General features: G+C 73.0%; 103 protein-coding genes, 1 pseudogene and 1 riboswitch (2 of these 105 running past the window's edge). Of the genes and pseudogenes, 44 read left to right on the top strand and 60 right to left on the bottom strand.

Translation table 11 applies throughout. From position 1 onward, the window contains the following. Positions 1-177 carry the beginning of a cytochrome P450 family protein gene (locus tag E2B92_RS15170; RefSeq protein WP_126886283.1) on the bottom strand. Its footprint begins 1,065 nt before the window's first position, so the window shows 177 of its 1,242 coding nt (coding positions 1-177); its start codon is at positions 175-177; the stop codon falls past the left edge of the window. A gap of 195 nt (positions 178-372) precedes the next feature. Here E2B92_RS15170 and E2B92_RS15165 point away from each other — a divergent pair, with 195 nt between their 5' ends. Beyond that, on the top strand, positions 373-819 hold the full coding sequence (locus E2B92_RS15165; protein ID WP_126886285.1) for a lamin tail domain-containing protein: 447 nt from the start codon (positions 373-375) through the stop codon (positions 817-819). 88 nt (positions 820-907) lie between these two features. Here E2B92_RS15165 and E2B92_RS15160 read toward each other — a convergent pair whose 3' ends face one another. The 13 genes from E2B92_RS15160 to E2B92_RS15100 all read right to left on the bottom strand — a co-directional run bounded on the left by E2B92_RS15160 (position 908) and on the right by E2B92_RS15100 (position 17,318). After that, positions 908-1,279, bottom strand: a complete 372-nt coding sequence (locus E2B92_RS15160) for a toxin-antitoxin system YwqK family antitoxin (protein ID WP_126886287.1) — start codon at positions 1,277-1,279, stop codon at positions 908-910. Between the two features lie 26 nt (positions 1,280-1,305). After that, positions 1,306-2,172, bottom strand: a complete 867-nt coding sequence (locus tag E2B92_RS15155; protein ID WP_235023824.1) for an immunity 49 family protein — start codon at positions 2,170-2,172, stop codon at positions 1,306-1,308. A 115-nt stretch (positions 2,173-2,287) separates the two neighbouring features. Further along, positions 2,288-3,151, bottom strand: coding sequence for an immunity 49 family protein (locus tag E2B92_RS15150; RefSeq protein ID WP_126886289.1), 864 nt, complete (start codon positions 3,149-3,151; stop codon positions 2,288-2,290). Positions 3,152-3,239: 88 nt separating this feature from the next. Then, positions 3,240-4,094, bottom strand: coding sequence for an immunity 49 family protein (locus E2B92_RS15145; RefSeq protein ID WP_312846068.1), 855 nt, complete (start codon positions 4,092-4,094; stop codon positions 3,240-3,242). A gap of 2 nt (positions 4,095-4,096) precedes the next feature. Then, positions 4,097-7,192: a hypothetical protein gene (locus E2B92_RS15140; protein ID WP_126886293.1), complete on the bottom strand. Its 3,096-nt coding sequence runs from the start codon at positions 7,190-7,192 to the stop codon at positions 4,097-4,099. Beyond that, entirely contained in the window at positions 7,189-7,614 is a 426-nt protein-coding gene (locus tag E2B92_RS15135) for a DUF6507 family protein (RefSeq protein WP_126886294.1), read from the bottom strand. Before E2B92_RS15135 ends, E2B92_RS15140 begins: the two co-directional genes overlap by 4 nt. Positions 7,615-7,701: 87 nt before the next feature. Next, entirely contained in the window at positions 7,702-8,016 is a 315-nt protein-coding gene (locus E2B92_RS15130) for a pore-forming ESAT-6 family protein (protein WP_126886296.1), read from the bottom strand. A 30-nt stretch (positions 8,017-8,046) separates the two neighbouring features. After that, complete coding sequence (locus E2B92_RS15125) at positions 8,047-8,379, bottom strand: hypothetical protein (RefSeq protein ID WP_126886298.1); 333 nt, start codon at positions 8,377-8,379, stop codon at positions 8,047-8,049. 124 nt (positions 8,380-8,503) lie between these two features. Continuing rightward, positions 8,504-9,925 (bottom strand): DUF6177 family protein, encoded by a 1,422-nt coding sequence (locus E2B92_RS15120; protein WP_126886300.1) that lies wholly within the window; start codon positions 9,923-9,925, stop codon positions 8,504-8,506. Between the two features lie 85 nt (positions 9,926-10,010). Continuing rightward, positions 10,011-13,997 (bottom strand): type VII secretion protein EccCa, encoded by a 3,987-nt coding sequence (gene eccCa / locus E2B92_RS15115; RefSeq protein ID WP_126886302.1) that lies wholly within the window; start codon positions 13,995-13,997, stop codon positions 10,011-10,013. A gap of 14 nt (positions 13,998-14,011) precedes the next feature. Further along, positions 14,012-15,499, bottom strand: a complete 1,488-nt coding sequence (locus E2B92_RS15110) for a MinD/ParA family ATP-binding protein (protein ID WP_200840164.1) — start codon at positions 15,497-15,499, stop codon at positions 14,012-14,014. Between the two features lie 33 nt (positions 15,500-15,532). Further along, on the bottom strand, positions 15,533-16,888 hold the full coding sequence (eccD, locus tag E2B92_RS15105) for a type VII secretion integral membrane protein EccD (RefSeq protein WP_126886304.1): 1,356 nt from the start codon (positions 16,886-16,888) through the stop codon (positions 15,533-15,535). A 100-nt stretch (positions 16,889-16,988) separates the two neighbouring features. Further along, on the bottom strand, positions 16,989-17,318 hold the full coding sequence (locus tag E2B92_RS15100; RefSeq protein WP_126886306.1) for a hypothetical protein: 330 nt from the start codon (positions 17,316-17,318) through the stop codon (positions 16,989-16,991). 171 nt (positions 17,319-17,489) lie between these two features. On the opposite strand from E2B92_RS15100, the gene E2B92_RS15095 reads away from it, so the two are divergent. Then, positions 17,490-17,846, top strand: a complete 357-nt coding sequence (locus tag E2B92_RS15095; RefSeq protein ID WP_126886308.1) for a PRC-barrel domain-containing protein — start codon at positions 17,490-17,492, stop codon at positions 17,844-17,846. Between the two features lie 31 nt (positions 17,847-17,877). Continuing rightward, a complete protein-coding gene (locus tag E2B92_RS32985) occupies positions 17,878-18,048 on the top strand; it encodes a hypothetical protein (RefSeq protein WP_185923626.1) in 171 nt (56 codons plus the stop codon). 79 nt (positions 18,049-18,127) lie between these two features. Here the strand turns inward: E2B92_RS32985 and E2B92_RS15090 are convergent, their stop codons facing one another. The 6 genes from E2B92_RS15090 to E2B92_RS15065 form a co-directional block, all read right to left on the bottom strand. After that, the gene (locus E2B92_RS15090; RefSeq protein WP_126886310.1) at positions 18,128-18,364 is read right to left on the bottom strand and encodes a ferredoxin; all 237 of its coding nucleotides are present in this window, start codon (positions 18,362-18,364) and stop codon (positions 18,128-18,130) included. Between the two features lie 4 nt (positions 18,365-18,368). Further along, positions 18,369-19,583: a cytochrome P450 gene (locus E2B92_RS15085; RefSeq protein WP_126886311.1), complete on the bottom strand. Its 1,215-nt coding sequence runs from the start codon at positions 19,581-19,583 to the stop codon at positions 18,369-18,371. A gap of 38 nt (positions 19,584-19,621) precedes the next feature. Beyond that, positions 19,622-20,413 carry an ABC transporter permease gene (locus E2B92_RS15080; RefSeq protein WP_126886313.1) on the bottom strand — a complete coding sequence of 264 codons (792 nt, stop codon included), beginning with the start codon at positions 20,411-20,413 and terminating at the stop codon, positions 19,622-19,624. Next, complete coding sequence (locus E2B92_RS15075) at positions 20,410-21,414, bottom strand: ATP-binding cassette domain-containing protein (protein WP_126886315.1); 1,005 nt, start codon at positions 21,412-21,414, stop codon at positions 20,410-20,412. The genes E2B92_RS15080 and E2B92_RS15075 overlap by 4 nt, the downstream gene beginning before the upstream one ends. A 41-nt stretch (positions 21,415-21,455) precedes the next feature. After that, positions 21,456-22,292, bottom strand: coding sequence for a DUF4097 family beta strand repeat-containing protein (locus E2B92_RS15070; protein ID WP_126886319.1), 837 nt, complete (start codon positions 22,290-22,292; stop codon positions 21,456-21,458). A gap of 146 nt (positions 22,293-22,438) precedes the next feature. Then, positions 22,439-23,014, bottom strand: coding sequence for a hypothetical protein (locus tag E2B92_RS15065; protein ID WP_133087560.1), 576 nt, complete (start codon positions 23,012-23,014; stop codon positions 22,439-22,441). A 215-nt stretch (positions 23,015-23,229) separates the two neighbouring features. Between E2B92_RS15065 and E2B92_RS15060 the strand changes: the two genes are divergently transcribed. Next, positions 23,230-23,511 (top strand): hypothetical protein, encoded by a 282-nt coding sequence (locus E2B92_RS15060; RefSeq protein WP_133087559.1) that lies wholly within the window; start codon positions 23,230-23,232, stop codon positions 23,509-23,511. An 85-nt stretch (positions 23,512-23,596) separates the two neighbouring features. Here the strand turns inward: E2B92_RS15060 and E2B92_RS15055 are convergent, their stop codons facing one another. Next, positions 23,597-24,964: an FAD-dependent oxidoreductase gene (locus tag E2B92_RS15055; protein ID WP_126889521.1), complete on the bottom strand. Its 1,368-nt coding sequence runs from the start codon at positions 24,962-24,964 to the stop codon at positions 23,597-23,599. Between the two features lie 86 nt (positions 24,965-25,050). Between E2B92_RS15055 and E2B92_RS15050 the strand changes: the two genes are divergently transcribed. Further along, positions 25,051-25,491 carry an ArsR/SmtB family transcription factor gene (locus E2B92_RS15050; RefSeq protein WP_126889520.1) on the top strand — a complete coding sequence of 147 codons (441 nt, stop codon included), beginning with the start codon at positions 25,051-25,053 and terminating at the stop codon, positions 25,489-25,491. Between the two features lie 6 nt (positions 25,492-25,497). Here E2B92_RS15050 and E2B92_RS15045 read toward each other — a convergent pair whose 3' ends face one another. Next, complete coding sequence (locus tag E2B92_RS15045) at positions 25,498-25,833, bottom strand: YnfA family protein (RefSeq protein WP_126889519.1); 336 nt, start codon at positions 25,831-25,833, stop codon at positions 25,498-25,500. A 240-nt stretch (positions 25,834-26,073) separates the two neighbouring features. Here E2B92_RS15045 and E2B92_RS15040 point away from each other — a divergent pair, with 240 nt between their 5' ends. Both E2B92_RS15040 and E2B92_RS15035 read left to right on the top strand, forming a co-directional pair. Continuing rightward, positions 26,074-28,002, top strand: coding sequence for a protein-arginine deiminase domain-containing protein (locus E2B92_RS15040; protein ID WP_126888577.1), 1,929 nt, complete (start codon positions 26,074-26,076; stop codon positions 28,000-28,002). Positions 28,003-28,023: 21 nt separating this feature from the next. Continuing rightward, positions 28,024-28,809, top strand: a complete 786-nt coding sequence (locus E2B92_RS15035) for a DUF72 domain-containing protein (protein WP_126888576.1) — start codon at positions 28,024-28,026, stop codon at positions 28,807-28,809. On the opposite strand, the gene E2B92_RS15030 is transcribed toward E2B92_RS15035, so the two are convergent. Next, on the bottom strand, positions 28,787-29,329 hold the full coding sequence (locus E2B92_RS15030) for a flavoprotein (protein WP_126888575.1): 543 nt from the start codon (positions 29,327-29,329) through the stop codon (positions 28,787-28,789). The genes E2B92_RS15035 and E2B92_RS15030 overlap by 23 nt on opposite strands. A 177-nt stretch (positions 29,330-29,506) precedes the next feature. Here E2B92_RS15030 and E2B92_RS15025 point away from each other — a divergent pair, with 177 nt between their 5' ends. Then, complete coding sequence (locus E2B92_RS15025; RefSeq protein ID WP_185923743.1) at positions 29,507-30,769, top strand: serine/threonine-protein kinase; 1,263 nt, start codon at positions 29,507-29,509, stop codon at positions 30,767-30,769. A gap of 49 nt (positions 30,770-30,818) precedes the next feature. On the opposite strand, the gene E2B92_RS15020 is transcribed toward E2B92_RS15025, so the two are convergent. Further along, positions 30,819-31,616, bottom strand: a complete 798-nt coding sequence (locus E2B92_RS15020; protein ID WP_126888574.1) for a VOC family protein — start codon at positions 31,614-31,616, stop codon at positions 30,819-30,821. Positions 31,617-32,099: 483 nt separating this feature from the next. Between E2B92_RS15020 and E2B92_RS15015 the strand changes: the two genes are divergently transcribed. The 4 genes from E2B92_RS15015 to E2B92_RS15000 are packed head-to-tail and all read left to right on the top strand — an operon-like array spanning position 32,100 to position 34,990. Beyond that, positions 32,100-32,576, top strand: a complete 477-nt coding sequence (locus tag E2B92_RS15015) for a hypothetical protein (RefSeq protein ID WP_126888573.1) — start codon at positions 32,100-32,102, stop codon at positions 32,574-32,576. A 52-nt stretch (positions 32,577-32,628) separates the two neighbouring features. Then, a complete protein-coding gene (locus E2B92_RS15010) occupies positions 32,629-33,189 on the top strand; it encodes a toxin (protein ID WP_126888572.1) in 561 nt (186 codons plus the stop codon). Next, on the top strand, positions 33,186-34,412 hold the full coding sequence (locus E2B92_RS15005) for an MAB_1171c family putative transporter (RefSeq protein ID WP_126888571.1): 1,227 nt from the start codon (positions 33,186-33,188) through the stop codon (positions 34,410-34,412). The genes E2B92_RS15010 and E2B92_RS15005 overlap by 4 nt, the downstream gene beginning before the upstream one ends. Continuing rightward, complete coding sequence (locus E2B92_RS15000; protein ID WP_185923742.1) at positions 34,409-34,990, top strand: hypothetical protein; 582 nt, start codon at positions 34,409-34,411, stop codon at positions 34,988-34,990. Before E2B92_RS15005 ends, E2B92_RS15000 begins: the two co-directional genes overlap by 4 nt. Positions 34,991-34,994: 4 nt before the next feature. Here E2B92_RS15000 and E2B92_RS14995 read toward each other — a convergent pair whose 3' ends face one another. Further along, the gene (locus E2B92_RS14995; protein WP_126888569.1) at positions 34,995-35,396 is read right to left on the bottom strand and encodes an SsgA family sporulation/cell division regulator; all 402 of its coding nucleotides are present in this window, start codon (positions 35,394-35,396) and stop codon (positions 34,995-34,997) included. Positions 35,397-35,541: 145 nt separating this feature from the next. Here E2B92_RS14995 and E2B92_RS14990 point away from each other — a divergent pair, with 145 nt between their 5' ends. Both E2B92_RS14990 and E2B92_RS14985 read left to right on the top strand, forming a co-directional pair. Further along, positions 35,542-36,711 (top strand): D-alanyl-D-alanine carboxypeptidase family protein, encoded by a 1,170-nt coding sequence (locus E2B92_RS14990; RefSeq protein ID WP_133087558.1) that lies wholly within the window; start codon positions 35,542-35,544, stop codon positions 36,709-36,711. Positions 36,712-36,752: 41 nt separating this feature from the next. After that, the gene (locus E2B92_RS14985; RefSeq protein WP_126886355.1) at positions 36,753-37,691 is read left to right on the top strand and encodes a nucleoside hydrolase; all 939 of its coding nucleotides are present in this window, start codon (positions 36,753-36,755) and stop codon (positions 37,689-37,691) included. Here E2B92_RS14985 and E2B92_RS14980 read toward each other — a convergent pair whose 3' ends face one another. The 4 genes from E2B92_RS14980 to cobN are packed head-to-tail and all read right to left on the bottom strand — an operon-like array spanning position 37,692 to position 44,120. Further along, positions 37,692-38,858: a DUF418 domain-containing protein gene (locus tag E2B92_RS14980; protein ID WP_126886353.1), complete on the bottom strand. Its 1,167-nt coding sequence runs from the start codon at positions 38,856-38,858 to the stop codon at positions 37,692-37,694. It abuts the gene before it with no gap. Positions 38,859-38,915: 57 nt separating this feature from the next. Continuing rightward, entirely contained in the window at positions 38,916-39,794 is an 879-nt protein-coding gene (locus E2B92_RS14975; protein WP_126886351.1) for an SDR family oxidoreductase, read from the bottom strand. 13 nt (positions 39,795-39,807) lie between these two features. After that, complete coding sequence (locus E2B92_RS14970; protein ID WP_126886349.1) at positions 39,808-40,497, bottom strand: GNAT family N-acetyltransferase; 690 nt, start codon at positions 40,495-40,497, stop codon at positions 39,808-39,810. After that, positions 40,494-44,120 carry a cobaltochelatase subunit CobN gene (gene cobN / locus E2B92_RS14965; RefSeq protein WP_126886348.1) on the bottom strand — a complete coding sequence of 1,209 codons (3,627 nt, stop codon included), beginning with the start codon at positions 44,118-44,120 and terminating at the stop codon, positions 40,494-40,496. The genes E2B92_RS14970 and cobN overlap by 4 nt, the downstream gene beginning before the upstream one ends. 36 nt (positions 44,121-44,156) lie before the next feature. Further along, a riboswitch (cobalamin riboswitch) is annotated at positions 44,157-44,284 on the bottom strand. Between the two features lie 23 nt (positions 44,285-44,307). Between cobN and E2B92_RS14960 the strand changes: the two genes are divergently transcribed. The 3 genes from E2B92_RS14960 to E2B92_RS14950 are packed head-to-tail and all read left to right on the top strand — an operon-like array spanning position 44,308 to position 47,602. Continuing rightward, positions 44,308-45,474, top strand: coding sequence for a cobalamin biosynthesis protein CobG (locus tag E2B92_RS14960; protein WP_235023823.1), 1,167 nt, complete (start codon positions 44,308-44,310; stop codon positions 45,472-45,474). Then, complete coding sequence (locus tag E2B92_RS14955) at positions 45,471-46,118, top strand: precorrin-8X methylmutase (RefSeq protein ID WP_126886344.1); 648 nt, start codon at positions 45,471-45,473, stop codon at positions 46,116-46,118. Before E2B92_RS14960 ends, E2B92_RS14955 begins: the two co-directional genes overlap by 4 nt. After that, a complete protein-coding gene (locus E2B92_RS14950; protein WP_126886342.1) occupies positions 46,115-47,602 on the top strand; it encodes a precorrin-2 C(20)-methyltransferase in 1,488 nt (495 codons plus the stop codon). The genes E2B92_RS14955 and E2B92_RS14950 overlap by 4 nt, the downstream gene beginning before the upstream one ends. Positions 47,603-47,658: 56 nt before the next feature. Here E2B92_RS14950 and E2B92_RS14945 read toward each other — a convergent pair whose 3' ends face one another. Continuing rightward, the gene (locus E2B92_RS14945; protein ID WP_126886340.1) at positions 47,659-48,336 is read right to left on the bottom strand and encodes a hypothetical protein; all 678 of its coding nucleotides are present in this window, start codon (positions 48,334-48,336) and stop codon (positions 47,659-47,661) included. A gap of 359 nt (positions 48,337-48,695) precedes the next feature. Here E2B92_RS14945 and E2B92_RS14940 point away from each other — a divergent pair, with 359 nt between their 5' ends. Further along, the gene (locus tag E2B92_RS14940; protein WP_126886338.1) at positions 48,696-50,732 is read left to right on the top strand and encodes a TerD family protein; all 2,037 of its coding nucleotides are present in this window, start codon (positions 48,696-48,698) and stop codon (positions 50,730-50,732) included. A gap of 31 nt (positions 50,733-50,763) precedes the next feature. Here E2B92_RS14940 and E2B92_RS14935 read toward each other — a convergent pair whose 3' ends face one another. Beyond that, complete coding sequence (locus E2B92_RS14935; protein ID WP_126886336.1) at positions 50,764-51,510, bottom strand: cobalt-precorrin-6A reductase; 747 nt, start codon at positions 51,508-51,510, stop codon at positions 50,764-50,766. An 11-nt stretch (positions 51,511-51,521) separates the two neighbouring features. On the opposite strand from E2B92_RS14935, the gene E2B92_RS14930 reads away from it, so the two are divergent. Then, positions 51,522-52,652 carry a cobalt-precorrin-5B (C(1))-methyltransferase gene (locus E2B92_RS14930; RefSeq protein ID WP_126886334.1) on the top strand — a complete coding sequence of 377 codons (1,131 nt, stop codon included), beginning with the start codon at positions 51,522-51,524 and terminating at the stop codon, positions 52,650-52,652. Here the strand turns inward: E2B92_RS14930 and cobM are convergent. After that, complete coding sequence (gene cobM, locus E2B92_RS14925) at positions 52,640-53,389, bottom strand: precorrin-4 C(11)-methyltransferase (protein WP_126886332.1); 750 nt, start codon at positions 53,387-53,389, stop codon at positions 52,640-52,642. The two genes, E2B92_RS14930 and cobM, sit on opposite strands and share 13 nt — an antisense overlap. Then, on the bottom strand, positions 53,386-54,642 hold the full coding sequence (cbiE, locus tag E2B92_RS14920) for a precorrin-6y C5,15-methyltransferase (decarboxylating) subunit CbiE (protein ID WP_235023822.1): 1,257 nt from the start codon (positions 54,640-54,642) through the stop codon (positions 53,386-53,388). Before cbiE ends, cobM begins: the two co-directional genes overlap by 4 nt. 46 nt (positions 54,643-54,688) lie before the next feature. On the opposite strand from cbiE, the gene E2B92_RS14915 reads away from it, so the two are divergent. After that, on the top strand, positions 54,689-55,618 hold the full coding sequence (locus E2B92_RS14915) for a LysR family transcriptional regulator (RefSeq protein WP_126886329.1): 930 nt from the start codon (positions 54,689-54,691) through the stop codon (positions 55,616-55,618). Positions 55,619-55,648: 30 nt separating this feature from the next. Here the strand turns inward: E2B92_RS14915 and E2B92_RS14910 are convergent, their stop codons facing one another. From E2B92_RS14910 to E2B92_RS14900, 3 genes are all read right to left on the bottom strand, one after another. Beyond that, positions 55,649-56,491: an ABC transporter permease gene (locus tag E2B92_RS14910; protein ID WP_126886327.1), complete on the bottom strand. Its 843-nt coding sequence runs from the start codon at positions 56,489-56,491 to the stop codon at positions 55,649-55,651. A gap of 109 nt (positions 56,492-56,600) precedes the next feature. After that, positions 56,601-57,587, bottom strand: a complete 987-nt coding sequence (locus tag E2B92_RS14905; RefSeq protein WP_126886325.1) for an ATP-binding cassette domain-containing protein — start codon at positions 57,585-57,587, stop codon at positions 56,601-56,603. Next, entirely contained in the window at positions 57,587-57,997 is a 411-nt protein-coding gene (locus tag E2B92_RS14900) for a hypothetical protein (RefSeq protein WP_126886323.1), read from the bottom strand. Before E2B92_RS14900 ends, E2B92_RS14905 begins: the two co-directional genes overlap by 1 nt. A 112-nt stretch (positions 57,998-58,109) precedes the next feature. Here E2B92_RS14900 and E2B92_RS14895 point away from each other — a divergent pair, with 112 nt between their 5' ends. From E2B92_RS14895 to E2B92_RS14885, 3 genes are all read left to right on the top strand, one after another. Further along, on the top strand, positions 58,110-59,087 hold the full coding sequence (locus E2B92_RS14895; protein WP_235023821.1) for an endonuclease/exonuclease/phosphatase family protein: 978 nt from the start codon (positions 58,110-58,112) through the stop codon (positions 59,085-59,087). A 308-nt stretch (positions 59,088-59,395) separates the two neighbouring features. Further along, a complete protein-coding gene (locus E2B92_RS14890) occupies positions 59,396-60,811 on the top strand; it encodes an APC family permease (protein ID WP_235023836.1) in 1,416 nt (471 codons plus the stop codon). Positions 60,812-60,883: 72 nt separating this feature from the next. Continuing rightward, the gene (locus E2B92_RS14885) at positions 60,884-61,864 is read left to right on the top strand and encodes a hypothetical protein (protein ID WP_126886321.1); all 981 of its coding nucleotides are present in this window, start codon (positions 60,884-60,886) and stop codon (positions 61,862-61,864) included. A gap of 10 nt (positions 61,865-61,874) precedes the next feature. On the opposite strand, the gene E2B92_RS14880 is transcribed toward E2B92_RS14885, so the two are convergent. Continuing rightward, positions 61,875-63,920 carry a PhoX family protein gene (locus E2B92_RS14880; RefSeq protein ID WP_126886320.1) on the bottom strand — a complete coding sequence of 682 codons (2,046 nt, stop codon included), beginning with the start codon at positions 63,918-63,920 and terminating at the stop codon, positions 61,875-61,877. Positions 63,921-64,179: 259 nt separating this feature from the next. On the opposite strand from E2B92_RS14880, the gene E2B92_RS14875 reads away from it, so the two are divergent. After that, on the top strand, positions 64,180-65,892 hold the full coding sequence (locus E2B92_RS14875) for a VWA domain-containing protein (protein WP_133087557.1): 1,713 nt from the start codon (positions 64,180-64,182) through the stop codon (positions 65,890-65,892). On the opposite strand, the pseudogene E2B92_RS14865 reads toward E2B92_RS14875, so the two are convergent. Both E2B92_RS14865 and E2B92_RS14860 read right to left on the bottom strand, forming a co-directional pair. Continuing rightward, a pseudogene (locus tag E2B92_RS14865) lies at positions 65,889-67,150 on the bottom strand (sensor histidine kinase). The gene E2B92_RS14875 and the pseudogene E2B92_RS14865 overlap by 4 nt on opposite strands. After that, positions 67,147-67,803: a response regulator transcription factor gene (locus tag E2B92_RS14860; protein ID WP_126889636.1), complete on the bottom strand. Its 657-nt coding sequence runs from the start codon at positions 67,801-67,803 to the stop codon at positions 67,147-67,149. The pseudogene E2B92_RS14865 and the gene E2B92_RS14860 overlap by 4 nt, the downstream one beginning before the upstream one ends. 127 nt (positions 67,804-67,930) lie before the next feature. Here E2B92_RS14860 and metG point away from each other — a divergent pair, with 127 nt between their 5' ends. From metG to E2B92_RS14835, 5 genes are all read left to right on the top strand, one after another. After that, on the top strand, positions 67,931-69,538 hold the full coding sequence (gene metG / locus E2B92_RS14855) for a methionine--tRNA ligase (protein WP_126887673.1): 1,608 nt from the start codon (positions 67,931-67,933) through the stop codon (positions 69,536-69,538). A 139-nt stretch (positions 69,539-69,677) separates the two neighbouring features. Continuing rightward, positions 69,678-70,181, top strand: coding sequence for an SseB family protein (locus tag E2B92_RS14850; protein ID WP_235023820.1), 504 nt, complete (start codon positions 69,678-69,680; stop codon positions 70,179-70,181). Then, positions 70,178-70,822, top strand: a complete 645-nt coding sequence (locus E2B92_RS14845) for a hypothetical protein (protein WP_126887672.1) — start codon at positions 70,178-70,180, stop codon at positions 70,820-70,822. The genes E2B92_RS14850 and E2B92_RS14845 overlap by 4 nt, the downstream gene beginning before the upstream one ends. After that, the gene (locus E2B92_RS14840) at positions 70,823-75,517 is read left to right on the top strand and encodes a putative T7SS-secreted protein (protein ID WP_126887671.1); all 4,695 of its coding nucleotides are present in this window, start codon (positions 70,823-70,825) and stop codon (positions 75,515-75,517) included. Positions 75,518-75,641: 124 nt separating this feature from the next. Then, a complete protein-coding gene (locus E2B92_RS14835) occupies positions 75,642-75,989 on the top strand; it encodes a hypothetical protein (RefSeq protein WP_126887670.1) in 348 nt (115 codons plus the stop codon). Between the two features lie 121 nt (positions 75,990-76,110). On the opposite strand, the gene E2B92_RS14830 is transcribed toward E2B92_RS14835, so the two are convergent. Continuing rightward, positions 76,111-76,494 carry a MerR family transcriptional regulator gene (locus E2B92_RS14830; RefSeq protein ID WP_126887669.1) on the bottom strand — a complete coding sequence of 128 codons (384 nt, stop codon included), beginning with the start codon at positions 76,492-76,494 and terminating at the stop codon, positions 76,111-76,113. 66 nt (positions 76,495-76,560) lie between these two features. Between E2B92_RS14830 and E2B92_RS14825 the strand changes: the two genes are divergently transcribed. The 5 genes from E2B92_RS14825 to E2B92_RS14800 all read left to right on the top strand — a co-directional run bounded on the left by E2B92_RS14825 (position 76,561) and on the right by E2B92_RS14800 (position 81,298). Then, positions 76,561-77,682 (top strand): alkene reductase, encoded by a 1,122-nt coding sequence (locus E2B92_RS14825; RefSeq protein ID WP_126887668.1) that lies wholly within the window; start codon positions 76,561-76,563, stop codon positions 77,680-77,682. An 83-nt stretch (positions 77,683-77,765) separates the two neighbouring features. Beyond that, positions 77,766-78,326, top strand: a complete 561-nt coding sequence (locus E2B92_RS14820; RefSeq protein ID WP_126887667.1) for a hypothetical protein — start codon at positions 77,766-77,768, stop codon at positions 78,324-78,326. Between the two features lie 494 nt (positions 78,327-78,820). Further along, on the top strand, positions 78,821-79,687 hold the full coding sequence (locus E2B92_RS14810) for a helix-turn-helix domain-containing protein (protein ID WP_126887666.1): 867 nt from the start codon (positions 78,821-78,823) through the stop codon (positions 79,685-79,687). Positions 79,688-79,790: 103 nt separating this feature from the next. Further along, on the top strand, positions 79,791-80,372 hold the full coding sequence (locus tag E2B92_RS14805; RefSeq protein WP_126887665.1) for a DUF6932 family protein: 582 nt from the start codon (positions 79,791-79,793) through the stop codon (positions 80,370-80,372). A 35-nt stretch (positions 80,373-80,407) separates the two neighbouring features. Beyond that, positions 80,408-81,298 (top strand): hypothetical protein, encoded by an 891-nt coding sequence (locus E2B92_RS14800; RefSeq protein WP_126887664.1) that lies wholly within the window; start codon positions 80,408-80,410, stop codon positions 81,296-81,298. Positions 81,299-81,407: 109 nt separating this feature from the next. On the opposite strand, the gene aspS is transcribed toward E2B92_RS14800, so the two are convergent. Next, a complete protein-coding gene (gene aspS / locus E2B92_RS14795) occupies positions 81,408-83,174 on the bottom strand; it encodes an aspartate--tRNA ligase (protein WP_126887663.1) in 1,767 nt (588 codons plus the stop codon). A gap of 131 nt (positions 83,175-83,305) precedes the next feature. Here aspS and E2B92_RS14790 point away from each other — a divergent pair, with 131 nt between their 5' ends. Beyond that, on the top strand, positions 83,306-85,399 hold the full coding sequence (locus E2B92_RS14790; protein WP_126887662.1) for a SpoIIE family protein phosphatase: 2,094 nt from the start codon (positions 83,306-83,308) through the stop codon (positions 85,397-85,399). 153 nt (positions 85,400-85,552) lie between these two features. On the opposite strand, the gene E2B92_RS14785 is transcribed toward E2B92_RS14790, so the two are convergent. The 3 genes from E2B92_RS14785 to E2B92_RS14775 form a co-directional block, all read right to left on the bottom strand. Next, complete coding sequence (locus E2B92_RS14785) at positions 85,553-86,362, bottom strand: class I SAM-dependent methyltransferase (protein ID WP_126889217.1); 810 nt, start codon at positions 86,360-86,362, stop codon at positions 85,553-85,555. Between the two features lie 95 nt (positions 86,363-86,457). Beyond that, positions 86,458-87,495 (bottom strand): AI-2E family transporter, encoded by a 1,038-nt coding sequence (locus E2B92_RS14780; protein WP_126889216.1) that lies wholly within the window; start codon positions 87,493-87,495, stop codon positions 86,458-86,460. A gap of 318 nt (positions 87,496-87,813) precedes the next feature. Next, positions 87,814-88,806 carry a pirin family protein gene (locus E2B92_RS14775; RefSeq protein ID WP_126889215.1) on the bottom strand — a complete coding sequence of 331 codons (993 nt, stop codon included), beginning with the start codon at positions 88,804-88,806 and terminating at the stop codon, positions 87,814-87,816. Positions 88,807-88,985: 179 nt separating this feature from the next. On the opposite strand from E2B92_RS14775, the gene E2B92_RS14770 reads away from it, so the two are divergent. Further along, positions 88,986-90,224 carry a sensor histidine kinase gene (locus E2B92_RS14770; RefSeq protein WP_133087555.1) on the top strand — a complete coding sequence of 413 codons (1,239 nt, stop codon included), beginning with the start codon at positions 88,986-88,988 and terminating at the stop codon, positions 90,222-90,224. Here the strand turns inward: E2B92_RS14770 and E2B92_RS14765 are convergent. The 10 genes from E2B92_RS14765 to E2B92_RS14720 all read right to left on the bottom strand — a co-directional run bounded on the left by E2B92_RS14765 (position 90,170) and on the right by E2B92_RS14720 (position 101,325). Next, a complete protein-coding gene (locus tag E2B92_RS14765) occupies positions 90,170-90,910 on the bottom strand; it encodes a class I SAM-dependent methyltransferase (RefSeq protein WP_126889213.1) in 741 nt (246 codons plus the stop codon). The genes E2B92_RS14770 and E2B92_RS14765 overlap by 55 nt on opposite strands. A 44-nt stretch (positions 90,911-90,954) precedes the next feature. After that, positions 90,955-91,644: a response regulator gene (locus E2B92_RS14760; protein ID WP_126889212.1), complete on the bottom strand. Its 690-nt coding sequence runs from the start codon at positions 91,642-91,644 to the stop codon at positions 90,955-90,957. A 154-nt stretch (positions 91,645-91,798) separates the two neighbouring features. Continuing rightward, positions 91,799-92,197, bottom strand: a complete 399-nt coding sequence (locus tag E2B92_RS14755) for a hypothetical protein (protein WP_133087554.1) — start codon at positions 92,195-92,197, stop codon at positions 91,799-91,801. A gap of 11 nt (positions 92,198-92,208) precedes the next feature. Further along, positions 92,209-93,219, bottom strand: coding sequence for an LLM class flavin-dependent oxidoreductase (locus E2B92_RS14750; protein ID WP_235023819.1), 1,011 nt, complete (start codon positions 93,217-93,219; stop codon positions 92,209-92,211). Between the two features lie 138 nt (positions 93,220-93,357). Next, entirely contained in the window at positions 93,358-95,202 is a 1,845-nt protein-coding gene (locus E2B92_RS14745) for an ABC transporter ATP-binding protein (protein WP_235023818.1), read from the bottom strand. Then, positions 95,195-98,320, bottom strand: a complete 3,126-nt coding sequence (locus E2B92_RS14740) for a lantibiotic dehydratase (RefSeq protein ID WP_235023817.1) — start codon at positions 98,318-98,320, stop codon at positions 95,195-95,197. The genes E2B92_RS14745 and E2B92_RS14740 overlap by 8 nt, the downstream gene beginning before the upstream one ends. A 101-nt stretch (positions 98,321-98,421) precedes the next feature. After that, complete coding sequence (locus tag E2B92_RS14735) at positions 98,422-99,714, bottom strand: lanthionine synthetase LanC family protein (protein WP_126884102.1); 1,293 nt, start codon at positions 99,712-99,714, stop codon at positions 98,422-98,424. Positions 99,715-99,798: 84 nt separating this feature from the next. Continuing rightward, a complete protein-coding gene (locus E2B92_RS14730) occupies positions 99,799-99,981 on the bottom strand; it encodes a hypothetical protein (protein WP_126884103.1) in 183 nt (60 codons plus the stop codon). Positions 99,982-100,216: 235 nt separating this feature from the next. Beyond that, positions 100,217-100,804, bottom strand: a complete 588-nt coding sequence (locus E2B92_RS14725) for a hypothetical protein (RefSeq protein ID WP_126884104.1) — start codon at positions 100,802-100,804, stop codon at positions 100,217-100,219. Between the two features lie 77 nt (positions 100,805-100,881). Beyond that, a complete protein-coding gene (locus tag E2B92_RS14720) occupies positions 100,882-101,325 on the bottom strand; it encodes an SseB family protein (RefSeq protein ID WP_073756645.1) in 444 nt (147 codons plus the stop codon). 253 nt (positions 101,326-101,578) lie between these two features. Here E2B92_RS14720 and E2B92_RS14715 point away from each other — a divergent pair, with 253 nt between their 5' ends. Further along, positions 101,579-103,405 carry an acyl-CoA dehydrogenase gene (locus tag E2B92_RS14715; protein ID WP_126884105.1) on the top strand — a complete coding sequence of 609 codons (1,827 nt, stop codon included), beginning with the start codon at positions 101,579-101,581 and terminating at the stop codon, positions 103,403-103,405. Between the two features lie 78 nt (positions 103,406-103,483). Here E2B92_RS14715 and E2B92_RS14710 read toward each other — a convergent pair whose 3' ends face one another. Further along, on the bottom strand, positions 103,484-103,921 hold the full coding sequence (locus tag E2B92_RS14710) for a DUF6083 domain-containing protein (protein ID WP_235023816.1): 438 nt from the start codon (positions 103,919-103,921) through the stop codon (positions 103,484-103,486). Between the two features lie 133 nt (positions 103,922-104,054). Between E2B92_RS14710 and E2B92_RS14705 the strand changes: the two genes are divergently transcribed. The 3 genes from E2B92_RS14705 (at position 104,055) to E2B92_RS14695 (ending at position 106,064) form a co-directional block, all read left to right on the top strand. Further along, positions 104,055-105,347: a M18 family aminopeptidase gene (locus E2B92_RS14705; RefSeq protein WP_126884106.1), complete on the top strand. Its 1,293-nt coding sequence runs from the start codon at positions 104,055-104,057 to the stop codon at positions 105,345-105,347. 68 nt (positions 105,348-105,415) lie between these two features. Continuing rightward, complete coding sequence (locus E2B92_RS14700) at positions 105,416-105,640, top strand: DUF6458 family protein (protein WP_126884107.1); 225 nt, start codon at positions 105,416-105,418, stop codon at positions 105,638-105,640. Between the two features lie 52 nt (positions 105,641-105,692). Beyond that, positions 105,693-106,064, top strand: a complete 372-nt coding sequence (locus E2B92_RS14695; protein ID WP_126884108.1) for a hypothetical protein — start codon at positions 105,693-105,695, stop codon at positions 106,062-106,064. Between the two features lie 12 nt (positions 106,065-106,076). On the opposite strand, the gene E2B92_RS14690 is transcribed toward E2B92_RS14695, so the two are convergent. Next, the gene (locus E2B92_RS14690; protein WP_126884109.1) at positions 106,077-107,918 is read right to left on the bottom strand and encodes an NHL domain-containing thioredoxin family protein; all 1,842 of its coding nucleotides are present in this window, start codon (positions 107,916-107,918) and stop codon (positions 106,077-106,079) included. Positions 107,919-107,949: 31 nt separating this feature from the next. After that, positions 107,950-108,174 (bottom strand): hypothetical protein, encoded by a 225-nt coding sequence (locus E2B92_RS34125; protein WP_235023815.1) that lies wholly within the window; start codon positions 108,172-108,174, stop codon positions 107,950-107,952. Positions 108,175-108,202: 28 nt separating this feature from the next. On the opposite strand from E2B92_RS34125, the gene E2B92_RS34120 reads away from it, so the two are divergent. Continuing rightward, positions 108,203-108,487: a hypothetical protein gene (locus E2B92_RS34120; RefSeq protein ID WP_235023814.1), complete on the top strand. Its 285-nt coding sequence runs from the start codon at positions 108,203-108,205 to the stop codon at positions 108,485-108,487. 298 nt (positions 108,488-108,785) lie between these two features. Further along, on the top strand, positions 108,786-109,268 hold the full coding sequence (locus E2B92_RS14680; RefSeq protein ID WP_126884110.1) for an LURP-one-related/scramblase family protein: 483 nt from the start codon (positions 108,786-108,788) through the stop codon (positions 109,266-109,268). A gap of 49 nt (positions 109,269-109,317) precedes the next feature. Here the strand turns inward: E2B92_RS14680 and E2B92_RS14675 are convergent, their stop codons facing one another. Further along, a complete protein-coding gene (locus E2B92_RS14675; RefSeq protein ID WP_126884111.1) occupies positions 109,318-110,115 on the bottom strand; it encodes a carbon-nitrogen family hydrolase in 798 nt (265 codons plus the stop codon). Positions 110,116-110,251: 136 nt separating this feature from the next. On the opposite strand from E2B92_RS14675, the gene E2B92_RS14670 reads away from it, so the two are divergent. Continuing rightward, on the top strand, positions 110,252-111,076 hold the full coding sequence (locus tag E2B92_RS14670) for a maleylpyruvate isomerase family mycothiol-dependent enzyme (RefSeq protein ID WP_126884112.1): 825 nt from the start codon (positions 110,252-110,254) through the stop codon (positions 111,074-111,076). Positions 111,077-111,095: 19 nt separating this feature from the next. On the opposite strand, the gene E2B92_RS14665 is transcribed toward E2B92_RS14670, so the two are convergent. Further along, positions 111,096-112,394, bottom strand: coding sequence for an MFS transporter (locus E2B92_RS14665; RefSeq protein WP_126884113.1), 1,299 nt, complete (start codon positions 112,392-112,394; stop codon positions 111,096-111,098). Next, positions 112,391-113,032 (bottom strand): GntR family transcriptional regulator, encoded by a 642-nt coding sequence (locus E2B92_RS14660; protein ID WP_185923530.1) that lies wholly within the window; start codon positions 113,030-113,032, stop codon positions 112,391-112,393. Before E2B92_RS14660 ends, E2B92_RS14665 begins: the two co-directional genes overlap by 4 nt. 244 nt (positions 113,033-113,276) lie before the next feature. On the opposite strand from E2B92_RS14660, the gene E2B92_RS14655 reads away from it, so the two are divergent. After that, positions 113,277-113,502: the beginning of a D-alanyl-D-alanine carboxypeptidase family protein gene (locus tag E2B92_RS14655; protein ID WP_235023835.1), read on the top strand. It continues 710 nt past the right edge of the window; the window shows 226 of its 936 coding nt (coding positions 1-226); its start codon is at positions 113,277-113,279; the stop codon falls past the right edge of the window.

Genomic DNA, 113,502 nt, shown 5'->3' with positions numbered 1-113,502 from the left:
GGAGACCCGTGGATCGGTGAGCAGCCGCTTCAGCAGCTCGGGACTGCTGACCGCCCACGCCTCCACCCCGCCGGGCAGGGCGACGCGTGCGACGGGGCCGCGCTCGCGTAAGCGGGCCGCCTCCCCGTGTATGTCGCTGCCGGTGGGGTCGATCACCAATGGTTCCTGGGCGCTCATCGCCGTCTCCCTGAACTCGCGTGCCAGTAGGGCGGATCACGCTAACGCGGGGCGGGGTGGGAGGACGAGACCGCGTCGGTTCACTCGGAAGGGGGCGAGATTCGCTCGCGAATGAGCAGAACCGACCAGTAACAACATCACCATATGGTGTGCTTTCCCCGCCGTGGAACGCACGGTTCACCTTGGGGAGGATTCTTGAAGGTTCGATTCGCTGTGTCGGCAGCCGTCCTGGCCACCGCCGTCGCCGGCGGCATGCTGACCGCCGCCCCGGCGCAGGCCGCCGGTGGCGTGAGCATCTACCGCGTGTACTACAACTCGCCCGGCACGGACAACCGTTCCAACACGTCGCTCAACGCGGAGTGGGTGCAGCTCTACAACTCCAGCACCGCCGCCATTTCGCTGCGCGACTGGAAGCTGAAGGACCGGGCCGGCTGGACGTACACCTTCAGCGGCACGATCGGCGCGAAGTCGTACGTGACGGTCCACACCGGCCGGGGCACCAACACCGCGGGGCACCGGTACTGGGGCAGGGCGGCGTACGTGTGGAACAACGACGGTGACACCGCGTACCTCCGCAAGGCGTCGGGCACCCTCGTCGACTCGTGCGCCTGGGGCTCCACGGGCTCGTCCCGGTACTGCTGAGCGCCGCACCCCGCCGCGGGCCCCTGCCGGTGCGGGGGCCCGTGGGCGGGGCGGTCGGCCCGGGGGGGGGTGACGTCAGGCGGTGGTCCTATCCGGCCGGCTTGCGCCAGTCCCGCGTCGGGTTTCCCCGCTCGTCCCACGTCTTCTGCGTGAGCAGCGTCAATCCGTCGGTGGCGAAGCGCTGTTCGGACGCGAGGCGGCCGTTGGTGTGCCACTCGCGCCACATCCCGACGGGGCGTCCCACCCGTACCGTGCCCTCGGACCGCGGGGTGCCGTCCTCGTACCACTCCCGGCTGATGCCGTGCGTGATGCCGTCCACGTAGACGTCCAGGGCGACGAGCGCGCCGCCGAGGTGCTCGGTCACCTCGCCCGTGAAGAGTTCCCCCCGGTACAGCAGCCGTCCGCCCACGTCCATGTCGACGCCGGGGCCGTCGATGTCGATACGCACTGGCTCGGTCATGCTGACGTTCCCCTCGTGTCTGAGGCCTACGTCGGAAACTCGCCCACCCAGGTGCGCCGCAACAGGTGCTTCGGGAGGTATTCCGACTCGACGTCGATCGGCATTCCGGCGTCGTGCGCCATGCAGGCGACGGCGAGCGGGCCGAGGGCGACCAGTCCGTCGCCGCTCACGGCACGCGCCTCGTTCGCGGTCCAGTACTCCTTGTGCCGGGTCAGAGCGTCCGCCAGCGCGGCGTTGAACTGCTCGGCCTCCTGGCGCTGGTACCGGTGGAAGAGCTCGATGGGCGGGTGGAGGATCTTGACCATCAGCTCTTCGCTCGCCACACGCGCGCGTGCCGGGTCGGTTCCGTCGACCGCCTCGGCCAGGGAGCCCCACGTCTCCTGCCGGTGGAACCAGGCGTTCTGCAAGGCCTCGACCCAGGGGTGGATGTACTCGTCGAACTCGGCCCCGGACGCCCGGAGGAACGTGACCGGTACGCGCGCGAGTCGATCGGCCCGCTCGTTCTCGCGGCAGATCACGGCCAGGTAGTACGAGGTGAGCCAGTTGGCCGCGTGCAAGTAGTCCTGCGGCCCGGTGGCCGGGAGATGCTTGATGGCTCCCATGCTCCCGATCCGGCACGGCACGGGCCCCTCCGTCGCCGTTCCCGCCGCGAAGAGCGCCGAACCGGTCTGCATGGCCGTGACCCATGCCTCCCAGGTGGGGAACTCGGCGGCCTCCGGGTCCGTCAGGCACCGCCACTTCGCCGCGGAGAGCGTGTGGTCGAGGGCGTCGAAGCGGTCGAACTCCGAGGTCTCGATCCGCTCGAGCACGTCCTCCGCGCTCCTGATCACCGGTGCCATCGCCTCGCTTGCGTCGTCCGTGCGGAAATCGTGCCGCACGATGCGCGTGCCCACCTGCTCACTCCTTGGCCTCGGCCTGCGATAGGTCGCTCGTCCTTCCCGTCCGTCCCCGGCAGGCGGTCGGGGTGCGGGCCCGCCGTCCTGGCGTCCGGCTGGGGTCACCTGCTGCTCAGGTGGAGTACTCCCCGAGCCAGCCGCGCTTCAGGAGGTGCTCGGGCAGGTACTCCGACTCGACGTCAACCGGGAGCTTCCCGTCGTACGCCAGGCAGGCGATCGCCAGGGGGCCCAGGGCGATGGCCCCGTCGATGTCCGTCGACCGGTCCTCCGTCAGCGTCCAATACGCCTTGTGCAGTGTGAGCGCCTCCACCAGGGCCGGGCTGAAGCCCTCCTCGTCCTTGCGGACGAAGTGGTGGAAGAGGTTGATCGGCGGGTGGAGCAGGCCCTGGAGCATGTCCCGGGGGACGTTCCGCGCGAGCGCCGGGTCCGACGCCCGGAGCGTGGCGGTGAGCTTCTCCGCCAGCCCCGGCCGGCGCAGCCAGTACGTCTGGAGCGTGTCGATCCAGTGGTGGACATACGCGTCGTAACGGCCGTCCGGTGACCGGAGGCGGTCCAGCGGGATCTCGCAGAGCTGCGTCATCCGCTCCTGCTCGCGGCAGACGACCGCCAGCCAGAACGCGGTCAGCCACGCCCCGGCGTCGGCCATCGAGGAGGGGCCGGCGGCCGGGAGCGGCCGGAGCTCGCGGTTGATCCGGCACTCGACCGTACCCTCCCGTACACCCGTCACCGCGAACACCGCCGAGCCGAGCTGCATGGCGTTGACCGCGGCATCCCAGGTCTCCGCCCGCGCCGCCCGTGGGTCCACGGCGCAGCGGGCGTTGAGGACGAGGAGCGAGGTGCTGAACGTGGACTCGATCAGCTCGGTGGAGGACTCCAGGCCGTCGATCTCCCCGGCGAGGTGGTCGGCGAGCCGCTGCGCCAGCGCCTCGGCGCCGGGGCCCGACGGGATGCCGTGGCGCGGGACATCCCGGGTCACGGGCAGGTCCCGACACGTGTGGCCGGCCGTGTCCGGTCGGCCGGCACCGCGACGTCGAAGTGCCGGGCCCACGGGGCGTGTGTCGGCATCAGGTCGGGAACTCGCCCAGCCAGGCGCGGTTGAGCAGCTCGCTCGGCAGGTAGTCCGACTCGACCTCGATCGGGAACCCGGCGTCGTACGCCAGGCAGGCGATGGCGAGCGGGCCCAGCGCCAGGTACCCGGCGACGCTGCGCTCCCGCTTCTCGGAAGCCGTCCAGTACAGCTTGTGCATCTCCAGGGCCTCGACCAGCGCCTGGTTGAACGCCGCGTGGTCCTTGCGCAGGAAGCACTGGAAGAGGTTGACCGGCTGATAGAGGATCCGCTCCACCAGCTCCATGTCCGCCACCTCGATCGCGTTCGGGTACGACGCCTCGATCGCGGCCAGCAGCTTCTCGCCGAGCCCCGGGCGTTCCAGCCAGTACGTCTGGAGGGCGTCGATCCAGAGGTAGACGAACTCGTCGTACTGGGTGCCCGAGGCGCGCAGCACGTCGAGCGGAACCTCGCACAGCGCGGTCATGCGTGCCTGGTCCCGGCAGACGATGGCCAGCCAGAACGCGGAGACCCAGTTGCCCGGGTTGGCGTGCAGTCCCGGACCAAGCGCCCGGAGGGTACGCGTCTCATCGGCGATGCGGCACTCCACTGTGCCCTCGGACCGGGTGGCGACGGCGAACATCGCCGAGCCGACCTGCATCGCCGTGACCGTGGCCTCCCAGGTCGGGAGGGCCGACGCGTCCGGATTGACCGCCAGTCGTGCCTGGAGGTGGAGCATCGCGGTGTCCAGGGCGCCGTCGAGTGCCCCGGGGGACTGTTCGAAGGACGCGATGTCCTCCAGGAGGTCCTCCTCCAAGGAGTCCGCGTAACCCTGGTCGTCAGGCCCCGGCGAGCCGTGCCGAGTCACATTCACCGTCACTCCAGATTCCCGTTCTCGTCGCGCTTCCGGATGTCGAACTTCTCCATCTCGTAGCCACCGTACAGGGGCCCGTCGGACTTGCCCTTCACGACGATGTAGTCGAGTTTGCCCTGGTCGAGGGCGGTCTTGAGGGCTCTGGCGAGCTTCCGCTCGCTGGGAATCTCACGGCCTCGTTCCCTCATCTCACGGAGGATGTCGAGGAAGTACTCCCTCGACCCCTGCATCGCCCGACCGCCCTGCGGCAGCTTGCGCGATCCCAGGTCGGTGTTGACGTTCGACTTCGCCTCGACGACCACGTACTTGCCGTCCTTGCGCTGGTAGACCTGGTCGAACTGGTCGTTGCCGTTGGCAGGACCGTGCAGGGTCTCCCGCTTGATGATGTCGTCGTAGTGCTGCGGCACCACCTGGTGCGCGGCGACCGTCTCTCCGTACGCCTCGGCGGCCTTGGTCCGCTCGTACGCGGCCACACGGTACTTCTCCTGGGCGTCCACCCGCAGGGCGTCGTCCTCGGGTAGCCCGGAGTGCGCCGCCTTGACCTTCTCCGCTGCTGTGGCCGCGTCGATGGCGTTCCGACGGGCGCCGGCCGCCTCGTCGAGCACGCGAAGGGTGTCCGCGTCCAGGTGCGTGGCGCGGTTGACGGAGGCGCCCTCGCCGTCGAGGTACCTCTCGGGGATGGGCGGCGGAGCGTTCTTGGCGGAGATCCAGGGACCATCCGGTGTCTCCTTGATGAGCTGCGGCGGTACCCGGAGGCTCTCGTCGAACACCTTGGTGTTGAGGCGGCGCCCGTCCTTCGCGTAGTACTTCTCGAAGTACCCGTCCTCATGGTTCGCTCGGTAGACCTGGATCTCCGCGATCTGCTCGTCCGTGAGGGACCCGCGAGGACCGTACGGGTTGTCGCCGTCGCGCATGAAGCTGGGCCGCTCGATCACCGTGGGAGGCGTCGAGGCGCCGTCGCCCGCGCCCGCCGCGCCCTCGTCCGCGCCCGCCGCCGCGTCGTCGACCGCGCCCGTGCCCGGGGTGTCGGGGAGGCCCGAGCCGGGGGTGCCGTCGCCGGGCACGCCGTTGTCGGCGGACGAGCCGCCCGGGGTGGCGTTGTCGGCGCCCGAGGTGCCCGAGCCGCCGCCCGGGGTGGCGTTGTCGGCCGTGGAGGCGCCGGGGGGCACGTCGCGGCCGCCGCCGGTGGGCGGGGTGGTGTCGCCGGGGCGGGTGCCGCCCGTGCCCGGGGTGTTGTCCAGGTTGTTGGCGGGCAGGTTGTCGCCCGCGCCGCCGCCGGGCAGGTTGTTGCCGGCCTGGCCCGTGGGCAGGTTGTCGGCGAGGCCGCCCGGCATGTTGTCCACGAGGCCGGCCGGGGAGTCCGGGACGCGTACGGGGGCGTCGTCGCCGACGCGGCCGATGTCGCCCAGGTTGTTGTCCAGGCTGTTGCCGAGGCTGATGGCGGTGCCGTCGCCCGCGTTGACCGCGGCGCCGGCCATGGCCGGGACCTTGGCCGGGGTGTCGACGCGCGGGTTGTCCGCGCCCGCGGCGGGGTTGGCGGGGTTCGTGCCCCTGTCGACCGTGTCCGTCGGGGAGTCCTTGACGTCGCTGACGACCTTGCCGTTCTCGTCGAGGATGTTGCCGTCACGGTCCAGGAACTGCGGCGGGTCGCCGTCCTTGACGGGGAGGGGTGTCGCGTCGGCGGGGACGGCCGGGGTGTCCTTGGGCAGGGCGACCGTGCCCTCCTGGAGCGGCACCGAGCCCGCCGGGGCCGGGGCGTCGTCCGGGAGCCTGACCATGCCGTCGCCGAGGTCGACCGCGCCCGGCGGGACCGCGGTGCCCTCGGGGACACGGACCGTGTTGGGCGGGACCTCGATGGCGCCCTCGGGCAGGGGGGTGCCGTCGGGGAGGTGGATCGTGCCGTCCGGGCGCATGAGCGAGCCCTCCGGCAGGATGACCGTGCCCTCGGGGAGGGGCGGCATGGTGATGTTGCCCATGCCCTTCAGGCCGGTCATCACGTCGCCGATCTTCGTGATGCCCGCGCCGGCGCCCTTGAAGAGGTACGTCGTCGGGTCGATCGCCCGGCCGGCCTTGCCGGCGAAGGAGATCGCCCTGGCCGCCGCGCCCGCCTTGCCGGCGCCCGCCGCCGCGCCGCCCGCGCCGCCCGTGAAGACGGTGGTGAGCACGTTGAAGGTGACCGCTCCGGCGGCCCGGGCCGGGTTGGAGCCCCACTGGTCCCAGGCCACCAGCGCCTTGCCGGTCTCCTTCATGGCCGTACGGGAGTCCCTGATCCAGCCGGGCAGTTGCTTGTCGTCGGCCAGCCAGAACGCCGCGCCCAGCGGGCTCGCGGTGATGACCAGGCCGGTGGCGAGCTGGCCCAGGCCCTTCCACGCCTGCCCGGCCGCGTCCCAGCCCTGGAAGCCGACCAGGGTGCCCAGGCCCTTGATGGTGCCCCACACGCCGTCGACGATGACGCCCTTGCCGAAGTCGTAGGCGTGCTCCCACACCTGCCACCACGGCGTCGACTCCTCGACCGCGTCACCCCACGGCAGGCTCTTGGCCTGCTTGAGGGCCTCGGCGTCGTAGCCGTACATGCCCTCGCCGTTGGAGCCGTCGTTGACCTTGAGCGCCTTGCCGCCGACGAGGGCGACGATCTTCGCGTGGGCGGCTCGCTCGGCCGCCTGGAACTGTGTCCAGACCTCGGCGATCTCGTTGCGCCGGTCGTTGTTCTCCTCGACCAGGTCGCCGTCCTCACGCCACTTGTCGTCCTCGGCGATCTTCTGCCGGAAGGTGACGGCGTCCTGGCGCAGGTCGTCCAGCTTCTTCTTCAGGGGGCGGATCTCATTGGCGTACGTCCCCAGCGCGCCCGCGATGGTGCACAGGTCCGAACTGATGTCGAGCGCCTTGTCCTTGACCGGCTGCGTCGTGGCGAAGAGCTGCTCCGCCTCGGGCGCCTTGTAGAAGGCCCGCAGGCCGCCGAAGGACGTGTGGACGTCCCCGGCGGCGGTCGCGATCTTGCCGCCGGCGCCGGACAGCGCCTTGACCTTCTCGTCGAGCAGCTCGAGGTTGCCGGTGAAGACCGGGACCTCGGCCGGGTTGACCGGCGTGTTCTCGCTCACTTCTTCCCCCCGAGCTCCTTCAGCAGGTCCAGCCGCACCTGCCGCGCCGCGTCCTGGGCCTCCTTGGCCTGGTCCAGGTCGCCCTCGACGTACTCGTTGGTCGCCGTGGCCGCGCCGATGACCGCCGCCTGGATGCGCTTGGCCATGGGCTCGAAGTGCGTCTTCTGGCGTCCGGTCATGTACTCGGCCAGCGCCGCGCCCACCGGGCCCGTCGCCTTCTGCGTCAACGGCTTGCCCGAAGCCGTCGGCCCCTGCAACGGAACCTCGGCGGCCGAACCGGGCACGGCCGTGCCGGCCGCCTGCGCGGCCTGCTGCATGTCGGTGACCAGGGCGTTGAGGGCCTTCTCCAGGTCCCCGGCATGCGTGCCGACGACCTTGAGCTGACCCTGCACCCCCTGGGGCTGGATGTCCCACGACGTCATGAACGCTCCCCCTGCGAACCCCTGTTACCCATCCGAGCCGAGGGGGACCGTCTCCTCCCCCTCGGACGCGCGCACGGCGGCGACGCCTCAGCCGATGTTGTCGACCGCGGCCTTCGCCCGCTGGAGGGTCTGCTGCGCCGTGGCGTCGTTCTTCTCCAGCGTCGTCTTGAGCAACTGGATGATGTTGCGGACCTCCTGCGACGCCGCGTACCAGCGCAGTTCCTTGCCGTGGTACTCGTCCGCCACACCGTCGGCGGCGAAGTCCGTCATCGCGGCCTTGACCTGGGCGTCGCGCGCGGTGATCACCTGCTCCAGGCGCGCGATCACGGCCTGGATGTTCATCTGCGCCTCGGAGGAGGCACCCGTGTCGTACGAACGACGGTCGCTACCCGCAGCAGCCATCAGCAATCAACTCCCCGTGTACGTATCGGTCTAGCGGCCCGAGAAACGCGCCGCGTCGAAGTTCGCCGCCGACATCTGCGTCCGCGCGTTGTCACCCTGCTCCTGGTCACCCGTGCCGAACGCCGACTCCATACCGGACTGGCCGCCCAGGATGGCCGCCAGCGAGCCGTTCAGCGCCGCGGTGATCTCGTCCGAGCGGGACTTGAACGAGTCGAACGCCACCTTGCCGGCGCCGTTGAACTTTCCCTCCAACGGCGCTGCCGCCTGGACGAGCTGACGGATCAACAGGCCCAGGTCATTGCTCGAACCCTGCGACTGGGACATCAGGGTCGACAGAACCTGCGCCCCCATATCGAACTTCATCGGGCTCTCCCCCCGCTGCGATGGACGATCGTATGGATCGAATGTACGACATGCCTATCAACTCACGCGTCGCTCTTGCAATCAGCAATCACAAGGCCGTCACCCTTGTGACGAACACATGACATCACTCGCCCTTCAGGTGCCGAACCAGCCGTTCGAAGTCCTGCCACCCCGACAGGTCCGAGGGATCACCGGGCAGCGGGTAGTACAGCGCCGGGCGGGTTTTGGGCCCCAGCGGGACGGGAGCACGGTCCAGCGGCGTGTTGCGGGCACGGTCACCGGGCATCGCGCGCACCTCCTCCGCGCCGAGCACGAAGGCCAGCGGCACACCCGGCCCCTCGAACCGCGGCGGCACCGCCAGGTCACGCCGCGCTTTGCGGAGTTGTACGAGCATCGACCGCAGGTGGTGGCGGGTGGCGAGCACCTCGGCCGCCCTGGGCACGGCGTCCAGCGGAGGCTCCTCGTCCGGCCCGTAGCCGAACGCCAGGGTGACCTCCTCCTCCACACCCGCCTTCGTACGGCTGACGCGCACGGTGGCCAGGCCCGGCCGCTCCGGGGAGCCGACCACCACCAGCCACGTCGGCTCGGGCGCCCGCTCGTGCGCCACGTCCGTCAGCCGGCGCAGCGACCACGGCAGGTTGGCCGGCTCCGCCGTGCCCCACCCGGCGGGCGCCTCACCGGTCAGCTCGCGCCACACCGCCTCCAGCGCGCCGCCCAGCACCAGCCGGTCGTCCGCCGGGTGGACCGTCCGGAACGTCACCGCCAACTGCCGCTCCCCGCTGTCCCCGACACCCTCCTGGTACGTGGCGGCCACCCGGGCGCGCGGTTCCTCGTCGGTGGAGTCGTCCGCCGCGACCGGGAAGAACATCCCCTCCCGCCACGCCAGCACCGCGCCGGAGAGCCCGTCGTAGTAGCCGTCCCGCTCGTCCTGCACCACCCAGCGCGACGGCCAGGCGGACAGGGCGGACCGTACCGCCGGGGAGAGCGTCGTCCCGGCCGGGCTGACGATCTGGAGCCCCAGCCCGCCCTCGCCCGCCGCCCGGAACGCGTCCGCCAGCCACGCCGTCATGGCCACCACGGGACGGTCCTGGATGACGACGGCGACCTTGTCGGTGAGCACGTCCACGGCGGGCTGCGCGGCGGCCGGCACGGGCGCCACGCCCACCCCGTCCGACGGCACCACGCCCAGCGACCGCGCGGCCTCCGGCGGCCAAGCCGAGCCGCCCCCGAGCGACACCAGCCGGGCCGCGAAGGTGCCCGCCAGCCGCTCCGCCTCCGCCACCCCGGTCGTCGCACGGGCCTCGGTCCACCAGAACGGCACCGGCGGCGCCGCCGCCCCCAGCAGCCGCTCCGCCTCGCCCGCCACCTGCACCAGCAGCGGCGCCTCGACGGAGACCAGCGGCCGGCCCTCCTCGTCGCAGAGCTGGACGACGGCGTCCTCGCCGGTCGTCCGCACCAGCTTGTCGGGCCCGCCGGAGAGCAGGCCGGCGAGCACGCTCCACGCGTCGGGCATGCGCGGGGTGAGGGCTATGACGTCCTTGGTCATGGGTCCGTCCGGTCCTTCGTCGTCTTGATGAGGTCCCTCGCCGTCACGGTCCGGGCCTTCGCCGTCCTGAGCGGGGCCTTCGCCGTCATGAGTCGGGGGTGTACACCGTCTGGATCAGACGGTTCGTCTGGCCGCGCCGGATGAGGACACCACGGCCCGGCGGCTGCTGCGAGGCGTAGACGCCCGGGAAGAGCTGCCCCTCGCTGCGGTCGCCCGCCATGAGGATCGCCGACGCGCCCGACTCGCGCAGGCCCTGCACCAGCGGCTCGTACATGCCGCGCGAGGCGCCCGCGACACGGCGTGTCAGGACGAAGTGCAGGCCGATGTCGACCGCCGAGGGGATGTACGGCAGGAACGGCGCGAGCGGCGCCTGCCCGGCCGTGGTCAGCACGTCGTAGTCGTCCACGAGCACCACGATCCGCGGGCCGCTGCCCCAGCTTCCCGGCTCCAGGTCCTCCAGTCGGGCGCTCTCGTCGGGCAGCCGCTTCTCCAGCTCGGTGGCGATACCGGCGGCCAGTCCCCCGCACAGCTTGGCGTTGTACGCGTAGCCGCCCAGGAACTCCTCGGGCACCACGCCCCGCAGGCCCCGGCGGGGGTCCATCACGGCGAGGACCAGCTCGTCCTCCCCGTACCGCTCGATCAGCCCGCCGGCGATCGTCTTCAGCAGGTTGGTCTTGCCGCACTCGCTGTCGCCCATCACCAGCAGGTGCTGGTCGTGCTCGAACAGGTCGAGCAGCACGGGCGCCAGCGCCGTCTGGTCCAGGCCGATCGGCACCCGCTTCGGCTCGGCGACCGGCCCGGGCAGCAGGCGCGGCTCCAGCACGTGCGGCAGGACCCGCACCGGCTGGGCGACCTCGCCGCTCCAGGCCGCCCGGATCTGCCGGGCGGTGCGCTCCAGGACGGCGCCCAGCTCGGTGGCGTCGGACAGCCCGTCCGTGCGGGGCAGGGCGGCCTGCGCGAACAGCTTGCCGTCGGTGAGGACCCGGCCGGGCTCGTCGGGCGACAGGGTCTCGGCGAGCTTGCGGTCGACGCTGGTCTCGGTGGGGTCGTTGAGACGCAGCTCGACCCGGGTGCCGAAGTAGGACTGGGTGGCGATGCGGACGTCGTTCCAGCGGAGCATGCCGGCGACGACGTGGATGCCGTACCCGCCACCGCGCTTGAGGATGTCGACGACGGCGTCGTCGAGCTCGTCGAAGTCGTCGCGCAGCGCGCCGAAGCCGTCGATGACGAGGACGATCTCGGCGGAGGCGAGCTGGGGCAGCCGACCCGCCGCGTGGAGGGTGCGCAACTGCTCGACGGAGTCGATGTTGTGCTCGCGGAACAGGTCCTCGCGGGCCGCGAGCATGTTCCGCACCTCTTCGACCGTGCGGGCGGCCCGCTCGCGGTCGGCGCGCCCCGCGACGCCGCCGACGTGCGGCAGCCCGGTCAGCGCCTGGAGGCCGCCGCCGACCAGGTCCAGGCCGTAGACGCCGACCTCCTGCGGGGTGTGGGTGAGGGCCAGCGACAGGACGAGCGTACGGAGCAGGGTGGTCTTGCCGGACTGCGGACCGCCGATGACGGCGGCGTGGCCGCCCGCCACCGTCAGGTCCAGGTACCACTGGCCCTGCCACTGCTTCGTCGGGTCGTCCAGCAGGCCCAGCGGCACCTGGAGCGGGCCGCGGCGCCCGGTGAGCTGCATGCCGCGCGGGCCGGCCTGGAGGGGGCCGGCGACCTGGTCGAGGGCGACCGCGGCGGGCAGCGGCGGCAGCCAGATGCGGCGCACCGGGTCGGTGGGCGCGTTCTCGAGCTGCTCGACCATCACGCCCAGTTCGGTCGGGCCGGTCTCGCGGCGCCGTACCGTCGCCGCCTCCTGCGGGCCGGACTCCTCGGACTGGCCCAGGGTGTTGTACGCCTCGTACTCGAGGGCGAGCGGACCGGTGTCCTCGTCCTCCGCGCGCCGCACCGGGCCGCGGTAGGCGCCGGAGACGTAACTCGCCTTGAACCGCTCGTAGTGGCTGGTGTCCACCTTGAGGTAGCCGAAGCCGGGCAGCGGCGGCAGGTGGAAGGCGTCGGTGGTGTCCAGGACCGTGCGGGACTCGTCGGCGGAGAAGGTGCGCAGGCCGAGGCGGTACGACAGGTAGGTGTCCAGGCCCTTGAGCCGGCCGCCCTCGATGCGCTGGCTGGACAGCAGCAGGTGCACGCCGATGGAGCGGCCGATGCGGCCGATGGACAGGAACAGGTCGATGAAGTCCGGCTTGGCGGTGAGCAGTTCGCCGAACTCGTCGATGACGATGAACAGGTGGGGCAGCGGTTCCAGGTCGGGCCGCTTCTCGGCGCGCAGCGCCGCGTAGTCGCCGATGTCCGCGACGTTGCCCGCCTCCTTGAGGACCTGCTGGCGCCGCTTGACCTCGCCCGCGAGGGAGGCGTGGACGCGCTCGACGAGGCCGGCCTGGTTCTCCAGGTTGGTGATGACGCCGGCGACGTGCGGCAGGTCCGCGAAGGGCGCGAAGGTCGCGCCGCCCTTGTAGTCGACGAGGACCAGGGCGAGGTCCTCCGGCGGGTGCGTGGCGACCAGGGCGAGGACGAGCGTGCGCAGCAGCTCCGACTTGCCGGAACCCGTCGCGCCGACGCACAGACCGTGCGGGCCCATGCCCAGCTCGGAGGACTCCTTCAGGTCGAGCAGCACCGGCTCGTGGGAGTCGCTGATCCCGATCGGTACGCGGAGGAAGGCGCGCTCGCCGCGCGGCGCCCACAGCGTCGCCAGGTCCAGGCGTGCCACGTCGTCGATGCCGAGCAGGTCGGCGAAGTCGACCGGTCCCGACAGCGGGGCGTCGACCATCGACTCGGCGGACAGCCGCAGCGGCGCCAGCATCCGGGCGAGGCCCTCGGCGAAGGGCACGGACACCTCGTCGACCGTGCCGTGGGCGCTGACCGGCTCCTCCTGGCGGAGGTCCTCGATGACCACCTGGTCGCCGTCGACCGTGATCCGCACGCCGACGTGGCCCGGCTCCTGGACGCGCCGCTCCAGCAGGTGCAGGACAGTGACTCCCATCTCCCGCAGGCCCACCGCGTCGTCCGGGCGCGGCAGGTCGACGGCGTCCTCGCCGTGCCCGTCGGTGACCACGAGCAGGCGGGACGACATCGACAACGCGTCCTTGCCGGACAGGCCGCGCCGCACCTCGGCGGCGTAGGAGGCGCGGCGGCGCAGCTCGGGGCCGAGCTGGCGGGCGAGCTGGGGCGCGGAGGGCGCGATGCGGCGGGCGGCGACGGGTCCGTCGAACTGATCGGTGTCGAGCAGGTGCGGCATCCACTTGGCCCACTCCCAGTCGGCCAGCCGGTCGCCGGGCACCGCGAGCGCCACGCCCACGTCGTCGGGGGCGTGCAGGGCGGCGGCCTGGACGAGCAGGGCGCGGGCGACGCGCAGGCAGTCCTCGCGGGGCCCGACGACGCTGATGTTGCCGACCCGGTCCAGCGGGACGGTCAGCGGGAGTTCGGTGCCGGTGCGGAAGCGGTCCATCAGCGCCGACGCCTCGTTGAGCATGAACCGGTCGGGCGGGGTGAGCACGGACGAGCCGCCCTGGTCGGCGATCCTCAGGTCGCGCACCGGCATCTCGCCGGTGCCCACGCGTACGCGCAGGAAGTCCGCGTCGAGCCTGCGCCGCTCCCACAGCCGTGCCGGGTCGCGGACGATGTCGTACAGCGCGTGCGGCGGCGGGTTGAGGACGTCGGCGCGCTCCCGCCGCTCGCGCTCCTCGCCGGACAGCTCCTCGCGCAGGTCCTCCAGGTACGCGAGGTACGCCTCGCGCTGGGTGCGGCGGGTGCGCTGGGCCTTGCCGCGCTGCGAGAAGACGAGCACGAGCGAGCCGATGATGGTGATGACCAGGATCAGCGCGCCGAGCGCGGCGAACTGGCTGTTGCGGACGACGGTCATCATCACGACGGACGACATCACACCGGCGACGGGCAGCAGCGACATCGCGATGTTGCCGCCCTTGCCCTCCGGGAGGTTGGGCGGCGCCTCGATGGTGCGGGCCTCGGGGGCGGCCGGGGGCCGGGTGGTCCTGGCGGGGCGGTGTATCAGGCGGGTGCTCATCGTTGTGCCTCGCCTCAGTGGCGCTTCTGGGAGAGGTGGAAGACGTCGGCGGCCAGGCGGGTGGCGGCCTGCCGGGTGGGCTGGGCGAGCAGCTCGGTACGGATCGGGCCGCCGGCGGCCAGGTGCCGGTCGTAGGGCAGAACCTGGACGCTCGCCCCGGTGGACGCGAGCTTCTCGGCGGCCTTGCCGACGTCCAGCCCGGTGTGCGGCACCAGTTCGGTGAGGACGACGACGGTGCCGGCGATGACGTGGCGGGGCAGCCCCTGCATCCACTGGAGCACCGCGTACGTGCTGGTGATCCCCTCCAGCGTGGCGGGGGCCGTCAGGACGCGGGCCTGGGCGGCGGACAGGGCGACGCGGGCGACCTCGGCGGGCAGGGTCTCGCAGTCGACGACGGTCACACCGAAGTAGCGGCGCAGCGCCACCATGACCCGCTCGTAGGCCCGGGTGTCGAGCATGGCGCCGATCTGGCCCTGACTGCCGGGCAGGAGCCAGGCGTTGTCGGGGAGCTGGACGAGGTAGCCGGTGATGTCGAGCAGCGACATCTGCGGCTCGACGATGCCGGCGACGTCGCCGGTGGTCCACCGCAGGGTCTCGGCGCCGAGCCGCAGCGGCAGTGACCCGAGCGCCGGGTCGGCCTCGACGAGCAGGACCGGGTCCTGGCGGTAGTGCGCGTACGTGAGGCCCAGCAGCGCGGCGACCGTCGACTTGCCCGCCCCGCCCCGGATGGACGTCACGGCGATCTGCCGCCCGGTCGTCACGGGCTGCTGGAGCGTCTCGGCGGTACGGGTGGTCTCGGCGACCTCCCGGGCGGCGGAGGACGAAACGGTCCGCCGCAGCACCCGCGCGGCCCGGGTGGCGAACCCCTCCCCGTGGCGCGGCTTGCGCCCGGCGGCGGCGAGCCCCTTGTCGACGACGGGGCGTGAGTCGGGGGTGGTGGGGGTGGCGTGGGTGGTTCGCGTGGCGGGGGTGGCGGCGGTGGTTCGCGTGGCGGGGGCGGCGGCGGTGGTTCGCGTGGCGGGGGCGGCTTGGTGCTGGGCGTAGGCGTGTTGGGCGGGTTGGGTCGGCTGGGGGTGCGCGGGGGTGGGCTGGGGGTGCGCGGGGGTGGGCTGGGCCACGTGGGGCTGCTGGGGCGCGGGGGGCTGGGCCTGGGCGGGCGCCGGCGGGGCCTGGGCGGGCGCCGGCGGGGCGGGGGCCTGCGCGGGCGGGACCTGCGGCGGGACGTGTGCCTGCGCGGGCGGGACCTGGGGCGGGACGTGTGCCTGGGCCTGGGCCTGCCGCTCCTGGGCCGCCTGGGTGAGCCGGGCCTGGGCCTGGGCATCGTCGGTGGCCGGGTGCTGGGCCTGTGGCGCCCGCGCACCCGCCGCGGTGCCAGGGGCCCCGGGGGTGGCGGCCGTGCCGGGGGCCGGGCCCTCGGGGTCCTCCTGCGGCGTGGCCCGCCGGGCGGCGCCCGCGCGCAGATCGCGCAGGACGTCGCCCTGCCAGTTGTCTCCGTTCGGCATGTCTGCCTTTCTTCTCCCGCCCTGCCGCAGAACTCAGAACTTGTTGAGCAACTGTCCGTACACGCCGAACACACCGACCGCGAGCGGGAAGAGCCCCACCATGCCGATGGATTCGACGAGGTCGGCCATGCGCCGCAGCCGCACCCGCACGTGCTCCGGCGGCTGGACCGCCAGCACGACCAGCGGCAGCACCGCGGCCGCGCACAGCACCGTGAGCGGTCCGGCGCCCCCGGCGTGGTCCATCCACAGCATGACGAGCCGCACGACGAGGCACGCCGCCGCCGTGAAGAGCGCCACGACCTCCGCGACCAGCGGGAAGGCCCGTGCCCGGGAGAGCAGCACCACGGCGGTGACCGACGGCAGGACGACCGTCCAGATGGTCGGCCGGTCCGCCAGGGTGAGCAGCCAGCCGCCCGCGGCCGCCGACAGCGCGGTGACGATCGTCGCGAGGGCCAGGCCCCGGTGCGTGGCCGCGAGGGCGTTGCCCACCTGGTGACGGCTGACGGACACCCCGCCCGAGCGGCGGTCGTCGAGCGCGGTGAGCCCGGACGCCATCAGGGCGAGCCGGGGCAGCAGGCCGAGCAGGACCACGGAGAAGACGGCCATGACGGCGCCGAGCCTGGCGCGGTCGTCCTGGACGGCGGCGACGGCCTCCCAGACGAGCGTGATCCCGGCGGTGGCCCCGGCGCCGATGAGCCCGCCCCGGCCGAGCGGCGAGAAGTACCCGAGCATCGCCAGCGTGACGGCCAGCGCGCCCGCGACGGCCGCGAGCCGCACGGCACCGGACCAGTCGTGCGCGTCGGCGGCGGTCCACGCGGTGAGGACGCCGAGGCTGCCGGCGGCGAGCAGGAGCGCGGTGGCCAGGCCACGGTTGCCCTTCCCGATCCGCGCGACGAGCGCACCGGCCACCAGGAGCAGGAACGTCACGGCGGCGAGCGCGCCGGCCAGGGCGTCGAGCGCGAACTCCCGGCGCGCCAGAAGCGCGGCGGTCACCGCGAAGGCGACCGTCGCCACACCCGCGCCGGCCCGGCGCGCGGCGGGGCGCCAGCGCCACGCCTGGAGGTCGAGGTCGTCGGCCACCTGGTCGGTGACGTCGTGCACCACGGGAGCGGGCGGCGCGGAGTGGGCCCGGACGAGCCGGAGGACCGCGCCGTCGGCGATCTCGGCGGACGCGAGCGTGCTGTCGTGCGGCAGCGCCGAACCGTCGGACGTGATGAGCTGGCGCGTCATCGGCCGTGAGGCGGCCCGGTCGTCCAGCAACTGGAGGATGTCCGGCAGCAGTTGGCCGATCGGCGTGTCAGAAGGCAGGACGATGTCGGCCCGGCGGCGCTCGCCGACCAGGGTCACCCGGCTCAGTTGCGCCCGGGAAGTCGTTGCTGTGCTCACCACTTACGGGAACCTATCATCGCGGCGTCGGGAACATTCGGGGCCATTTCGACCGGTCTCGATGTCTGCACTGCCAGCGTTTCCCCCATTCCCTTTACGGGAGCTACTGCGAACTCTTTCCGGAATCCCCGGACTTCTCCGGCTTCTCCTGATTCTTCGCCGTCCCGGTCGGCGCGGGCTTCGCCGGCTGCTCGTACCGCTGCTCCTGCTTGCGCTGCTCGGCCTTCTGCTTGGCGAGCGTGTGCTGGAGGAAGGACCACCCGACGCAGCCGGCGCACAGCACGGCCGCGATGGCGATGCCCGCGAACACCTTCCCGAGCCGCTCGTCCGCCGTGCGCCGCGCCCGCTGCGCGCCGAACAGCAACGCGTCCCGCATGCGGCGCCGGCGTACGGCCACCGACTCCAGGAGCTGGCTGTCGTAATCCCGTGCCATGCGTCGTCCGTCCCCCTTGCTTTGCCTCCGCAACATAAGGCATCGGCGACTGGCCAGTACACCCCAGGGCGGTACCGGCGGCCCGTGCGGTGGCGCCCGCCGCCGAGCGGGCGGAGGCTGGACAGCGAGAACGCGAGAACCACCGTACGGACCGCTCAGAGGGCAGAACGCATGATCCAGTCAGCAGACATCCGCGAGTGGCGCAACCACGACGTCGTGGACCCCAAGGGGCACAAGATCGGCGTGCTGGAAGCCATCTATGTGGACACCACCACCGACGAACCGGCCATGGCCACCGTCCGGACGGGGCTGCCGACACGGCAGCGGCTGGTCTTCGTCCCGCTCGACGAGGCGGTCGTCGGCCCGGACTACCTCAAGGTGTCGCACCCCAAGGGAGAGGTCCGCAAGGCCCCGTCCATCGGCACGGACGACGTGCTGCTCGCCGAGAGCGAGGCCGGGATCTTCCAGCACTACGGCATGGCCTACCAGCCCGGTGCCGGCGGCGAGCGGAAGCTCGCGCGCCGCTGACCCGCCGGCCCACCCCCGGAGGTGCCACCCCATGGCGATCTTCCTGTTCCTGATCATCGTCGCGATCATCCTCGGTCTCATCGGCGCCGTCGCGGAGGGGCTGATGTACCTGCTGATCATCGGCATCGTCGTGCTGGTGATCGACGTGCTCTTCTTCGCGTTCCGCTGGTCCCGGCGCTCCCGCAGCCGGCCGCTCCGCTAGGCGGGGGCGCCCCCGCCCGGCGGAACCGTACGGCGTTGGGCGGGGGCGCCCCCGCCCGGCGTCGCCGTCCGGCGCACCATCACCCGGCCGGCCGATCGGCCGTGGGCGGCCGGGCCGGGGCGTCGAGAGCGGTGATGGCCCCCGCGGGGCAGAACCCCACGGCCTCACGGGCCGCCCTGGTGGCCCGTCCCGGGGGCGGTACGGCGGCCAGCAGCCGGACCCGGCCGTCCTCGGTGTCCTGGTCGAACACCTCGGGGGCGGTCAGGGCGCACATGCCGGAGCCGACGCAGCGGTCGCGGTCGACGCGCAGTTCCATGACGTCACGCCTCCCCGTGCGTGGCGCCCGCGTCCCAGGTGACGGGCAGCCGCTGCACGCCGTAAATGCTCGCGGCGGTGCGCAGCGGCACCTCCTCGGGCGGTACGGCCAGCCGCAGCGACGGGAAGCGGGTGAACAGCGCCGGAAGGGCGACCCGCAGTTCGACGCGTGCCAGTTGCTGGCCCAGGCACTGGTGGATGCCGTGGCCGAAGGCCAGGTGCCCGGTGGCCTTGCGGCCCAGGTCGAGCGTGTCGGGGTCGGCGAACCGGGACGGGTCGCGGTTGGCGGCCTGGAGGGAGAGGGTCACCGTCTCGCCCGCCCTGACGATCTGCCCGTCCACTTCGACGTCCTCCAGCGCCACCCGGGCCCCGGTGTGGGCGATGGTCAGGTAGCGGAGCAGTTCCTCCACCGCCTGATCGGCGATGGCGGGGTCGGCGCGCAGGGCGGCGGCCTGGTCGGGGTGGCTCAGCAGGGCGAAGGTGCCCAGCCCGATCATGTTGGCCGTGGTGTCCAGTCCGGCGCCGAGGAGCAGGCTGCCGACCCCGGCCAGCTCCTCGTCGGTGAGGTCCGTGCCGGTCAGGTCGCTGAGCAGGTCGTCGGTGGGGCGGGCCCGCTTGTCCAGGGCCAGTTCGTGGACGAACTCGGCGAGGCGGGTCATGGCCTCCATCTGGTGCTCCGGGCTCGCCTCCGGGTCGAACATGGCGGCGGCGCGGCTCTTGAAGACCTCGCGGCCGGTCTCGGGGACGCCCAGCAGTTCACAGATCATCAGGGCGGGCACGGGGTGCGCGTACGCCTCGACCAGGTCCACGGCCGGGCCGTGGCGCTCCATGGCGTCGAGGTGCTCGGCGGTGATCTGCTCGACGCGGGAGGTCAGTTCGCGCATCCGGCGCACGGTGAACTTGCCGGCGAGCAGCCGCCGGAAGCGGGTGTGCTCGGGGGCGTCCATGCCGGTCATGTCGCCGACGGGTGCCGGGGGCAGCGGGCCGTCGGGGCCGCCGGGGAAGGGGTAGTGCATCAGCTCCAGCCGCGAGCTGAAGCGGGGGTCGGCCGCGATCGTGCGGACCGTGGTGTGGCCGGTGGCCAGCCAGCCGATGTGGCCGTCGGGGTAGCTCAGCCGGGTCAGCGGCTGGTGTTCGCGCAGCGCGGCGAGGCCGGCGGGCGGGTCGAAGGGGCAGCCTTCGGGGCGGTCGACCGGTAAGGGGGCGGGTTCCTGACGCATGGTGCTGTCCTCCAGGGGAGTGTCGGTCGGGCGGGGTGTCAGCGGACGGTGCCGCGGTGGAACACGGCCCGGGCCCACAGGTAGCCGGCCAGGCTGAGGCCGGCGCACCAGGCGAGGGCGACGAGCCCGCTGTTGCCTATCTCCGTGCCCATGAGCAGGCCGCGGAGCGTCTCGATGGCGGGGGTGAAGGGCTGGTACTCGGCGAACCAGCGCAGCCCGGTGGGCATGGAGTCGGGCGGGACGATGGCGCTGCCGAGGAAGGGCAGGAACGTCATCGGCATGGGGATGTTGCTGGCCGTCTCGAGTGTCCTGGCGACCAGGCCGATGCCCGCGGACAGCCAGGTCAGCGCCAGGGTGAGCAGGGCGAGGACACCGGCGGCGGCCACCCACTCGACCGGGGTGGCGTTCGGCCGGAAGCCCATGAGCAGGGCGGCGCCGATGACGACGGCGATGCTGACCATCGTCTGGATGACGCTGCCGACGACGTGTCCGGTCAGGAACGACGCGCGGGATATCGCCATCGTGCGGAAGCGGTTGACGATGCCCTCGGTGACGTCGACGCAGACGGAGACGGCGGTGGCCACGGCTCCTGAGGTCGCGGCCATCAGGATGACGCCCGGGGCGACGTAGTCGATGTAGTCGGTGCCGCCGGGGACGGTGGGGCCGATGCCCGTGCCCAGGGCGCCGCCGAAGACGTACGTGAAGAGCAGCAGGATGATGAGGGGCATCACCACGACCGAGACGGTCATGGACGGGTAGCGCAGCGCGTGTTTCAGGTTGCGCCGCAGCATGGTCCCGGCGTCCCGGGCGGCGTAGGAGAGCGTGGTCATCGGGCGCTCCCGGTGAGGGTGAGGAAGACGTCGTCGAGGTCGGGCGTGTGGATGGTCAGCTCGTCGGCCTCGACCGACGCGCCGTCGAGGATGTCGAGGACGGCGCGGAGCGTCGGCACGCTGCCGTCGCTGGGAATGTGCAGGGTCAGGGCCTCGTCGTCCCGCTTGGTGGCGGTGAAGAGGGCGGCGGCCGACTCCAGCCGGCCGGGGTCGGCGAACCGGAGCCGGATGTGGCCGCCCGGGATGCGGCGCTTCAGCTCTTCGGCGGTGCCTTCGGCGACGAGGTGCCCGCCGTCCAGGACGGCGATGCGGTCGGCGAGCTGGTCGGCCTCTTCCAGGTACTGCGTCGTCAGGAAGATGGTGACGCCCCGGTCGTCGACCAGGCCGCGGATGATGTCCCACATGGTGCGGCGGCTGCGCGGGTCGAGCCCGGTGGTCGGTTCGTCGAGGAAGATGACGCGCGGGTCGCCGACCAGGGTCATGGCGAGGTCGAGCTTGCGCCGCATGCCGCCGGAGAAGGTGGCGGCGGGCCCGGTGGCCGCCTCGGTCAGGTCGAACCGCCGCAGCAGCTCGGTGGCGCGGCGCCGCCCTTCGCGGCGGGACAGGTGGTGCAGGTCCGCCATGAGGAGCAGGTTCTCCTCGGCGGTGAGCAGGTTGTCCACGGCCGAGAACTGCCCGGTGACGCCGATGGCGCGGCGTACGGCGTCGGCCTCGCCGACCAGGTCGTGGCCCGCGAGCCGGGCTTCGCCGGCGTCGGCGGGGACGAGGGTGGAGAGGATCTGGACGGTCGTGGTCTTGCCGGCGCCGTTGGGCCCGAGGAGCGCGAAGACGGTGCCTTCGGGGACGTGCAGGTCGATGCCGTCGAGCACCACCTTGTCGCCGTACGACTTGGCCAGTCCGGTGGCGGTGATGGCCGGCTCGGTCGCCGTGCGCACGGCCCCGGGCGGGGAAGTACGCGCGGACGCGTGCGTGGCCGCGGGCCCGGACAAGGGCGTGGTCATGGTGGGTCCTGTCTCTGGTGGTGGGTGGGCATGGGGGATGGTCAGGGGCGGCGGATGATGATGGCGCCGACGCCGGCGCGGGCGCGCACCTCGACGGTGTCGGGGGCGTCGCCGGGGCCTTCGGCCGGTCCGAGGGCGTTGTGCACGCTGCCGAAACGGGTGTGGACGTCGAGCCAGGCCGCGGTGGTCTCCGGGATGACCACCTCAAGGTCTCCGGTGGCCGCCTGGAGCACGACCTGTCCGCGCGTCACCTCGCCGATCCGGATGCCGCCGTTGGCCGACTTGGCGTCGACCCCGGCGCGGGCGACGCCCACGGAGATGCGGCCGTTGGAGGAGTTGGCCCGCAGGTCACCGGTGACCTCGCCGAGGACGGTCTCGCCGTTTCCGTTCCGTACCGTCGCCGAGCCCGCGACCTCGCCGACGTCGACCCGGCCGGCCCCGGCGATCTCGGCGTCCCCGGCCGCGCGGTCCAGCCGGATGTCGCCGTGGCCCGTCTTGAGGTTCACGTCCGCCGCTTCGGCCACCTGGATGTCGCCGTAGGAGGTCTTGAGCCGGCAGTCGCCGAGGCGGCCCTCGCAGGCGAAGTCCGCCATCGGGGAGGTGCCCTCGACGCGGGAGCCGGCCGGCACCTCGACGCGCACGTCGATGGACCCGCTCCGGCCGAAGAGGGAGCGCTTCTTGGGGCCTTTGATCACCAGCGTGCCGTTGGCGAAGGTCACCGTCGTCTGTTCCGCCACCCGTACGTCGGCCGACTCGGCACTGTCGGTCGGCAGCACTTCGACGACCGTGTCCGTGCGCTCCCCCGCCGTGATCCGCGCGAGGCCGATGTCGAACTCGAGGGTGACGGAGATCGGTTCGGGCGTGTCGAAAGAAGGCATGGCTGTCCCGTCCTCATGGCTGTGGTGGGTGTTCTCGCCGGCGGAGCGGTGGGCGGTGGCGGGTCGGTGAGGGGCGGCCGGCGAGGGAAGGGTGGTGGGCGGCCGGGCCGGTGGGGCCGTGGGCCGTGGAGGTGGACGCGGGGGGGCTAGCGGACCCAGCCCGTGTAGCCCTGCTGGCCCCGGTGGCGGCTGCGGCCGGGGCCGCGGTCGGACGCGCCCGGCTCCAGGGCGGCGGCGACCGCCCGGACCAGCCAGGCGTTGACCGACAGTCCCTCCTGGACCGCCGCGTCCTCCACCCGGGACTTGAGGTGCGCGGGGAGGCGGAAGTTGATCCGTGCCGTGCCACCCTCGGCACCGTCCGCCGGCACGGCCGGCGCGGCCGGAACCGCCCCGACCGCCGGAACCGGCGGCTCGGCGGGCCCGGCCATGGCGGCCGGCGGGCCGTGGTGCCCGGCGGCGTCCTCGTACCCGACCGGGACCGGCGGGGGCGTCACCACGAACTCGGGGTCCAGCCCTCGCAGGCGTACGTCGACGGAGCCCGGCGCGAGGTCCTGGGTGACCTCGTCCATGGCGGCCGACAGTGCGTTCAGCAGCGCCAGCCGGGCGGCGGACTCCAAGGGCGCGGTGAGCCGCTCGGCCAGGGCGCGGGCGTCGTCGCCACCGGCATCGGCCGCCACCGCGAGCTGCTGCCGGAGATGTTCGACGTAGGGCGTGAGGTCCATAGCATCATAGTGGCACCATCATGGCGCCACCGCAAGCCCCTGTGGCGCCATGATGGCGCCATCTTGACACCCGCACACCGGAAGGTGGCGCCACAGCGGCGCCGGGACGCCACCATTCGGTGCCGCACCCGGGCGCGGCCGTGCCTTGGCGCACGGTGGTGCCGTTGTCCGGGGTACGGCAAGCCGACACCGGACCACCCATCGGAAAGAAGCCCATGACCAGGACCCGCCGCGCCACCGCCCGTATCGTCGCCACCACCGCCGCCACCGCGACCCTCGCGCTCGGCGGCGCCGCCACCGCCCAGGCGGCGGCCGCCGACCCGCTCAGCGGCCTGACCGGCAGCCTCGGCGGAGGCCTCCTCGACAGCGCGTCCGGCCCCCTGGGCAGCGTGACCGGCCCCCTGGGCGGCGCCACCCACCTCGCCTCCGCCGGCGGGGCCTCCGGCGCCACCCAGCTCGCGACCGGGCTGCTCGCCCCGCTCACCGCGCTCAAGTAGCGGGCGCCTCGGCACCGCACGGACGGGGCCGCGACCGGGAGGATTCTCCGGTCGCGGCCCCGCACACGTACGGACGGGCGGACGGTCAGCAGCCGCCCGCGGCCGTCGCCGGACCGCCGCCGATCGTGAGGACGGCCGGACTCCCGCAGCAGCCACCGCCGTTCGCCGCACCGGACGCGCCGGACGCCTCGGGCTCGTCGAAGAGTCCGGCGCCGCCGCACACGCCGGTCTCCGGGAGGGTGAGCTCGACGCGTTCGGCGGCCTCCCGGTCGCCGGCGAGGGCGGCCGCCACCGAGCGGACCTGCTCGTAGCCGGTCATGGCGAGGAACGTCGGCGCCCGACCGTAGGACTTCATGCCGACCAGGTAGACGTCCTTCTCCGGGTGGGCCAGCTCGTTCACGCCGTGCGGGTACACCGTGCCGCAGGAGTGGACGTTCGGGTCGATCAGGGGCGCCAGGGCGGCGGGGGCCTGGAGGCGCTCGTCGAGGCCCAGGCGCAGCTCGGTGAGGAACGACAGGTCGGGGCGGAGCCCGGTCAGGACGAGGACCTGGTCCACCGGGTCCAGGCGGCGGCCGTCGTCGCCGACGAGCACCAGGCCGCCGCCGGGCGCCCGCTCCACCGCCTCCGTGCGGAAACCGGTGACCGCGCTCGCGCGGCCCGTCTCGACGGCCCGCTTGGCGCGCAGCCCGAGGGCGCCGCGTGCCGGGAGCTGGTCGGCCTCCCCGCCGCCGAAGGTGGAGCCGGTGATGCCGCGCCGCAGGAGCCATACGGCGTGCGTGCCGGGCTCGTCGCCGGCGAGGTCGGCGAGCAGGGCGAGGGCGGTGAAGGCGGAGGCGCCGGAGCCGACGACCGCGGTGCGCCGGCCGGCATGGCGGGCCCGTACGGCCGGGTCGGTGAGGTCGGGGACGCGGTAGGCGACGCGGTCGGCGGCGGCGCGCTCGCCGAGGGCGGGGAGGCCGTCGCCGCCGAGGGGGTTCGGCGTGGACCAGGTGCCGGAGGCGTCGATCACGGCGCGGGCGGTGATCCGCTCCTCGCGGCCGTCCGTCCACAGGGTGTGGACGGTGAAGGGCTGCGCCTCGCGGTCCGCGTCCACCACACGGTCGCGCCCCGCCCGCGAGACCCCGGTCACCCGGGCGCCGAAGCGGACCCGGTCGCCCAGGGCCTCCGCGAGCGGCTGGAGGTAGGCGGACACCCAGTCGCCGCCGGTGGGGTACGCGTCCGCCGGGGGCGGCGTCCAACCGGTGGGCGCGAGCAGCTTCTCGGCCGCCGGGTCGACGAGTTCGCCCCACGCCGAGAAGAGCCGTACGTGCGCCCACTCCCGTACCGCCGTACCGGCCGAGGGACCCGCCTCGAGGACGAGCGGCTCCAGGCCGCGCTCGGCCAGGCGCGCGGCCGCCGCCAGTCCGACCGGGCCGGCGCCGATCACGACCACCGGAAGATGCTGTGCGCTCATGACGGGATCTCCCTCGCTGTTTCGACAAACGTCGATGTCCTGGAACCGAGCTTGCCACCTGTATCGACAACCGTCAACATAGACGTATGTCGAATACGGAGAGGGTCGATCTGCCGCTCATCGAGGCGGACGCCGCGACCCCGGCCGCCGCGTCCCCGGTGCCGGCACCGGCACCGGCACTGTCCGCCACGGTGCCCTGCTGCCCGCCGCTGACCTCCGAGCCACTCTCGGAGGAGGACGCGGTCAGGACGGCGGCCATGTTCAAGGCCCTCGGCGACCCGGTACGGCTGCGCCTGTTCTCCCGCGTGGCGTCGCACCCGGGCGGCGAGGCGTGCGTGTGCGACATCTCCGACGTCGGCGTCTCGCAGCCGACGGTCTCGCACCACCTGAAGAAGCTCAGGGACGTCGGCCTGCTCACCTCCGAGCGGCGCGGGACCTGGGTCTACTACCGCGTCTCGCCGGGCGTGCTCGCCGCCATGGCCGCGATGCTCACCACGGGTTCGCCGGAGCCCGGACGTGCCGGGTGAGCCCGCTCAGCCGCCGCGCGGCGCGTACATGATGACCGCCATCCCGGCGAGGCAGACGAGCGCGCCGGCGACGTCGAAGCGGTCGGGCCGGTAACCGTCGGCCACCATGCCCCAGGCGAGGGAACCGGCGACGAACACCCCGCCGTAGGCCGCGAGGACGCGCCCGAAGTTCGCGTCGCTCTGGAACGTGGCCACCGCCCCGTACAGCCCGAGGGCGACCACTCCCGCGCCGACCCAGATCCAGCCCCGGTGCTCCCGGATGCCCTGCCACACGAGCCAGGCACCCCCGATCTCGAGCAGCGCGGCGACGGCGAACAGGGCGACGGAGCGGGCGACGAGCACGGCGACGGGTCCTTCCGGTAGCGGGGGCTCCAGCTTCCCCCGCCCCCGCACGCACCGAACGCGCCCACCGCGCCGAACCCACCCACCGCACCCACCGACCAACCCAACCCACCGCACCCCCCGCACCCACCCACCGGCCGACCCGGCACACCGAACCCGCCAATCCCGGACCGCCAGGCAACGCGGCGGCCGTTCGCGCCCTCTTCCCGCTCGGCAACCCAATCCCCCACGAAGGGACGCATGGTGGTTACGAGCAACGCGAGACGAGCGACCCTGGCGCTCACGGCGATAGGCGCCGTCATGGTGCCCGTGCTCCCCGCACAGGCCGCGCCGGCACCGGCCCCCGTCGATCTCCGGGCGGACGTCGACCGTGACGGGCGGGTCGACGTCACGGGCGCGACGGACACCGCCGGCGAGGACACCTGGACGGTGGCCAGGGGCGCGGTGTTCCTGCCCAACATCGACGACGACACCAAGCGGTGCCCGACCGCGGGCCCGGGCGGCAAGCCGCTGCCCGACGCCAAGCTCGCGGCCTGCAACGACGCCCTGGACGCGGTCATCAACGGCACCGCCGACCTGGCCGACCTGGCCCGCGTCCGCTCCGTACCGATGACGCGCCTGCCCGCCACGGCGACCGGCGCCGTGAGCGTCCCGGCCGGCGGCAGGTACATGCGCGTGTTCGTCAAACGCGCCACCGGCTGGGCCCATGTGACCGGCAAGACCCGGCTGACCGCCGCCGAGCTGCGCGCCGGGGTCGAGTTCGGCGTCGAGAGCACCGACGTCGTACGCGACAGCAAGGTCTGGGACGGCCGCGCGGTGCTCCGCCTGACCGTGACGACACCCGGCGGGCCGGCCACCGCGGACGACCTCACCCTCCGCGTCGCACCGCTGCTGACCCACCATCACCTCCAGAACACCCAACAGGTGATGGTCACCAAGGTGCCGGGCAAGGACTACTACGCGCGCCGCCAGCAGGCGTTCGTCAACGGCCTGGCCAAGGAGGTGAAGTCGGCCGGCATCGCCCAGCCGCTCGTCACCTTCGACAAGTACCAGGACATATGGGCGCAGGACTTCGTCGAGCCGGGCTACGTGAGCATGACCGGCCCCGACGGGCGCCGCCAGGTCATCCGCGTGATGCTCCGCTCGGCGCAGCCCGACCGCGAGGCGGGCCGCGAGCTGTTCGAGAAGATGCGCGGCAACGGCGTGGGCGTCGTCCAGGTCTCCGGGGTCCGCGACTCGGAGGAGTGGACCCTCAACTCGATGGGGAACCTGGAGACCATTCCCCCCTACGCGCACGGCGGCAAGACCTTCCCCGCCGGGCGCATCATCATGGGCGAGCGCAAGGACGACGGCTCCAGGCCCGCACGGGCGATGCGCACGCTCCTGGCCTCACAGGGGTTCCAGGACCCGCTGTTCCTGGACACCTCCTGGCTGCACGTGGGCCATGTGGACGAGTTCGTCCAGTTCCTCCCGGCGCCGGGCACCCCGCGCGGCTGGAAGCTCGGCATCGCCGACCCGGACGCCGGGATGAAGCTGCTGCGCGACGCCCAGAAGGCCGGGCACGGCAAGACGCGCATGTTCTCCGTGCCGGACTCCGAGGAGCGGCTCGCCCCCACGGAGACCATCGACCAGGCCCTCGCCTCCAAGGAGCTGGTCGCCGACAACGCCCTGGCCGCCCAGCGGATCAAGGCCAACCTGGCGGTGCTCCAGCGCGAGACCGGTGTGACGGACGCCGAGGTCGTGCGCGTACCGGCGCTGTACACGCGGGGCAAGGAGCAGGTGGGCGAGCGCGGCGAGCGCGTGCCGCGCCTGTCGCGGCTGGGCGCCGGTGAGGTGCCGAAGGCGGTCGGCGAGTACGGCCAGCAGAAGGACCTGATCCGGCGCGACGGCCGGGCGGCGGGCCCCGGCACCGTCATGACCAGCGCGTACGTCCCCGGAGCGGTCAACGGCATCCTGCTCGGCCGCGACCGGTACCTGGCCCCGCGCCAGTGGGGTCCGGTCATCGGCGGCAAGGACGTCTTCACGGCCGCCGTGACCGCCGCCTACACGGGCGCCGGGATGAAGGTGTCGTACATCGACGACTGGGAGACGTACCACCTCGGCATGGGCGAGGTGCACTGCGGCACCAACACCCTGCGGGACGCCTCCGCCGCGTGGTGGAAGCGGTAGACAGCGGGGAGCATGGGTGATGTGCCCATGCTTGTCGGAACCTCGGGGTGGCAGTACGCGGACTGGCGCGGCGTGCTCTACCCGGCCGGACTGCCGCAGCGGCTCTGGCTGGAGGAGTACGTCCGTCACTTCGCGACCGTGGAGAACAACAACGCCTTCTACCGGCTGCCCTCCACGGAGGTCTTCACCGCCTGGCGGGAGCGGACCCCCGACGGGTTCGTGATGGCGGTGAAGGCCAGCCGCTACCTGACGCACATCAAGCGGCTGCGCGACCCCGAGGAGCCGGTGCAGCGGCTGATGAGCCGCGCGGAGGGCCTCGGCGCCCGGCTCGGCCCCGTCCTCGTGCAGCTCCCGCCGACCCTCCGCGAGGACACCGCCCTGCTGGAGGACTGCCTGCGCCGCTTCCCCCGCACCGTCCGGGTGGCCGTGGAGCCGCGCCACCCCTCGTGGTGGGAGGCGGAGCGGGAGCTGCGGGCGGTTCTGGAGCGGTACGGCGCCGCCCTGTGCTGGGCGGACCGGGGATCACGGCCGGTGACACCGCTGTGGCGCACGGCGCCCTGGGGGTACGTCCGGTTCCACGCCGGTGCCGCCCGGCCGTGGCCGCGTTACGGGCGCCGGGCGCTGGAGTCCTGGGCGGGGCGGATCGCCGCCGCGTGGGCGGACCAGGACGACGTGTACGCGTACTTCAACAACGACCCGGGCGGTGCGGCCGTCCGGGACGCGGCCGTGTTCGCGCGGGCGGCGGGCGCGCTGGGCCGGACGGTGACGCGTACGCCCACCCGGCTCAACGCCCCTCCGCCGGAGTGATGTTCAGCAGGTCGAGCGCCTCCTCCCAGGGGAACCCGCCCGCCGCGAGGTGGTCCGGGTCGTGGGTGCCGACGCGGACGCCCATGTCGCGCAGGGCCTCCAGGCTGCGCCGGTAGGCGGGGTGGGCGGCCTGGGCGGTGCTCAGGCAGGGCAGCACGGCCGTGGGGACGCCTGCGCCGTACGCCTCGCACAGGATGCCCAGGGCGAGGGTGTCGGAGATGCCGGCCGCCCACTTGTTGACGGTGTTGAAGGTGGCCGGGGCGACCGCGATGGCGTCCGGGTCGGGCAGCGGGCGCGGGTCGCCGGGGCGACGCCAGGCGGACCGGATGGGGTAGCCGGTCATGGCCTCGACGGCGGGGGCGTCGATGAAGCCGAGGGCGTGCGGGGTGGCGACCACTCCGACGTCCCACCCGCGCCGCTGGGCGGCGGTGATGAGCGTGCCGACGTCACCGGCGACCCCGGCCGCGCAGACCACGACGTACAGGAAGGGCTTGGTGGGCTTCGGGGGCTGTTCGGGCACGGCAACTCCGGTTCTGCGCGGGCGAGGTGGACCGGTGGCCCGATCCGTGGTGTACGCCGATGGTGGCGCAGTGCGCGCGGCGCGCGGTAGGTACCCTGAGCCCGTCGCGGATTCTCCTCCCGTTCCGCCGGCGTCGGTTGGGTTGACGGATCGATCGGAATCAGGCAGGTGCACAGGGTGCTGGTGGCGGATCGGTACCGGTTGGAGTCGCCCATCGGCCGCGGTGCGATGGGCGAGGTCTGGCGCGCCACGGACGAGGTGCTGGGCCGGCCGGTGGCCATGAAGCTTCTGCTCGGGGACGACTCGGACGCGCAGACGGCGGCCCGGTTCCGGCTGGAGGGGCAGACGGCGGCCCGGCTGAGCCACCCGCACGTGGTCGCGGTGTTCGACTTCGGGGCGTGGGAGGGCCGCTTCTACCTGGTCATGGAGTTGGTGGAGGGCCGCAGCCTGGCGCAGGAGCTGGCGGCCGGGGGGTCGCTGCCGGCGCCGCGGGTGGCCCAGGTGGCGGCGCAGACGGCGGCGGGGCTGGCGTCGGCGCACCGGCAGGGCATCGTGCACCGGGACATCAAGCCCGGGAACCTGATGTCGGACGCGGACGGGACGGTGAAACTCGGGGACTTCGGGATCGCCCGGTTCGTGGACGACCCGGCCGCCGCGCTCACCCAGGCCGGCCAGATCGTCGGCACCAGCCTGTACCTGGCTCCGGAGCGGGCGCTGGGGCAGCCGGCCGGCCCGGCGTCGGACGTGTACTCACTCGGCTGCGTGCTGTACCAACTCCTGACGGGACGCCCGCCGTTCCACGCCGACACCGCGACGGCGATCCTGTACCAGCACATCGACACCGTGCCGGTGCCGCCGCGGCGGCTCGGGGCGGACGTGCCGCCCGCCTTCGAGAACTACCTGCTCGGGATGCTCGCCAAGCAGCCGGAGGAGCGGCCCTCCGCCCAGGAGGTCGCCGACTGGTTCGCCTCGGGTGCCTGGCAGGGGCGTGCGCAGTCCCTGCCGGACCCGGCCCCGCACGCGGGCCGTCACGTGGGCGGCGGCCCGGGCCAGGCGCCCGTGCGGGCCGCCGCGTCCGGTCCCGTACCGCCCGCGCGGCCCCGGGCGGCGGCCTCCCGTCCCGGTGGCGGGCCGCTGCCGGCGCCCGCACCCGGGCCGGCGCCCGCGGAGGGCGGGACGGCGACCACGTACATGCTGCCGAACGCCCCGCGCCAGGGGCGGGGCCGGCGTGCCGCGCCCGCCCCGCACGGCACCGGCGGGGCGCGGGAGTTCGTCAGGCGGCGGCCCCGGGTGGCGAGCGTGATCGCCGGGACCGTGGCCTTCTTCGCCGCCGTGCTGATCGGCATGGCCGTGTTCTCGCCGGACACCACCTCGGCGGAGACACCTCAGGTGGAGATCGGGTCGACGCCGGACACGCTGAGCGGGGACGGCGGGAACTGACCGCCGGGGCCCCGCCCCGGCCCCGGCCCCTGGAGCGGTACGGCACGCCTCACACGTCGGTCGTCTCCGGCATGTCCCCCACCGTCCGGCTCATGTCGATGACCGAGAAGGTCGCGCCCTGCGGGTCGCGCAGCGAGGCGAACCGGCCGAAGGGGGTGTCCATCGGCCCCCACACGGCGGCCCCGCCGCGCTCGGCGGCCCGGGCCACCGCCGCGTCGCAGTCGTCGACGCCGAAGTACACGTTGATGTACGGCGGGTGGTCGGGCGGGAACTCCGGCCCCATCTTCATCCGGCCCAGTACGGGGTCGTCGCCGACGTGGAAGACCCGGAAGTCCATGCCGTCGGGCGTCTCCATCGTCTTCGCCCGGTACGGGAAGACGGCGGGGAAGAAGGCGTCGGACTTCTCCGGCTCACGGGTGAAGACCTCGGCCCAGCAGAACGCGCCGTTCTCGCCCATGGCCTGGAAGCCCTCGTGCGTGCCGGGCTGCCACACCCCGAAGACGACTCCGCCGGGGTCGCGGGCCAGCACCATCGAGCCGAAGTCGCCGACCTGCATCGGCCCCATGAGGATCTCGCCACCGTTGTCGCTGATCTTCCGTGCCGTGGCCGCCGCGTCCGGGGAGGCGAAGTACAGGCACCAGGCCGACTGCCCCTCCGCCCCGGGCATGGGCGGCACGACGGCGGCCACGGCCTTTCCGCCGGAGTACGCCTCGGTGTAGTTGCCGAACTCCGACGACGCCTCGCCGAAGGTCCAGCCCAGCACATCCCCGTAGAAGCTCTTCGCGCCGTCGACGTCCGTGAACATCGCGTCCGCCCAGATCGGCGCGCCCTCGCGTTGTACCGCCATGGTTCCGTCCCTGTTCCGCTCGTGCGTACCGGTGGATATGTGGTCCGATTTGTCACGCTAGCGAGCGATACGCCGGTGCGCTCGCCGAAACGAACGGAGACAAGATGGGAAAGTCGGCGGAAGGTGGACCCCGGCGCATTGACGAGGTGTCATAATGCGAACGTAGCCCATCGTGCATCCCCCGTCGCGATGGGCTACATCCCTGTCCGGGCCCTGTCCGGGCCCTGTCCGGGGATTGCAGCACGGCGGTCCGGGGATGCCGGGGCACACCGGAGGCGCATACACGGGCAAGGGACTCCCCTCGTGGCCCCCTGCCCGTGTTTTTTCGAGTTAACAGTGACGTAGAGTGCCTGCGCAAGTCTGCTTCTGATGCGGGAGTGGGATGCTCCACTTTGTCGCGGATGCAAAGACGCCGACGTTCTGTGTCGATTACAGTACGAGCCCGTTGACCGAACTCGAACATCGCGCAACGTGGGGACCCGGATGGACAACGCCGAACAGGGCTGGAGCGAGCGGCGCCAGCCCGAACTGCGCACGTTGCAGCAGAAGGTCGAGTACATGGTCGAGAAGACCTTCCCGGGTCAGAAGGTCTCCGGGCGGATGTTCGCGGACCTGGTGAAACAGCGCGGCGGCTCCCTCTCGCACAGCTATTTCTCCAACATCCTGGCCGGGAAGGTGACCCACCCCTCCGAGGACATCCTCAAGGCGCTGGGCCTCGGGTTCGGCGTCGACTGGCGGTTCTTCAAGGACGAGTCGGAAGTCGTCGACGACGTCGTCGCGGGGCTGCAATTCCTCGCGAAACGGCGCACCGGGGAAATCAGCGGAGTGGCCGCGCGGGGCAACGACGAGGACGGCATTCCGGCGGAACTGCTGGAGTTCGCCCTCTCCCTCCTGGAGGAGAGCAAGGGCGGCCGGGAAAGCCGGGACAGGGACTCCGGCCAGGAGGCGCCGGGCCGGTAAACTCGCGGATCATCACGAGGGCAAGAGGCACCCCGAGGGCAAGAGGCACCCCATGTCCATGCGCGAACTGCGCAGAGAGTGCGAAGCCGGACTCGCCGACCTCCCCATCCCGGCCCCGTTCACCGTCGAGGGGCTGGTGGCCAACATGGAGGCCGCCCGGGGCCGCACCATCGTCCTGCGGGAGCTGCCCGACCGCCTCGCGCGCGTCAACGCCGCCTGCGGGCTCCGCCTCACCTCCGGCACGACCAGCTTCGTGCTGTACCGCCGGCGCCCCACCGCGTACCAGACGCAGCACGTCATCCTCCACGAGCTGTGCCACGAGTGGTTCGACCACGGCACGTCCCTGGACGCCGAGCAACTGCGCCGCCTGCTGCCCGTCTTCGACACCTCGCTGATCTCCCGGGTGCTGGCGTCGGGCGCCACCGTGCAGGCCCGGGCGCAGTACGACACGCACGACGAGCGGGTGGCCGAATTCGGCGCCTCCCTCATACCCCGGATGGCCCGGGACGTCACCAGTGATGACATGGTGGGACGGCTCGCCAACTCCCTTGCCCGGCCCGTCGCCCACAGGCGGCGCGGCCTCTTCCGACGTCGTCCCAAGGATTCCGCGTGACCGCGCTCGACCTCGCCGGCTACCTCATAGCCGGCCTGATGACTGCCGTCGCCCTGTGGCGCATGCCGGCCGCCCTGTGGGGCGACGAGGAGGACCGGCGCAGACGGGCGCTGTGGGGCTGTTACGCGGGCTTCGCCGCCGCCCTGTGGACCAAGACCCGGGCCGTGCGCACCGGGCTCAACAACAGCCCCGTCGTGGACCTCGCCGTCCTGATCAAGCACTACACGGCCACCGTCGCGATCCTCGCCATCCTCAGTTACATCGTCGCCATCTACGGGCACTACCCGGAGGGCGGGACCGTGCCCCGGCACGTGCGGTTCGCGCGGGTGGTCCAGCAGGTGGCGACCAAGGCGTCCGTCGCGACGCTGGTCCTGCTGACCGTGCTGTTCTTCACGGTGGTGGACCGGTCGGTACCCTCCGACCGGTTCGTCTCCGACCACGCCGGGCAGTGGGGCGCCACGCTCTACATGAGCGTGTTCTACCTGTACTTGGGCGCCGCGTCCGCCGTCTGCGCGTACCAGTGGGCGCTGGCCACGGGCAACGCGCGGCTGCGGCACCTGCGGGTGGGGCTCGGCATGATGACGGCGGCCATGTTCATCGGCGTCGGCTACACCGTCAGCCGGACGCTGTTCCTGTGGATCAGCGTCGTGCGCACCCCGAGCCACGGCTTCGCGCAGACCTTCGACAAGGCCACGGAGCTGGCGCAGATCGTGCTGTTCGCGCTCTTCGCGGTGGGCGCGTCGATCCCCGCCTTCAGCACGGGCTGGCGGCGGGTGAAGCTCTGGCGGGCACAGGCGCGGCTGCACCCGCTGTGGCGCGCGCTGATGACCGCGTTCCCCGACCAGCCCTTCGAACCGCCCGCCTCGCTCGCGCGGGAGCTCACCCGGTTCGACACCCCGGCCGACCTGCGCGTCGACCGGTGGGCGGCCGACATCGCCGACGCCGTGGAGAAGCTGCGGCACTACGTGCCCGACGGGCTCGTCGACGCGGCCACGGCCGCCGCGGGCGGGCCGGGCCCGCTGGCCGACGCGTACTGGATCAAGGCGGCGCTGGCCGCCAAGGCGGGCGGCGCGCCCGCCGGGAAGGCCGCGGCCATCGAGCCGAAGCACGCCACCGACCAGGACGACGAGGTGGCGTGGCTGGTCCGGGTGGCGGCCGCGTACCGGACCGCCGACGACGACCGGGCGCGGGCTCTGCTCACGTCCCTGGAGCAGGACGCATGACGCTCAGCGCCACCGGGACGGCCGCCCGGACGGTCACCGATGTCTTCCAGCCCCGCAACGTGCTGCTCGTCGGCATGCTCGCCATCGGCTGGGCGGCGGCCGGGCACTGGAGCGGCCTGCTGTGGGGGTTCCTCGGCGCGCTGTGCGCGGGGCTGATCCCCGCCGGGTACATCGAGTGGGAGCGGGGCCGCGGCACCTGGGGCGACCGGCACGTCGTCGACCGCACGAAACGGGCGCCGATCTTCTTCGTGATCCTGGGCTCCATCGGCACGGGCTCGCTGGTCATGGTGCTCGGGCACGCCCCGCGGGGCATCCTGCTGGCGATGCTCGCGCTGTGGGTGATGACGGTCGGGCTGCTGGCGGTCAACACCGTCTGGAAGATCTCGGTCGACTCCGCCGTCGCCTCGGCCGTCGTGGCCCTGCTCGCGGTGGTCCACTCCCCCTGGTGGCTGGCCGCGTACGCGATGACCGTCGCCGTGTGCTGGTCCCGGGTGGCGCTGCGGTACCACACGGTGGCGCAGACGGTGGCGGGCGCGTCGCTGGGCGCGGCGACGGCGGCGGCGGCCCTGCTGATGTGAGCCGTCAGCCGGTGGCCAGGAGCTCCGCCAGGAACGCGTCCAGCTCCTCGACGCGTTCCTGGCCCGCCGGCACCTGCTCGTAGGTGCCGGCGAGGAAGCGCCACAGCGACGGCGCCCACACCGTGAACACGGCGGCGTGCAGCAGCTCGATGCGCAGCTCCTCGCGGGTGCCGTTGAGCACCGGCCACATCCGTACGTCGCCCTCGCCGACCGGGTGCGCCATGCCGTCCCGCAGCATGTCGCGGTCCAGCCGCCACTCGGCGTACACGAACCCGGCGTGGGTGAAGCCGACCGTGACCGCGTACGGGTCGCGTGCGTCGTAGGTCAGGTGGGCGAGGACGGGGAGTTCCTGGCCGTCCGGCGAGAGAAGCCGCATGAAGACCTTGTCGCGCAGGACCGCGTCCATGTCGTTCCTCCAGGGGGATGAGTGAGGTCGGCCCCCTCTCAGGTGCCCCGGGAAACCCGAGTAATGCGGGTGACCGGGGGACGCGGTACTCCGGTCGGCGGCACATCACCCTGCGGCGGGTCCGGCCTGTTCATACCGTGGCTGAATGATCGTCAGTTCCTTGGTGGCCGCCGCCCTGCTGCTCCCGCCCGCGCCCGTCGCCCCGCCGCCCGTCGAGCCCGTGCCGCCGCCGGCCGCCGTGCCCGTCGACCCGGCGGTCCTGCACCGCCCCGGCACCCAGGTGCGGCTGCCGCCCGGGGTCGCGGCGCCGCCCCGGGTGTCCGCCCGGTCCTGGCTGGTCGCCGACGCCGCCACGGGCGCCGTCCTCGCCGCCCGCAACGCGCACCGGCGCCTGCCCCCGGCCTCCACGCTGAAGGCGCTCTTCGCGCTCACCGCCCTGCCCGGCCTGCCGCCCGACCGGCAGCACACGGTCAGCGAGCACGAGCTGCGGGGCATCGGGGACGGCAGCAGCCGGGTGGGCGTGCGCGAGGAGGTCACCTACCGGGTCGCCGACCTGTGGCGGGGGGTCTTCCTCAGTTCCGGCAACGACGCCGTACGGGTGCTCGCGGGACTCAACGGCGGCTGGGCGGAGACGGCGCGGAGGATGCAGGCCACGGCCCGCGCCCTGGGCGCCCACGACACCCGGGTGGTGTCCCCCGACGGGTACGACGCGCCGGGCCAGGTCTCGTCCGCGTACGACCTGGCGGTCTTCGGCCGGGCGGGGCTGCGCAACCCGGACTTCGCCCGTTACGCCGGCACCGCGTACGCCAAGTTCCCGGCCGGGCGCTGGTCGTACGACATCCGCAACACCAACCGGCTGCTCACCGGCGCCGACGGCGTACGGCGCTACCCGGGCATCCTCGGCATCAAGAACGGCTACACCACCAACGCCGGCCACACCCTGATCGCCGCCGCCCGCAAGGGCCCCCGCACGCTGGTCGTGTCGGTGATGAACCCGCGCCGGGGCGGCGCCCACGCCGTGTACGAGGAGGCCCGCGACCTGCTCGACTGGGGCTTCGCGGCGGGAGCCGCGGCCCGCCCGGTGGGCTCCCTGCTCCCGCCGCGCGCCGCCGCCCCGGTCCGGGCGGCGGCCCCGCCGGCCCCGGCCCCGCCCGCCGCGCCGCGCACCGCCCGGTCCGTGCCGCCGACGGCCGCCGTCTCGGTCGCCTCCGTCCCCGACGACGGGCCGCGCCTGCTGCTGCCGCTGACGTTCGTCGGCTCGGCCTGCCTGGCGGCGGCCACCCTGTGGCTGGTGCGGCGGCGCACCGAACGGTGAGGCCCGTACCGCCCGGGGAGGAGGTCCGCGACACTGCCTCCATGACGCCCATCCCCGTGATCCTGGACTGCGACCCCGGCCACGACGACGCGTTCGCCATCATGCTGGCCGCCGCCCACCCCGCCGTCGAGCTGCTGGCCATCACCACCGTCGCCGGCAACGCGAGCGCCGAGAAGACCGCCCTCAACGCGCGGCGCGTGTGCACCGTCGCCGGGATCCGGGGCGTGCCGGTGGCCGCCGGGCTGGCGCGCCCCCTGCACGGGACGGGCATCGTGGCCGGCGACATCCACGGCGAGTCCGGGCTCGACGGCCCCGGGTTCGGCGAACCGACCGTCCCGCTCGACCCGCGCGACGCGATCACGCTGCTGCGCGAGACGCTGCTCGCCCACCCCGGGCCCGTGACGCTCGTCCCGACCGGGCCGCTCACCAACGTCGCCGCGTTCCTGCTGGCCCACCCGGAGCTGGCCGCCGAGCGGGTCGGGCGGATCGTCCTCATGGGCGGCTCCACCGGGCGGGGGAACCGCACACCGGCCGCCGAGTTCAACATCGCCTCCGATCCGGAGGCCGCCGACATCGTGTTCTCCAGCGGGCTGGACGTCACGATGATCGGCCTGAACGTCAGCCACCAGGTGCCGGCCGCCCCCGACGTCCTCGCCCGCCTGGAGGCGCTCGGGACGCCCCTGGCGCGACTGTGCGTGGAGCTGCTGACGTACTTCGGCACCACCTACCGCGAGGTGTTCGGCTTCGAGGCGCCGCCCCTGCACGACCCGCTGACCGTGGCCCACCTCATCGACCCCGAGCTGATCACCACCGTCCGCGTTCCGGTCGCCGTCGAGCTGACCGGCACCCACACGCGGGGCGCCACGGTCGTCGACCTCGACGGGGTCACCGGCCGCCCCGCGAACGCCCGCGTCGGCACCGCCGTGAACGCCCCCGCCTTCTGGGACCTGATCATCGACGCCGTCCGCCGGCTCGGGTGACTACCGGCGCAGCGCCCACTTCTGCACGGACTCCAGCGGCCCGGCGGGGAAACGGCGCAGCCACAGCGTGGAGAACACCAGCAGCACCACCGACACCGCGGCCCACAGCCCCATCACCCACCACGGCCGCCAGGGCGCCCCGAGCGTGGACGCGAGGCCCAGCCCGATGCCGTACGCGACGAGCGCGCACAGCACGTTCTGGAGCACGTACCCGGACAGCGCCATCCGCCCCACCGACGTCAGGGCGTCCATGAACCGCCCCGGCCGCCGGACGCGGTCCACGACCGCCCCGATCAGCCCGATGTACCCGACCGCCGTCAGCGGAGCCGCCCCGTACCGCCCCAGCAGGAAGAAGTCCGGGCCGGCCAGCGCCACCGCCGCGCTCAGCGGCACGCCGAGGCCCAGCCCCCACGCCAGCATCCGTGCCCGGATGCGCCGCGCCGCCTCGTCCGCCCCGAAGGCGCCGGCCCGGAAGAGCCGTACGCCCAGCAGGAAGAGGAACAGCAGCAGGAAGAACGTCAGGACCGGCTCCAGGCGCAGCGCGATCGCGTTCTGGAGCCGGAAGGCGATCTGGTCCGCCCAGCTCCCGTGCGCGTACAGGTCGACGACCTGCGGCGAGACCGCGCCGCCCGCCGGGGGTGCCGTCGCCAGGGCCAGCGTCAGCAGTCCCATCACCGTCAGGTGCAGCCCGGCCGCCCACCACATCACCCGCCGCCACGCCCGCTCCGAACGGGTCAGCAGCCAGGCGACGAGCAGCGCGGTCACGGCGTAGCCCATCAGCACGTCCCAGGCGAAGACCAGCACGAAGTGCACGGTGCCCTCGCCGAACAGGAACAGCGCCCGCCACCGGTACCGGCCGGGCCAGGGCTGCCCGCGCCGGGCCGCCGAGGCGTACTGGATGGCCAGCCCGGCGCCGAACAGGATCGTGAGCATCGACAGGAACTTGCCGTCCGCCAGCAGCCGGAACACGCTCTCGGCGGCGCCCGGGACCGAGCCGAACGAGGTGTCCCCGAGGGTGCCCTGGAGGACGCCCCACTCGGCTCCCGGTCCGGTGAACACCCACACGTTGGTCATGAGCGTCCCCAGGATCGCCACCCCCCGCAGCACGTCGAGGAGGGCGAGCCGTCGCGTGGCGGTGGGTGTGGGAGCACGAAGGGTCTGGGTCATGCCTCCAGCGTCCCGGCGGGGCGCGCCGGAATCGTCGTGACCGCAGACGAATCCGCGCTACATCGAAGGATGTAGGAGGTGGGCGTACGCGCGCGGGTGGGCCGCCAGGTACGCGCCCAGGGTCATCGGGGCGTGGCCGGTCAGGCGCCGCACGGTGTCGGTGACGGTGCCCAGCTCGCCCGTGGCCATCGCCTCGTAGGAGGTCACCCAGCCGGTGACCTCCCAGTGCTCGGCGCCGTACCGGGCGCGGGAGGCGTAGGCCTCGGCGCGGGTCTCGGGGACGTAGGAGACCGGGCGGCCGGTGACGCGGGTCAGCTCCTCCGCCACCTCCGTCAGGGTGAGGGCCTCCTCGCCGGTGATGTCGTAGGTGGCGCCGTCGTGTTCCGCCTCCCCGAGCAGCACGGCCGCCGCGCAGTCGGCGATGTCCTCGTGGGCGACCGCCGCGACCCGGCCGTCGCCCGCCGGGCCGCGGATCACCCCGTCCTCGCCCGCCATGGCGGGGAGGGCGGCGAGGTACCAGCCGTCGCGCAGGAAGGTGTGCGGCACGCCCGCGGCCTCGATGTACCGCTCGGTGTGCCAGTGGTCGCGGGCGAAGGTGAACGTCGCCTGCGGCGCGGCGCCCAGGAAGGACAGGTACACGATCCGCCCGACGCCCGCCGCGAGTGCCGCGTCGACCGCCGTGCGGTGCTCCTGGATGCGGTCGGGGGCCTCGTGCGCGGACACCAGGAACAGCGTGTCGGCGCCGTCCAGGGCGCGGCGCATCGCCTCGCCGTCCCCGTAGGGCGCGGGCGCGGCGCGCACCGCGCCCGGCAGGTCCGGCAGCCGGGACGGGTCACGGCCGAGCAGCCGGGTCTTCAGGCCCTGGCCGGCCAGGCGGCGGGCGACCCGGCCGCCGACGCGGCCGCTCGCCCCGGTCACAGCGATCACGGATGACATACGGCCGAGTCTGTCAGCCGTGGACCTCCGTCACCTCCAGCACGCGCGCGGTGATGCGCCCGTCCGGCGTACGCCCGGGGTCGGCCAGGTAGGCGCGGTAGGCGTCCTCGGACGGGAAGGTGAGCAGGTGGACCTCCGACAGGCCGTCGGCGGTGCGCAGCCGCCGCTCGAGCCGGCCGCCGTGACGCGGGAGGAGGGACAGCACCCGCTCCTCGTACGCCAGCGCGTCCGCCGCCGCATCGGCCGGGAAGTCCAGGAGCACGGCCAGCCGGAACAGCGGCCCGGCGGACGGGTCGAGGGACTTGAAGAAGTGGACGTCCACGTTGCCGCCGGGGATGCCCTCGGAGCACCCCGTCTCGACGTACCCCAGCCGCCGGTAGAAGTCCGGTGCCTGGAACGAGAACGACGACACGATCATGCGGTCGCAGCCGCGCCGCCGCGCCTCCTCCTCCGCCGCCCGCATCAGCCGTGTGCCGAGCCCGGTCCCCCGCTGGTCCTCGCGGACCCAGAGCATGCTGATGCCGCCGAGGCCGCCCCACGTCCAGCCGGTGAGGCCGCCGGTGATCCCGCCCGCGTCGTCGGTGGCCCGTACGGACAGCTCGGCCTCGTCGCTCGCCCCGGTGGCGGCCCGGTTGAACGCCGTCAGCTCCTTGTCGAGGCGCTCGGACAGTTCCTTGTCCTCGCCGCCGACCGTGATGGTCACTTGTCCTCCAGGTCGCCTTCGGTCTCCAGGTACACCTGCCGCAGCGCTTCAAGGACCCGCGGGTCGGGCTTCTCCCACATGCCGCGCGACTCGGCCTCCAGGAGCCGCTCGGCGATGCCGTGCAGGGCCCAGGGGTTGGCCTCCTGGAGGAACGCCTTGTTCTCCGGGTCCAGGACGTACGTCTCGGTCAGCTTGTCGTACATCCAGTCGGCGACGACGCCGGTCGTGGCGTCGTACCCGAACAGGTAGTCCACCGTCGCGGCCAGTTCGAACGCGCCCTTGTAGCCGTGGCGGCGCATCGCCTCGATCCAGCGCGGGTTGACCACGCGGGCGCGGAAGACGCGGGAGGTCTCCTCGACGAGGGTGCGGGTGCGGACGGTCTCGGGGCGGGTCGAGTCGCCGATGTACGCCTCGGGGGCGGTGCCCTTGAGCGCGCGGACGGTGGCGACCATGCCGCCGTGGTACTGGAAGTAGTCGTCCGAGTCGGCGATGTCGTGCTCGCGGGTGTCGGTGTTCTTGGCCGCCACCGCGATGCGCTTGTACGCGGTCTCCATCTCGGTGCGCGCCGGGCGGCCCTCCAGGCCGCGCCCGTAGGCGTAACCGCCCCACACCGTGTACACCTCGGCGAGGTCGGCGTCGGTGCGCCAGTCGCGCGAGTCGATGAGCTGGAGGATGCCCGCGCCGTAGGTGCCCGGCCGGGAGCCGAAGATGCGGGTGGTGGCGCGGCGTTCGTCGCCGTGCTCGGCGAGGTCGGCCCGCGCGTGGGCGCGTACGAAGTTGTCGGCGTCCGGCTCGTCGAGCGAGGCGGCGAGCCGGACGGCGTCGTCCAGGAGCCCGATGGTGTGCGGGAAGGCGTCCCGGAAGAAGCCCGAGATGCGCAGGGTGACGTCGATGCGGGGGCGGCCCAGTTCCGCGAGCGGGATGGGCTCCAGGCCGGTGACGCGGCGTGAGGCGTCGTCCCAGACGGGGCGGATGCCGAGCAGGGCGAGCGCCTCGGCGACGTCGTCACCGGCGGTGCGCATCGCGCTGGTGCCCCACAGGGACAGGCCGACGGAGGTGGGCCATTCGCCGTTGTCGGTGCGGTACCGCTCCAGGAGGGAGTCGGCGAGGGCCTGGCCGGTCTCCCAGGCGAGCCGGGAGGGGACGGCCTTGGGGTCGACGGAGTAGAAGTTGCGGCCGGTCGGCAGGACGTTGACCAGGCCGCGCAGCGGTGAGCCGGACGGTCCGGCGGGGACGAAGCCGCCGTTCAGGGCGTGGACGGCGTGGTCCAGCTCGTTGGTGGTGGCGGCGAGGCGCGGGACGACCTGGCGGGCGGCGAAGTCGAGGATCGCGGCCACCTGCTCGCCGTGACCCTCGGCGACCCCGGCGACGGCCGCCGGGTTCCAGTCGGCGGCCTCCATCGCCTCGACCAGGGCACGTGCCTTCGCCTCCGCCTCGTCCGCCGTGGTGCGGGTGGCGGCGGACTCGTCCAGGCCGAGGGCCTCGCGCAGTCCGGGCAGGGACTGGGTGCCGCCCCAGATCTGGCGGGCGCGGAGGATGGACAGGACCAGGTTGACCCGCTCGGGGCCGGCCGGGGCGCCGCCCAGGACGTGCAGGCCGTCGCGGATCTGGGCGTCCTTGACCTCGCACAGCCAGCCGTCGACGTGGAGGAGGAAGTCGTCGAACCCGTCGTCGTCCGGGCGGTCCTCCAGGCCCAGGTCGTGGTCGAGCTTGGCGGCCTGGATGAGCGTCCAGATCTGGGCGCGGATGGCCGGCAGCTTGGACGGGTCCATGGAGGAGATCTGGGCGTACTCGTCGAGGAGCTGCTCCAGGCGCGTGATGTCGCCGTACGACTCGGCGCGGGCCATCGGCGGCACCAGGTGGTCGACCAGCGTGGCGTGGACGCGCCGCTTGGCCTGGGTGCCCTCGCCGGGGTCGTTGACGAGGAACGGGTACACGAGCGGGATGTCGCCGAGCGCGGCGTCGGGGCCGCAGGCGGCGGACAGGCCCGCGTTCTTGCCGGGCAGCCACTCCAGGTTGCCGTGCTTGCCGAGGTGGACCATGGCGTCGGCGCCGAAACCGCCGTCGGCGGCCGGGGTGGCGATCCAGCGGTAGGCGGCCAGGTAGTGGTGCGAGGGCGGCAGGTCAGGGTCGTGGTAGATCGCGATCGGGTTCTCGCCGAAGCCGCGCGGCGGCTGGATGAGGATCAGCAGGTTCCCGCGCCGCAGGGCGGCGAGCACGATGTCGCCCTCGGGGTTGCGCGAGCGGTCCAGGAACATCTCGCCGGGCGCCGGGCCCCAGTGTTCCTCGACCTGGTCGCGCAGCTCCTTGGGCAGGGTGGCGTACCAGCGCTTGTAGTCGGCGGCCGGGATGCGGACGGGGTTCCGGGCGAGCTGCTCCTCGGTGAGCCAGTCCTGGTCGTGGCCGCCGGCCTCGATGAGGGCGTGAATCAGCTCGTCGCCGTCCCCGGAGACCAGGCCCGGCAGGTCCTCCAGGGGCCCGAAGTCGTACCCCTCCTCGCGGAGCCGGCGCAGCAGCGCGACGGCGGAGGCGGGGGTGTCGAGGCCGACGGCGTTGCCGATGCGGGAGTGCTTGGTGGGGTACGCGGACAGGACCAGCGCAAGGCGCTTGCCGGCGTTGGGGATGTGGCGCAGCCGGGCGTGGCGCACGGCGATGCCGGCGACGCGGGCGGCGCGCTCGCTGTCGGCGACGTACGCGGGCAGGCCGTCGGCGTCGATCTCCTTGAAGGAGAACGGGACGGTGATGAGGCGGCCGTCGAACTCGGGGACGGCGACCTGGCTGGCTGCGTCGAGCGGCGAGAGGCCCTCGTCGTTCTCCTCCCAGGCGGCGCGCGAGCCGGTCAGGCACAGGGCCTGGAGGATCGGGACGTCCAGGGCGGCGAGCGCGCCCGCGTCCCAGGCGTCCTCGTCGCCGCCGGCCTGCGCCTCGGCGGGCTTGGTGCCGCCCGCCGCGAGGACGGTGGTGACGACGGCGTCGGCCATTCCCAGGCGCTCCAGCAGCTCCGGCTCGGGGGCGCGGAGGGAGGCCACGTACAGGGGCAGGGCCTGGCCGCCGGCGTCCTCGATGGCGTCGCACAGGGTGTGGACGAAGGCGGTGTTCCCGCTCATGTGGTGGGCGCGGTAGTAGAGCACGGCGACCGTGGGGCCCGTGGTGTTCCGGGCGGTGCGCTCCAGCGGGCCCCAGGTGGGGGCGGCGGCCGGGGGCTCGAAGCCGTGGCCGGTGAGCAGGACGGTGTCGGACAGGAACCGGGCGAGCTGCTCCAGGTTGTCCGGTCCGCCGTGGGCGAGGTAGGCGTGCGCCTCGGCGGCGATGCCGATGGGGACGGTGGAGGTCTCCATGAGCTGCGCGTCGGGGGCCTGTTCGCCGGTGAGGACCACGAGCGGCCGGCCGCTCGCGCGCAGCGCGTCGAGGCCCTCCTCCCAGGCGCGGATGCCGCCGAGGAGGCGGACGACGACCAGGCCCGCGCCGTCGAGCAGGGCGTCCAGGTCCTCGAGCGGGAGCCGGGCGGGGTTGGCGAACCGGTACGCGACGGGGCCGGCGGCGGCACGGGCGCTGAGCAGGTCGGTGTCGGAGTGCGACAGCAGCAGGATCGTCGTCGCCTCGGGCGTGGTGGCGGGCGTCATCGCGTGCGCAGGCCTTCCTCGGGGTGTCCGCGCCCCGGGTGGTCGTAGGACGGCGGGAGTTCCTGACTCGTCCGCGTCGGCGGACTCACAGTGGCGGGACCGCGCCGGATTCCCACCGGGCTTCCTCCCTAGGGCCCTGGGACCCTGTGCCGTCTGCATAGTAGAGGCTGCGCGTATGCTCGCCGCCATGCCGCCCAGCTCACCAAAGCCCCAGGACCGGGGCGAAGCTCACATACGGGACCGCGGTGACGCCTGCCCGGGTGCGCTGCGGCTGCACCAGGCCGACGACGGCGCCCTGGCGCGTCTGCGCCTGCCCACCGGAGTGCTGACGGAGCGTCAAGTCCGGTTGCTGGCGGACGCCGCGGACCGGCTGGGCGACGGGCACCTGTCCCTCACCTCGCGCGGCAACATCGAACTGCGGGGGCTGGGCGCGAGTTGCGGCGCCGGGCTGGCGGACGTCCTGCGGGAGGCGGGCCTCCTCCCCTCCGAACGGCACGAACGCGTACGGAACATGGTCGTCTCGCCGCTCGCCGGGCCGGAGGTGCAGTCCTGGGCCGCGCGCCTGGACGCGCTCCTGTGCGCCGAGGACTGGACGCCGGAATTGTCCGGCCGCTTCCTGTTCGCCGTGGACGACGGACGGGGAGACGTGGCGGCCCTGTCCCCCGATGTGACGTTGCTCGCAGCCGGGGACGGCACCGCCCTGCTGCACGTCGCCGGCCGGACGTACCGGGTGGCCGCCGCCGACGCGCCGCGCGCCGCGCTCACCGCCGCCGCGGCGTTCCTGGCGGCCGCCCGGGCCGCGGGCACCGGCGCGTGGCGGGTACGGGAGCTGCCACCGGGGCAGGACGTGGACGTGACGGGACACCTGGAGCGGGCGGCCCTCGCGGCCGAGCCCGTCCCGGACGCCGTACCGCCGGCCGGCGCGCCGCCCCAGCCCGGTCTGGCCGGCGACGGCACGGTCTGCGTGCTCGCCCGCCTGGGCCGGGTGACCACGGCGCAGTTCCGCGCCCTGCTGCCCGCCGCGGAGGTGCGGGTCACCCCGTGGCGCGGCTTCGTGCTGCCGCACTTCGCCGACCGCGCGGCGGCCGAGGAACGGCTGGGCGCCCTCGGCGAGGCCGGGTTCATCACCCGGGCCGACTCCCCCTGGACCGGCGTCACCGCGTGCACCGGGCGCCCCGGCTGCGCGAAGTCCCTGTCCGACGTACGGGCGGACGCGCGGCCCCGCGAGGGTGCGCTGCCCGTCCACTGGTCCGGCTGCGCCCGCCGCTGCGGCCACCCGCAGGGCGCGTGGACCGACATGGTGGCGACCGGTGAGGGCGCGTACCGGATGACCGTACAAGGATCGACGAAATGAGCGAGAGCAGAGTGTTCGACTACGAGAAGGACGGGGCGGAGATCTACCGCCAGTCCTTTGCCACGATCCGCGCCGAGGCGGATCTCGCGGACCTGCCGGCCGACGTCAGCCAGGTCGCCGTGCGGATGATCCACGCCTGCGGCATGGTCGACCTCGTCCGCGACCTGGCGTACACGCCCGGCGTGGTGGCCCGCGCCCGCGAGGCGCTGCGCGCCGGCGCGCCGATCCTGTGCGACGCGCAGATGGTCGCCAGCGGTGTCACGCGCAAGCGGCTGCCCGCCGGCAACGACGTGGTGTGCACGCTCTCCGACCCGTCGGTGCCCGCGCTCGCCGCCGAGCTGGGCACCACCCGCAGCGCCGCCGCGCTGGAGCTGTGGCGCGACCGGCTCGAAGGGTCGGTCGTCGCCGTGGGCAACGCCCCCACCGCGCTGTTCCGCCTCCTGGAGATGATCGAGGCGGGCGCGCCGCGCCCGGCGGCGGTCATCGGCATACCGGTCGGGTTCATCGGCGCGGCCGAGTCCAAGGACGCCCTGGCCGCGTTCCCGGGCCTGGAGCACCTGGTGGTGCGGGGCCGGCGGGGCGGCAGCGCCATGGCGGCGGCGGCGATCAACGCGATCGCCCACGAGGCGGAGATCCAGGCATGAGCGGCAAGCTGTACGGCGTGGGCCTGGGCCCCGGCGACCCGAACCTGATGACGGTGGCGGCGGTGAAGGCCATCGCGGCCGCCGACGTGATCGCGTACCACTCGGCCCGGCACGGCCGGTCGATAGCGCGCTCCATCGCGGCCGAGCACATCCGCGAGGACCACGTCGAAGAGCGCCTGATGTACCCGCTCACCGTGGAGACCACCGACCACCCGGGCGGCTACCGCGGCGCGCTGAACGACTTCTACGAGGAGGCGTCCGCGCGCCTGGCCGCCCACCTGGACGCGGGCCGCACGGTGGCCGTCCTCGCCGAGGGCGACCCGCTCTTCTACGGCTCCTACCAGCACATGCACAAGCGGCTGGCGCACCGGTACGACACCGAGGTCATCCCCGGCGTCACCTCGGTGAGCGCCTCGGCGGCCCGCCTGGGCAAGCCGCTGTGCGAGGCCGAGGAGATCCTGACGATCATCCCCGGCACCCTGCCCGAGGAGGAGCTGACGGCCCGCCTGGCGGCCACCGACTCGGCGGTCGTCATGAAGCTCGGCCGCACCTTCCCGGCGGTCCGGCGCGCCCTGGAGCGGGCCGGGCGGCTGGACGACGCCCACTACGTGGAGCGCGCCACGATGGCCGGCGAACGCACCGGCGCCCTCGCGGACGTCGACCCCGAGTCGGTCCCGTACTTCTCCGTGGCGGTGCTCCCCTCGCGCGTCGACTCCGGTCCGGCCGCGCCCGAGCGGGGCGAGGTCGTGGTCGTCGGCACCGGCCCGGCGGGCCCCCTGTGGCTGACGCCCGAGACCCGGGGCGCGCTCGCCTCGGCGACCGACCTGGTTGGCTACACCACCTACCTGGACCGGGTGCCGGTGCGCCCCGGCCAGCAGCGGCACGGCTCGGACAACAAGGTCGAGTCGGAGCGCGCCGAGTTCGCCCTGGACCTGGCCCGGCGCGGGCGCCGCGTGGCGGTCGTGTCCGGCGGCGACCCGGGCGTGTTCGCCATGGCCACGGCGGTCCTGGAGGTCGCCTCCCAGGCCCCGTACCTGGACGTCCCGGTCCGCGTCCTGCCGGGCGTGACCGCCGCGAACGCCGCCGCCGCCAAGGCGGGCGCCCCGCTGGGCCACGACTACGCGACGATCTCCCTGTCCGACCGCCTCAAGCCCTGGGACGTCATCGCCGAGCGCCTGCGCGCGGCGACCGCCGCCGACCTGGTCCTCGCCCTCTACAACCCCGGCTCCGCCAGCCGCACCTGGCAGGTCGCCAAGGCCCGCGAACTGCTCCTGGAACACCGCGCCCCGGACACCCCGGTGGTCGTCGCCCGCGACGTGGGCGGCCCCGAGGAGTCCGTCCGCGTCCTGCCGCTGGCCGACCTGGACCCGGCGGAGGTCGACATGCGCACCCTGCTGCTCATCGGCTCCTCCCAGACCCAGGCGGTCCGGCGGGGCGACGGCGACACGGTGGCCTGGACACCCCGCAGGTACCCGGAGGCGTGATCCCGCCCGGGGGCCGGCGTCCCGCCCGACGCCGGCCCCCGGGCGCGGCCCCCGCGTCAGCGCCGCTCCACGAACGCCCTGCCCTGGTGCCCCGCGTCGGCCGAGCAGGACCGCTTCTCGGCGTCGGTCATCTTCCGGGTCTTCACCACCACGGCGTTGCTCTTGCCGTCCGTGCCGTTCTTGGCGGGCCCGGTGATGGTGTCCGGGACGAACCAGTAGTAGTGCCCCCACTTGGGGCTGTCGTAGTGGGTCTGCCAGGTGCCGGAGACCTTCTGCATCACCTGGGCCCGCGAGATCCAGCCCACTTCACCCGGCTTGACCGTCATGTTCAGCGAGCTGCTCTCCGAGTGGGTGCTCGACCAACTGTGGCTGTAAGTCGCCGTCACGCTCAGGTCCACTATCCCCGCGATCTTGCCGCCCGCGGTGACCGAGACACCCAGCGAGTCGGTCGACCCGACGGTGTCGTCCCACGTCATGCTCTGCGTGGCGTCCGAGCTGGAGCAGTTGTACAGCGAGTCGGACACCTGGTGGAACGCCCCGAGGTACGCCTCCCCGAGCTTCGGCTCGTTGAACGTGCACTTGCCCGCACCGGACGCGCAGTCCGCCAGGAGCTCGGGCTTCGTCGGCTGCTCGCCGGCGGACGCGGGCAGCGCCCCGGCCAGCGCCGCCCCGCAGACCACGGCCACCACGGCCGCCGCACGACTGCCGTACCGCCCGACGCGGTTCATCGTCATCTCTTCGTACCTCTCACACGTGCATGGGGGGCCGGCGCACGGACGCACTGACGTACGACCCGTACGCCGCCTGATGTGCGGGTGATGGTGGCAGTGGCCCACCGAACGGGCCGTGATTACCAGCCGAATTGCTGCGGCGGGGAACCGATGTCCCCTCACCGTCCTCCGCGCGTCCTCGCCCACGTTCCCCACCTGGCGCTCTTACCGGGCGTCATGCCAGGGCCACCCATTTTTCGCAGTTCCGCACGAGCCCCCGCCCTGGACGCTAAGGTTCCGGAAAGGTAGATGTGTGACGCACCACACACTTTTCACCGGCTGCCGGGGTGCGTCCCGGGGCGGCTGTGCGTATGGGGGGCCGCATGCACACGATGGTCAAGGGCGCCAATGTCGGCCTGTCGGCGCTCAGTGCGGACGTCGGTTCCGTGACGGTGGGCCTGAGCTGGAGCAGCAGCACCGGTGAGGGTGACGCGGACGTGTCCGTGCTCCTGCTCGACGGCACCGCAAAGGTGCGCAGCGACGCCGACTTCTACTTCTACAACAACCCGGTCGCCGCCGACGGCAGCGTGCAGCTCCTGGGCAAGACGCCCACCGCCGACGGCAGCGAGGACCGGATCAGTTTCGATCTGGACGCCGTACCGTCCGACGTCCAGCGGATCATCGTGGCGGCCAGCCGGTACGACGGGGCGCACTTCGGTGAACTCGACGACCTCTGCCTGTCGCTCGTCGACGGTTCGGGCGAGGGACTGGTCCGGTTCCCCGTCGAGGACGCCGGTGTGGTGAGCGCCTTCATCTTCGGCGAGTTCTACCGCCGGTCCGGCGACTGGAAGTTCCGCGCCGTGGGCCAGGGGTACCACTCCGGGCTGGTCGGTCTGGCGACGGATTTCGGTGTCGACATCGAGGACGACACGGAGGAGACCGGCCCGGAGCCGGAGGCGGCGAGCGGTCCGGCGCCGGCCGTGGTCACCGGACCGGCGCCCGTCCCCCCGCCCCGGGCCGCCGAGGCCGCCCCGGCGGGGACGGACGAGCCTCCGGCGGGCACGGGCGGGACGAGGAAACCCGCGCGGCCGCGCACCGCGAAGAAGAAGGTGACCCTCCCGAAGACCACCAGGAAGTCCCTCGCCGAGAACGAGTCCTGGAGGAGCGCCCGGCTCTTCCCCGTCACCGCGCTCAAGAGTGACCGGGAACGCGAGAACCGGGCCACGTCGGTCCTGCTCTCGGTGATGGCGCAGGTACCGGAGTTCGGCCGGCGCCTCACCGCCGGCTTCGGAGCACCGGCCGGGCGGATGGAGACGTACACGGAAGTGTCCCTGCCGCACGGCGACTCCCCGAAACGTCCCGACGGCGTCATCCGCGTCGAGCGCGCCGGGAAGCTGTGGACCGCTCTCGTCGAGACGAAGACGAACGGCAACCCCCTCAGGTCCGAGCAGGTCCAGGCGTACGTCGACATCGCCGCCCGGCGCGGCTACGAAGCCGTGATCACGCTGTCCAACGACGTCGCCCTGGAGGGCAGCCCGCTGGTCGAGGTCAAGATCGACGGACGGCGCAAGCACAAGGTGGCGCTCTGGCACCTCTCCTGGGCCGAAGTCGCCCACCAGGCACAGATGCTGATCCGGCACGAGGGCGTGGGCAACGCCGCGCACGCATGGCTGCTGCACGAGCTGCTGCACTACCTCCAGCACGACAACTCGGGGTGTCACGGGTTCCAGAACATGGGATCGGCCTGGGTACCGGTGCGGAACGGGATCGACAACGAGACCCTGTGCCAGGGTGATGCGCGGGCCACGGAGGTCACCGAGAGCTGGGAACGGCTGATCAGGCAGGTGTGTCTGCGGCTCGGTGGTGAACTGGGCCGGAAGGTGCTGCCCGTACAGCGCGCCAAGCGCGGTACGGACCCCCGTACCCGGCGTGCCGAGATGGCGGACCGGCTGTGCCTGGAGGGACGGCTGCACGCCGAGCTGCGCATGGAGGACACCCAGGGGACCCTCGCCATCACGGCGGATCTGCGCACGGGCAAGCTGCGCACCTCGATCGAGCTGCCGGCCGCCGAGCACGGTTATCCGCTCACCAAGGCCAAACGCCTGCTCCGCCAGTTGGTGGCGGCTCCGGCGGACCTGCACATCGAGACACTGGTCGCGGGCCCGGGAGCGGGCCCGAGGGGCACCCTGGAACGGCTGCGCCCCGAACCGGCCGACATCCTGCCGAAGGACGGCGCCGAGATCGTCGGCTTCCGGCTCTCGCTCTTCAAAAGCATGGGGACCGGCCGCGGCTCCGCCGAGAGCGGGTTCATCCGCAGCGTGGACGAGGCCGTGGACCGCTTCCACGCTCAGGTCGTCGCCCACCTGGACCGACGCGGCGCCCACCGCGTCCAGGACGAGGAGCCGGTGGCCGACCGCTGACGCGGCCGCCGGGGCGTGGGGGGCCGGCCCCTCAGCCCGCGGCCGGGCCCGCCAGCCGGAGGGCCCAGGTCGCCGCCTCCTCGGGGGTCGTCGCGACGGGGACGCCGGCAGGGGCGGGTGGGCGGCGGACCAGGACGACCGGGATGTTCGCCTCGCGGGCGGCCGTCAGCTTGGGGGCCGTGGCCGCGCCGCCGCTGTCCTTGGTGACCAGCACGTCGATGGCGTGGCGGCGCAGCAGTTCGCGCTCGCCGTCCAGGGTGAAGGGGCCCCGGTCGAGGAGGACCTCCATGCGCGGGGGGTACGGCGGCTCCGGGGCGTCCACGGAACGGACGAGGAACCAGGCGTCCGAGACGTGGGCGAAGGACGCGAGGCCCATCCGGCCCGTGGTGAGGAAGACGCGCCGCCCCAGGGTGCGGGCGGTGTCGGCGGCCTGCGTCAGGCTGTCCACCGGGTGCCAGTCGTCACCCTCCACGGGGGCCCACCCGGGCCGGCGGAGAGCCAGCAGGGGAACATGGGCGTCGGCGGCCGCACCGGCCGCGTGGGAACTGATCGTGTCCGCGAAAGGATGGGTGGCGTCGATGACCGCGTCCACCTGGTGCTCGCGCAGCCAGCGCGCCAGGCCCTCGGCGCCGCCGAACCCTCCGACGCGCACCTCGCCCGGCGGCAGCTTCGGCGCGGCGACACGGCCCGCGAGCGAGGTCGTCACGCGCACGGTGCCGTGGAGGGACTCGGCCAGGCGGCGGGCCTCGGTCGTGCCGCCGAGAAGGAGCAGGTGCACGGTGACGGTCCATGGGTGAGGCGACGGGTGGGCGCAGCGCCCAACTCAAGCACACCGGCCTGCGGCACGGCTGGACGACCGGGGCGTGCGCGACGGCGGCGACGACCGCCGCGTACACCGCCCTGCTGACCGGGGACTTCCCCGACCCGGTGACGATCACGCTGCCGAAGGGGCAGACCCCGGCGTTCGCGCTGGCGGCGGAGGAGCTGACCGGCGCCTCCGCCATGGCGGGCGTCGTCAAGGACGCCGGGGACGACCCCGACGTGACCCATGGGGCGCTGGTGCGGGCGACCGTACGGGTGCTGCCCGCCGGTTCCGGTGTGGTGTTCCGCGCGGGGGCGGGCGTGGGTACCGTCACCCGGCCGGGGCTGCCCCTGGAGGTGGGCGAGCCCGCGATCAACCCGGTGCCGCGCCGGATGATGCGCGAGCACGTCGCAGAGGTCGCGGACGCCCACGGCGGCACCGGGGACGTCGAGATCACCGTCTCGGTCGACGGCGGCGAGGAGATCGCCCGCTCCACCTGGAACCCCCGCCTGGGCATCCTGGGCGGGCTGTCCGTCCTCGGCACGACCGGGATCGTCGTGCCCTACTCGTGCTCCGCCTGGATCGACTCCATCCGGCGCGGCGTGGACGTGGCGCGGGCGGCGGGCCGCACCCATGTCGCCGGGTGCACGGGCTCGACCTCGGAGCGCACGGTCACCGCCCTGTACGGGCTGCCCGAGGACGCCCTGCTGGACATGGGCGACTTCGCCGGGGCGGTCCTCAAGTACGTACGCAGGCACCCCGTGGACCGGCTCACCGTCTGCGGCGGGTTCGCCAAGCTGTCCAAGCTCGCGGCGGGCCACCTGGACCTGCACTCGGCGCGCTCCCAGGTCGACAAGGGCTTCCTGGCGGAGCTGGCCCGCCGCGGCGGCGCCGACGAGGCCCTGGCGGCCGAGGTGGCGTCCGCCAACACGGGGCTGGCCGCGCTCCAGCTCTGCGCCGCGGCCGGTGTCCCGCTGGGCGACCTGGTGGCCGTGGCCGCCCGCGACCAGGCGCTCGCGGTGCTGCGCGGCGCGCCCGTCGCGGTCGACGTGGTGTGCATCGACCGGGCGGGCACGGTGGTGGGGCGCAGTGAACCCCGGGGCGCTCAGCAGGTGTGACGGTCGCGCTCCGGCGAGTACAGGTGGCTGTCGCGGAACTGGGTCGCCGCCAGGGTGCGGCCCACCAGGATGACCGCCGTGCGGGTGATGCCGGCCTCCTTGGTGGCGGCGGCGATGTCGGCGAGCGTGCCGCGCAGGATCACCTCGTCGGGGCGGCTGGCCATCGCGACGACGGCCGCGGGGCAGTCGGCGCCGTAGTGCGGGGTCAGCTCGGCGACGACCCGGTCGACGTACCGGGCGGCGAGGTGCAGCACCAGCAGGGCGCCGCTGCGGCCCAGCGTGGCCAGGTCCTCGCCCTCGGGCATGGCGGTGGCCTGCTCGGCGATCCGGGTCAGGATCACCGTCTGGCCCACGGTCGGGACGGTCAGCTCCCGCTTGAGCGAGGCGGCCGCGGCGGCGAACGCCGGGACGCCCGGCACGACCTCGTACGGGATGCCCGCCGCGTCCAGCCGCCGCATCTGCTCGGCGACCGCGCTGAAGACGGACGGGTCGCCCGAGTGGAGGCGCGCGACGTCGTGGCCCTCCTCGTGGGCGCGGACCAGCTCGGCGGTGATGGCGTCCAGGTCCATGCGGGCGGTGTCGACGAGCCGGGCGTCCGGCGGGCACTCGGCGAGCAGCTCGCGCGGCACCAGCGACCCGGCGTACAGGCACACCCGGCAGGAGGCGAGGATGCGGGCGCCGCGCACGGTGATCAGGTCGGCGGCGCCGGGGCCCGCCCCGATGAAGTAGACGGTCATCCTTCTGTCTCCTGCTTGGTTGCGGACCATTGGGTGACCGGCATGGCCTGGCGCCAGCCGGTGAAGCCGCCCACGGGCACGGCGTGCGCGACCGCGAGCCGGACCAGTTCCCCGCCGTGGCGCCGGTACCGGTCGGCGAGCAGCGCCTCGGACTCGAGGGTCACGGTGTTGGCGACCAGCCGCCCGCCCGGCCGCAGAGCCGCCCAGCAGGCGTCCAGCAGCCCGGGCGCGGTCAGCCCGCCGCCGATGAACACCGCGTCGGGGGTGTCCAGTTCGGTGAGCCCGGCCGGAGCGGCGGCCGTGACCACCCGGAGGCCGGGGACGCCGAGGGCGGCGGCGTTCCGGGCGATCCGCTCCGCCCGCTCGGGGGAGCGCTCGACGGTGACGGCGCGGCAGGTGCGGTGGGCGCGCATCCACTCGATGCCGATGGAGCCGGAGCCGCCGCCGACGTCCCACAGCAGTTCGCCGGGCGCGGGCGCCAGCGCGGCGAGCGTCGCGGCCCGCACATGCCGCTTGGTGAGCTGGCCGTCGTTCTCGTACGCGGCGTCCGGCAGCCCCGGAACGGCCCCCAGGCGCAGGGCGCCCGGCTCGCGTACGCACACGACGGCGATGACGTTCAGCGGGTCGCCGGGCGGGTGGGGCCAGTCGGCGGCGGTGCCGGTCAGGTGGTTCTCGCGGTCGGACCCGAGCTGTTCCAGCACGGTGAGGCGGCTCGGCGCGAAGCCCCGCTCGCGCAGCAGCCCGGCCACCTCGCCCGGGGTCGACGCGCCCGCGCTCAGCACCAGCAGCCGCCGCCCGTCGTGCAGCGCGGCGGCCAGGGAGGCGAGCGGGCGCCCGACGAGGGTGACGGTCTCGGTGTCCTCCAGCGGCCAGCCGAGGCGGGCGCACGCGTACGAGACGGAGGACGGGTGCGGCAGGACGCGCAGCTCCCCGGGACCCACCGTTTCGGCCAGGGCGCGGCCGATGCCGTAGAACATGGGGTCGCCGCTGGCGAGGACGGCGACCCGGCGGCCGTCGCGGCGGTGCTCGGCCAGCAGCCGGGGGACGGCGGGGCGCAGCGGGGACGGCCAGGCGACGCGCTCGGCGGCGCAGTCGGCGGGCAGGAGGGCGAGCTGCCGGTCGCCGCCGATGACGGCGTCGGCGGCGCGCAGGGCCGCCCGGGAGGCGTCGGGGAGCCCGGCCCAGCCGTCCGCGCCGACACCGACGACGGTCACGGGCTCGGGGCTGACGGGTACGGGTCCGGGGCTGCTCACGGGCTGGAACCCTACCCGCCGGTCGCGGAGCCCTAGGGTCGGGGGCATGACCGACAGGGCACCCGACACGGCGAGCGGGCCACTGGACCTGACGCTGCTGCGCACCTTCCTGGCCGTGCACCGCTCCGGCTCCTTCACGGCGGCCGCGCGGCTGGTGGGCCTGTCGCAGCCGACGGTCACCGCGCAGGTCAGAGCGCTGGAACGGAAGCTGGGGCGGGAGCTGTTCGCCCGCCTCCCGCGCGGGGTCGTCCCGACGGCCGTCGCCGACGACCTCGCGGCCCGGGTCGCCGGGCCCCTGGACGCGCTGGAGGCGGTGACGGGCGGGCCACCGGGCGAGGGCGGCGCCGGGCCGGTCCGGCTGGCGGGGCCGGCGGAGCTGCTGTGCCTGCGGGTGCTGCCCGCCCTGGCGGCGCCGACGGCCGCGCGGGGCGTGGTGCTGCGGGTGGCGACGGGGCTGACGGACGACCTGCTGGAGGGGCTGCGGGCGGGCCACCACGACCTGGTGATCGCGACGTACCGGCCGCGTGGCCGGGCGCTGGTGGCGACACCGCTGATGGACGAGGAGTTCGTGCTGGTCGCCGCGCCCGGGTGGGCGGACCGCATCGGGCCGGGGCGGGTGGCGGCCGAGGGCGCGGCGGCGCTGCGGGGCGTGCCGCTGGTGGCGTACGCGGAGGACCTGCCGATCACCCGCCGCTACTGGCGGCACGTCTTCGGCACCCGGCTGACCGCCCGGGCCTCGGTGACGGTGCCCGACCTGCGGGGCGTGCTGGCGGCGGTGGCGGCGGGCGGCGGCGTCGCCGTGCTGCCGCGCTACCTGTGCGCGGGCGAGCTGGCGGACGGCACGCTCGTCGCGCTGCTGGCGCCGGAGGACCCGCCGATCAACACCGCCTACCTGGTCCGCCGCCCGGGCGCGGTGGACCACCCGCACCTGGCGCTGGTGCGCGACCTGCTGGTGCGCGAGGCACGCGGCTGGTGAGCCGCCGGACTCTCCTCGCGGTCACCCGCGTCACTTGCGGTTGTACACCCGCATCGTCACCGTGCCGAAGACGCCGACGAACAGCGCCGACCACCCCAGCGACCAGCCGATGTCCGCCGCGGGCCACTCGCCGGCCATCAACCCCCGTACCGCGCTCGCCAGATGGGTGACCGGGCTGTTGTTGACGAACGCCTGGAGCCAGCCCGGCATGGTCCTCGGGTCGACGAAGATGTTGCTGAGGAACGTCAGCGGGAAGATCACCATCATGCTGACGCCCATCACGGACTTCTCCCCGCGCAGCAGCAGGCCGAACATCGTCCAGATCCAGGAGAACGCGAACGAGAAGACCAGCAGCAGCACCACCCCCGCCACCACGCCGACCACACCGCCGTGCGGGCGGTAGCCGATGACCAGGCCGACCGTGAGCATCACGGCGGACGCGATCACATAGCGCAGCACGTCACCCAGCAGGTAGCCGACCAGGGGGGCGGGGCGCCAGACCGGCAGCGTACGGAACCGGTCGAAGACGCCCTTGCCGATGTCCGTGTTGACCGACACCCCGGTGTACATCGTGATCATCACGACGCTCAGGGTGAGGATGCCGGGCAGCAGGTACTGGATGTACGCCGCGGCCGACCCGGCCAGCGCGCCTCCGAAGAGGTACGTGTACATCAGCACCATCATGACGGGGAACGCCGTGACGTCGAAGAGCTGCTCCGGCACGTGCTTGATCTTCAGCACGGCGCGCCAGCCGAAGGTCAGGGAGGCGGACAGCGCGCTCGGGCGGGGCGGCCGCCCGCCGGCGACCAGCAGGGCCGCGAGGTCCTCGGTACGCGGGCCGGTGAAGGCGGCGTCGTCGGTGACGGTGCTCATCCGGTGGTCTCCTCGGCGTTCGTCCGGTGGTCTCCTCGGCCCGGTCGGGAGGTCTCCTCGGCGTTCGTCCGGTGGTCTCCTCGGCCCGGTCGGGAGGTCTCCTCGGCGCTCATCCGGTGGTCTCCTCGGCCCGGTCCGTCCGGTCCGTGAGCGCCAGGAACACCTCGTCCAGGCTCGGCTGGCCCAGCGCGAAGTCGTCCACCATGACGCCCGCCCGCGCCAGCTCCGCCAGCGCCCGCGCCGCCTGCTCGGCCGCACCCAGCTCCGTACCGTGCCCGTCGACCGTCGCGGTCAGCGCCACCGGGTCGGGGTCGAGCTGCACGGTCGCGTTCAGCGCGCCCGCCAGCACCCGTTCCGCCTCCGGCCGCTGCCCCGGCTCGCGCAGCCGGACGTGCACGGACCCGGAGCCCACGGACGCCTTCAGCTCGCCCTTCGTGCCCTCGGCGATCACCCTGCCGCGGTCGATCACCGCGATCCGCGACGCCAGCCGGTCCGCCTCGTCCAGGTACTGCGTGGTCAGCAGCACGGTGGTGCCCTGGGCGACGACCGCCCGGACGATCGCCCACACCTGGCTGCGGCTGCGCGGGTCCAGGCCGGTCGTCGGCTCGTCCAGGAACAGCAGGTCCGGGGTGTTGAGGATGGACGCGGCGATGTCGATACGGCGCCGCATGCCGCCCGAGTAGTTCTTGACCTGCCGGCCGGCCGCCTCCGCCAGCCCGAACGCCTCCAGCAACTGCGCAGAGCGCTCCCGCGCCGCCCGCTTGCCGTGTCCGAGCAGGCGGCCCAGCAGCACCAGGTTCTCCGTGCCGGTCAGGTCCTCGTCGACGGAGGCGTACTGCCCGGTGAGGCTGACCCGCCCGCGTACCGCGTCCGCGTCCCGCACCACGTCCCTGCCGAAGACCCGCGCCTCGCCACCGTCCGGCCGCAGCAGCGTCGCCAGCACCTTCACGGCCGTCGTCTTGCCCGCCCCGTTCGGCCCGAGCAGCCCGTACACGGTGCCGGCGGGCACCCGGAGGTCGACGCCGTCGACCGCTCTGTTGTCGCCGAAGACCTTCACCAGGCCGTTCGTCTCGATGGCCGGGTCCGTGCCCGCCATCACTCGTGGGTGTAGAACACGTAGAACGCCGCCAGCCCCGACGACACCGCCAGGATCAGCGAGACCACCGCCACCGTGAGGACGCTGTTGCCGGACAGGCCGTAGAGGAAGCCGATACTGCCGCCGAACAGCAGGCCGAACGCGGCCGCCCGCGCCTCGCGCGGCAGTGCGCGGCGCACCAGCAGGTAGCCGTACCAGAGGGCGCCGAAGACGACCATGCTGACCACCGCGAGCACGGCCTGGCCCCCGGTGAAGGGGCCGTCGCCGTGGCGGACGACGACCTCGGCGTACAGGCCGTACAGGACGGCGCACACCGCGAGGACGATCAGGCTGGACCGGTGTACGTGAGGGCGGGTCGCCCGCTCCCCTGGGCGGCGGTGCCGTCCGGGCAGGCTCGTGTGCACGGCCATGGCGCGCTCCTTCCACTGACCTCCCTCCAGAGCACACCCGCCGCCCCGGACCGGCAAATGGATCACTGTCGGAACGGGGACGCGGGCGGGGGCGCCATGAGAAGGTGACGGCTTGGCCGCTCCCTCCACCTCGCACCTGCTCCGCCGGGCCACCGCGTGGGCCGCCGGGCTGCTGCTCGTCGTGCCCACCGCCGTCACCGGCTGCCGGCTCCTCGGCACCGACGCCGTCACGCCCGTGCCGCAGCTCCTGGCGCTGCTGCCGTGGCTCGCCGTCCCCGCCGGGCTCGCCCTGCTGGGGGCGCTCCTGGTCCGGCGGCCGGTCCTGGCCGCGTGGGCCGGCGGCGTGCTCGCCCTGGCCCTGTGGTTCACGCAGCCGTACGGGCCCGCCGACACGCCCGCCCGCGGGCCCGTCACCGCGCGACTGCGCGTCCTGGCCGCCAACGTGGAGTTCGGCAACGCGACCGGCGAGCTCGTCGCCGCCGTCCGCCGCGAGCGCCCCGACCTGGTCTTCGTCTCCGAGTGCGACCCCGCCTGCGCGCGGGCCCTCGGCGCCGGGCTGGGGGACCGCTACCCGTACGGCGCCCACGTCGCCGCCGCCGGGCCGGCCGGTTCGGTGATCCTCGGCGCCCGGCCGCTCACCCCCGAGCCCGCCCTGCCGGGCACCACCATGGGCATGCCGGGCGCCACGGCCCGCGTCGGCCCCGGGGACGTGACCGTCCGGCTCGCCCATCCGATGCCGCCGCTGCCCGGTCTGATCGGCCTCTGGAAGCGCGAGCTGGGCCTCCTCCGCGACTTCGCCGCCGCCCACCGGGGTGGGCCGGTCATCCTCGCCGGTGACTTCAACGCCACCCAGGACCACGCCGCCTTCCGCTCCGTGCTCGACTCCGGAGCCCTCCACGACGCCGCCCGCCTCGCCGGCGCCGCCCGGACCGGTTCCTGGCCCCGGGGCCGGGCCGTACCCCCGTACGCGCAGATCGACCACGTGCTCGTCAGCGCCCACTTCTCGGTGCGCGGCGCGCGCTTCCTGGACCTGCCCCGCACCGACCACCGGGCGCTCCTGGTCGATCTCGACCTGCACGCCCGGCCGTAACCGGGGCAGGCGGAGGGCTGCCTCGGCGGACCCGGTCCGCCGACCAGGGAGCCGGACGCCGGGCTTCCGGGTGCACTCACCGCAGCGCGTCCACCCGACTACGATGCGCACGACTCACGCGTGACGTCCCATGCCGACGCATGCGCGGTCAGCTCCCGCTCCAACGCCATATGCCGTGCCATACAAGGACATTCGCCATGCGCAGCGTTTCCAGCAAGGCTCACAGCAGGGCTCCCGGCAGGGTTCCCGGGCGGGGTCCCGGGCGGGGGCTCCAGCCCAATGTCCTCGGTACGTTCGACACGATCGTGATGGCCGTGGCGGGCAGCGCGCCCGCCTACTCGCTCGCGGCGACCACCGCCGTGCTCGTCGGCGCCGTGGGCCTCGCCGCGCCGGCCGCGCTGCTCTACTGCGCCATCCCCATGCTGGGCATCGTCCTGGCGTTCAGCCGGCTGGGCCGGATCGACGTCAACGCGGGCGCCAGCTACTCGTGGGTGGGCCGGACCCTGCACCCCGCCCTGGGCTTCCTGTCCGGGTGGGCGCTGATCGTGGCCGCGACCCTCTTCATGGTGGCCGGGTCCCTGCCCGCCGGGCAGCTCACCCTGGCGCTCCTCGCCCCCGGACTGGCCGACGACACCGCGTGGGCCACCGCCGTGGGCGCGGGCTGGTTCCTGCTGATGCTGCTGGTGGTCCTGGGCGGCGCCCGGCTCACCGTACGGGCGCAACTGCTGCTGACCGGGGTGGAGTTGACCATTCTGCTGCTGTTCATCGGGGGCGTGGTCCTGCACCGGGGCGCCGCCACCGCCTTCGACTGGTCCTGGCTGGGCCTCGGGCACTTCGACGGGGTGTCCGGCTTCGCGGCCGGGGCGCTGATCGCCGCGTTCTACTACTGGGGCTGGGACGTCACCAGCAATCTGAGCGAGGAGACCCGCGACAGCCGCCGTACGGCCGGGCTCGCGGCCCTGGTCGGCATCGGGGTCGTCTTCCTGCTCTTCGAGGCGTTCACCATCGCCGTCAACGTCGTCCTGTCGGCGGACGAGGTCCGTTCGGGCGGTGCCAACGTGCTGGCGCTGCTCGGCGACGCCGTGTGGCCGGGCGTCGGCGGCAAGTTGCTGATCGTGACGGTGATGCTGTCGAGCGTGGCCACCCTGGAGACCACGCTGATCCAGGTCACCCGGTCGCTGTTCGCCATGGGACGGGACCGGACGATGCCGGCCGCCCTCGGCTCCGTGCACCCCCGCTGGAACACCCCGTGGGTGGCGATCACCGTGGTCGGGGCGGTGGCGCTGGTGATGTTCGTGGCGGCGACGGCGCTCGGATCGGTCGGCGACATCCTCACGAGCGCGGTCAACGCGATGGGGCTCCAGATCGCCTTCTACTACGGGCTCGCGGGCGTCGCCGCCGTGGTGGCCTACCGCCGGATGCTGCTGCATTCCGTACGGGACTTCGTCCTGGGCGGCGCGTGGCCGCTGCTGGGCGCGGCCTTCATGTTCTGGATCTTCTTCGAGTCGCTGGGCGGGCTGACCGGCACCGCCGCGGCGATCGGCCTGGGCGGGCTGGGGGCCGGGATCGTGCCGATGGTCTGGTACTGGCGCAAGGGCAGCGCGTACTACCGTCCGGCGCGGCTGGACGCGGCCCGCGCGATGGCGGCGGCGGACCCGTACGGCCTGCCGCGACAGCACCACCACACGGCCACCGGGAACGAAACACTGTCGACCGACTTCTAAGAGGACGACAGGACGACAGGACGACGAGACAGCAGGGCCGGATCAGCGTGTTTCTGACGGGGGGACAGAGAGATGGCCGTACGCCGCAGCCGCCGCTCCACGCGCTTCGAGCCGGACTTCGACCCGGACTTCGGCGACCGGGCGCTGGGGCGCGCCCGGCACGACATCGTTATCGGCCGCTGGCAGGGCGTGCGCGACCTGCTGCGCGACACGGGGGACGACTGGGCCCTGCGCACCCACCGGCTGCGGCTGCTGTCCCACGCGGCGGCCGGGAGCACCGCCGTCGAGGCATGGCGGGCGGCCGAGCCGGGCGACCCCGACGCGGCGGTGCTGCGGGCGGCGACCGAGGTCGTGCGCGCCTTCGACGAGGCCATCGCGGTGGGGCGGGGCGCGGCGGTGGACCGGGCGAGACTCGACGTCACGGTGATGGCCTGCCTGGGCGCCGCCGACGCCCGGCCCGCCGACCCGATGCCCTGGGTGTCGCTGCTGACCGTGGCGCGGCTGTACGAGGGCGGGGTGGGCCGCGTGGAGCTGCGGCGCTGGTGGGAGGAGCTGCGGCGGCGCGACCCGCACAACCTGGAGGGGCACGTGCAGGTGCTGCGCTACCGGTCGGCGCGGTGGCACGGGACGCACGGCTCGATGTACGACTTCGCGCGGGACGCGGCGGGGGCGGCGCCGCCCGGGTCGCCGCTGCCGGTGCTGGTGCAGATCGCGCGGGTGGAGGAGTACCGGTACATCGCGGACGCGGCGCGCGGCAAGGGCCCGGTGCGCGGCTTCGACCAGCACTGGAAGCACGAGCTGGCGGCGACGGAGGTGCGGCGCACCTGGGAGCGGTGGCTGGGCGGGCGGCCGCCCGGGCCGGTGCGACCGGAGGAGGTCGAGCCGCTGAACTACCTGACGCACGCCGCCTGTTACGCGGGCATGCCCGAGGTGTACGGGGACCTGTTCGGGCTCCTGGACGCGCGGGCGTCGTGGGTGCCGTGGGCGTACACGGGCGACCCGGCGGAGCAGTTCACGAGGTGGCGCGGGGGGACGGCCCGCGCCACCTCATGACCCCCGTGCGTCAGACGCCGATGTTCCGGCCGTCCTTGCGGTACACGGCGACGACCGACGGGCGGACGATCTTCCCGGGGCCGTCGGGCCAGGCGGAGGCGGGCTTCTCGACGGACGCCCCGTCGACCTCGCCCGGGTGCTGTACGGCGACGAGGACGCGGCGCTCCTGGATGATCGGACCGCAGGTCTCGGCGCCGGTCGGCACGGTCAGGAACTGCTTGAGCTCACCGCGCCGCTCGCCGTGCGTGGCGACACCGAACAGGCCGTCGTGCGACCCGAGCTGGTTGCCGTCCGTGGAGATCCACAGGTTGCCGTACGGGTCGAAGGCCACGTTGTCGGGGCAGGAGATGGGGCTGACCTTCTCCTTGGGGTAACCCGCGAAGTACGTGGCCGGGTCCTCCGGGTCGCCCGCGACCAGGAACAGCCGCCAGGCGAAGCCGTCGGAGGCCGGGTCGTCCCAGTGCTCGGCCAGCTCCAGGACCTGGCCGTGCTTGTTGTTGTTGCGCGGGTTGGCCTCGTCGGCGCCCGCCTTGCCCGCCGCGCCGCGGTCCTTGTTGTTGGTGAGGGCGACGTACACGCGGCCGGTGCGCGGGGACGGCTCGACGTCCTCGGGCCGGTCCATCTTGGTGGCGCCGACCTTGTCACCGGCGAGGCGCGTGAAGACGTACACCTCCTCGGCGGTCATGCCGGGGACGTGGCTCGTGTCGCCCGTCGCGAGCGGAATCCACTGGCCGCTGCCGTCGAACTCGCCGTCGCCCGGAAGCTTGCCGGTGCCGTCGATGTCCTGCGGGCTGTCGCCGGTGAGCTTGGCGACGTACAGGGTGCCCTCGTCGAGGAGGGTGAGGTTGTGCTCGCGGGCCTTGCGGGAGTTGCCCTTCATCATGCGCTTCGACGACACGAACTTGTAGAAGTAGTCGAACCGCTCGTCGTCGCCCATGTAGACGACCGGGCGGCCGTCGGCGGTCAGGCGCGGCTGGGCGGCCTCGTGCTTGAAGCGGCCGAGCGCGGTGCGCTTGCGGGGCGTGGAGTCCGGGTCGTACGGGTCGAGCTCGACGACCCAGCCGTGGCGGTGGGACTCGTTGGGCTCCTGCTTGGCGTCGAAGCGCTTGTCGAACCGCTCCCACTTGCGTTCGGTGGCGCCGCTGCCGATGCCGTACCGCTTGTCGGTCGCGGAGGACCCGTTGGCGAAGTACTGGTTGAAGTTCTCCTCGCCGTGCAGCGTCGTGCCCCAGGGGGTGGTGCCGCCGGCGCAGTTGTTGAGCGTGCCGAGGACCTTGCGGCCGGTCGGGTCGGCGCCGGTGCGCAGCAGCGCGCTGCCGGCGGCCGGGCCGGTGAGCTCGAACTCGCTGGTCGCGGTGAGGCGCCGGTTGAGCGGGTGCCGCGTGACGGGCGTCAGCCTGCCGGAGCGGTGCTCCTCCTGGACGACGACCACGGACAGGCCGTGGGCGGCCCACGCGATCTCGACCTGCTCACGGGTCGGGTTCTCGGGGTCGTACCCCTTGAACATCAGCACTTCGTCGGTGTACTCGTGGTTCGCCACGAGGACCTGGCGGCCGTGCTCGCCCCGGAGCGGCAGCAGGGACAGGAAGTCGTTGTTGTACCCGAACTGTCCGGCCTGGGCCTTCGCGGTCTGCTTGTCCGGGTCGAAGGCGGGCGCGCCCCGCAGGATGGGCTCGCCCCAGCGGATGACCACGCTCTGGGCGTAGCCCTCGGGGACGGTGACCTTGTCGTCCTTGTTGGGCGCCACGGGCGTGAAGCGCAGGCCCCGGGCGCCGGAGCCGCTGCCCGCGGTGCGCGGGGTGGCGGCGACCGCCTCCTGTCCGCCCGCCTGGGCGACGACGGCACCGCCGGCCGTGGCGGCGACGGTGACGACGGCGGCGGCACGCATCATCGAACGGCGCGACAGCGCCCCGGCTATGACGTCGCCGACGTACTCGTTGTCGCTGGTGTTGGGCACCTCGTGGAAGCAGGCGTCGCCGCACCGGTAACGGCAGGTGAGGGCGGAACGGCCGCCTCCGTGCGGGTTGGTGCTCAGCAGCGGGAGCAGCTTGCGCACTTCGTCCTCCTCCGGCGCAGCCTGCGCCGACATGGTGTCGGGAATCGGTCCGGCGGTGACGTTAGGCGCGTAGATGTGCAGGTCGGCGGCGGCGGGGTGAACGGTGGGTGAATGCGGCGCGTCAGGGGTGGGGTTGACGCGAATGCCCCTTGCCTTTCGGCGCCACTCGGGGCGGCTAACCTTACGTGTCCGCCCTGGCCAGGGATGATTCCTAGCAGTACGGACATACACGGCACCCAACATGCGAAAGGCCTCGCCCATGGGCATTCGGAGCTTGCTGCGCAAGGTGTTTGGACGCGACCGTGCGGAGCGCAACGAGACGGCAGCCGCCTCCGTCCCGCCCCAGACGGAACGCGCGGTGCCCCAGGAGGAGCCCACGGCGACGGTCCCGTCCCCGTCCTCCCCCTCCCAGGCCGAGCGGACGGCGGCGGACCTGGTGGCGGCGTCGTTCGACAACCCCCAGCCGCGCCGCGCCCCGGTCCCGGCGGCCCGCGAGGCCACCCCGGACCCGGCGGCCACGGCGAAGCCCGACATCCCGTCCCAGCCGACCGCGGAACCGGCGGCGGAGCCTGCCGTGGAACCGGCGGCGGAGGCCGCTGCCCCCGCTACGGAGGAGCCGCAGGCCGAGGCCCCCGCCGAGACCGCCGCCCCCGCGCCGGAGCCCGAGCCCGAGCCCCAGGCCGACGAGCCCGAGCCGGCGGCCGAGCCCGAGCCCCTGGCCGCCACCACGGAGGCCCCGCAGCCGGAAGCGACCAGCGCCCCGGCGGCAGCCGCCCCCGAGGCTGAGGCCCCGCAGGAAGCCACCGCAGCCTCCGAGCCCGAGGGCGAGGCCCCCGCCGCAGCCCCCGCAGCGGAGGAAGCCGCCCCGGCCGCCCCCGAGCCCGAGGCGGACGCCGACACCACCGCCCCCGAGCCTGCCACCGCCCCCACCGAGGAAGCGACCGCCCCGGCGGAAGCCGCCCCAGAGGCGGACGCCCCGCAGGAAGCCACCGAGCCCGAGGCCGAGTCTCCCGCCACTCCCGAGCCCGCCACCGAGGCGACCGCCCCCACCGAGGAAGCCACCGTCGCCCCAGGAGCGGAGGCCCCGCAGGAAACCGCCTCCGAGGCCGACGCAGACGCCAAGGCCGACGCCGACACCACCGAGCCGGAGCCCGCCCCCGAGGCCGCCGCCACCGAGCCCGAGGCCGACGCGCCAGACACCGCCCCAGCCACCGGCGCCGGCACCACCCCCGACGCCGACACCGCCCCCGCCCCCGCCCCCGCCCCCGACGCCGACGCCGACGCCGACGCCGACGCGCCGGTGGCCAAGCCCGCCCTCTCCCTCGCGCGGGTCAAGACGCGGGCGCCCCAGCTCGCGGACGCGTACAAGGCGGCCGGGGCCGCGCTGCGCAAGCGCGGGCTCGTGGGTGCGCGCGCCACCGTGTACCTGGTCCTCGACCGCTCCGGGTCGATGCGGCCGTTCTACAAGGACGGCAGCGCCCAGCACCTGGCCGAGCAGGCGCTCGCGCTGGCCGCGCACCTCGACGAGGAGGCGCGCGTCCCGGTCGTGTTCTTCTCGACCGAGATCGACGGCACCGGCGAGGTCACCCTCGACGACATCGAGGGCAGGATCGAGGCCCTGCACAGCTCGCTCGGCCGCATGGGTCGGACGAACTACGACCGGGCCGTCGCGGAGGTGCTGGCCCACCACGGGAAGTCGGGGGCGGCGGACCGCCCCGCTCTCGTGCTGTTCCAGACGGACGGCGCCCCCGAGTCGAGAACGGCCGCCACGCAGGCCCTGACCGACGCGGCGACCAGCGCCAAGGACGTGTACTGGCAGTTCGTGGCGTTCGGCGAGGAGGACTCCAAGGCGTTCGACTACCTCCGCAAGCTGGAGGCGCCCAACGCCGGGTTCTTCCACGCGGGCCCCGCGCCCCGCGACGTCCCGCACGCCACCTTCTACCGCGAGGTCCTCGCGACCTGGTCGGCCTAGGGCCGCTCGGGGGCCTGGTCGCCCACGGGCAGCCGTACCGTCACGACCAGGCCCCCTCCCTCCCGGCCCACGGCCGACACCGTCCCTCCGTGCGCGGCCGTGATCGACCGCACGATGGACAGCCCGAGCCCCGCGCCGGGCCCCATGCGGTCCCGCCCCTCTCCCCGCCGGAACGGCTCGAAGAGCCCCGGTATGTCCGCCTCGGGGACCACCGGCCCGGTATTCGCGACCGTCAGCACGCCGCCGTCCACGGTCACGCGGACCCATCCCGTACCGTCCGGCAGGTTGTACGCGACCGCGTTCGCGACGAGGTTCCGTGTGAGCTGCGCGATCAGCACCCGGCTGCCCATCACGACCGAACCGCCCCCTCCGCCGGCCCGCCCGGCGCCGGGCCCCACCGGCCCCGACCCCACAGTCCCGGCCCCCCTCGCACCGGCCTCCCCCACACCCGCCCCCCCCCCCCCCCCCCCCCCCCCCCCCGGCCCCGCCCCCCCCCCCCCCCCCCCCCCCCCCCCCCCCCCCCCCCCCCCCCCGCCACCGCCCCGGACACCTCCACGCCGTACGCCTCGCACTCCTCCTCGACGACCTCCCGCAGCCGGACCGCCTCCCGCTCCTCCAGCCCGCGCTCGCTGCGCGCCAGCACCAGCAGGCCGTCGATCAGCCGCTCACTGCGCCGGTTGGTGTCCAGCAGCACCTGCTTGACCGGCTCCGGGACCGAGTCGTCCAGCCCGACCTGGATCGCCGCGCGCTGCGTGGCGAGGGGCGTGCGCAGTTCGTGCGAGGCGTTCGCGATGAACCGCCGCTGGCTGTCGAACGCCGCCTCCAGCCGCCCCAGCAGGGCGTCGATCGTGTCGCCCAGCTCCTTGAGCTCGTCGTCCGGGCCGCTCACGCCGAGCCGCTCGTGCAGGTTCCGCTCCGAGAGCCGCCGGGCGCGGGCCGTCATCTCGTGCACGGGGCGCAGCACGCGCCCCGCCGTCCACCACCCGACGACCACGGCGCACAGCGCCATGACCAGCAGTGCGCCGCCGGACCAGATCAGCAGTTGCTCGGAGGCCGCCCGGCTGACGTCACCGCTGACCTGCTCCACGCGGACGACGTCAGGGCCCTCGATCCGCGCCACGATCTCCTCGGCCTCACCGCGCGTCCCGGCCCCGGAGAGCAGGTTCACCACACCGAGCAGGCAGCCGCCCAGCAGCAGGAAGACGGCCCCGTGCACCAGGGCGATCCGTATCCGTATCGCCGAGCCGGGCCCGATCACAGCGCGTACCCCACGCCCTGCACCGTGCGGATCAGCGCCGGTTCCCCGAGCTTGCCGCGCAGCTTGCTCATGCAGACCCGTACCGCCCCGGTGAACGGGTCGGCGTGCGCGTCCCAGGCCCGCTCCAGCAGCTCCTCCGCCGACACCACGGCACCCTCCGCCTCCAGCAGGATCTGGAGCACGGCGAACTCCTTCGGCGACAGTTCCAGGTCCCGCCCGTCCCGCTCGGCGGTCCGCCGTACCGTGTCCAGCCTCAGTCCGTGCCGCTCCAGGAGCGGCGGCACGGGCGGCCGGGCGCTGCGCCGCCGCAGCGCCCGTACCCGCGACACCAGCTCGGGGAACTCGAACGGCTTGCCCAGGTAGTCGTCGGCGCCCAGGTCGAGCCCTGCCACCCGGTCCTCGAGCCCGGCGGCGGCGGTCAGCATGAGGATGCGGGTCCGCGCCCCGCCGGCCACCAGCCGCCGCGCCACCTCGTCGCCGTGCATCCGGGGCAGGTCGCGGTCGAGGACGACGACGTCGTAGTCGTACAGCCCCAGGTGGGCGAGGGCGGCGTCGCCGCTGTGGACGGTGTCGACGGCGAATCCGGCGCGCCGCAGTCCGGCGGCGACGAGCTCGGCGAGGACCGTCTCGTCCTCGGCAACCAGTACACGCATGCCCCCACCCTCCCCGCCCGGACGTTTCGCCGGTGTCTCCGCCCCCGCCCTCCCGCGTCTCGCCCTGCCGTCTCCCCACGTGAAACGAAGGTGAGGGCAGCTTCCGCGGCCGGATAGGATTTCGACCATGGCGGCCACTGGATCCGAGAAGCAGGGGGCGAAGGCGTTCTACGTCTCGACCCCCATTTACTACGTCAACGACGCTCCTCACCTGGGCCACGCCTACACGACCGTCGCAGGCGACGTGCTCACCCGCTGGCACCGTCAGCGCGGCGAGAAGGTGTGGTACCTCACCGGCACGGACGAGCACGGTCAGAAGATCATGCGCACGGCCGACGCGAACGGTGTCACTCCCCAGGAGTGGTGCGACAAGCTCGTCGAGGAGGCCTGGAAGCCCCTCTGGGAGCACCTGAACATCGCGAACGACGACTTCATCCGCACGACGGAGAAGCGGCACACCGACCGTGTGCAGGAGTTCGTGCAGGACCTGTACGACAAGGGCGAGATCTACAAGGGCGGGTACGAAGGCCCGTACTGCGTGGGCTGCGAGGAGTACAAGCTCCCCGGCGACCTGATCGAGGACGAGCAGGGTGTGAAGCTCTGTCCGGTCCACAAGAAGCCGGTGGAGATCCTCAAGGAGGAGAACTACTTCTTCAAGCTCAGCGAGTACGGCCCGAAGCTGCTCGACTTCTACGAGAAGAACCCCGGTTTCATCCAGCCGGAGTCGGCCCGCAACGAGGTCGTGAACTTCGTCAGGCAGGGCCTGGAGGACCTCTCCATCTCGCGGTCGACCTTCGACTGGGGCATTCCGATCCCCTGGGACGAGAAGCACGTCATCTACGTGTGGGTCGACGCGCTGCTGAATTACGCGACGGCGGTCGGTTACAACGAGAACCCGGCGAAGTTCGACGAGACCTTCCCGGCCAACGTCCACCTGATCGGCAAGGACATCCTGCGCTTCCACGCGGTGATCTGGCCGGCGATGCTGATGGCGCAGGGCCTGCCCGTGCCCGGCAAGGTCGCGGCGAACGGCTGGCTGATGGTCGGCGGCGAGAAGATGTCGAAGTCGAACCTGACCGGCATCAAGCCGCAGGACCTGACCTCGCACTTCGGTGTGGACGCCTACCGCTGGTACTTCCTGCGGGCGATCGCCTTCGGCCAGGACGGTTCGTTCTCGTGGGAGGACTTCACCGCCCGGTACACCTCCGAGCTGGCCAACGACTACGGCAATCTCGCCTCGCGCGTGGCGGCGATGGTCGGCAAGTACTTCGGCGGCGCGCTGCCCGCGTCCGAGGCCGACGGCCCGGCCGAGGCGGCCGTCCACGACGGCCTGGCCAAGGCGGTCGCGGAGGCGGACCGGAAGATCGGCGAGGAGCTGGACTTCCAGGGCGGCATCCTGGCGATCTTCGACTTCGTGAAGCAGGTCAACGGCTACATCACGGAGCAGGAGCCCTGGAAGGTCGCCAAGGACGACTCCGACGAGGGCCGGGCCCGCCTGGCGACGATCCTCTACACCGCCGCCGAGTCGCTCCGCGCGGTCGCCGTGCTGCTCAACCCGATCATGCCGGAGACCTCGCAGAAGCTGTGGGACTCCCTCGGCGCCGAGCCCGGTCTGGGCGCCCTCGCCGACCAGCGCGTCGACGACGCCGCCACCTGGGGCCGCCTCCCCGCCGGCGCCACGGTCACCAAGGGCGCGGTCCTCTTCCCGCGCCTGGAGGAGCCGAAGAAGGACTGACGTCCTCCCACCCCGCACCACCCAGGACCGCCGCCTCCCCCGGAGCGCGGCGGTCCTGTCGCATGCGCACGCACGGCATTCGGCCGTTTCCCGGACATGTCGTTGCAGTCGAAAATCCGGCCATGTGATGATCGCCCTCATGACCATGAACGGGGAGGGGCATGGGACGGGCGAGCAGCGGCATGGTCCGCACTCGAGCCTGGCCGAGCTGGCCGACCTGAGCGGCGCACCGGGGGTCTCCGCCGTGCCGGAAGGGGCGCCGTCCCCGGCAGTCGGCCCACAACAGGAAGCGGCACGGCGCGCGTTCGCCGTCCTGCTGGGTGAGTTCCGGCGTACGGCGGTGCTGGTGCCGGTCGATCCGTACGGGGGCCCGTGGACCGCCGAGCAGGGCGGGGTGCGGTGGATCTGCGCGTTCTCGCACGAGGAGGCACTGGCGCGATTCGCACATGCACGTGGTGAGGCGGGGCGGGACTGGGAGTACCGGGCGGTGCTGGGCGCACGGCTGCTGGACGTGCTGGTGCCCAAGCTGGGCGTCCCCGCGGGCGTGGCGCTGGACGCGGGGAGCGCCGACGGCGTGCTGTTCCCGCCGGTGGAGGGTGTCGTGCCGGACGCCGCGGTGGCCGGACTCGGGGGGACACGGTGAGCGGTACGGATCCTGATCTCGCGGCGTCCCAGGCGGGGCTGCGCCTGATCGCGCTGGGCATCGACAAAGCGCACGAGGAATTGAAGGACCTCGGCATGATCGGCGAGGCCACCGCCGGTCGCGGCTTCTCAGAACTTTCCCTGACCGGCCTGGAGTTGGGGCACGCCGGGCTCGCAGCCGGGTTCAAGACGTTCTGCGAGCGCTGGGAGTGGGGCGTCCGGGGGCTGATGCAGCGGGGCAATGGCTTCGCCTCGGCTGTCGGGTTGTCCGCCGGTGCCTTCCACGAGCAGGAGCAGTACGTCAAGGACACCATCAAGATCGCCGTGAACGCGGTGAACGGCAATCCGCACCTCACGGAGGACGAGGTCAAGGCCAAGGACTGGGACGAGATCAGGTCCCAGAGGACCGGCGACAACGCGGACTACAGCGCGGAGTCGATGGCGGCGGCGCAACGGAACGTCGAGCAGACGTGGAAGGACACCGGCTACGACGTCGAGGACGCCGCCTTGGACTCGCTGGAGAGCAGCGGCGCCCTTGACCCGGCGCTGCGTGAGGCCGTGGACCAGCGCATGCGCGAGACGTTCGACCCCACCCAGGAGGCGGTCGACCGTGCGGAGCGGCCGGCTTGGGGGAGCGAGTAGATGACGGACTGGCTGGGCAAGGCGGGGGACCTGTGGGAAGCCGGCGAGAAGGTCGTCGGCATGGGCGTCGACAAGGGCACCGACGCCCTCGGGGAGGTGCTGGACCACGTCGGCGCGGAAGGCGTCGCCGAGTCGGTCACCGACTGGGGTGACAGCGCGGCCTCGGCACTGGGGGCAGAGGTCGGTGAGAAGCAGCTCGGCCAGAGCGAGGAGGCCAGTGAGCTGATCCACGGTCAGGCGTCCAAGATCACCGCCAGTGCGAATAGCCTGCGTGACTTCAGCGCCGCGTTCGCCATGGTCGGCGGCGGCATGAAGAAGCTGGACTCCGCCCACTGGAAGGGCGAGGCCGCCGACACCTTCCGTGAGAAATTCGAGCTCCTGCCCACGGACTGGCTGCACGCGGCGGACGCCTTCGAGGCCGCGGCGGCGGCGCTGACGGCCTACGCCGCGACGGTGACCGCGGCACAGGGGATGGCGCGCGAGGCCATCGCTCTGTACAAGCAGGGCAACGAGGTTTCCCGGAAGGCCGTCGACGCGCACAACGAGAAGGTCGACGCGTACAACAAGGCCCGCACCACCGACGCCCCACTGCCCGAGCCGGCCCCCTTCACCGACCCGGGACAGGCTCAGCGCGATCAGGCCCAGGACATACTCGACGCCGCCCGCCGCCAGCGGGACGAGGCCGCCGAGATGGCCAACGGAATCGTCACTGCGGCCCTCGCCCACGCGCCCGCCGAGAAGTCCGCCATGGAGCGCGCCCGGCTCGGCGTGATGGACCTCGCCCTGGGCAACGGCATCGAGACGACGCACTTCGTGGGCGGCGCCGTGAAAGGCACGGTCGGCCTCACCAACTTCGTCCGCTCGATCCATCCGCTCGACGGGTACAACCTCACGCATCCGGCCGAGTACTACGAGAACGTCAACATGACCCTGGCCGGCGTCGTGACGAGCGCCGCCCACCCCGACCGGGCGGCGAAGGGCGCCTGGGACGCGTTCCAGGAGGACCCGAGCGAGTTCTGGGGCCGGCTGGCCCCGGAAGCGTTCGGCACGAAGGGTGCGGGTGGGCTCAAGTCCCTCGCCCGCAAGGGCGTGGACGACGCCAGGGGCGGGACCGGCAAGGGCCGCGACGGACACAGTGAGGATCCCCACGGCACGTCGCGCGAGTGCACGGACCGGCAGTGCAAGGGTGACCCCGTCGACATGGCGACGGGCCGGATGGTCCTGCCGCAGACGGACATCGTCCTCCCAGGGTCTCTGCCGCTGGTCTTCACCCGCACCTTCGAGTCGTCCTACCGCGCGGGACGCTGGTTCGGCCCGACGTGGGCGAGCACCGTCGACCAGCGCCTGGAGATCGACGCGGAAGGCGTGGTGTTCGTCTGCGAGGACGGCGGCCTCCTGGCCTACCCGCACCCCGCGCCCGGCGTGCCGGTCATGCCCACCCACGGCCGCCGCTGGCCCCTGAACCGCGACGGGGACGCGTACACCGTCACCGACCCCGGCACCGGCAGGGTCTGGCACTTCACCGAGCAGGCGACGGACCTGGCCCTGCTGACGCGGATCGACGACCGCAACGGCCGCTCGATCACCTACGAGTACGACGAGACCGGTGCGCCGACGTCAGTCCTCCACCACGGCGGCTACCACCTGAAGCTCACCACCGATCAGGGGCGGATCACCGCGCTCCACCTCGCGGGCGCCGCCCCCGACGGCACGGATCAGACGATCCTCCGCTACGGCTACACGGACGGCCACCTGACCTCGGTGACCAACTCCTCCGGCCTGCCCCTGCGTTTCGGCAACGACGAACTCGGCCGCATCACGTCCTGGAACGACACCAACGGCAGCCGCTTCGGCTACGTCTACGACGAGCGGCACCGCTGCGTGTACCAGTCGGGCGCGAACGGTCACATGGAGTCCCGCTTCACATGGGACGAGACCGACCCCGACACCGGTCTGCAACAGACCTCCGTCACCGACGCGCTGGGGCACACCACCCGTTTCCTCGTCAACGACAGGGCTCAGGTCGTCGGCGAAGTCGACCCGCTGGGCGCGGTCACCCGTTACGAATACGACCACTACCACCGGCTCCTGTCCCGCACCGACCCGCTCGGCCACGTCACCCACTCCACGTACGACGACGCGGGCCACCTGACAGAAGTGGTTCGTCCTGACGGCCGCCGGCTGTCGGCGGAGTACAACGAGATGGGCCTGCCGGTCCGGGTGCGGGGCGCAGACGGCACGTCGATACGCCAGACGTACGACGAGAAGGGCAACCGCACCTCGGTCACCGACTCCGCCGGGTCCACAACCCGCTTCGCATACGACGCGGAGGGCCATCTCACGACGGTCACCAACGCACTCGGCCACGCGACCACCCTGCGCTGCGACCGCGCCGGGCTGCCTGTCACGGTCACCGATCCCCTCGGGGCCACCGTCCACTACGAGCGCGACGCCTTCGGCCGTCCGGTCACCATCACCGACCCACTCGGCTCGGTGACCCGCCTCGAATGGACCGTCGAGGGCAAGCTCGCCCGCCGGACCGACCCCGACGGCAGCGAGCAGTCCTGGACGTACGACGGCGAGGGCAACTGCCTGTCGCACACGGACGCCATGGGCGCGGTCACCCGCTTCGAGTACACGGACTTCGACCTGCTGACGTCCCGCACGGACCCGGACGGTTCGCGCTACGAGTTCTCCCACGACACGAACCTCCGATTGACGCAGGTCCGCAACCCGCAGGGCCTGACATGGACCTACGTGTACGACGCCGCCGGCCGGCTCGCCTCGGAGACGGACTTCGACGGCCGCGTCCTGACCTACGCGCATGATGCGGCGGGCCGGCTGGTCTCCCGCACGAACGGTGTGGGGCAGACGGTCCGGTTCGAGCACAACGAGCTGGGCCAGGTCGTCCGCAAGGACGCCGAGGGTGCGGTCACCACCTTCGCGTACGACATCTTCGACGAACTGGCGGTGGCGACCGGTCCCGACGCCACCCTCACACGGCTGCGAGACAAGTACGGGCGGCTCCAATCCGAGACGGTCAACGGCGCGCGGTTGGAGTTCACGTACGACGTCCTCGGCCGCCTCACGGGCCGGACGACACCCACCGGAGCCATCAGCGCGTGGACGTACGACGCGGCCGGCCGCCGAACAGGACTGACGACCGCGGGCCGCTCCCTCACCTTCGAGCACGATGCCGCCGGTAGGGAGCTGACCCGGCACATCGGCGACGCGGTCACGTTCACTCACGATTTCGACGCGATGGGCCGCCTCACCGGACAGCAGGTCATCCGTCTCGGCCGCACCGTCCAGTCCCGCGCCTACAGCTACCGCGCCGACGGCAATCTGATCGGCGTCCACGACCAGCTCTCCGGCACCCGCACCTTCGACGTGAACGTGACCGGCCGGGTCACCGCCGTCCACGCCGAGGGCTGGACCGAGCGGTACGCCTACGACGAGGCCGGCAACCAGACGGAGGCCTCCTGGCCCGCCACCCACCCCGGCCAGGAGGCCACGGGCGCCCGCACCTACACCGGCACCCGCATCACCCGAGCGGGCAGCGTCCGCTACGAACACGACACCCAGGGCCGCGTCGTCCTCCGCCAGAAGACCCGCCTGTCCCGCAAGCCGGACACCTGGCGGTACGCGTGGGACACGGAAGACCGGCTGGTCTCCGTGACCACCCCGGACGGCACGGTGTGGTGCTACCTCTACGACGCGCTCGGCCGTCGCATCGCGAAACAGCGCCTGGCCGCGGACGGCGTGGCCGTGGTGGAGCAGGTCTCCTTCACCTGGGACGGTGCGACCCTCTGCGAGCAGACCACCTCCGGCGGTACGCTCCCCGGCCCCGTCACCCTCACCTGGGACCACGACGGCCTGCATCCGCTGACTCAGACAGAACGCATCAGCGCCCCGGACGCTCCGCAGGGCACGGTCGACGAGCGCTTCTTCGCCATCGTCACCGACCTGATCGGCACCCCGAGGGAACTCGTCGACGAATCAGGCACCCTCGCCTGGCACACCCGTAGCACGCTGTGGGGTACGACGACCTGGAACCGCGACGCCTCCACGTACACCCCGCTCCGCTTCCCGGGCCAGTACTTCGATCCTGAAACAGGTCTGCACTACAATTACTTCCGCTATTACTCCCCCGAAGCAGCACGTTATTTCAGCCCAGACCCGCTAGGTCTCGCGCCAGCACCCAACCCGCACTCATACGTACATAACCCGGGAACATGGAGTGACGCCCTCGGGCTCTCACCCTGCCCTCCGAAGGGAGAGCACTCAAACCCGTTCAAACGCAGAAAGGACGCAGAAGAAGCCGCGTTCGAAGCTGCAGGAGTTCCCTTCGGAGAGACTCCGATCGCCGAATGGATGGTGACCGGGGACAAGAACCTGAAGTACAGCCCCGGGTATACCTATTCCGACAATCCGGCTCACTGGGGAACGTTCCGGCAATTCGAAACAGAACGCGGCTCCCGTGTCGTCGTCGAGCATACCCATGACCCCAAAGGTACGCATTTCCACGCCGGTAAACCCAAAATCGATGACACCAGGAGTCTGGTTAACTTCGGCTGGGACAATCGCAGGGTACAACGTGACGACGGAAGCTTCGGCTATCCGGAAGACATGGAGCGGTACGCGAAAATCAACAAGCCCGGCGGAGATCACCATTTCTTTTACACGGGTGAATAACACGCCGCGGGCCAAGAAGAGAGAAGAGCAGATGCCCCCTCGCACTCCGCATTGGGAACAGACGGTAGAGGCATGCGGCCTTGCCCTGGTGGATAAGGAGGTGCCCCCTTCCCTCCCGTCGGTCATGACCGCTGTCTACGCCGCAACCGGCATCGACGTCACACCGACGGAGAGGGTCCCCAATTCGCCCCCCGACTCGAAAGAGCGCCTCGGTGACCGGTGGCAGGCAGTGGCCGTAGAGGCCAAACTTATGGACACATCAAAAGAATTCCACATCATTCCCCCGGGCGGCGGCGGCACTTCGGTGGGCTGGGTCCGCGTCATGGATGTTTCCTCTGAGCCGCTGCCTTCGCGCGTCGCATCTGTGACCGGTTCTCCGGAGTTGGTGGCCCTGTCCTTGGACGGGCGTCGGCTCCTCGCCGTCACGGAGGAAGATGATGAGTACTGGATTGTGGTACGCACATTCGACTGAGTCGTCGAAGCGTCCCGTGATCGAAGAATGGTGGCGGAGGGGAACGAGCTGACATGCCGTAACGCGGGTTCGACCGGCTCCGGGTGGAGGGCACAACGGACTGGGCTGCAGCGGACGACAGTCAGTTCCGCGCAGGGGTGCGGAGCGGCTCGCTCGACGCCGTGGCGATCGCCTCGTCCAGGACGTCCCGTGAGCGGATCAGGTCGGTGATCATGCGGTCGATACGGTCGCGCTCCGTGGTGAGGTCGGCGACCAGGCGGGGCGTGGCGATCCCGGAGGGGCCGCCGTCCGTGTCGCGCATGCAGGGGAGGAGCTGGGCGATCCGCTTGCTGTGCAGGCCCGCCGCGTAGAGGGCCTGGATGCGGATGACGCGGTCGACGGCCCAGTCGCCGTAGACGCGCTGGCCGCCCGGGGTGCGCTCGGCGGTGAGGAGGCCCTGGGTCTCGTAGTAGCGCAGCGACCGTTCACTCACGCCCGTGCGGCGGGAGAGTTCACCGATCCGCATGGCGCACCTCCGGCTCCCGGGAAGCGACTTGAACCTGACACTGATGTCAACTCCTACCGTACCGGCATGACGAACGCACCGGAGACCTCCCGCCTTTTCCAGCCCGCCCGCCTCGGCTCACTGGTCCTGCCCAACCGACTCGTCATGGCCCCGCTGACCCGCAACCGGGCGGGGGCCGACGGGGTGCCACAGCCGGTCATGGCGACGTATTACGCGCAGCGCGCGTCGGCTGGGCTGATCATCGCCGAGGCGACCACGCCCAATGCCGTGGGCCAGACGTACCCGAACATCCCCGCCATCCACAGTGACGCGCAGGTGGCCGGGTGGCGGCGCGTCACCGAGGCGGTGCGCGCGGCGGGCGGGCGGATGTTCCTCCAGCTCCAGCACGGTGGCCGGGTCGGGCACCCGGACAGCAGCGGGCTGGTGCCGGTCGCGCCGTCGCCGGTACCGCTGCCGGAGACGATCCACACCCCGGGCGGGCGCAAGGAGGCCGTGGTGCCCAGGGAGATGTCGGTCGACGACATCCGTTCCACCGTGGCCGATTTCGCCACCGCCGCCCGCAACGCCGTCGACGCCGGTTTCGCCGGGGTGGAGGTGCACGCCGCCAACGGTCACCTCCTGCACCAGTTCATGGCGCGGAACACCAACCACCGCGCCGACGGCTACGGAGGCTCGGTGGCCGGCCGTATCCGGTTCGCGGTGGAGGTGGTCCGAGCGGTCGCCGCCGCCATCGGTCCCGAGCGGGTGGGCCTGCGGATCTCCCCGGGGAACACCGTCAACGGCATCGAGGAGGGCGAGACCGGGGAGATCTACCGGACGCTCGTCGACGCTCTGGCGGACGTCGGTCTCGCCTACCTGCACACCGTGTTCGCCGACCCGGACGACGCCTTGTGGCAGGACCTCCGCAAGCGGTGGTCCGGCACGCTGGTCGCCAACCCGGCGCTGGGGTGGGGCGGTCCGCTCCCCGCCGACGGGGGCAGGCAGGCGGGCGAGCGGCTGCTGGCCGCCGGTGCCGACCTGATCGCGCTCGGCCGGGCCTTCATGTCCAACCCCGACCTGGTCGAGCGGCTGCGGACCGGCGCGCCGCTCAACCCGCTCCGGGACGAGGGCTGGATGTACGCCGGCGGCGAGGCGGGGTACACCGACTACCCCTCGCTCACCAAAGCGGGCATGACGGCCACGGCCTGATCCGGTAAGCAGGTGGAGTGGCACAAGGGCATGGGAGAACCGAAAAGCTCGGGCGGGAAGTCTTCGGGCCGCTGGGGGGCATCGTGGAGATCGGTTCGGTCGTCGACGCGGGCGGCCGACCTCTCTCGACCGTCTCGGTGAGTGACTTCACCGCCCGCCACCGCGACGAGTTGCACCGCATCCTGGCCACCGTGCAGGACATCGGCGGCTTCCCTCCCGACACCATGCGCATCGTCGACGACCTGGGCTGGCACCGCGATCACGACATCACCGCGGCCTCGCTGCTGCTGTGGTCCGGTGGCGTCGAAGCGTACTCACCACACCTCGAACAGCCCGAGAGCGTACGGAGAATGCTCCGCGCCGGAGCCGACATCCAACTCGTGAAACTCATGCACGCGCTCGTGGGAGCGGCCGCGCAGAGAACCCCTCACCGCCACCCGGAAGACCTCGTGCCGCTCATCGTCGCGGTCATCGACATCGCGGCCGCCCTGGCCGGAGCCGGTCACCCGACTGCCGTCCGGGACGTCTTCCGCATGTGGCGCGTGGCGTACCTCCCTGGTGTGCTGATGCCGCCTTCGACAACTCCTGAGTCGATCAAGGAGTGCTTCCGGACGTGCGCGCACATCCTCGACGCATGGGACTGACCACATGCCTCGCCGACGCCGAACCCGTACTCAGGTGCGCGAGGCGTACGACAGGAAGCCGGCCCACGCCCCCGGCGTGAAAGTGAGCTGGGGGCCATCGACTCACGAGGAGTCCGGGCCCGGACGATGCCTTACCGCTCTCCAGGATGGCGGCGCCGTCCAGGCGGTCGGACTCTAGAGGTGGACCTCGCGCCGGTCTGAGCTGCGGAAATGCCGCAGTCACCGGGAGCCGGATTTCCGGAGGCCGGTGGGGCCGCGGGTCTTCCAAGACACGATGAGAGAGAAAGAAACCGGGCCGAACCCCACCCCTCCTCCCCCTCAGGGGGCCGCTCACTCACGCGGGTGAAAAACACCAACTCGGCTGGCTTTGGGACGGGTTGCTTGATCTACGCTCAGCGCGAGACACCACCTCACCGCTGACATGCGTCGGCCCCCGCCGGGACCGCTAATCCCAGTGCGGGGGCCTGACCATCAAGGAAGAGAAGAGCTTCCCGATGGATACCCAGAACAGTAGCGTGCGCCCGTACGCCCGGTCCCGTACCGGCGGGAAAAACCACCCTTCCCGGGGGACCCGCAGAGGCGTGCAGCGCGGCGGCGTCATCCATGACAACTCCCGCCACACCAGCCGCTTCACGGTGATCGGCAACCACCTCGCCCAGCACGCCGAGCTGTCGCTCCTCGCGATCGGGCTGGCCGTCCACATCCAGTCGCTCCCCAGCGGCGCCCTGGTCGACATCGAGACCCTCGCCGGCCGCTTCCCCGAGGGGAGGAGCCGGATCGCGGGCGCCCTGCGCGAACTGGAGGTCCACGGCTATCTGCGCCGTACCCGCGTGCGCACCGACGGGGGCCTCATCGTCACCCGCACGGTGTCCTGCAACCGGCCCGGCCGGTCCGGAGCCACGGAGGAGCCGGAGCCCCGGCCCCGGCGCAGCGCCGACAAGCCGGCCCGCCGCCGGGCGCTGCCCGCCGTACCGCAGCCCGCGTACCCCGCCCCGGACCTCCTCCGTACCGCCCTGGAGGTCCTCGCCGGCCTGCGCGGTGAGGATTCCCGCCTTCTGCTCTCCGCGACCGACGCCGAGCACCTCGTCCCGGGCGTCGCCGCGTGGCTCGAGCGGGACCTTCCTCCCGAGGCGGTCCAGCGCGCTCTGACCGCAGGTCTGCCACCGGAGCCGCTCACCCGCCCGGCGGCCCTGCTGGCCCACCGCCTGTCCGCCCAGCTCCCGCCCCTGCCGCCCTTCCGCGCACCGGACAGGGGTTCGGGCTCGGCCGTCAGACATCCGCTCCAGAACTGCGACGCCTGCGACCGCGCCTTCCGGGGCCCGGAGCCGGGGACGTGCGCCGTCTGTGCCCCCGAGCGGTAACTCCTCGAAAGCGTCCACGCCGCCAGAGAAGTGGCGGCAGGATGACACGTACTGCCCTCCTGGCCTTGCCGAAGACGTCGTCCCGCAGAAGACAGGACCGCATGTGCCCACCTTCGCCGTCAACGGATTCCTCCCCCTGGGCCGACACTCGGTCTCGCTCAGCGACGCGGAGTCGATGCTGGTCAGCGCACCGCAGTTCCGGGATTCCCCAACGCGCCAGACCCTCTGGGACGGGCTGATCGATTATCTCGACGTCTTCCTCACGCTTGAGGACACCTATGCGAGCCTTCTGGACGGCACCCCCCTCATTCACCGGGTATGGCTGGGCGGCAGTTTCGTCAGTACGAAGCTCGATCCGCGCAACATCGACACCACCCTTCTGATCGACACCGACGCCGAGCGTGCCGTACGCGGCCACCCCGGCTCCAAATGGTTGACCACCGCCTTCCAGAGCCGCGACAGGATGCGGGAGAAGTACGGTGTCTCCCCGGTCCGCATCGGGTACCGACGTGTTGCCCGCGTCTTCGAGCCGGAACGCTTCATACCCGAAGAGCGGACATACTTCACAGAAAGAGGTGTGTGGGACGACTGGTGGCAGCGTTGCAGGCTGCCTGACCAGGAGGACCGCTCACCGTCCGAACGCAGTGCCGCCCCGGCACGCGGTTACCTGGAGGTGCGACTGTGACCGGGGATAGCTGGCGCGAGGACAGACGCGCACTCGTGAGGGACGACCCGGCGGCGGAGAGCAATGCGGCGCGGCTTCTGAACGAGTTGGGCACGGAGGACAGGGACGACGACGCGATCGAGGCCGATCACCGGTCGAGTCGCCTCGCGGCGGTACGCGAGTACAGCCCGCACGCCCGCCTCGACGAGGAACTCCGGCTCCGTCTGACCGGCCCGGACACCGACGGCGGTGCGCTCCGCTTCCAGTGGGGACACGCGCTCCTGCACCCGGTCGAGGCCGCTGTCTCGACGGCCGCCGGGACACCGGTGCAACTGGAAGTCACCGGCATCTCCGCAGGCAGCACGGTCATCCACGCCCGGCCGGTAACCAGCCGCACCGGCGGCGCGCCAGGCACGCTCGACGCTCCTGCCACATCAGCGGCGAGCACGGGCATCAGCACGCTCACCGAACTGCTGCGCGCCCTCGAGAGCGAGAGCGACGTCCGTGAGTGGGCCAGGCTTTTCGACGCCGTCGACTCGCTGTCCCGGGCCCTTGGCAAGTACCGGCTCGACCTCGGCCTGACGTGGTACGACGCCGACGGTGGGACACGCCGGGCGAGACTGTCCGAGCGTGGCAGGCACTATGTGGAGCGCCTTCGGCAGACGCGTGACCGGGATCAGGAGATCACGATCTCCGGGCGCATCACCGAGCTCCGTGAAAGCGGCTGGGTGAAGGTGAAAGCCGGGGCCGCCAAGAACGCGCATGCCTATGACGTCCGTTTCGAGGACCCGGAGGAACTGGTCCGCATGCGCCCGGGGCTCGGAGACAACGTCCATTTCCGCGTTCGCTTCCGGCAACGACTGGACGCCGTGGGCATCGCCCGGTCCACCGAGTTCACGTATCTCGGCCAGGCGGCGGAGCAGATCGCGCTGCACGTCGAAGGGTAGGGAACCCAGCGTGGGTGAGGCCGCGCACGGGGCCGGGCCCCGCTCCGGACGGAGAACTGAAAGGGCCCGGGATCCGAGGATCCCGGGCCCTGCGTGAAGCGGCGGGTGACTACTTGTCCGCGACCGGCTTGCGGAGCGCGATGTTGAGCTCCTTGAGGCGGGCCTCTTCCAGCTCCGTCGGGGCGCCCATCATCAGGTCCTGGGCGTTGCCGTTGAGCGGGAAGGCGATCGTCTCGCGGATGTTGGGCTCGTCGGCGAGGAGCATCACGATGCGGTCGACGCCCGGGGCGATGCCGCCGTGCGGCGGGGCGCCGTACTGGAACGCCTTGAGCATGCCGGAGAACTCGCGCTCGACGGTCTCACGGTCGTAGCCCGCGATCTCGAAGGCCTTGAACATGATGTCCGGCTCGTGGTTCCGGATGGCACCGGACGACAGCTCGACGCCGTTGCAGACGATGTCGTACTGCCAGCCGAGGATGTCCAGCGGGTCCTGGGTCTCCAGGGCCTCCAGGCCGCCCTGCGGCATCGAGAAGGGGTTGTGCGAGAAGTCGATCTTGCCGGTCTCCTCGTCCTTCTCGTACATCGGGAAGTCGACGATCCAGCAGAAGCGGAAGACGCCCTCCTCGAAGTGGCCGGCCCGCTTGGCGGCCTCGACGCGGACCGCGCCCATGATCTTGGAGACCTCGTCGAAGTCGCCCGCGCCGAAGAAGAGGGCGTGGCCCGGCTCCAGGCCGAGGCGCTCGGTGAGGACCTTGACGTTCTCCTCGGTGAGGAACTTGGCGATCGGGCCGGTGAGGGCGTTGTTCTCGCCCACGCGCACCCAGGCCAGGCCCTTGGCGCCGTGCTCGACCGCGAAGTCGCCCAGGCCGTCGAAGAACTTGCGCGGCTGGTCGCCCGTGTTCGGCACCGGCAGGGCGCGGACGTGCTTGCCGGCGAAGGCCTTGAACTCGGAGCCCTCGAAGACGTCGGTGACGTCGACCAGTTCGAGCTGGGCGCGCAGGTCCGGCTTGTCGGAGCCGTACTTCAGCATCGCCTCACGGAACGGGATGCGCGGGAACGGCGAGGTGACGTGGCGGCCGCCGCCGAACTCCTCGAACAGCTCGGTCATGAGCTGCTCGATCGGCTGGAAGACGTCCTCCTGCTCGACGAAGCTCATCTCGACGTCGAGCTGGTAGAACTCGCCCGGCGAGCGGTCGGCGCGGGCGTCCTCGTCGCGGAAGCAGGGGGCGATCTGGAAGTACCGGTCGAAGCCGGAGATCATCAGGAGCTGCTTGAACTGCTGCGGGGCCTGCGGCAGGGCGTAGAACTTGCCCGGGTTCAGGCGGGAGGGGACGACGAAGTCACGGGCGCCCTCGGGGGAGGTCGCGGTGAGGATCGGGGTCGCCATCTCGTTGAAGCCGAGGGCCGTCATCTTGTGGCGGATCGCGGAGATGACCGCCGTACGCAGCATGATGTTGCGGTGCATGCGCTCGCGGCGCAGGTCGAGGAAGCGGTACTCCAGGCGCCGCTCCTCGTTGACGCCGTCGTCCGCGTTGATCGTGAACGGCAGCGGGGCGGAGGCACCCAGGACCTCGACCTCGGCGACCTCGACCTCGATCTCACCGGTCGGGAGGTCGGCGTTGATGTTCTCGGCACCGCGCGAGACGACCTTGCCGTCGACCCGGACGACCGACTCCTTGGTCTGCTTGTCGAGCGCCTCGTACGCGGCGGTGCCGGGACGGGCGACGAGCTGCGTGATGCCGTAGTGGTCGCGCAGATCGATGAAGAGGATGCCGCCCAGGTCGCGCCGATTGTGCAGCCAGCCACTCAGCCGGACGTCGCTGCCGACGTCAGAGGCGCGGAGCTCGCCGCAGGTGTGGGACCTGTACCGATGCATCGTCGTTCATCCAGTCTTCGCGGATCGGGGTCTGTGTTTCACGTGAAACTTCACCCAGGGTACCGGTCGCCGCATGATCGCCGGGCGCAGCTCGGTGGCGGCTGATCCGGTCGTCTTCTTAGAGTGGGGCAATGCGCACCGAGGACGTCCTGGCCGCCATCGCGACCGGCCTGTGGCGCTGGGACAACGCATCCGGGATCGTCACCCTCGACGCGGAGGCGGCCCGGCTGCTCGGGCTGCCCGCCGAGCCTGCCGAACTGACCGAGGCGGCCGTGCGCTCCCGTTTTCATCCCGTCGACTGGAACGAGATCGACGGGATCGTGAACCTCGCCGTGGCGGAGGGCACCCTCGCCGAGGCCCGCCTGCGGATCATGGACGAGAACGGCCGGGTGATCCGTACCGTGCGCAGCCGGTCGAAGCCGTTCGTCGACAAGAACGACTACCAGCTCGTCGGCACCCTCCAGGAGGTCGCCGAACCGCAGCCCGGCACCGCCGCCCGCACACCCGTCACGGGTGACTGGCGCCGTTCGCGCGAGGCGTTCCTGCTGGACGCGGGGCGGGCGCTGGCCGAGGCACGGTCGACGGCCGAGGTGCTGCGGGTGGCCGCCTCGCTGTCGATGCCCGGCTTCTCCCCGGACGGGCTCGCGGTCTTCGGCATCTCGGGCGACCGGCTGACGATCATCGGCCACCACGGGCACAACCCGGGCGACGACGCCCCGTTCTCCGAGATGCCGCTGGAAACGGACTATCCGGCGGCGGAGGTGGTGCGGACCGGGCGGGCGATCTATCTGCCGTCGCCGGAGGAGTACCGGGCCCGCTATCCGGCGACCTGGCCTCTGGCACAGCGCTTCGGCAGGGAGTCGTGGGCGTTCCTGCCGCTGATCGTCGCGGGGCGCACGATGGGCGCCTGGATGGCGGCGTTCACCTACCCGGTGTCGTTCACGCCCGACGAGCGGTCCGTCCTGACGACGGTGGCCCGGATGCTGGCACAGGCGCTGGCCCGCGCGGGGGTCGCCGAGTCGGAGCGTGAGCTGTCGCTGGGCCTCCAGCGCACGATGATGCCGGTCCTGGGGCCCGCCATCCCCGGCATGGAGGTGGCCGCGCGGTACGTCCCGACCGGCGGCGGACTCCAGGTCGGCGGTGACTGGTACGACATGATCCAGCTCCCCGCCGGGCGCATCGCCTTCGTGATCGGCGACGTCCAGGGGCACGACGTGCGGGCGGCCGGGCTGATGGGGCAGCTCCGGATCGCGCTGCGCGCCTACGCCTCGGAGGGCCACCGCCCCGACGCGGTGCTGTCCCGGGCCTCCCGGTTCCTGTACGGGATCACGGACGGGGCCGAGGGTGACCACGGGGGAAGGTTCGCGACCTGCCTGTACCTGGAGGTGGACCCGGCCACCGGAACGCTCGACATCGCCCGGGCGGGCCACCCCGACCCGGCGATCCGGATGGCCGACGGGACGGTGATGCTGCGGCCGACGGCGGGCGGCCTGCCGCTGGGGATCGTCCCGGACACCGACTACCCGACGACCCGGCTCACCCTGGAGCCCGGCGAGACCCTGATGATCTGCACCGACGGGCTCCTGGAGACCGGCGGGCACGACCTGGAGACCGGCTGGGCCCGCATCCGGACGCTGCTGGAGCTGCACGACGCCGAGGACGAGTCGCTGGAGGTGCTGGCCGACAGCCTGGTCCAGGCCGTGCACGGGCCGGGCTCCCACCACACCACCGGCCGGCTGGCCGACCGCCGCGAGGACGACATCGCGGTGCTGCTGCTGTCGCGGACCGGTGCGCCGCTGCGGACGGCGGCGGCCCGGCGTACGGCGATGACGGTCGCCCAGGCGGAGCCGGAGCGGATCGCGGCGGCCCGGCAGCACCTGCGGGAACTGCTGCACGACTGGGCGGACCCGGAGCAGGTCGACTCGGCGGTCCTGATGGTCTCCGAGATGGTGACGAACGTGCTCGTCCACACGGACGGGGACGCGCTGCTGGTGGCGGAGGCGAGCGGTGACCACGGCAAGCGGCGGCTGCGCGTGGAGGTCGCGGACGCCAGCGACGAGCTGCCGCACCGGCGGCGGCCGGGCGAGATGGCGTCGTCCGGGCGCGGGCTGATCCTGATGGAGATGCTGGCGCACGAGTGGGGCGTGGACCCGCGCGGCGAGGGCAAGTCGATCTGGTTCGTGCTGCACGAGGAGCGGGACGGGGACGGGGAGCTCGCGCTGTAGCGGGTGGGGTGGGGGCTGGGTGGGGGGTGCTGGGTGGGGGGTGCTGGGTGGGGGGTGCTGGGTGGTTGGGGGCTGCCGGGTGGAGGTGCTGGGTGGCTGGGGGCCGGTGTCGGGCGTCGGTCGCTCGGCGGGCGGGGTCCGGGGGCCGGTCGGTCAGGCGGGGGTCGGTGCGTGGCGGAGGCGGAGCTTGGACTGGCCGTGCGGCAGCCGCTCCCAGTCGTCCATGAAGTGGGCGGTCAGCCCGTGCTTCTCCGCCAGCCGCACCAGCGTCTCCGTGCGGTAGTAGAAGTCCTCGCCCAGCACCTGGTGCTCACGGCCCTCGGTGCGGTCGAAGGTGAAGTCGAAGAAGCCGCCGGGCGCAAGCACCCGCCCGACGTGCGCCAGGCACTCGTCGATGATCTCCAGGGGCGAGTGGGAGAACACGCTGTGCGCGTGGACCACGGTGAACCAGTCGTCGGGCAGGAAGTCCAGCCTCAGATTGTCGACCGGGGTCAGATACGGCAGCTTCCGCTGGAGCCCGTACCGCACGACGGTCTTCTTGGCCTCGATGAGGATGTCGGGCGAGATGTCGATGCCGTAGTAGTGGCCGGTTTCCAGGTGCTCGATGAACCGCCAGCCCGCGCGGAGGTTGCCGCAGCCGATCTCCAGCATCCGGTCCTCGGGGCGCAGCCCGTGCTCGACGAGGTAGTCGTACTGCATCTGCCCGACGGCCAGCCAGCGGGCGTGCGAGGGCCGGCCGCCCACCGCCGCCTCCGGGCTGCGGGCGGTGTCGGACGCCATGACCGCCCGGTAGTACGCCACGTGGTCGCTGCCGTGCCGGAGGCGCAGCAGGGCGTTGCGTGCGGCGCGGCGCAGGTGGGGCACCACCCGCTGGGGGTGCGTCAGCGCGTACCGGACCTTGTGGCCGAGCCGGGACCGGTTCCTCAGCAGGCGTGGGTCGGGTCGTGGTGTCTGGTGCTCCATGACGGCCTCCGTGCGCCCCCCGGGCTGCCCCCTGTCGCGGATGCTAGCCCGGTACGGCCGGGACGGCCGCGTGGACACGGTTCGCGTACCACCGCTCAGGTGCCGTCGGCCGCGTACAGCCGGCGCAGCTCGCCGATCACGCCGAACGCGGCGGCGGTGAGCGGCACCGCGAGCAGCATGCCGAGGATGCCGGCGACGGACGCCCCGGCGGTGATGGCGATCATGACGACGGCGGGGTGCATCTGGACCGTACGGCTCTGGATCACCGGCTGGAGGACGTGTCCCTCGATGAGCTGTACGGCGAGGACGACGCCGACCGCCCACAGCGCGATGGCGACGCCCCGCTCGGCGAGCGCCACGAGAACCGCCACGGCGCCGGAGATGAACGCGCCGAGGTACGGGATGTACGCGCCGACGAAGACCAGCGCGCCCAGGCCCACCGCGTTGGGGACGCGCAGGATGAGCAGGCCGGCGGTGATGAGGAGGGCGTCGATCAGGGCGATGAGCGTCGTCCCGCGCATGAAGCCCTCCACCGCCCCGTAGGCCCGGCGGGCCATGGCCTCGACGGGGTCGGCGCCGCCCGCGGGGACCATGGAGCGCAGGGCGTGCAGGGCGCGGCCGGCGTCGCGGAGGAAGAAGAAGACGAGCAGCAGGGCCAGGACGGCCATGGCGATCACCTCGCCGACGACGCTCAGCCCGCTGATGACGCCGGACGCGGCGGTGCCGCCGAACTTGCCCAGGAGGCTCCTGGCGTTGGTGGCGAGGTCGTCCAGCGAGGTGCCGGCGGCGCCGAGGTGCCGTGTGAGGTCGGTCGCGGCGCGGCGCAAGGAGATGAGGATCTGGTCGCCGGTGTCGATGAGCGCGGCGACCACGATGTAGGTGGCCCCGCCGAAGACGGCGACGACGGCCGCGCAGGTCAGCCCGGCGGCCAGGGACCGCTGGACCTTCATGGCGACGAGCCGCAGGTACAGCGGCCGGAGCAGCGCGGTGCCGAGCAGGGCGAGCAGGACGGGCGTGACGGCCGTCTGGAACGTCACGCACAGCCAGACGCCGACGGCCGCCACGCCGGTCACGAGCAGGACGACCACGCACCACGCGGCGACACGGCGGACGGGCTCGGGGAGCGTGTGCACCGTTCCACGGCACCACGTGCCTCCCGGGTCCGCCCGTGGAGGGGCCCGGCCGGGTGAGCGGGGATGACACCCCGTCAGCCCACGCCGGGCCCCTGGACGTCACCGCCGTCGGCCGGCCGGCCACGGAGGCGGGCCTGCGGCCGCCGGCCGGCCACGGAGGCCCGCACCGCCACGGGCGCCGGGCCGGCACCGCGCCCGGGGCGTCACCCGCCCCGGACCACCACGGAGGCCCGCCCCGGACCGGTCACCCGCCCCGCCTCGGGGCGTCACCCGCCCCGGACCGCCACGGGCGCCCGGCCGGCACCGCGCCGGCGGACGTCACGCGTCCGGGGTGATCTCCCGGCCCGTGCCGTCCTGCATGCCGTGGACGGCGGGGATGCGGCCGAGCCGGCCGGCCTGGAAGTCGTCGAACGCCTGCTGGAGCTCCTCGCGGGTGTTCATGACGAACGGACCGTAGTGCGCCATCGGTTCCCGGATCGGTTGGCCGCCCAGGAGGATGATCTCCAGGTCCGGGGTGTGACCGTCCTGCTTGTCGTCGGCGCGGACGGTCAGCGAGCCGCCGTCGCCGAAGACGGCCGTCTGCCCCATGTGGACGGGCCGCCGCTCGGTGCCGACGGTGCCGCGCCCGGCGAGCACGTACGCGAGGCCGTTGAAGTCCGGCCGCCAGGGGAGCGTGACCTGGGCGCCGGGACGCAGGGTCGCGTGGATCATGGTGATCGGCGTGTGGGTGATGCCGGGGCCCTCGTGCCCCTCCAGCTCACCGGCGATGACGCGCAGCAGCGCGCCGCCGTCGGGGGAGGTGAGGAGCTGGACCTGGCCGCCGCGGATGTCCTGGTAGCGGGGGTCCATCATCTTGTCCTTGGCGGGCAGGTTCACCCAGAGCTGGAGCCCGTGGAACAGGCCGCCGGACATGACGAGGTTCTCCGGCGGGGCCTCGATGTGCAGGAGGCCGGACCCCGCGGTCATCCACTGGGTGTCGCCGTTGCGGATGGTGCCGCCGCCGCCGTTGCTGTCCTGGTGGACGAAGGTTCCGTCGATCAGGTAGGTGACGGTCTCGAAGCCGCGGTGGGGGTGCCAGGGCGTTCCCTTGGCCTCCCCGACCCCGTACTCCACCTCGCCCATCTGGTCCATCATGATGAACGGGTCGAGGTAGCGGTAATTGATCCCGGCGAAGGCGCGGCGCACCGGGAAGCCCTCCCCCTCGAAGCCGCTGGGTGCGGTGGTCACCGCCAGCACCGGGCGCGGCACGGCTCCCGCCGGCGCGTCGACGCGCGGCAGGGTGAGCGGGTTCTCGACGGTTACGGCAGGCATGGCGGGTCCTCCTCGGGGCCGCCCCTCCGGGCGGCACACCACCAGATTAGTTGAACACTTAACTTTCTGCCACTGGAACGCGGCCCGCCGACCGCGCATTCCCGCGCGGCACCCTCACGCAGTACCCCTGAGGCGCTCGGTGATACTGGTGCGACGTCGCAGCGATCGAGTAGCGATCAGTGAGGAAGACCGTGTCCCACCCCGCGCGCCCCTCCCTGCCCCCGCCGGCCCGCACGCGGCGGCGCCCCACGGTCCGGGTGGCGGGCACAGACGGGGCGATCGCGGCGGCCGCCTCCCTGGAGCTGCTCACCCTGGCCGGGTCGCTGGACGCCGCGTCCGCCGCCGTCTGCCCGCCCGCGCTGGTCGGGCTCCTCCTGCGCCGCCGGTTCCCCGTGCTGGTGCTGCTCGCGACCCTGCCGTCCATGGCCACCGGCCACCTCTGGCTGGCACCCATGATCGCCATGTTCACCGTGGCGGCCGAGCTGTCCCGCCGCCCCGCCGTGTTCGGCTGCGCGGCGGCGGTCTTCGCGGCGGCCATGTGGTGCGGGGTGTCCGCGGAACCGGACATGACCTGGTCCGACCACCTCATCACCGTCCAGATCGCGCTGATGTTCAGCATCGGGCCCACCGGCCTGGGCCTGCTCGCCCGCACCCGGTCCGAGCTGCGCGCCCGGCTCGCCGAACTCACCGAGAGCCAGGAGCGCGGGCGCCGCCTGGAGGCCGAGCAGGCCGTGGCACGCGAACGCGCCCGCATGGCGCGGGAGATGCACGACACCGTCTCCTACCACCTGGGCATCATCGCGGCCCAGGCCGGCGCCCTGTGGGCCACCGCGCCCGACGACTCCGTCCGGGAGGACGCCGAGTCGATACGCCGCCACGGCGCCGACGCCATGCGGGAACTGCGCGACGTCGTCGGCGTGCTCCGCGGCCGGGGCGCGGCCCCCGGGGAGGACGACCCGGGCCACGCCCGGCTGGCCGACCTGCCCGCGCTGGTCGAGGACAGCCGGCTGGGCGCCACCCTGGACCTCACCCTGCCGGACCCGGGCGCGCACTGCGCGGCCGCCGTCGAGCGGGCCGCCTACCGCACCGTGCAGGAAGCCCTCACCAACGTACGCAAGCACGCGCCCGGCGCGCCGGTCACCGTCGCGGTGGGCCCGTCGGACCGGCGCGACGCCCTCGTGGTCGAGGTGTGCAACGGCCCGGCCACCGCCCCGCCTGCCGACGTCCCCTCGAGCGGGTTCGGGCTGCGCGGGCTGAAGGAGCGCACCGCCCTGGCCGGCGGCCAACTGGAGGCCGGACCGACCGGGGACGGCGGCTTCCTCGTCCGCGCCGTACTGCCGCTCACGCCCGCCCCGGCGGCGCGTCAGGCGTCGTCGCGCTCGTACACCGACACGTGCCGGAGGCTGGAGGCCGTGTAGGGGGTGCCCGTCCAGTCCTCGAAGCGGTCCGTGAGCCGCAGTCCCGACAGCTCGGCCAGCAGGTCGATCTCGAAGGGGAAGGCGTAGCGCAGCACGTGCTCCCGGGTCTCCGGCGGCCCCCCGTCGATGATGGTGTGCGTCCCCAGCATGAGCTGCTGCGAGCGGTCCACGGTGAGGGTGTCCAGCATGATGGCGCCCTCGTCGAGGTGGCGCATGGAGAAATCCGGCTTGTCCATGCAGTGGTACGGGGCCGGGTCGAACGCCTCCAGGACGAACCGGCCGCCCTGGGCGAGCTGTTCGCGCACCCGCCGCAGGCAGCCGAGCTGCTGCTCCTTGGTGACCGCGACGAAGAAGGTGTTGAGCACCAGGGTCACGACGTCGAACGTCAGGCCCGTGCCCTCCTCGGTGAAGTCGCCCAGGACGGTGGTGACCGCGCCGTGCGGGTCGCGCTTGCGCAGCTCGGCCAGCATCGCCTCCGAGCCGTCGATGCCGTGCACGCGGAAGCCGCGCTCGGCGAGCGGTACGGCGATCCGGCCCGTACCGATGCCGACTTCCAGTATCCGGCCGCCCGCCGGCGCCAGGCCGGCGATGAAGTCCACCGCCAGGGCCGTGTCGTGGTCGATCGGGTACATCCGGTCGTACACGCTCGCCAGTTTCCGGTCGTACAGCGCGTTACCGAGGGTCATGGGTGTCTCCACGGAGGGTCGGGCCGCCCGCCGGCCCGGCGGCCTCAGTGGGACGCGGCGACGGCCAGTGGACGGGATGAGGGGAAAGAGGGGGCGGCGGCCGCGAGGCTGTGTGCCAGCACCGCCGCCTGGACGCGATTGGCCAGGCCGAGCTTGGCCAGGATCGCGCTGACGTGCTCCTTGGTCGTGGACGGGCTCATCAGCAGCCGGCGTCCGATGTCGGCGTTGGTCAGTCCTTCGGCGAGCAGTTCGAGCACCTGGTGCTCCCGCTCGGTGAGGCTGTCCAGGCGCGGGTCGCGGGGCGCCGGCTGCGGACCGCGCTCCAGGTAGCCGCCGACCACGACCCGGGCGGCCGCGGACGACAGCACCGTGCCGCCGGAGGCCAGGACCCTTACGGCGTCGGCCAGTTCGTGCGGGGTGGCGTCCTTGAGCAGGAAGCCCGAGGCGCCGGCGCCCAGGGCCGCCGCGATGTCCTCGTCGGCCGAGAAGGTCGTCAGGACGGCGACCGCCGGCCGCGGGGAGCGGGAGCGGAGGGCGGCCAGTACGGACAGGCCGTCGACGTCCGGCATGCGCAGGTCCAGCAGCACCACGTCCGGCCGGTGGGCCTCCACCGCGTCGACCGCGCCCCGCCCGTCGCAGGCGGCGGGGACCTCGATGTCCGGCTCGCTCTCCAGAATCCGCTGCATGCACGACCGCAGCAGGATTTCGTCGTCGACAATCAATACGCGGATCATCACGCCCCCTTGCGAGCGGCCTCCCCGTTCGGCCGCTTAGCGGTGATCAACATATCAATCGTGCCGGACGGCCTGATTCCAGGCCGAGTTGGGGCAGACCCGGGGGCGAGCCGGGCCGGATGCGGGGGCGGGTGGCGTGCGAGGGCGGGTCGGGTCAGACGCGCGCCGCCATGGTGTCGGTGATCAGCTTCACCAGCGCCGGGTCCCAGGTCGGTACGAGCAGCTCGACCTCCCCCGCGCCCGCCGCCTCGCAGACGACGGTCGTGCCGCCCCGGCCGCCGCCCGTGGCGACGTCGCCGGGCGAGGTCAGGCGCAGGCTCTCGGCGCCGGTACGGTCCAGCACGGCGCCCGCCCGCGTCAGGGTCAGCCGCCCCCGGCGCATGGCCCCGGGGCCCTCGGCGCGTACGCGGTAACGGCACCGCAGCACGGCCCCCTCCCCCCGCCGGAAGGACGCGACGCGCCGGGCGGCGACCGTCTTGTCGAAGGTCCTGCCGAACAGCCACAGGGCCAGGTCCATCAGGCAGTGCAGGGCGAATTCCAGCAACAACAACACGCGACCGCTCCTCAGCTAGAACGAAGGGATGCCGTCCGGCGCCGGTCGTGCGCCGGACCGTCCAAGGGCTCGGCCGAGCGGGCCCGCACCGCGTCCACGATGTCCCGCACGTCGGCGAGCGCCGCCTCCACGCCTTCGGTGAGCAGGACCCCCGCACAGCTCAGTGCGACATCCGTCGCCCCCGCCTCACCGTAACCGGTCAGTTGGTCCGCCACCTCCTCGGGTGTGCCGTAGCAGAACACCCCGCCGTCGACGAGCGCGCCCGCCCCCGCCCACGGGTCCGCGGCGTCCACGTCCAGGCCCGCCGTGCGCAGCATGGCCGCGTAGTGCTCGCCGCCCAGGTGCACTTCGTGCGCGGCGAACGCCAGCTTCCTGGCGTCCCGGCCGGGCCGGCGCACCGCGCACGGCACGATGGTCGTCACGCGGGGCGCGGTCCGCTCCCGTGACCGGGCGCCCCGCTCCAGCGCGGGCACCACCTGGTCGCGGAGGTAGCCGGCGGGCGTCAGCAGCGTGATGGCCACGTCGGCGACCTGTCCGGCGGTGTACGCCATGCGCGGCCGCAGCACGCCCACGCCGAGCGACACGGGCGGGTGGGGCACGGGGAGCAGCGCCTCGTCGAGGCCGACGTACCGGCCGCGGAACTCCACCGGCTCGCCGTCCAGCAGGTGCCGGACCACCGTCAGGTACTCGGTCACCGCGGTGCGCGGGCTCTCATAGGGCTCGCCGCGCAGCGCGGTGACGAACTCGGGGTCGCCGGTGCCGAATCCGGCCACCACGTCGGTGCCGGTGAGCAGGGCCAGCGACCGTGCCTGGACGGCGGCGTCCAGGGGGTGGCGCAGCGCGGTGAGGGACACGCTCGTGCCCACGGGCACCGTGATCCCGCGCCCCGCGAGGTGGGCGAACGCCTGGTGGGTGTCGACGAGCACCGACTGGCCCATGAACAGGCGCCGCATGCCCAGGTCGCGCACGGTCGTGGCGAAGGCGGCCACGTGCTCCATGTCGTACGCCATCAGGGGATACATCAGGGACAGGGGAGGGGGAGGAGGCTTCGGCACTGGGCTTTCCGTGGTCGTCGTCATGGGCGTACGTCATGGGGTGTGCTGTGCGTCATGGGGGCGGGGGCGTCGTGCGGGTCGGGGGCGTCGTGCGGGGCGGGGGCGTCAGGAGGGGGTGGGCAGGTAGGCGTCGGCCTGGAGGCGGAAGAGGCGGGCGTACGTGCCGTCGCGGGCCAGCAGTTCGTCGTGGGTGCCCTCCTCGATGAGGGAGCCCCCGTCCATCACGAGGATCTTGTCGGCGACGCGCACCGTGGAGAACCGGTGCGAGACGACCAGCGACGTGGCCTGCCGGCAGATGGTGCGCAGGCGCCCGAAGAGGTCCGCCTCCGCCTCCGGGTCGAGGGCGGCGGCCGGCTCGTCGAGGACCGCGACCGGCGCGTCGCGCAGGAAGGCACGGGCGAGGGCGACCTTCTGCCACTGCCCGCCGGAGAGCTGCTGCCCGCCCTCGAAGTGCCGTCCCAGCGTGGTGTCGTACGCCTCGTCGAAGCGCTCCACGAAGGCGGCCGCGCCACTGGACTCGGCGGCGGCCCGGATGCGGGCGGTGTCGTCGAGGTGCTCCACGCGCCCGAAGCCGATGTTGTGCCGTACGGGCAGTTCGTAGCGGATGAAGTCCTGGAAGACGACGCCGATGTTCCGCTGCAGGTCGGTGGTGTCGTACTCCTCGATCGGCACGCCGTCGACGAGGATGTGCCCGCTCGTCGGCTCGTACAGGCGGGAGAGGAGCTTGACGATGGTGCTCTTGCCGGCGCCGTTCCGCCCGACGATGGCGCAGCAGGTGTTGGCCGGGACGAAGCAACTGAAGTTCTCGAGGGCGGCCTTCTCCGTGCCCGGGTAGCGGAAGGTGACGTCGCGGAACTCGATGCCGTGCGCGAGCCGCCGGGGGAACGGCCGCGTCCCGCCCGTGATCCGCCCCTCCGGCAGCGAGAGGTAGTCGAAGAGGTTCCCGGTGAACAGCGTGTTCTGGTACAGCGTCGCCACCCCCAGCAGCAGCCCCGACGCCGCCGCGTGCACCGCCCCCAGCGCCTGGAGGTACCCGGCCAGCTCACCGACCCGGCCCGTGGACGTGGTGGAGCGCAGCGCGAAGACCAGCGCCCCGGAGGAGGCGAGCACGCTGACGAGCCCGAGCGCCGCCGACCAGGCGTGCCGGCGGCGGGCCAGCGAGCGGTCCACCCGGAAGAAGCCCCGCACCAGCTCGCGGTACCGGTCCACGAAGTACGGACCGAGCTGGTACAGCTTCACCTCCTTGTACGAGGAGTCCGTCGTCGTCAGATCCTGGTAGTAGAAGGCGCGCCGCCGGTCCTGGGCGCGGTGGTACTCGATGGCGTAGCCCTGCTTGCTGAAGACGATGTGCGCGGCGAGCGCGGGCAGCGGCGCCAGCAGGATCGCCAGGGCCAGCCAGGGGTTCCAGGCGAACAGCACCGAGCTGACCATGACGAGGGACGCCAGCGAGGTGAGCGTCCGCATCATCTCGTCGAAGACCTCGAACGCCGTCCCGCTGCCGCTCTCGCGCAGGGCGCGCTGCAACCGGTCGTACGACTCGGGGTCCTCGTAGGCGCTCAGGTCCATCCTGGTGCCCTTGACCATGACGCGCTCGCCGATCTTGGCCGAGAACTCGAGCTGGAGCAGGGTGTTGAGGTACTGCGCGCAGGACGACACCACGTGCTCGGCCACCGCGAGTGCGACCAGCCCGGTCCCGGCGCGGGTCAGCCGGTCCATGGCCCCCGGTACGCCGGTGAAGGCGTCGGCGACCGCCTGGACGGCGTCGGCGGTCAGCCAGATCCCGCCGGCCGGCACGGCGGCGGTCAGCAGGGTCAGCACCGCGAAGGCCCCCACCCGTGCCGGGCTCAGACCCCAGAACGTGCGCAGCGCCAGCCACCAGTAGCGCAGGTCCCTCGACAGGCGCCGGTTCTCCTCGACCGCGGGGTCCGCGGCCGTGTCCGCCTCAGTCACGGGGCCTCCCCCGCAGGCAGTTGAGCACATGGCCCCACACCAGGTAGCAGCGGTTCTCGGCGGGCCGGTCCATCGGCAGCAGCCGGTTGACCTGCATGTGCGCGAGGCTCGCCAGGATCATGTCGCGCGACCCCCACAGCGTGCCCGCCGCCTCGGCGCCGGCGACCGCGCGGGCGGCCCGGCGTACCGCGCCGGCCTGCCGGTCCAGGACGCCGGCCAGCCGCTCGTGGTGCGCGCGCCCGAGCACGTGCGGGCGGCGGTCCCACGGGGCCAGCAGCTCGCACAGGTAGTCCCGGTCCTTGCGGTAGCGCTCGCGCGCCTCCCGGTCCTCGGCGGGCCGGGGCATGGCCGCCAGCCGCTCCCGGACGTCGAGGCCCCACTGGGCGTACAGGGCGTCCACGGCGGCGACGGTGACCGCCTCCGGGTCCAGTTCCCCGTCCCACACCAGCCGCAGCAGGCCGGTGCTCACCTCGCTGTTGGCCTCGAAGAGCCGCTCGACGGCGTCGTACGCGGCCGGGCCGCCGTACCGGCTGATCTCCGGCTGGTAGGTGGCCAGTTCGAGCCGGGACGCCAGCCCGCGCCGCACCAGGGACTCGCCCCACACCAGCAGCGTGTGCGCCGCCGTGCCGGACTGGCCGGCGGACCGGGTCCTGACCCTGATCCGCAGGTGCGGGTCGGGATCGGCGTACCGGATGTAGAACCACCGGTCGAGCTCCACCGCCCCGCGCACGTCCCGGACCAGGACGGGGAGTTCGGTGGCGGCGATCTCGTCGTGCAGGTCCCGGGCCGCGTACAGCTTGAGGTACGACCAGGCGGACCCGGGCAGGTGGCTGACGTGCGCGGCCGGGTCGGCCCGGCGGGCGACGTCCGCCGCCGGGGCGCCCGCGGGGGTGTTCCCGGCCAGCAGCGGGATCACCACCTCCGACAGGTACCCCCGCCCCTGCGCGTCCCGCAGCCACAGCCCGTCGTCGGCCGGCCCGGGCAGCGCCTCCTGGAGGGTCACCGCCTCCGTGGCGGCGCGCAGGTCGGTGAGCAGCTCGGCGACGCACGCCGGGTGCTCCAGGTCCAGCAGCAGCCGGTTGTCGTCGTCGGCCAGGTACACGTGGCGCGGCACGTTCCACCGCTCGCGCCACGCGGCCACGTCGGCGGCCGTGCGCGGCACGTCGCCCTGCGCGGGGTGCAGCGTCCACTCGGCCGCCCGCAGCACGACCCGGCCGCGTACGACGCGGGGCAGGCGGGGCGCGCCTTCCACGGGGCCCCAGCCGAACCCGGTGGGGACGCGGTGGCGGGCCCGGGACACCTCCAGCAGGAACCGGCACACGTTCGGCGCGCCGAGCGGGCTGAGCATGTGGTTCTGCACGACGACCAGTTCGCGGCCGAGCCGGGCCGAGTACAGCCGCAGCCCGTCGTCGGTGGCGCCGACGTGGACGTCCGCCAGGTCGACGACGTGCTCCGGCGCCACCGAGGGGGTGACGTTGACCGGGATCTCGTAGTCGTGCACGGCCGGCCGGATCGCCACGTTGGCGCCGCGCCCGTGGGCGGGCACGTACGACAGCTCGGCGAACACGGCGTCCGGCTCCAGGGCCTCCCGGGCGCGGGCGTAGGCGCGGAGCCGTTCGGTGAGGGAGGCGTCGAAGAGGTGGAAGAACCGCCCGAAGGTGCGCCCGCCCTCGCCGAGCCCGTCGCTGTTGAGGACCGCCCGCCAGCGGCCCTCGTCGATGGCCCGGGGACCGGCCGCCTCGATCTGTACGTACGCGTCGACGGCCGGGCAGTCCGGCCGGGAGCCGGTGGCGTCCGCGTCGGGCGGCAGCAGCCGCTCCAGCACGGCGTCGGTCAGCTCGACCTCCTCCGCGCCCCGGTGCCAGGCGTCGGCCGCGAGCGCCACGAGCGCCCGCGCGGTGTGCTCGGACCCGCTGCCGCCCGGCTGGGGCATCACCATGGCGCGCGGCGGGTTCAGGTAGCCGTTGGGCGCGTCCAGACCCCGCTCGGGGCCGAGGAGTTCGAGTACGGGGACGAGGGCGTCGGAGCCGTACCGCTCCAGGAACGCCTGGTGGTACGGCACGAGGTGCTCGTGGCCGTCCGGGCCGGCCGCGCTCAGCCGGGCCAGGCATCCGACCGCCTCGGCGACCTCGTCGGCGACCTGCGCCCCGATCCGGGTCCCGGTCGTTCCGAGACGGGAGTCGACCTGGAACGGCTGGGCCTTGTAGTCGGGGACCAGGGCACGCTGGGTGTCGCGCAGCCGCTGCAGTGTGCCGGTGTCCCCGGCGGTCGCCCGGCCGGTCAGCTCCACGACCTCGCGCAGCGGACCGGTGGTGCGCTCCGGGAGGCCGGCGGCGACGAGGCGCCCGAGCACGTGCTCCTCGGGGCGCGGGTCGGTGACGGCGGGGCGCAGGTCCGTGACGAGGATGCCCAGACCGACGAGTTCGGTGACGAAGGCGGTGGTGCGCTCCTCGCCCGCCGTGGGGAAGCGTTCGTTCAGCTCGGCCACCACGCGGGCGAACGGCACGGGCACCTCGGCCAGGCGCCGCACGTGGTCGAGCGCGGCCGTGGCGCGCACCCGGACCGAGCGGCGGTCCGCCTTGCCGTGGACGTCCGACGACGGCAGCACCAGCCGGTCGCCGACCTGGTGGGCCATGGCGTTCATGGTGACGTTCAGCCGGACCAGGTTCTCCGGCTCGGACTCCACCCGCTTGATCAGGGCGAGGAGCCAGCCCATGTCGGCCCGTACGCGGGCGGCGGCGACCGCCGTGCCGGCCAGGGACGCGGTCGTGACGTCGCCGAACTCGCCGACGGCCACCCCGGAGAACGCCCCGAACGGGGTGGGCCGGGTGCTCATCCGGGTCAGGTAGCGCAGGGCGCGGGAGAAGACCCGCCGTCTGCTGCGCTCGTCGGCGCCGGTGTCCCCGTCCAGCTTGGCGAGCCCGTCGAGCAGCCCGCTGCCGGCCGCCACCAGTCCATGGCGCACCCGCTCGTCGTCGGCCGGCGCCCGCAGGGGCCCGTCGGGGGTGTCGAGGGCGGCGCGCCAGGCGGCCACCGGAAGGGCCGGTGCCCGCAGGAGGTGGAAGTCGAGGGCGGCGTACCGGGGCATGGCGTTGATGGGGAGTCCTTCGCTGATCACGGGGACGGGGGCGGGGGCGGGGGGGGCGGGGTGAGGGACAGGGACGGGGTGAGGGACGGGGACGGGGGCGGGGGGAGGGACGGGGACGGGGGGCGGGGCGGTCACCGGGGCAGGAGCGCGTTCCACCAGGTGGGGCGGTGGCCGGTGGCGAGGGCGTGGAGCGTCACCGCGACGCCGGCCGCGCCGGTGAGCAGCCCGGGGTTGTCGACCACGTGGCCGGTGGTCTCGCGGTCGCGGAAGACCAGTGGGTGGCGGACCGGGTCCGCCGCGGCCACCAGCCGCCGCACGAGGCCGGGCAGCGCACGGGCGGCTCCGGCGCTGCCCCGCGCGGCGAACTCGTGCGCCAGGGCTGCGAGGCCGGCCACGCCGTGGCACACGGTCGGCGTTCCGTGGCCGCCGCCCCGGTCCAGGACGCCGTCGAGGGCGGCGAACGCCTCCGCCGCCAGGCCGCGGTCCCCGGTGGCGCCGGCCACCGCCAGCAGCGCGGCCGCGACCCCCGCGGTGCCGTGGCACCAGGAGGGCACCGCCTCGGCGCCCTCCGCCGTCGCCTCCCGTCCCCGGGCGGTCACGGGCACGGCGCGGGGCCACTGCCGGTCCCGCCCGCCGGCCGTGCCGACGCGCAGGAGCCAGTCGGTCAGGCGGTCGAGCGCCTCCCGGTGGCCGGGCCTGCGGTGGCCCTCGCGCCAGGCCACGGCGAGGGCGGCGGCCATTCCGGCCGCCCCGTGGGACATTCCGGTGTCGAGATATCCGTACGGATACGTGCTTTCGAGGTCGCCGTACGCCGCACAGCGTTCCGGGGAAATCATCCAGCGCGCCGGGGCGTCCTCGCCCGTTTCCTCCGCCAGCCACACCAAATGGTCCAGACAGTGCTCGACCGCCCGCAGAGTGTCCGGGTTCTTGTACGGCGTCGTGCTCAGGTGAACCAGAATTCCGGCGCTGCCGTAGACGAGGTCGTAATCGTGGTCGGCGACGCCGCCCTCCCGGCGGGGCCACGCGGTGTGCAGCACCTGCCGGGAGAGCCGTTCGTGGAGCGCGTGGAGACTGGGCAGGAAGCGTGGCTCGGCCGCGCAGCAGTCGGCCAGCACGAGCGCGAGTCCGGCCGTGCCGTCGAAGAGCCCGGGACGGGTCAGCGGCTCGTGGGCGGTGGCGTCGAAGGCGGCCCGCAGGAAGCGGAACGCCATGTCGGCCCGGCCGGCGTGCAGGTGGAGCAGCGCGAGGCCCGCGTGCCCCTCGCTGAGCGAACTGCCCGTCCACAGCGGCAGATCGGTCTGCCGGGCCGCCCGCTCGGCGTGTTCCTCGGCGCGCCGCGGTGTGTCCAGGCGTTCCCCGACCAGGGCCGCCAGGCTCTCCGCCCGTGCGGCGAGGTCCGGGGGAAGGAAGGATGCGGAATTCATGTGCGCGATGCCGGGTGGGGCGGTCCCCCCGGTGTTCGCCGGGGGGACCGCCGTCACTCCTGCGGCCGTCGGACCGTCAGCCCGTCAGCACTTGCCGTTGGTGCGGACCGCGGCGCAGGCGGCCGTCATCTTGATCGTCTGCTTGATGGTCTGCTTGACGACCCACTTGCTGGCGACGCGGGAGGCGACGCTGGCGACCGGGGAGAGCGACGTCTCGGCCGGGTCGGCGGAAACGGTCACACGGGCGTCGAGGTGAAACTCGTCCATGGGATAAAGCACCTTTTCTGCGAAAACTCGGGGGCTGAAATACCCCCGGCCGAGAAAATTACCGACGCCTTCCGGGTGCGTGTACCCGACGAATTTCCGTTTTTCCGCCCCCCGTCCGGGGGGTCCGGCCGGCCGGTCGGCGGGGCTCCGGGAATGGCCGTCGGCCCCTGGCCGCCGGAGCGGCCGACGGGCCCACGCCACCGGAGCGGCCGACGGGCCCCGGCGCCCACCGCCGTCAGCGGGCCTGGAGGGCGTCCAAGGCGACCGCCATGCAGAAGGCGAGCCGGCGGTCGAGGGCCGGGTCCTGGATCTTTATCGCGTACTGGTCGCGGAATCCGATCTTCCGCTCCACCGACATGACGGGCTCACCGTCCCGTACGAAGTCGAAGTGGTAGACGAACGGCACCGGCAGCGGGAAGGGCAGCACCGCGTCGACGACCTCCCAGCCCCGGCGGGCCAGCGCGATGCCCAGGCTCCGCTCGGTGCCCCTGGCCGCCGGGCCGGCGCCCTCCGGCCCCTGCGTCAGGTGCCAGGTGGACCGGAGCAGGGACGCCTTCGCGTCCTTGCGGAAGGCGCCTATGGGGGTGCCGTCCGGCCCGGTCACGTCATAGGTGGCCCCGAGGTCGATGACCTGCCGGGCCTTGAAGCCGCCGAGCACCTCGGAGCGGTCCTCGCCGGTCCACAGCGAGACCTCCTCCTTGACCATGAACCGCTTCTGCTCGGCGAAGGCGAAGACGTCGACGCCACCGGGGTCGGTGATCACGTACCGGTTCACCAGAGCGGTGATCTTCTGGGTCATCTGGAACTCGCTGAGCTGCTGCATACGAGGACAGTAGGCAGCGCCGGCAGGCCCTTCCGTACGCCTGAAGTCGGATCACCGCCCCCGACGATCGGCGGGGGTCAGCCGTACATCCGCCGCATGGCGAAGTCGACCATCTGCTCCACGGCCTTGGCGTCGAACACCATCCGGTGGTCGCCCTCCATGTCGAGGACGAAGCCGTACCCGGTCGGCAGCAGGTCGATCACCTCGGCACCGGTGATCACGAAGTACTTGGACTCCTTGCCCGCGTACCGGCGCAGCTCCTTGAGCGAGGTGAACATCGGGATGACCGGCTGCTGGGTGTTGTGCAGGGCGAGGAAGCCGGGGTTGTCACCGCGCGGGCAGTAGACCTTCGAGGTCGCGAAGATCTGCTGGAAGTCCTCGGCCGACAGCGACCCGGTGGTGAACGCCCGCACGGCGTCCGCGAGCGAGGGCGGCGACGGCTCGGGGTACAGCGGCGGCTGCTGCGCGTACCCCTGCTGCGGCGGGGCGTACGCGCCCTGATTCTGCTCGTACCCGTACATGCCCGTAAGCGTACTGAGTACGCCGCCCCCGCGCGGCCCCGCCCGGGATCCGGCCGCGCGGCCCGGAAGCCGGCACCGCGCCCGGAATCCGGCGCGGTGGTACCGGACCGGTACCGCCCGGGGCGCCGGCGCGTCACGCGTCACAGATCGCCCCATAGGGGTTGCTCTTATTACCGGCGGGTAGCATCATCGTAGCTACTTGCTGGTACGTGTACGAGGATTCCGCCTCCCCGAGCCTTACGGAGCCGTCGCCATGGGGCACTACAAGTCGAATCTCCGCGACATCGAGTTCAACCTCTTCGAGGTCCTCGGGCGCGACAAGGTCTACGGCACCGGTCCGTTCGAGGAGATGGACGTCGAGACCGCGAAGAGCGTCCTCGACGAGATGCGCCGTCTCGCCGAGAACGACTTCGCCGAGTCCTTCGCGGACGCCGACCGCAACCCGCCGGTCTTCGACCCCGAGACGAACACCGCGCCGATCCCCGAGTCCTTCAAGAAGTCCTACAAGGCCTTCATGGACTCCGAGTACTGGCGCCTCGGCCTGCCCGAGGAGATCGGCGGCACCACCTCCCCGCGCTCGCTGATCTGGGCGTACGCGGAGCTGATCCTCGGCTCCAACCCGGCCGTCTGGATGTACTCCTCGGGCCCCGCCTTCGCGGGCGTGCTCTTCGAGGAGGGCAACGAGGTCCAGAAGAAGATCGCCGAGATCGCGGTCGAGAAGCAGTGGGGCTCCACCATGGTCCTCACCGAGCCGGACGCCGGCTCGGACGTGGGCGCGGGCCGCACCAAGGCCGTGCAGCAGGAGGACGGCTCCTGGCACATCGAGGGCGTGAAGCGCTTCATCACGTCCGGTGAGCACGACATGTCGGAGAACATCCTCCACTACGTGCTGGCCCGCCCCGAGGGCGCCGGCCCCGGCACCAAGGGCCTGTCCCTCTTCCTGGTGCCGAAGTACCACTTCGACTGGGAGACCGGCGAGCTGGGCGAGCGCAACGGCGTGTACGCCACGAACGTCGAGCACAAGATGGGCCTGAAGGCGTCCAACACGTGCGAGATGACCTTCGGCGACCAGCACCCCGCCAAGGGCTGGCTGATCGGCGACAAGCACGACGGCATCCGCCAGATGTTCCGCATCATCGAGTTCGCCCGCATGATGGTCGGCACGAAGGCGATCGCCACCCTCTCCACCGGCTACCTGAACGCGCTGGAGTACGCCAAGGAGCGCGTGCAGGGCACCGACCTGGCGAACTTCATGGACAAGACCGCGCCCAAGGTCACCATCACGCACCACCCCGACGTGCGCCGCTCGCTGATGACGCAGAAGGCGTACGCGGAGGGCATGCGCGCCCTCGTCATGTACACCGCCGCCGTCCAGGACGAGATCCAGATCAAGGAAGCGGCCGGCGAGGACGCCAAGGCGCTCCACGGTCTGAACGACCTGCTCCTGCCGATCGTCAAGGGCTACGGCTCCGAGAAGTCCTACGAGCAGCTCGCCCAGTCGCTCCAGACCTTCGGCGGCTCCGGGTACCTCCAGGAGTACCCGATCGAGCAGTACATCCGCGACGCCAAGATCGACACCCTCTACGAGGGCACCACGGCGATCCAGGGCCAGGACTACTTCTTCCGGAAGATCGTCCGCGACCAGGGCGCCTCGCTGAACACCCTCGCCGAGGAGATCAAGAAGTTCCTGGCGGTGGGCACCGGCGGCGACGAGCTCGCCCCGGCGCGCGACGCGCTCGCCAAGGCGGCCGTCGACCTGGAGGCGATCGTCGGCACGATGCTGACGCACCTCACCGCCACCGGCGAGGACGTCAAGAACATCTACAAGGTCGGCCTCAACACCACCCGCCTGCTGATGGCCTCCGGTGACGTGGTCGTCGGCTACCTGCTGCTGCGCGGTGCCGCCGTCGCCGCCGAGAAGCTGGAGACCGCCTCCGCCAAGGACAAGGCGTTCTACCGGGGCAAGATCGAGGCCGCGAAGTTCTTCGCCGCCACCATCCTGCCCGGCGTCTCCACCGAGCGCGCCATCGCCGAGGGCGTCGACAACTCCCTCATGGAGCTGGACGAAGCCGCCTTCTAGTCCCGGTCGGTCCGCGACCGGCCGCGACCGCTCATGACGGCCCGCCCCCCGAGGTCCCGGGGGGCGGGCCGCCGGCGTTCACGGCGCCGGACGGGCCGCGCACACCGAGAAGTGGCTCACCCGGCACGTGTCCGACGGCACCGCACCACGCAGATTCACCGCCGTGCCGTCACCCGCCACGTACCACCGCTCGCCGCGCGGGACGCCCGCGACCGGGCGCTCCCCCGGCTCCATCGCCACCCACCGGCCGTGCACCGTGCGGTGCCAGCGCGCCGGCGCCCCGCAGAACCGGCAGGTCATGAGCGAACCGGCGCGCGGCGGCCGCGGCGCGGGTATCGAGGCGCGCAGCGTCGCGGCGGTCACCGGCAGGATGTCCCCGAGGCGCACCGGGTCCCGCTCCGGGGTGCCCGTCGCCGCCGTCGTGCACGCCGCGCACAGCGGCATTCCGAACGGGGCGCTCCACCGGGCCCCGGGCGTCTCGCAAGCGGCACAGACGGGCGTGGTCGTCGTGGTCACCAGTGCACCTCCGGTCGCGACCGGCGAGTCAGCGGACTGCTGTCCCGCTCCGTTCTCCGATAGTCGCAGCCACCACTGACAATGGGCCGTTCGCCCAGGTCTCACTCAACTGACCCGACCGTAAAGTGAGGGCATGAGCAGCTCACCCCCCCGCTTCGACCGCGGCCACACCGACGACCTCATGACCTTCCTGGCGGACTCCCCGACGCCGTACCACGCCGTGGCCAACGCCGGTGAACGGCTGGAGAAGGCCGGCTTCCAGCGGCTCGACGAGACCGCCGCCTGGGACGGTACGAGCGGCGGCAAGTACGTCGTCCGCGGCGGCGCGATCATCGCCTGGTACGTACCGGAAGGCGCCGCCCCCCACACCCCGTTCCGGATCATCGGCGCCCACACCGACTCGCCCAACCTGCGGGTCAAGCCGCAGCCCGACATGGGCGCGCACGGCTGGCGGCAGGTGGCCGTCGAGACGTACGGCGGAACCCTGCTCAACACCTGGCTGGACCGCGATCTCGGCCTGTCCGGCCGGCTGACGCTGCGCGACGGCAGCCACCGGCTGGTGAGCGTCGACCGGCCGCTGCTGCGCGTGCCGCAGCTCGCGATCCACCTGGACCGGCAGGCCAACGAGGGCCTCAAGCTGGACCGTCAGCGGCACATGCAGCCGATCTGGGGCCTGGGCGACGACGTCCGCGAGGGCGACCTGATCCGCTTCGTGGCCGAGGAGTCGGACGTGGCCGCCGCCGAGGTGGCCGGCTGGGACCTCATGGTCCACGCCCTCGAAGCACCCGCGTACCTGGGCCGGGACCGCGACCTGATGGCCGGGCCGCGCATGGACAACCTGCTGTCCGTGCACGCGGGCGTGGCCGCGCTCGCCGCCGTGTCGGCCGCGGGGGGCCTGGAGTTCATCCCCGTGCTCGCCGCCTTCGACCACGAGGAGAACGGTTCCGAGTCCGACACCGGCGCCCAGGGCCCCCTGCTCGGCGGCGTGCTGGAGCGGTCCGTCTTCGCCCGCGGCGGCGGGTACGAGGACCGGGCCCGCGCCTTCGCCGGCACCGTCTGCCTCTCCTCCGACACCGGCCACGCCGTCCACCCCAACTACGCCGAACGCCACGACCCCACGCACCACCCGCGCGTCAACGGCGGCCCCATCCTCAAGGTGAACGTCAACCAGCGGTACGCGACGGACGGCAGCGGCCGTGCCGTCTTCGCGGCGGCGTGCGAGAAGGCGGGCGTGCCGTGGCAGACGTTCGTCTCCAACAACGACATGCCCTGCGGCACCACGATCGGCCCCATCACCGCGGCCCGTCACGGCATCCGGACCGTGGACATCGGCGTGGCGATCCTCTCCATGCACAGCGCCCGCGAACTGTGCGGCGCCGACGACCCGTTCCTGCTGGCCAACGCCCTTGTGGCGTTCCTGAAGTAGCCCGCCTCGCGTAGGTGTTGCGGGACGGGGTACCCGCAACACCTACGCATCGACAGGAGGCGGGAATCATGGGCCTTGGTGGCTGCATCATTCTCATAGCGGTCGGGGCGATCCTCACCTTCGCGACCGACTGGGAAGCACAGGGCGTCAATCTGGACCTGGTGGGGCTCATCCTCATGGCGGTCGGCATCATCGGTGTCGCGACCTTCACCAGCATCGCCAGGCGGCGCCGGGCGGTCGTGCCCCCGGTCGCACCGACGGTGGTCGACCCGGCCGACGAGCGGCGCTACTGATCCGTACCCGAGCGAAACATCCGCGAAAGGCCGTGCCTGACACCGTGTCGGCATGGTTCTGCTGGGACAACAGACGGCCCTCGTACGTCACCGGGGGCCACGGCGGCGGGTGTTCTGGAGCACCGTCGCCGCCGCCGTGACGCTGGCGCTCGCCGTGGGCGGCCACGCGATCCGCACGTACGACGAACGGCCCCCGTGGGGGTCGGACATCGCCTATGAGGCGGGCTACCTCCAGGGCAACCGCGTCCGCCACCACGATCGGACCGGGGACCGCGTGCGGGACCTGCTGGCGGGCGGCTGCGCCCGCATGGAGGCCGAGGGGCTGGGCGGCCGGAAGGCCACCCACAACCCGGCGCTGTGGGTGGCCGGCTGCCTCGACGGGGTGGCCGGCAGGCCCTCCCGGCACCAGGGCCTGGCGTACTGAACGCCGAAGACCCTAGGCGTCCATGCCCGCGAGGATCAGCGGCAGCCGGGCGGCGCCCGACGCGGTGACCTTCACCGGGACGCCCCAGTCCTGCTGGTGGACGTGGCAGGCCGGGTACTCGTTGGCGGGGTCGTCGTCGCAGGACGCGGCCATCGCCGACACGTGCAGCACGCCCTCGGTGACGTCCGGGTTCAGCGTCAGCTCCCGGGACAGCTCCGTGCCGGTGCCCTCACCGGAGGTGAGCAGCGCGGGCGGCGTGGACGACACCAGGAGGCGCGTGGAGGGCCCGTACCGCTCGTCGAGCTTCTGGCCCGCCGGCGCCCGGAAGACGACGTCCAGCTTCAGCGTGCCGGGCGCGACCTCGGTCGCCTCCCGGCGCGTGCGGTGCGCCACGGCGTCCACCCGGACGGCCTCCTCGGGCAGCCGCAGCCGGGTCAGCCGGTGGCGCGCCGACTCGACGACGACGATGTCGTCGCCCACGAGCACCGCGTCGCTCGGCTCGCGCAGGTCGGTCGCGAGGGTCGTGACCTCACCGGCCGCCGGGTCGTAGCGGCGCAGGGCGTGGTTGTACGTGTCCGACACGGCGACCGACCCGTCGGGCAGCGCGGTCACGCCCAGCGGGTGCTGGAGCAGTGCCTGGCCGGCCTCGCCGTCGCGGTGGCCGAAGTCGAACAGGCCGGTGCCGACGGCGGTGTGGACGGCCCCCTCGGCGTCGACCCACCGCAGGGCGCTGGTCTCGGAGTCGGCGACCCAGAGGCGGTCACCGGCCGCCGCGAGCCCGGACGGCTGGGCGAACCACGCCTCGCCGGCGGGCCCGTCGACGAGCCCCTCGTTCGTCGTGCCCGCCGCCACCCGCACGGTGCCCTTCTCCGGGTCGTACGCCCAGAGCTGGTGGACGCCCGCCATGGCGATCCACACCTCGTCCCGCCACCAGGCGACGTCCCACGGCGACGACAGGGCCACCTCGCGGGCGGGCCCGGCGGTGGGCGAGCCCTGCCACCACTGCGCGCCGGTCCCGGCGACCGTGGAGACCTCACCGGTGGCGAGGTCCAGCACCCGCAGCGCGTGGTTCACCGTGTCGGCCACGACCACCCGCCCGCCGGGCAGCGCGCACAGCCCCTGCGGCTCGTTGAACCGCGCCTTCTCCGCCGGGCCGTCGGCGAGGCCGCGCTCACCGGTGCCGTACCGGCGCACGACGCTCTCCCCGTCCGGTCCCAGCTCCACCACCTGGTGCCGGGTGGTGTCGGTCACCAGGAAGTTGCCGTTCTCCAGTGGCAGCGCCTTGCCGGGGAACCGCAGGTGGGTGGCGACCGGGGCCGGCGGCACGTACGGCCCGTCCCCGCGCCGCAGCGTGCCCTTGGCCTCGTGCTCGGCCTCCAGCTCCTCGACGAGCCGCCCGATGGCCGTCGCGTGCCCCTCGCCCGCGTGCTGCGCGACGACGTACCCCTCGGGGTCGATGACGACGAGCGTGGGCCAGGCCCGTACGGCGTACTGCTTCCAGGTGGCGAGCTCCGGGTCGTCGAGGACGGGGTGGTGGACCTCGTACCGCTCGACGGCGTCGACGACGGCCTGGTGCTCGGCCTCGTGGACGAACTTCGGCGAATGGACGCCGACGATCACGACGGTGTCCCGGTGCTTCTCCTCCAGCTCCCGCAGCTCGTCGAGGACGTGCAGGCAGTTGATGCAGCAGAACGTCCAAAAATCAACAATAACGCACTTACCTCGCAGGTCAGCGAGGGTCAGGGCTTTGCCTCCCGTGTTCAGCCAGCCACCCTTGCCGGTCAGCTCGGGGGCACGGACACGGACACGGCGGGGCGCGGGCGCGGGGGTGGGCGCCGGGGCGGCATCGTTCATGGTTCAAGCTTGCCATTCGCCCCGGGACGGCTCACAGGCCGAGGGACTGTGAGGCCGGCGCCGTGCCTTCCACCCGGACGCGGATCTTGGCGAAGGCCGGCTCGCGGGAGGTGGAGGTGTCGTCGGCGAACGGGGAGAAGCCGCAGTCGTCGCAGGTGCCGAGCCGGTCGGCCGGGATGTGGCGGGCCGCGAGCAGGACGCGGTCGCGGACCTCCTCCTGGGGTCTCGACCCGGGGGTCGATCGGGTCGGTGACACCGACGAAGACCCGGGTGCCGGGGCGCAGGTGCTCCGCGATGATCCTGAGCACCCGCTCCGGGTCGGCTTCGCCGGCGAGCTGGACGGAGAAGTTGCCGGCCCTCAGCTCGAAGAGCTTGGGGAGGAGTCCGGCGTGGTCGACGTCCGCGCTGCGGGTGGAGTCGTGGTCGCCGCCGGGGCAGGTGTGCACGCCGATGCGGGCGCGCTCGTCCTCGTCGAACCGCCCGAGGACCTTGTTGTTCAGGGCGATGAAGTCGTCGAGCACGCCGCCGTGCGGACGGGTCGAGCTTCAGGGACAGCCGCCCTTCGGTGAAGTCGAGCTGCACCCGGTGGGCGCCCGCTTCGAGGCAGCCGCGGATGTCGGCTCGGCGACCTCGCCGACGAGGCCGAGGGGGGCCGCCGGCCGCGGGGCGCCGTCCGGGGCCGCGTACGGCCCGAGGTGGCAGAGGTCGCCGCAGGTCAGAGGGGGTGCGGGACACCTGGAGGGGTATGGGTGCGACGGGTGTGACGCGCCGGGTCCCGCACGGGTCCGGTGAAGTTCACCGGATCGCGTGGGGTGAGGGTGGGCGTTGACCCCGAGCGGGCGGGGCCGGGGCGGGTAGGCGTCCGGTATGAGATATCTGGTACGCGACAAGATCTTCGCCATCGGCGACGACTACTGGATCGAGGACGAGAACGGCCGCCACGCCTTCCTCGTCGACGGCAAGGCGCTGCGGCTGCGCGACACCCTGGAGCTGAAGGACCCGGCGGGGCGGGTGCTGGTGACGCTGCGGGCGAAGGTGCTCAGCCTGCGGGGCGCCATGACCGTCGAGCGGGAGGGGCGGGCGCTCGCGACCGTGCGGCGCAAGCGGCTGTCGCTGCTGCGCGACCACTACCACGTGACCGTGGAGGACGGGCCGGACATGGACGTGAGCGGCCGCGTCCTGGACCGGGAGTTCAGCGTGGAGCAGGGCGGCAGGCCGGTGGCGCGCATCTCGCGGAAGTGGCTGAGCGTGCGCGACACGTACGCCGTCGACGTCCTGGCGGAGGAGGCCGACGCGGCGCTGCTGATCGCGGTGGCGGTGTGCGTGGTGCGGATGGCGGAGCGGGAGTGACGGCCACCGCCGCGCCCGCGGCCGGGCGCGGGCGGGTGGCGCGGTGGGGTCAGCGGCGCGGTGGGGCGACGCCCAGGACGCGGTCCTTGAGGGCGGGGAAGCGGTCGCGGGTAGCCGCCACGTGATCGGGGTCGAGGTCCACCGTGAGGACCTCCTCCGCCTCGCCGGCCTCCGCGAGGACCTCGCCCCAGGGGTCGACGACGATGCTGTGGCCCGCCTGGGGGACGCCCGCGTGCGTGCCGGCGGTGCAGCACGCCAGGACGTACGCCTGGTTCTCCACCGCGCGGGCGCGGGCCAGCAGGGTCCAGTGGTCGCGGCGGCGCTCGGGCCAGCCGGCCGGGACGGCGAAGGCGAGGGCGCCGGCGTCGACCAGGCCGCGGAAGAGCTCCGGGAAGCGGAGGTCGTAGCAGGTGGCCACCCCCAGGGGCAGGCCCGGCACCGGGACGGTGACCAGCTCGTCGCCCGCCGACATCAGCACGGCCTCGCCCTGGTCGAAGCCGAAGCGGTGGATCTTTCGGTAGGTGGCCGCGAGGTCGCCGGAGGGGGAGAAGACCAGCGTGGTGTTGTACAGGGAGCCGTCGGGGGCGCGCTCCACGATGGAGCCGGCGTGCAGCCAGACGGAGGCGTCGGCGGCCGCCTTGGCCATCGCCCGGTGCGTGGGGCCGTCCAGCGGCTCCGCCTCGGCCTCGAACGAGTCGTAGGCGAAGGCCCCGACGGGCCACAGTTCGGGCAGGATCACCAGGTCGGCGACCCCGCGCTGTTCGGCCACCAGCGAACTGACGCGGGACCGGCGGGAATTGGGCGTTTCGTCCGGATCTACCGCGATCTGGATCAGTGAGGCGCGCACACTACCACCGTCCTGGCATTCGAGCCGTCAACACGGGCCTACGATCGTCACACGAAAGCACTGCCGGGGTGCCTCGTGGCAGCGTAACTTAACTGCCACAGCACCCAGCCCGCGTACGAACCGCCCGAGGGGTCCCGTGACCGTCCATCCCAGCCTCCAGCCCTACGCCGACGCCTGGACCCACTCCATCGAAGCGATATCCGAGCTGGTGCAGCCACTCGTCGAGGGGGAGTGGAATCGAGCCACGCCCTGCCCGGGGTGGTCGGTGCGCGACATCGTGTCCCACATCATCGGCATGGAGTGCGAGATGCTCGGCGATCCGCGGCCGATCCACTCGCTGCCGCGCGACCTCTACCACGTACGCAGCGACTTCGCGCGCTACATGGAGATGCAGGTCGATGTGCGCCGGCACCACACCGGGCCGGAGATGACGGCCGAGCTGGAGTACACGCTCATCCGCCGCGCCCGTCAGCTCCGCAACGAGAACCGCTCCCCCGACACCCTGATCCGCGCCCCGCTGGGCGCCGAGCAGTCGCTGGAACTGGCGTACCGCATGCGGGCCTTCGACGTCTGGTGCCACGAGCAGGACCTGCGCACCGCGCTGGGCCGGCCGGGCAACCTCGACTCCCCCGGCGCGTACGTCGCCCGGGACAACTTCCTGACCGTCCTGCCGAAGGTCGTCGCCAAGGACGCGGGCGCCCCGCCGAACAGCGCCGTCGTCTTCGACGTGCACGGCCCGGTGGAGTTCCTCCGTACGGTGCGGGTGGACGCGGACGGCCGCGGCACCATCGACGGCGCGCCCTCGCTGGGCCCGGCCGCGACCCTCGCCATGGACTGGGAGACGTACGTGCGCCTCGCCTGCGGGCGGGTGCGTCCGGCGGCCGTGGCGGACCGGGTCAAGGTGGAGGGCGACACGGAGCTGGCCGGGGCGATCCTCGCCTCCTTCGCGGTCACCCCGTAGGGTCCGCCGGCCGCGGCCGCTACGCCGCCGGGACGTGGACGGCCTCCACCCGGCTCGCCACCAGCCGCTCCCGCTCCAGTCGGGCCGTGCGCGCCCGCAGCCGCAGGATCTGGGCGACGCCCAGCGCCTGGAGCGCGAAGACGGACGAGAAGGCGATCCGGTAGGCGCCGCCGGTCGCGTCGAGCAGCACACCGACGGCGAGCAGGGTGGTGATCGAGGCGGTGAAGCCGCCCATGTTCACGATCCCGGACGCCGTGCCCTGCCGCTCCGGCGGGTTCGCGGGGCGGGCGAAGTCGAAGCCGATCATCGAGGCGGGCCCGCACGCGCCGAGGACGACGCACAGGGTGGCCAGCACCCACATCGGGGCGTGGTCGCCCGGGTACGCGAGGGTGGCCGCCCAGACGACGCCGGTCGCCGCGACCGTCCCGAGCGCGAGCGGGACCCGCGCCCCGTGGTGCCGGGCGATGATCTGGCCGTAGGTCATGCCGAAGACCATGTTGGCCAGCACGGTCAGCGTCAGCATGTCACCGGCGGCACCGCGTGAGAGGCCCTGGTCCTCGACGAGGAACGGCAGGCCCCACAGCAGCAGGAAGACCATCGCGGGGAACTGGGTGGTGAAGTGCACCCACATGCCGAGCCGGGTGCCCGGCTCCCGCCAGGAGAGGGCGATCTGGTGGCGGACGTAGGCCGCGCCCGCGTGCTGCGCGGGTTCCGGCTCGTACCCCTCGGGGTGGTCCTTCAGGAAGAGCGTGACCAGGACCAGGACGACCGCCCCGGCCAGCGCGCTGCCGGCGAACGTCGCCGTCCAGCCCAGCCCGTCCAGCGTCCGGGCGATCACGATCGTCGAGACGAGGTTCCCGACGACCCCGAAGAGCCCCGCGACCTGCGCGATCAGTGGCCCGCGCCGGGCGGGGAACCAGCGGGTGCCGAGCCGCAGCACGGAGATGAACGTCATCGCGTCGCCGCAGCCGAGCAGCGCGCGGGAGGCCAGCGCCATGCCGTACGAGGGGGAGAGCGCGAAGCCGAGCTGGCCGAGGGTGAACAGCACCACGCCCAGCGTGAGGACCTTCTTGGTGCCGAGCCGGTCGACCATGAGGCCGACGGGTATCTGCATGCCGGCGTAGACCAGCAACTGGAGTATGGAGAAGGTGGACAGGGCGGAGGCGTTGACGCCGAAGCGGTCGGCGGCGTCCAGGCCGGCGACGCCCAGCGATGTGCGGAAGATGACGGCGACCAGGTAGACGCAGACGCCGACGCCCCAGACCAGGGCGGCGCGGCGGCCGCCCGGCGGGTCGGACGGGAGGGCGGTGTGGCTCACCGGTCCTCACCCCGCACCAGGTCCTTGACGCGGCTGACGTGGCGGCGCACGCACCGGGCGGCGCCCTCGGCGTCCCCGGCGCGGACGGCGTCGAGGATCTCGGCGTGCTCGGTGATGTTCTTGGCGACGCGGTCGGGGTGGGCCTCCATCACGGCGACACCCATGCGCAGTTGCCGGTCGCGCATCTGGTCGTAGAGGCGGGAGAGGATCTCGTTGCCGGCGTGGCGGACGATCTCGGCGTGGAAGCAGCGGTCGGTGACGGCGACGGCCGCCAGGTCGCCCTCGTCGGCGCGCCGCCGCTGCTCGTCCAGCAGCTCCTCCAGCCGCTGCACGAGCCGGGCGGGGGCGGGTACGGCCTTGCGTACGGCGAACTCCTCGACCAGCAGCCGGGTTTCGACGACGTCGGCGATCTCCTGCGCGGAGACGGCCAGGACCAGGGCGCCCTTCTTGGGGTAGAGCTTGAGCAGCCCTTCCATCTCCAGCTTGAGCAGCGCCTCGCGCACCGGCGTGCGGGACACCCCGACGGCCTCGGCGAGCTCGCCCTCGGTGAGGAGCGTCCCGCCCTGGTAACGGCGGTCGAGGACGGCTTGCTTGACGTGGGTGTAGACGCGGTCGGCCGCGGGCGGGGCGGAAGGCATGCACACAGCATAGATACAAGAGGGGTGCATCAGGGCCCGTTCGGCGCGGCCTTTGACCCATCTCACAGGCGGCGGGCGCCCCGTGTGACCCACGCCCTATGACCTGTATCACGTGGCCCGGGTCACGCTCCCGTACATCCTTCGGCCGGGTTCGCGGGTCTCCTCATGGGCACTGGTTTTCCAGCCCCCCAGGTTGAGGCGTTTTCGACGCACTTGAGACTCGGACTCGGAGCGTTTTCCTTTGATATCGACGAACACGGCCGTGCGCCGCGCCGCCACGGTCGCCCTCGCGAGCGGTCTGCTGCTGACCGCCTCCCCGCTCGCCGCACCGGCCGCGCACGCCGCCACGCCGATCCCCTCCATCAGCGCCAAGGGCGGCTTCCTGCTGGACCAGGCGGACGGCAAGGCCATCTACGGCAAGGCGAACACCACCCGCCGCCAGATGGCGAGCACGACGAAGATCACGACCG

It is taken from the genome of Streptomyces sp. WAC05374 (assembly GCF_004353505.1).
Taxonomy (GTDB): domain Bacteria; phylum Actinomycetota; class Actinomycetes; order Streptomycetales; family Streptomycetaceae; genus Streptomyces.
This window is presented reverse-complemented; position numbering and strand designations above follow the sequence as displayed.

Excerpts from the sequence above, each read along its gene's own strand:
- E2B92_RS15100 (WP_126886306.1), bottom strand. The coding sequence starts at position 17,318 with ATGGCACGGGATTACGACAGCCAGCTCCTGGAGTCGGTGGCCGTACGC.
- aspS (WP_126887663.1), bottom strand. The coding sequence starts at position 83,174 with ATGCATCGGTACAGGTCCCACACCTGCGGCGAGCTCCGCGCCTCTGAC.
- E2B92_RS14990 (WP_133087558.1), top strand. The coding sequence starts at position 35,542 with ATGATCGTCAGTTCCTTGGTGGCCGCCGCCCTGCTGCTCCCGCCCGCG.
- E2B92_RS14850 (WP_235023820.1), top strand. The coding sequence starts at position 69,678 with ATGACCATGAACGGGGAGGGGCATGGGACGGGCGAGCAGCGGCATGGT.
- E2B92_RS15130 (WP_126886296.1), bottom strand. The coding sequence starts at position 8,016 with ATGGCTGCTGCGGGTAGCGACCGTCGTTCGTACGACACGGGTGCCTCC.
- E2B92_RS14945 (WP_126886340.1), bottom strand. The coding sequence starts at position 48,336 with ATGACGATGAACCGCGTCGGGCGGTACGGCAGTCGTGCGGCGGCCGTG.
- E2B92_RS14900 (WP_126886323.1), bottom strand. The coding sequence starts at position 57,997 with ATGGCCGTGCACACGAGCCTGCCCGGACGGCACCGCCGCCCAGGGGAG.
- E2B92_RS14825 (WP_126887668.1), top strand. The coding sequence starts at position 76,561 with ATGACGAACGCACCGGAGACCTCCCGCCTTTTCCAGCCCGCCCGCCTC.
- E2B92_RS14885 (WP_126886321.1), top strand. The coding sequence starts at position 60,884 with ATGGCCGTACGCCGCAGCCGCCGCTCCACGCGCTTCGAGCCGGACTTC.
- E2B92_RS15015 (WP_126888573.1), top strand. The coding sequence starts at position 32,100 with ATGGACAACGCCGAACAGGGCTGGAGCGAGCGGCGCCAGCCCGAACTG.
- E2B92_RS14750 (WP_235023819.1), bottom strand. The coding sequence starts at position 93,219 with ATGTATCCCCTGATGGCGTACGACATGGAGCACGTGGCCGCCTTCGCC.
- E2B92_RS14810 (WP_126887666.1), top strand. The coding sequence starts at position 78,821 with ATGGATACCCAGAACAGTAGCGTGCGCCCGTACGCCCGGTCCCGTACC.
- E2B92_RS15065 (WP_133087560.1), bottom strand. The coding sequence starts at position 23,014 with ATGGACCTCACGCCCTACGTCGAACATCTCCGGCAGCAGCTCGCGGTG.
- E2B92_RS15010 (WP_126888572.1), top strand. The coding sequence starts at position 32,629 with ATGTCCATGCGCGAACTGCGCAGAGAGTGCGAAGCCGGACTCGCCGAC.
- E2B92_RS14940 (WP_126886338.1), top strand. The coding sequence starts at position 48,696 with ATGCACACGATGGTCAAGGGCGCCAATGTCGGCCTGTCGGCGCTCAGT.
- E2B92_RS15060 (WP_133087559.1), top strand. The coding sequence starts at position 23,230 with ATGACCAGGACCCGCCGCGCCACCGCCCGTATCGTCGCCACCACCGCC.
- E2B92_RS15110 (WP_200840164.1), bottom strand. The coding sequence starts at position 15,499 with ATGCCGAACGGAGACAACTGGCAGGGCGACGTCCTGCGCGATCTGCGC.
- E2B92_RS15160 (WP_126886287.1), bottom strand. The coding sequence starts at position 1,279 with ATGACCGAGCCAGTGCGTATCGACATCGACGGCCCCGGCGTCGACATG.
- E2B92_RS15085 (WP_126886311.1), bottom strand. The coding sequence starts at position 19,583 with ATGCGTCAGGAACCCGCCCCCTTACCGGTCGACCGCCCCGAAGGCTGC.
- E2B92_RS14660 (WP_185923530.1), bottom strand. The coding sequence starts at position 113,032 with ATGCCTTCCGCCCCGCCCGCGGCCGACCGCGTCTACACCCACGTCAAG.
- E2B92_RS14950 (WP_126886342.1), top strand. The coding sequence starts at position 46,115 with ATGAGCGGCAAGCTGTACGGCGTGGGCCTGGGCCCCGGCGACCCGAAC.
- E2B92_RS14720 (WP_073756645.1), bottom strand. The coding sequence starts at position 101,325 with ATGTACGGGTACGAGCAGAATCAGGGCGCGTACGCCCCGCCGCAGCAG.
- E2B92_RS15055 (WP_126889521.1), bottom strand. The coding sequence starts at position 24,964 with ATGAGCGCACAGCATCTTCCGGTGGTCGTGATCGGCGCCGGCCCGGTC.
- E2B92_RS14860 (WP_126889636.1), bottom strand. The coding sequence starts at position 67,803 with ATGCGTGTACTGGTTGCCGAGGACGAGACGGTCCTCGCCGAGCTCGTC.
- E2B92_RS14785 (WP_126889217.1), bottom strand. The coding sequence starts at position 86,362 with ATGGAGCACCAGACACCACGACCCGACCCACGCCTGCTGAGGAACCGG.
- E2B92_RS14875 (WP_133087557.1), top strand. The coding sequence starts at position 64,180 with ATGGGCATTCGGAGCTTGCTGCGCAAGGTGTTTGGACGCGACCGTGCG.
- E2B92_RS14760 (WP_126889212.1), bottom strand. The coding sequence starts at position 91,644 with ATGATCCGCGTATTGATTGTCGACGACGAAATCCTGCTGCGGTCGTGC.
- E2B92_RS15090 (WP_126886310.1), bottom strand. The coding sequence starts at position 18,364 with ATGGAACTGCGCGTCGACCGCGACCGCTGCGTCGGCTCCGGCATGTGC.
- E2B92_RS32985 (WP_185923626.1), top strand. The coding sequence starts at position 17,878 with ATGGCGATCTTCCTGTTCCTGATCATCGTCGCGATCATCCTCGGTCTC.
- cobM (WP_126886332.1), bottom strand. The coding sequence starts at position 53,389 with ATGACCGTCTACTTCATCGGGGCGGGCCCCGGCGCCGCCGACCTGATC.
- E2B92_RS15125 (WP_126886298.1), bottom strand. The coding sequence starts at position 8,379 with ATGAAGTTCGATATGGGGGCGCAGGTTCTGTCGACCCTGATGTCCCAG.
- E2B92_RS14975 (WP_126886351.1), bottom strand. The coding sequence starts at position 39,794 with ATGTCATCCGTGATCGCTGTGACCGGGGCGAGCGGCCGCGTCGGCGGC.
- E2B92_RS14680 (WP_126884110.1), top strand. The coding sequence starts at position 108,786 with ATGAGATATCTGGTACGCGACAAGATCTTCGCCATCGGCGACGACTAC.
- E2B92_RS14930 (WP_126886334.1), top strand. The coding sequence starts at position 51,522 with ATGGGTGAGGCGACGGGTGGGCGCAGCGCCCAACTCAAGCACACCGGC.
- E2B92_RS14705 (WP_126884106.1), top strand. The coding sequence starts at position 104,055 with ATGAGCAGCTCACCCCCCCGCTTCGACCGCGGCCACACCGACGACCTC.
- E2B92_RS15000 (WP_185923742.1), top strand. The coding sequence starts at position 34,409 with ATGACGCTCAGCGCCACCGGGACGGCCGCCCGGACGGTCACCGATGTC.
- E2B92_RS14905 (WP_126886325.1), bottom strand. The coding sequence starts at position 57,587 with ATGGCGGGCACGGACCCGGCCATCGAGACGAACGGCCTGGTGAAGGTC.
- E2B92_RS14715 (WP_126884105.1), top strand. The coding sequence starts at position 101,579 with ATGGGGCACTACAAGTCGAATCTCCGCGACATCGAGTTCAACCTCTTC.
- E2B92_RS15050 (WP_126889520.1), top strand. The coding sequence starts at position 25,051 with ATGTCGAATACGGAGAGGGTCGATCTGCCGCTCATCGAGGCGGACGCC.
- E2B92_RS14840 (WP_126887671.1), top strand. The coding sequence starts at position 70,823 with ATGACGGACTGGCTGGGCAAGGCGGGGGACCTGTGGGAAGCCGGCGAG.
- E2B92_RS14830 (WP_126887669.1), bottom strand. The coding sequence starts at position 76,494 with ATGCGGATCGGTGAACTCTCCCGCCGCACGGGCGTGAGTGAACGGTCG.
- E2B92_RS14695 (WP_126884108.1), top strand. The coding sequence starts at position 105,693 with ATGGTTCTGCTGGGACAACAGACGGCCCTCGTACGTCACCGGGGGCCA.
- E2B92_RS15080 (WP_126886313.1), bottom strand. The coding sequence starts at position 20,413 with ATGACCACGCTCTCCTACGCCGCCCGGGACGCCGGGACCATGCTGCGG.
- E2B92_RS14985 (WP_126886355.1), top strand. The coding sequence starts at position 36,753 with ATGACGCCCATCCCCGTGATCCTGGACTGCGACCCCGGCCACGACGAC.
- E2B92_RS14790 (WP_126887662.1), top strand. The coding sequence starts at position 83,306 with ATGCGCACCGAGGACGTCCTGGCCGCCATCGCGACCGGCCTGTGGCGC.
- E2B92_RS14700 (WP_126884107.1), top strand. The coding sequence starts at position 105,416 with ATGGGCCTTGGTGGCTGCATCATTCTCATAGCGGTCGGGGCGATCCTC.
- E2B92_RS15095 (WP_126886308.1), top strand. The coding sequence starts at position 17,490 with ATGATCCAGTCAGCAGACATCCGCGAGTGGCGCAACCACGACGTCGTG.
- E2B92_RS14890 (WP_235023836.1), top strand. The coding sequence starts at position 59,396 with ATGGCCGTGGCGGGCAGCGCGCCCGCCTACTCGCTCGCGGCGACCACC.
- E2B92_RS14910 (WP_126886327.1), bottom strand. The coding sequence starts at position 56,491 with ATGAGCACCGTCACCGACGACGCCGCCTTCACCGGCCCGCGTACCGAG.
- E2B92_RS15135 (WP_126886294.1), bottom strand. The coding sequence starts at position 7,614 with ATGACGTCGTGGGACATCCAGCCCCAGGGGGTGCAGGGTCAGCTCAAG.
- cobN (WP_126886348.1), bottom strand. The coding sequence starts at position 44,120 with ATGACGCCCGCCACCACGCCCGAGGCGACGACGATCCTGCTGCTGTCG.
- E2B92_RS15070 (WP_126886319.1), bottom strand. The coding sequence starts at position 22,292 with ATGCCTTCTTTCGACACGCCCGAACCGATCTCCGTCACCCTCGAGTTC.
- E2B92_RS14955 (WP_126886344.1), top strand. The coding sequence starts at position 45,471 with ATGAGCGAGAGCAGAGTGTTCGACTACGAGAAGGACGGGGCGGAGATC.
- E2B92_RS15120 (WP_126886300.1), bottom strand. The coding sequence starts at position 9,925 with ATGACCAAGGACGTCATAGCCCTCACCCCGCGCATGCCCGACGCGTGG.
- E2B92_RS15040 (WP_126888577.1), top strand. The coding sequence starts at position 26,074 with ATGGTGGTTACGAGCAACGCGAGACGAGCGACCCTGGCGCTCACGGCG.
- E2B92_RS14725 (WP_126884104.1), bottom strand. The coding sequence starts at position 100,804 with ATGCAGCAGCTCAGCGAGTTCCAGATGACCCAGAAGATCACCGCTCTG.
- E2B92_RS14995 (WP_126888569.1), bottom strand. The coding sequence starts at position 35,396 with ATGGACGCGGTCCTGCGCGACAAGGTCTTCATGCGGCTTCTCTCGCCG.
- E2B92_RS14775 (WP_126889215.1), bottom strand. The coding sequence starts at position 88,806 with ATGCCTGCCGTAACCGTCGAGAACCCGCTCACCCTGCCGCGCGTCGAC.
- E2B92_RS15075 (WP_126886315.1), bottom strand. The coding sequence starts at position 21,414 with ATGACCACGCCCTTGTCCGGGCCCGCGGCCACGCACGCGTCCGCGCGT.
- E2B92_RS14960 (WP_235023823.1), top strand. The coding sequence starts at position 44,308 with ATGCCGCCCAGCTCACCAAAGCCCCAGGACCGGGGCGAAGCTCACATA.
- E2B92_RS14730 (WP_126884103.1), bottom strand. The coding sequence starts at position 99,981 with ATGGACGAGTTTCACCTCGACGCCCGTGTGACCGTTTCCGCCGACCCG.
- E2B92_RS14915 (WP_126886329.1), top strand. The coding sequence starts at position 54,689 with ATGACCGACAGGGCACCCGACACGGCGAGCGGGCCACTGGACCTGACG.
- metG (WP_126887673.1), top strand. The coding sequence starts at position 67,931 with ATGGCGGCCACTGGATCCGAGAAGCAGGGGGCGAAGGCGTTCTACGTC.
- E2B92_RS14765 (WP_126889213.1), bottom strand. The coding sequence starts at position 90,910 with ATGACCCTCGGTAACGCGCTGTACGACCGGAAACTGGCGAGCGTGTAC.
- E2B92_RS14980 (WP_126886353.1), bottom strand. The coding sequence starts at position 38,858 with ATGACCCAGACCCTTCGTGCTCCCACACCCACCGCCACGCGACGGCTC.
- E2B92_RS14690 (WP_126884109.1), bottom strand. The coding sequence starts at position 107,918 with ATGAACGATGCCGCCCCGGCGCCCACCCCCGCGCCCGCGCCCCGCCGT.
- E2B92_RS15020 (WP_126888574.1), bottom strand. The coding sequence starts at position 31,616 with ATGGCGGTACAACGCGAGGGCGCGCCGATCTGGGCGGACGCGATGTTC.
- eccCa (WP_126886302.1), bottom strand. The coding sequence starts at position 13,997 with ATGAGCACCCGCCTGATACACCGCCCCGCCAGGACCACCCGGCCCCCG.
- E2B92_RS14835 (WP_126887670.1), top strand. The coding sequence starts at position 75,642 with ATGACCGCTGTCTACGCCGCAACCGGCATCGACGTCACACCGACGGAG.
- E2B92_RS14735 (WP_126884102.1), bottom strand. The coding sequence starts at position 99,714 with ATGAATTCCGCATCCTTCCTTCCCCCGGACCTCGCCGCACGGGCGGAG.